This window comes from Pseudomonas sp. RIT623, from assembly GCF_004519305.1.
Lineage (GTDB): Bacteria > Pseudomonadota > Gammaproteobacteria > Pseudomonadales > Pseudomonadaceae > Aquipseudomonas.
Genome location: NZ_SOZA01000008.1, coordinates 1 through 113,430 on the forward strand (window position 1 = coordinate 1; position 113,430 = coordinate 113,430).

Annotated in this window: 99 protein-coding genes and 3 pseudogenes (1 of these 102 only partly in view); 49 read left to right on the plus strand and 53 right to left on the minus strand. The window is 64.3% G+C overall.

What is annotated here, in order from left to right; genetic code table 11:
- Nucleotides 1-316 precede the first annotated feature (316 nt).
- Nucleotides 317-1,252: a LysR substrate-binding domain-containing protein gene (locus E3U47_RS07780; protein ID WP_134690490.1), complete on the minus strand. Its 936-nt coding sequence runs from the start codon at nt 1,250-1,252 to the stop codon at nt 317-319.
- A gap of 146 nt (nt 1,253-1,398) precedes the next feature.
- On the opposite strand from E3U47_RS07780, the gene E3U47_RS07785 reads away from it, so the two are divergent.
- A complete protein-coding gene (locus E3U47_RS07785) occupies nt 1,399-2,775 on the plus strand; it encodes an L-serine ammonia-lyase (RefSeq protein ID WP_134690492.1) in 1,377 nt (458 codons plus the stop codon).
- Nucleotides 2,776-2,967: 192 nt separating this feature from the next.
- Entirely contained in the window at nt 2,968-4,242 is a 1,275-nt protein-coding gene (locus E3U47_RS07790) for a serine/threonine transporter (protein ID WP_256660252.1), read from the plus strand.
- A gap of 100 nt (nt 4,243-4,342) precedes the next feature.
- On the opposite strand, the gene E3U47_RS07795 is transcribed toward E3U47_RS07790, so the two are convergent.
- Nucleotides 4,343-5,020 (minus strand): DUF3313 domain-containing protein, encoded by a 678-nt coding sequence (locus E3U47_RS07795; protein WP_134690496.1) that lies wholly within the window; start codon nt 5,018-5,020, stop codon nt 4,343-4,345.
- Between the two features lie 178 nt (nt 5,021-5,198).
- On the opposite strand from E3U47_RS07795, the pseudogene E3U47_RS07800 reads away from it, so the two are divergent.
- Nucleotides 5,199-5,589: pseudogene (locus E3U47_RS07800) on the plus strand (type II toxin-antitoxin system RelE/ParE family toxin).
- Complete coding sequence (locus E3U47_RS07805; protein WP_046855774.1) at nt 5,570-5,875, plus strand: DNA-binding transcriptional regulator; 306 nt, start codon at nt 5,570-5,572, stop codon at nt 5,873-5,875. Before E3U47_RS07800 ends, E3U47_RS07805 begins: the two are co-directional and overlap by 20 nt.
- A gap of 10 nt (nt 5,876-5,885) precedes the next feature.
- Here E3U47_RS07805 and E3U47_RS07810 read toward each other — a convergent pair whose 3' ends face one another.
- From E3U47_RS07810 to E3U47_RS07820, 3 genes are all read right to left on the minus strand, one after another.
- Nucleotides 5,886-7,181 (minus strand): FAD-binding oxidoreductase, encoded by a 1,296-nt coding sequence (locus E3U47_RS07810; protein WP_134690498.1) that lies wholly within the window; start codon nt 7,179-7,181, stop codon nt 5,886-5,888.
- A 13-nt stretch (nt 7,182-7,194) separates the two neighbouring features.
- Nucleotides 7,195-8,283 (minus strand): polyamine ABC transporter substrate-binding protein, encoded by a 1,089-nt coding sequence (locus tag E3U47_RS07815; protein WP_134690500.1) that lies wholly within the window; start codon nt 8,281-8,283, stop codon nt 7,195-7,197.
- A 132-nt stretch (nt 8,284-8,415) separates the two neighbouring features.
- Entirely contained in the window at nt 8,416-9,774 is a 1,359-nt protein-coding gene (locus tag E3U47_RS07820; protein WP_134690502.1) for a glutamine synthetase family protein, read from the minus strand.
- 163 nt (nt 9,775-9,937) lie between these two features.
- On the opposite strand from E3U47_RS07820, the gene E3U47_RS07825 reads away from it, so the two are divergent.
- Both E3U47_RS07825 and E3U47_RS07830 read left to right on the plus strand, forming a co-directional pair.
- Entirely contained in the window at nt 9,938-10,840 is a 903-nt protein-coding gene (locus E3U47_RS07825) for a helix-turn-helix domain-containing protein (protein WP_134690504.1), read from the plus strand.
- Nucleotides 10,841-10,995: 155 nt separating this feature from the next.
- The gene (locus E3U47_RS07830) at nt 10,996-12,912 is read left to right on the plus strand and encodes a sigma-54-dependent Fis family transcriptional regulator (protein ID WP_134690506.1); all 1,917 of its coding nucleotides are present in this window, start codon (nt 10,996-10,998) and stop codon (nt 12,910-12,912) included.
- Between the two features lie 72 nt (nt 12,913-12,984).
- Here the strand turns inward: E3U47_RS07830 and E3U47_RS07835 are convergent, their stop codons facing one another.
- From E3U47_RS07835 to E3U47_RS07845, 3 genes are all read right to left on the minus strand, one after another.
- The gene (locus E3U47_RS07835; protein WP_134690508.1) at nt 12,985-14,478 is read right to left on the minus strand and encodes an aldehyde dehydrogenase; all 1,494 of its coding nucleotides are present in this window, start codon (nt 14,476-14,478) and stop codon (nt 12,985-12,987) included.
- 296 nt (nt 14,479-14,774) lie between these two features.
- The gene (locus E3U47_RS07840) at nt 14,775-15,332 is read right to left on the minus strand and encodes a TetR/AcrR family transcriptional regulator (RefSeq protein WP_134690510.1); all 558 of its coding nucleotides are present in this window, start codon (nt 15,330-15,332) and stop codon (nt 14,775-14,777) included.
- A gap of 132 nt (nt 15,333-15,464) precedes the next feature.
- Nucleotides 15,465-17,465 (minus strand): U32 family peptidase, encoded by a 2,001-nt coding sequence (locus E3U47_RS07845; protein WP_134690511.1) that lies wholly within the window; start codon nt 17,463-17,465, stop codon nt 15,465-15,467.
- Between the two features lie 172 nt (nt 17,466-17,637).
- On the opposite strand from E3U47_RS07845, the gene E3U47_RS07850 reads away from it, so the two are divergent.
- Complete coding sequence (locus E3U47_RS07850; protein ID WP_134690513.1) at nt 17,638-19,329, plus strand: AAA family ATPase; 1,692 nt, start codon at nt 17,638-17,640, stop codon at nt 19,327-19,329.
- A gap of 55 nt (nt 19,330-19,384) precedes the next feature.
- Nucleotides 19,385-20,491 carry an HNH endonuclease domain-containing protein gene (locus E3U47_RS07855; protein ID WP_134690515.1) on the plus strand — a complete coding sequence of 369 codons (1,107 nt, stop codon included), beginning with the start codon at nt 19,385-19,387 and terminating at the stop codon, nt 20,489-20,491.
- Nucleotides 20,492-20,557: 66 nt separating this feature from the next.
- Here the strand turns inward: E3U47_RS07855 and E3U47_RS07860 are convergent, their stop codons facing one another.
- Entirely contained in the window at nt 20,558-20,938 is a 381-nt protein-coding gene (locus E3U47_RS07860) for a RidA family protein (protein WP_134690517.1), read from the minus strand.
- A 166-nt stretch (nt 20,939-21,104) separates the two neighbouring features.
- On the opposite strand from E3U47_RS07860, the gene E3U47_RS07865 reads away from it, so the two are divergent.
- On the plus strand, nt 21,105-21,800 hold the full coding sequence (locus tag E3U47_RS07865; protein ID WP_134690519.1) for a tRNA (adenine(22)-N(1))-methyltransferase TrmK: 696 nt from the start codon (nt 21,105-21,107) through the stop codon (nt 21,798-21,800).
- Between the two features lie 58 nt (nt 21,801-21,858).
- Here the strand turns inward: E3U47_RS07865 and E3U47_RS07870 are convergent, their stop codons facing one another.
- Complete coding sequence (locus E3U47_RS07870) at nt 21,859-23,163, minus strand: MFS transporter (RefSeq protein ID WP_134690521.1); 1,305 nt, start codon at nt 23,161-23,163, stop codon at nt 21,859-21,861.
- Nucleotides 23,164-23,262: 99 nt separating this feature from the next.
- Entirely contained in the window at nt 23,263-23,508 is a 246-nt protein-coding gene (locus tag E3U47_RS07875; RefSeq protein ID WP_134690523.1) for a DUF2790 domain-containing protein, read from the minus strand.
- Nucleotides 23,509-23,621: 113 nt separating this feature from the next.
- On the opposite strand from E3U47_RS07875, the gene E3U47_RS07880 reads away from it, so the two are divergent.
- Nucleotides 23,622-24,554 carry a LysR family transcriptional regulator gene (locus tag E3U47_RS07880; protein ID WP_134690525.1) on the plus strand — a complete coding sequence of 311 codons (933 nt, stop codon included), beginning with the start codon at nt 23,622-23,624 and terminating at the stop codon, nt 24,552-24,554.
- A 127-nt stretch (nt 24,555-24,681) separates the two neighbouring features.
- On the opposite strand, the gene E3U47_RS07885 is transcribed toward E3U47_RS07880, so the two are convergent.
- From E3U47_RS07885 to E3U47_RS07895, 3 genes and pseudogenes are all read right to left on the minus strand, one after another.
- Nucleotides 24,682-25,002 carry a hypothetical protein gene (locus tag E3U47_RS07885; protein WP_134690527.1) on the minus strand — a complete coding sequence of 107 codons (321 nt, stop codon included), beginning with the start codon at nt 25,000-25,002 and terminating at the stop codon, nt 24,682-24,684.
- Nucleotides 25,003-25,115: 113 nt separating this feature from the next.
- A complete protein-coding gene (locus tag E3U47_RS07890; RefSeq protein WP_134690529.1) occupies nt 25,116-26,414 on the minus strand; it encodes an MFS transporter in 1,299 nt (432 codons plus the stop codon).
- A 266-nt stretch (nt 26,415-26,680) separates the two neighbouring features.
- Nucleotides 26,681-27,310 (minus strand): annotated as a pseudogene (locus E3U47_RS07895) (hypothetical protein).
- Between the two features lie 213 nt (nt 27,311-27,523).
- Here E3U47_RS07895 and ppk2 point away from each other — a divergent pair.
- The gene (gene ppk2, locus E3U47_RS07900) at nt 27,524-28,345 is read left to right on the plus strand and encodes a polyphosphate kinase 2 (protein WP_134690531.1); all 822 of its coding nucleotides are present in this window, start codon (nt 27,524-27,526) and stop codon (nt 28,343-28,345) included.
- 30 nt (nt 28,346-28,375) lie between these two features.
- On the opposite strand, the gene E3U47_RS24930 is transcribed toward ppk2, so the two are convergent.
- Nucleotides 28,376-28,528: a hypothetical protein gene (locus E3U47_RS24930; protein ID WP_167659452.1), complete on the minus strand. Its 153-nt coding sequence runs from the start codon at nt 28,526-28,528 to the stop codon at nt 28,376-28,378.
- A gap of 255 nt (nt 28,529-28,783) precedes the next feature.
- On the opposite strand from E3U47_RS24930, the gene E3U47_RS07910 reads away from it, so the two are divergent.
- Nucleotides 28,784-29,557, plus strand: coding sequence for a hypothetical protein (locus tag E3U47_RS07910; protein WP_134690533.1), 774 nt, complete (start codon nt 28,784-28,786; stop codon nt 29,555-29,557).
- Complete coding sequence (locus tag E3U47_RS07915) at nt 29,554-30,159, plus strand: hypothetical protein (RefSeq protein ID WP_134690535.1); 606 nt, start codon at nt 29,554-29,556, stop codon at nt 30,157-30,159. The genes E3U47_RS07910 and E3U47_RS07915 overlap by 4 nt, the downstream gene beginning before the upstream one ends.
- 77 nt (nt 30,160-30,236) lie before the next feature.
- Here E3U47_RS07915 and E3U47_RS07920 read toward each other — a convergent pair whose 3' ends face one another.
- The 3 genes from E3U47_RS07920 to E3U47_RS07930 form a co-directional block, all read right to left on the minus strand.
- Entirely contained in the window at nt 30,237-31,367 is a 1,131-nt protein-coding gene (locus E3U47_RS07920; protein ID WP_134690537.1) for an HlyD family secretion protein, read from the minus strand.
- Nucleotides 31,364-32,992: an MFS transporter gene (locus tag E3U47_RS07925; RefSeq protein ID WP_134690539.1), complete on the minus strand. Its 1,629-nt coding sequence runs from the start codon at nt 32,990-32,992 to the stop codon at nt 31,364-31,366. Before E3U47_RS07925 ends, E3U47_RS07920 begins: the two co-directional genes overlap by 4 nt.
- Nucleotides 32,993-33,056: 64 nt before the next feature.
- The gene (locus tag E3U47_RS07930) at nt 33,057-33,566 is read right to left on the minus strand and encodes a GNAT family N-acetyltransferase (protein WP_134690541.1); all 510 of its coding nucleotides are present in this window, start codon (nt 33,564-33,566) and stop codon (nt 33,057-33,059) included.
- Nucleotides 33,567-33,756: 190 nt separating this feature from the next.
- On the opposite strand from E3U47_RS07930, the gene E3U47_RS07935 reads away from it, so the two are divergent.
- From E3U47_RS07935 to dksA, 3 genes are all read left to right on the plus strand, one after another.
- On the plus strand, nt 33,757-34,317 hold the full coding sequence (locus E3U47_RS07935) for a carbonate dehydratase (RefSeq protein ID WP_134690543.1): 561 nt from the start codon (nt 33,757-33,759) through the stop codon (nt 34,315-34,317).
- A 2-nt stretch (nt 34,318-34,319) separates the two neighbouring features.
- On the plus strand, nt 34,320-35,657 hold the full coding sequence (locus tag E3U47_RS07940) for a dihydroorotase (RefSeq protein ID WP_134690545.1): 1,338 nt from the start codon (nt 34,320-34,322) through the stop codon (nt 35,655-35,657).
- An 84-nt stretch (nt 35,658-35,741) separates the two neighbouring features.
- Entirely contained in the window at nt 35,742-36,149 is a 408-nt protein-coding gene (gene dksA / locus E3U47_RS07945) for an RNA polymerase-binding protein DksA (protein ID WP_134690547.1), read from the plus strand.
- On the opposite strand, the gene E3U47_RS07950 is transcribed toward dksA, so the two are convergent.
- Both E3U47_RS07950 and E3U47_RS07955 read right to left on the minus strand, forming a co-directional pair.
- On the minus strand, nt 36,146-36,859 hold the full coding sequence (locus tag E3U47_RS07950; RefSeq protein WP_134690549.1) for an MgtC/SapB family protein: 714 nt from the start codon (nt 36,857-36,859) through the stop codon (nt 36,146-36,148). The genes dksA and E3U47_RS07950 overlap by 4 nt on opposite strands.
- Nucleotides 36,860-37,200: 341 nt before the next feature.
- Entirely contained in the window at nt 37,201-37,971 is a 771-nt protein-coding gene (locus E3U47_RS07955; protein ID WP_134690551.1) for a class I SAM-dependent methyltransferase, read from the minus strand.
- Between the two features lie 72 nt (nt 37,972-38,043).
- Here E3U47_RS07955 and E3U47_RS07960 point away from each other — a divergent pair, with 72 nt between their 5' ends.
- A complete protein-coding gene (locus E3U47_RS07960; RefSeq protein ID WP_134690552.1) occupies nt 38,044-38,505 on the plus strand; it encodes a sterol desaturase family protein in 462 nt (153 codons plus the stop codon).
- A 48-nt stretch (nt 38,506-38,553) separates the two neighbouring features.
- Here the strand turns inward: E3U47_RS07960 and E3U47_RS07965 are convergent, their stop codons facing one another.
- Nucleotides 38,554-39,453, minus strand: coding sequence for a bile acid:sodium symporter family protein (locus E3U47_RS07965; RefSeq protein ID WP_134690554.1), 900 nt, complete (start codon nt 39,451-39,453; stop codon nt 38,554-38,556).
- 172 nt (nt 39,454-39,625) lie between these two features.
- Between E3U47_RS07965 and E3U47_RS07970 the strand changes: the two genes are divergently transcribed.
- Nucleotides 39,626-40,504, plus strand: coding sequence for a Dyp-type peroxidase (locus E3U47_RS07970; RefSeq protein ID WP_134690556.1), 879 nt, complete (start codon nt 39,626-39,628; stop codon nt 40,502-40,504).
- Between the two features lie 197 nt (nt 40,505-40,701).
- Here E3U47_RS07970 and E3U47_RS07975 read toward each other — a convergent pair whose 3' ends face one another.
- The 6 genes from E3U47_RS07975 to E3U47_RS08000 all read right to left on the minus strand — a co-directional run bounded on the left by E3U47_RS07975 (nt 40,702) and on the right by E3U47_RS08000 (nt 46,818).
- The gene (locus E3U47_RS07975) at nt 40,702-42,015 is read right to left on the minus strand and encodes a hypothetical protein (protein WP_134690558.1); all 1,314 of its coding nucleotides are present in this window, start codon (nt 42,013-42,015) and stop codon (nt 40,702-40,704) included.
- A 203-nt stretch (nt 42,016-42,218) separates the two neighbouring features.
- On the minus strand, nt 42,219-42,992 hold the full coding sequence (locus E3U47_RS07980) for an SDR family oxidoreductase (RefSeq protein ID WP_134690560.1): 774 nt from the start codon (nt 42,990-42,992) through the stop codon (nt 42,219-42,221).
- Nucleotides 42,989-43,780 (minus strand): SDR family NAD(P)-dependent oxidoreductase, encoded by a 792-nt coding sequence (locus tag E3U47_RS07985; protein ID WP_256660245.1) that lies wholly within the window; start codon nt 43,778-43,780, stop codon nt 42,989-42,991. Before E3U47_RS07985 ends, E3U47_RS07980 begins: the two co-directional genes overlap by 4 nt.
- Nucleotides 43,777-44,595 carry a molybdenum cofactor biosynthesis F family protein gene (locus E3U47_RS07990; RefSeq protein WP_134690562.1) on the minus strand — a complete coding sequence of 273 codons (819 nt, stop codon included), beginning with the start codon at nt 44,593-44,595 and terminating at the stop codon, nt 43,777-43,779. The genes E3U47_RS07985 and E3U47_RS07990 overlap by 4 nt, the downstream gene beginning before the upstream one ends.
- Nucleotides 44,596-44,671: 76 nt before the next feature.
- Nucleotides 44,672-45,328: a helix-turn-helix transcriptional regulator gene (locus tag E3U47_RS07995; protein ID WP_134690564.1), complete on the minus strand. Its 657-nt coding sequence runs from the start codon at nt 45,326-45,328 to the stop codon at nt 44,672-44,674.
- A gap of 2 nt (nt 45,329-45,330) precedes the next feature.
- A complete protein-coding gene (locus E3U47_RS08000; protein WP_134690566.1) occupies nt 45,331-46,818 on the minus strand; it encodes an aldehyde dehydrogenase family protein in 1,488 nt (495 codons plus the stop codon).
- Between the two features lie 273 nt (nt 46,819-47,091).
- Between E3U47_RS08000 and E3U47_RS08005 the strand changes: the two genes are divergently transcribed.
- The 5 genes and pseudogenes from E3U47_RS08005 (at nt 47,092) to feaR (ending at nt 52,255) form a co-directional block, all read left to right on the plus strand.
- The gene (locus tag E3U47_RS08005) at nt 47,092-48,261 is read left to right on the plus strand and encodes a p-hydroxyphenylacetate 3-hydroxylase oxygenase component (protein WP_134690568.1); all 1,170 of its coding nucleotides are present in this window, start codon (nt 47,092-47,094) and stop codon (nt 48,259-48,261) included.
- Nucleotides 48,262-48,329: 68 nt separating this feature from the next.
- Nucleotides 48,330-48,839, plus strand: a pseudogene (locus E3U47_RS08010) (flavin reductase family protein); the annotation flags it as partial.
- 194 nt (nt 48,840-49,033) lie between these two features.
- Entirely contained in the window at nt 49,034-50,533 is a 1,500-nt protein-coding gene (locus E3U47_RS08015) for an APC family permease (protein ID WP_134690572.1), read from the plus strand.
- The gene (locus E3U47_RS08020) at nt 50,514-51,068 is read left to right on the plus strand and encodes a DUF3156 family protein (protein ID WP_134690574.1); all 555 of its coding nucleotides are present in this window, start codon (nt 50,514-50,516) and stop codon (nt 51,066-51,068) included. Before E3U47_RS08015 ends, E3U47_RS08020 begins: the two co-directional genes overlap by 20 nt.
- 221 nt (nt 51,069-51,289) lie before the next feature.
- Nucleotides 51,290-52,255 carry a transcriptional regulator FeaR gene (gene feaR / locus E3U47_RS08030; RefSeq protein ID WP_134690578.1) on the plus strand — a complete coding sequence of 322 codons (966 nt, stop codon included), beginning with the start codon at nt 51,290-51,292 and terminating at the stop codon, nt 52,253-52,255.
- Between the two features lie 57 nt (nt 52,256-52,312).
- Here the strand turns inward: feaR and E3U47_RS08035 are convergent, their stop codons facing one another.
- The 7 genes from E3U47_RS08035 to E3U47_RS08065 form a co-directional block, all read right to left on the minus strand.
- On the minus strand, nt 52,313-53,422 hold the full coding sequence (locus tag E3U47_RS08035; RefSeq protein WP_134690579.1) for a class II histone deacetylase: 1,110 nt from the start codon (nt 53,420-53,422) through the stop codon (nt 52,313-52,315).
- Nucleotides 53,419-54,582: an MFS transporter gene (locus E3U47_RS08040; RefSeq protein ID WP_134690581.1), complete on the minus strand. Its 1,164-nt coding sequence runs from the start codon at nt 54,580-54,582 to the stop codon at nt 53,419-53,421. The genes E3U47_RS08035 and E3U47_RS08040 overlap by 4 nt, the downstream gene beginning before the upstream one ends.
- A 9-nt stretch (nt 54,583-54,591) precedes the next feature.
- Nucleotides 54,592-55,461 carry a transporter gene (locus E3U47_RS08045; protein WP_134690582.1) on the minus strand — a complete coding sequence of 290 codons (870 nt, stop codon included), beginning with the start codon at nt 55,459-55,461 and terminating at the stop codon, nt 54,592-54,594.
- Between the two features lie 91 nt (nt 55,462-55,552).
- Nucleotides 55,553-56,524 (minus strand): helix-turn-helix transcriptional regulator, encoded by a 972-nt coding sequence (locus E3U47_RS08050; RefSeq protein ID WP_218568152.1) that lies wholly within the window; start codon nt 56,522-56,524, stop codon nt 55,553-55,555.
- A gap of 138 nt (nt 56,525-56,662) precedes the next feature.
- Nucleotides 56,663-57,028 carry a cupin domain-containing protein gene (locus tag E3U47_RS08055; RefSeq protein ID WP_134690584.1) on the minus strand — a complete coding sequence of 122 codons (366 nt, stop codon included), beginning with the start codon at nt 57,026-57,028 and terminating at the stop codon, nt 56,663-56,665.
- 30 nt (nt 57,029-57,058) lie between these two features.
- A complete protein-coding gene (locus tag E3U47_RS08060; protein WP_134690586.1) occupies nt 57,059-58,357 on the minus strand; it encodes an FAD-binding oxidoreductase in 1,299 nt (432 codons plus the stop codon).
- 259 nt (nt 58,358-58,616) lie between these two features.
- Nucleotides 58,617-59,405 (minus strand): formate/nitrite transporter family protein, encoded by a 789-nt coding sequence (locus E3U47_RS08065; RefSeq protein WP_134690589.1) that lies wholly within the window; start codon nt 59,403-59,405, stop codon nt 58,617-58,619.
- A 315-nt stretch (nt 59,406-59,720) separates the two neighbouring features.
- Between E3U47_RS08065 and E3U47_RS08070 the strand changes: the two genes are divergently transcribed.
- From E3U47_RS08070 to E3U47_RS08085, 4 genes are all read left to right on the plus strand, one after another.
- Entirely contained in the window at nt 59,721-60,659 is a 939-nt protein-coding gene (locus E3U47_RS08070; protein WP_218568153.1) for a Dyp-type peroxidase, read from the plus strand.
- A gap of 86 nt (nt 60,660-60,745) precedes the next feature.
- Nucleotides 60,746-61,576: a DNA-binding protein gene (locus tag E3U47_RS08075; RefSeq protein WP_134690593.1), complete on the plus strand. Its 831-nt coding sequence runs from the start codon at nt 60,746-60,748 to the stop codon at nt 61,574-61,576.
- A 147-nt stretch (nt 61,577-61,723) separates the two neighbouring features.
- Complete coding sequence (locus E3U47_RS08080; protein ID WP_134690595.1) at nt 61,724-63,289, plus strand: sensor domain-containing diguanylate cyclase; 1,566 nt, start codon at nt 61,724-61,726, stop codon at nt 63,287-63,289.
- Nucleotides 63,290-63,435: 146 nt separating this feature from the next.
- Complete coding sequence (locus E3U47_RS08085) at nt 63,436-64,401, plus strand: hypothetical protein (protein WP_134690597.1); 966 nt, start codon at nt 63,436-63,438, stop codon at nt 64,399-64,401.
- Between the two features lie 82 nt (nt 64,402-64,483).
- Here the strand turns inward: E3U47_RS08085 and E3U47_RS08090 are convergent, their stop codons facing one another.
- The 3 genes from E3U47_RS08090 to aceE form a co-directional block, all read right to left on the minus strand.
- Nucleotides 64,484-65,443, minus strand: coding sequence for a ribonuclease Z (locus tag E3U47_RS08090; protein WP_134690599.1), 960 nt, complete (start codon nt 65,441-65,443; stop codon nt 64,484-64,486).
- A 163-nt stretch (nt 65,444-65,606) separates the two neighbouring features.
- Nucleotides 65,607-66,764 (minus strand): cationic peptide resistance protein CprA, encoded by a 1,158-nt coding sequence (cprA, locus tag E3U47_RS08095; RefSeq protein WP_134690600.1) that lies wholly within the window; start codon nt 66,762-66,764, stop codon nt 65,607-65,609.
- A 385-nt stretch (nt 66,765-67,149) separates the two neighbouring features.
- Nucleotides 67,150-69,819 (minus strand): pyruvate dehydrogenase (acetyl-transferring), homodimeric type, encoded by a 2,670-nt coding sequence (gene aceE, locus E3U47_RS08100; protein ID WP_134690602.1) that lies wholly within the window; start codon nt 69,817-69,819, stop codon nt 67,150-67,152.
- A 121-nt stretch (nt 69,820-69,940) separates the two neighbouring features.
- Between aceE and E3U47_RS08105 the strand changes: the two genes are divergently transcribed.
- On the plus strand, nt 69,941-70,390 hold the full coding sequence (locus E3U47_RS08105) for a MarR family winged helix-turn-helix transcriptional regulator (RefSeq protein ID WP_134690603.1): 450 nt from the start codon (nt 69,941-69,943) through the stop codon (nt 70,388-70,390).
- Between the two features lie 33 nt (nt 70,391-70,423).
- On the opposite strand, the gene E3U47_RS08110 is transcribed toward E3U47_RS08105, so the two are convergent.
- Complete coding sequence (locus tag E3U47_RS08110) at nt 70,424-71,254, minus strand: alpha/beta fold hydrolase (protein ID WP_134690605.1); 831 nt, start codon at nt 71,252-71,254, stop codon at nt 70,424-70,426.
- 114 nt (nt 71,255-71,368) lie between these two features.
- Between E3U47_RS08110 and E3U47_RS08115 the strand changes: the two genes are divergently transcribed.
- A complete protein-coding gene (locus tag E3U47_RS08115; RefSeq protein ID WP_134690607.1) occupies nt 71,369-71,797 on the plus strand; it encodes a MerR family transcriptional regulator in 429 nt (142 codons plus the stop codon).
- A 28-nt stretch (nt 71,798-71,825) separates the two neighbouring features.
- Here the strand turns inward: E3U47_RS08115 and E3U47_RS08120 are convergent, their stop codons facing one another.
- Nucleotides 71,826-72,797 carry an acetoacetate decarboxylase (ADC) gene (locus E3U47_RS08120; protein ID WP_372239494.1) on the minus strand — a complete coding sequence of 324 codons (972 nt, stop codon included), beginning with the start codon at nt 72,795-72,797 and terminating at the stop codon, nt 71,826-71,828.
- Between the two features lie 198 nt (nt 72,798-72,995).
- Between E3U47_RS08120 and E3U47_RS08125 the strand changes: the two genes are divergently transcribed.
- Together E3U47_RS08125 and arfB are read left to right on the plus strand one after the other, a co-directional pair.
- The gene (locus tag E3U47_RS08125) at nt 72,996-74,222 is read left to right on the plus strand and encodes an NADH:flavin oxidoreductase/NADH oxidase family protein (RefSeq protein ID WP_134690609.1); all 1,227 of its coding nucleotides are present in this window, start codon (nt 72,996-72,998) and stop codon (nt 74,220-74,222) included.
- A gap of 56 nt (nt 74,223-74,278) precedes the next feature.
- Complete coding sequence (arfB, locus tag E3U47_RS08130; protein WP_134690611.1) at nt 74,279-74,692, plus strand: alternative ribosome rescue aminoacyl-tRNA hydrolase ArfB; 414 nt, start codon at nt 74,279-74,281, stop codon at nt 74,690-74,692.
- A 48-nt stretch (nt 74,693-74,740) separates the two neighbouring features.
- Here arfB and E3U47_RS08135 read toward each other — a convergent pair whose 3' ends face one another.
- The gene (locus E3U47_RS08135; protein ID WP_134690613.1) at nt 74,741-76,696 is read right to left on the minus strand and encodes a sigma-54-dependent Fis family transcriptional regulator; all 1,956 of its coding nucleotides are present in this window, start codon (nt 76,694-76,696) and stop codon (nt 74,741-74,743) included.
- A 201-nt stretch (nt 76,697-76,897) separates the two neighbouring features.
- On the opposite strand from E3U47_RS08135, the gene E3U47_RS08140 reads away from it, so the two are divergent.
- From E3U47_RS08140 to E3U47_RS08170, 7 genes are all read left to right on the plus strand, one after another.
- The gene (locus E3U47_RS08140; protein WP_134690615.1) at nt 76,898-77,956 is read left to right on the plus strand and encodes a phosphotransferase family protein; all 1,059 of its coding nucleotides are present in this window, start codon (nt 76,898-76,900) and stop codon (nt 77,954-77,956) included.
- The gene (locus E3U47_RS08145) at nt 77,953-78,309 is read left to right on the plus strand and encodes a DUF6285 domain-containing protein (RefSeq protein WP_134690617.1); all 357 of its coding nucleotides are present in this window, start codon (nt 77,953-77,955) and stop codon (nt 78,307-78,309) included. Before E3U47_RS08140 ends, E3U47_RS08145 begins: the two co-directional genes overlap by 4 nt.
- Nucleotides 78,310-78,365: 56 nt before the next feature.
- Nucleotides 78,366-79,538, plus strand: coding sequence for an acyl-CoA dehydrogenase family protein (locus tag E3U47_RS08150; protein WP_134690619.1), 1,173 nt, complete (start codon nt 78,366-78,368; stop codon nt 79,536-79,538).
- Nucleotides 79,538-80,305 carry an SDR family NAD(P)-dependent oxidoreductase gene (locus E3U47_RS08155; RefSeq protein WP_134690620.1) on the plus strand — a complete coding sequence of 256 codons (768 nt, stop codon included), beginning with the start codon at nt 79,538-79,540 and terminating at the stop codon, nt 80,303-80,305. Before E3U47_RS08150 ends, E3U47_RS08155 begins: the two co-directional genes overlap by 1 nt.
- Before the next feature lie 127 nt (nt 80,306-80,432).
- Nucleotides 80,433-82,088 (plus strand): long-chain-fatty-acid--CoA ligase, encoded by a 1,656-nt coding sequence (locus E3U47_RS08160; RefSeq protein ID WP_134690622.1) that lies wholly within the window; start codon nt 80,433-80,435, stop codon nt 82,086-82,088.
- A 139-nt stretch (nt 82,089-82,227) separates the two neighbouring features.
- On the plus strand, nt 82,228-83,265 hold the full coding sequence (locus tag E3U47_RS08165) for an AraC family transcriptional regulator (RefSeq protein WP_256660246.1): 1,038 nt from the start codon (nt 82,228-82,230) through the stop codon (nt 83,263-83,265).
- Nucleotides 83,258-84,307, plus strand: coding sequence for an AraC family transcriptional regulator (locus tag E3U47_RS08170; RefSeq protein ID WP_134690624.1), 1,050 nt, complete (start codon nt 83,258-83,260; stop codon nt 84,305-84,307). The genes E3U47_RS08165 and E3U47_RS08170 overlap by 8 nt, the downstream gene beginning before the upstream one ends.
- Nucleotides 84,308-84,562: 255 nt before the next feature.
- Here the strand turns inward: E3U47_RS08170 and E3U47_RS08180 are convergent, their stop codons facing one another.
- The 9 genes from E3U47_RS08180 to E3U47_RS08220 all read right to left on the minus strand — a co-directional run bounded on the left by E3U47_RS08180 (nt 84,563) and on the right by E3U47_RS08220 (nt 95,775).
- Nucleotides 84,563-85,429, minus strand: a complete 867-nt coding sequence (locus E3U47_RS08180; RefSeq protein WP_256660247.1) for an NAD(P)-binding domain-containing protein — start codon at nt 85,427-85,429, stop codon at nt 84,563-84,565.
- 109 nt (nt 85,430-85,538) lie between these two features.
- Entirely contained in the window at nt 85,539-86,918 is a 1,380-nt protein-coding gene (locus tag E3U47_RS08185) for an aspartate aminotransferase family protein (protein ID WP_134690628.1), read from the minus strand.
- 95 nt (nt 86,919-87,013) lie between these two features.
- On the minus strand, nt 87,014-88,267 hold the full coding sequence (locus tag E3U47_RS08190; protein ID WP_134690630.1) for an aspartate aminotransferase family protein: 1,254 nt from the start codon (nt 88,265-88,267) through the stop codon (nt 87,014-87,016).
- A 43-nt stretch (nt 88,268-88,310) separates the two neighbouring features.
- On the minus strand, nt 88,311-89,735 hold the full coding sequence (locus E3U47_RS08195) for a gamma-aminobutyraldehyde dehydrogenase (protein WP_134690632.1): 1,425 nt from the start codon (nt 89,733-89,735) through the stop codon (nt 88,311-88,313).
- Between the two features lie 79 nt (nt 89,736-89,814).
- On the minus strand, nt 89,815-91,146 hold the full coding sequence (locus tag E3U47_RS08200; protein ID WP_134690634.1) for an APC family permease: 1,332 nt from the start codon (nt 91,144-91,146) through the stop codon (nt 89,815-89,817).
- 12 nt (nt 91,147-91,158) lie between these two features.
- Entirely contained in the window at nt 91,159-92,316 is a 1,158-nt protein-coding gene (locus tag E3U47_RS08205) for an iron-containing alcohol dehydrogenase (protein WP_134690636.1), read from the minus strand.
- A gap of 217 nt (nt 92,317-92,533) precedes the next feature.
- Nucleotides 92,534-93,409: an alpha/beta fold hydrolase gene (locus tag E3U47_RS08210; RefSeq protein WP_134690638.1), complete on the minus strand. Its 876-nt coding sequence runs from the start codon at nt 93,407-93,409 to the stop codon at nt 92,534-92,536.
- Entirely contained in the window at nt 93,406-94,932 is a 1,527-nt protein-coding gene (locus E3U47_RS08215) for an NAD(P)/FAD-dependent oxidoreductase (RefSeq protein WP_134690640.1), read from the minus strand. The genes E3U47_RS08210 and E3U47_RS08215 overlap by 4 nt, the downstream gene beginning before the upstream one ends.
- 261 nt (nt 94,933-95,193) lie before the next feature.
- A complete protein-coding gene (locus tag E3U47_RS08220; protein WP_102682332.1) occupies nt 95,194-95,775 on the minus strand; it encodes a TetR/AcrR family transcriptional regulator in 582 nt (193 codons plus the stop codon).
- Nucleotides 95,776-96,095: 320 nt separating this feature from the next.
- Here E3U47_RS08220 and E3U47_RS08225 point away from each other — a divergent pair, with 320 nt between their 5' ends.
- From E3U47_RS08225 to E3U47_RS08255, 7 genes are all read left to right on the plus strand, one after another.
- Nucleotides 96,096-96,983 carry a phytanoyl-CoA dioxygenase family protein gene (locus E3U47_RS08225; RefSeq protein WP_134690642.1) on the plus strand — a complete coding sequence of 296 codons (888 nt, stop codon included), beginning with the start codon at nt 96,096-96,098 and terminating at the stop codon, nt 96,981-96,983.
- 65 nt (nt 96,984-97,048) lie between these two features.
- A complete protein-coding gene (locus E3U47_RS08230; RefSeq protein ID WP_134690644.1) occupies nt 97,049-98,416 on the plus strand; it encodes an FAD-binding oxidoreductase in 1,368 nt (455 codons plus the stop codon).
- 88 nt (nt 98,417-98,504) lie between these two features.
- On the plus strand, nt 98,505-99,152 hold the full coding sequence (locus E3U47_RS08235) for a hypothetical protein (protein WP_134690646.1): 648 nt from the start codon (nt 98,505-98,507) through the stop codon (nt 99,150-99,152).
- A 476-nt stretch (nt 99,153-99,628) separates the two neighbouring features.
- On the plus strand, nt 99,629-101,050 hold the full coding sequence (locus E3U47_RS08240) for a DUF1329 domain-containing protein (protein WP_134690648.1): 1,422 nt from the start codon (nt 99,629-99,631) through the stop codon (nt 101,048-101,050).
- 26 nt (nt 101,051-101,076) lie between these two features.
- Complete coding sequence (locus tag E3U47_RS08245) at nt 101,077-102,723, plus strand: DUF1302 domain-containing protein (protein WP_372239493.1); 1,647 nt, start codon at nt 101,077-101,079, stop codon at nt 102,721-102,723.
- Nucleotides 102,724-102,731: 8 nt separating this feature from the next.
- Nucleotides 102,732-105,146 carry an RND family transporter gene (locus E3U47_RS08250; RefSeq protein WP_134690650.1) on the plus strand — a complete coding sequence of 805 codons (2,415 nt, stop codon included), beginning with the start codon at nt 102,732-102,734 and terminating at the stop codon, nt 105,144-105,146.
- A 10-nt stretch (nt 105,147-105,156) separates the two neighbouring features.
- Nucleotides 105,157-106,119 carry a YCF48-related protein gene (locus E3U47_RS08255; RefSeq protein WP_134690652.1) on the plus strand — a complete coding sequence of 321 codons (963 nt, stop codon included), beginning with the start codon at nt 105,157-105,159 and terminating at the stop codon, nt 106,117-106,119.
- A gap of 174 nt (nt 106,120-106,293) precedes the next feature.
- On the opposite strand, the gene E3U47_RS08260 is transcribed toward E3U47_RS08255, so the two are convergent.
- Complete coding sequence (locus E3U47_RS08260; protein WP_134690654.1) at nt 106,294-107,163, minus strand: phytanoyl-CoA dioxygenase family protein; 870 nt, start codon at nt 107,161-107,163, stop codon at nt 106,294-106,296.
- A gap of 242 nt (nt 107,164-107,405) precedes the next feature.
- Here E3U47_RS08260 and E3U47_RS08265 point away from each other — a divergent pair, with 242 nt between their 5' ends.
- The 3 genes from E3U47_RS08265 (at nt 107,406) to E3U47_RS08275 (ending at nt 111,037) form a co-directional block, all read left to right on the plus strand.
- Nucleotides 107,406-108,617, plus strand: coding sequence for a CdaR family transcriptional regulator (locus E3U47_RS08265; RefSeq protein WP_256660249.1), 1,212 nt, complete (start codon nt 107,406-107,408; stop codon nt 108,615-108,617).
- Nucleotides 108,618-108,879: 262 nt separating this feature from the next.
- The gene (gene katB, locus E3U47_RS08270) at nt 108,880-110,418 is read left to right on the plus strand and encodes a catalase KatB (RefSeq protein ID WP_134690656.1); all 1,539 of its coding nucleotides are present in this window, start codon (nt 108,880-108,882) and stop codon (nt 110,416-110,418) included.
- Between the two features lie 88 nt (nt 110,419-110,506).
- The gene (locus E3U47_RS08275) at nt 110,507-111,037 is read left to right on the plus strand and encodes an ankyrin repeat domain-containing protein (protein ID WP_134690658.1); all 531 of its coding nucleotides are present in this window, start codon (nt 110,507-110,509) and stop codon (nt 111,035-111,037) included.
- Here E3U47_RS08275 and E3U47_RS08280 read toward each other — a convergent pair.
- From E3U47_RS08280 to E3U47_RS08290, 3 genes are read right to left on the minus strand one after another with little or no spacing between them, the layout of a single operon-like run.
- Nucleotides 111,034-111,285: a MoaD/ThiS family protein gene (locus E3U47_RS08280; RefSeq protein WP_134690659.1), complete on the minus strand. Its 252-nt coding sequence runs from the start codon at nt 111,283-111,285 to the stop codon at nt 111,034-111,036. The genes E3U47_RS08275 and E3U47_RS08280 overlap by 4 nt on opposite strands.
- Complete coding sequence (moaC, locus tag E3U47_RS08285) at nt 111,285-111,785, minus strand: cyclic pyranopterin monophosphate synthase MoaC (protein WP_134690661.1); 501 nt, start codon at nt 111,783-111,785, stop codon at nt 111,285-111,287. The genes E3U47_RS08280 and moaC overlap by 1 nt, the downstream gene beginning before the upstream one ends.
- Nucleotides 111,782-112,699 (minus strand): LysR family transcriptional regulator, encoded by a 918-nt coding sequence (locus E3U47_RS08290; RefSeq protein WP_134690663.1) that lies wholly within the window; start codon nt 112,697-112,699, stop codon nt 111,782-111,784. The genes moaC and E3U47_RS08290 overlap by 4 nt, the downstream gene beginning before the upstream one ends.
- 239 nt (nt 112,700-112,938) lie before the next feature.
- On the opposite strand from E3U47_RS08290, the gene moaB reads away from it, so the two are divergent.
- Nucleotides 112,939-113,430 carry the 5' portion of a molybdenum cofactor biosynthesis protein B gene (gene moaB, locus E3U47_RS08295; protein ID WP_134690665.1) on the plus strand. It continues 48 nt past the right edge of the window, so only the first 492 of its 540 coding nucleotides appear in the window; it begins with the start codon at nt 112,939-112,941; its stop codon lies off the right edge, out of view.

Sequence of the window (113,430 nt, forward strand, 5' to 3'; positions counted from 1 at the left end):
GGAACCAAAAACCGTGCGCTCCATTCATCCGGCCCCTGCGCTTCGCTCCGGGGTTCCCTCACTCCGGCCTTGCTCCCGGGAGGACCGCGCTGTAGGGCCCATCCTGGGCCCCAGCGCTTGACGGGCATCCATGCCCGTCACCTCCCTGCGCAAGGCCTGCGTTCGGCCTCCTGAAGTCGCGAAGTTACGAGCGGCGCTTGCACTGGCGCAGCTGTCGCTCGCTGGGGTTGGCGCTAGCCTTTTGATCGGCAACGGCAACGGCAACGGCAACGGCAACGGCAACGGCAACGGCAACGGCAACGGCCGCCATCAGCCGTCAGCCTCGTTCCCACATCGATCTGAAACCTTGCGCTTCCTCCACCAGCCAGTCATGCACCGCCCGTGCGCCTGGCTGGTTCAACCCACCCGGCGGGTACAGCAGCACATAGCGCTTGTGGTTGGCGATCGGCACGCCGAACGGCACGATCAAGGCGCCACGCTCGAGCTCGTCGTTGAGCAGCGTGCGCCGGGCGATGGCCACGCCGATGCCGGCAATGGCCGCCTCGATGGTCAGGTGGTTGCGGTTGAACGTATGTCCACGCCGCACGTCCAGCCCGGCGGCACCGATACCGTCGAGGTAAAACTCCCATTCCGCGTACTCCGAGCTGCCGCGCCAGGCAGTGATGTCGTGCAGCAGCGGATAGTGGGCCAGGTCGGCCGGGCCATGCAGCGGCGGGCGGCCACGCAATAGTGCCGGGGAGCAGACCGGGAAGATCTGCTCGTCCAGCAGCGGAGTGGAGAGCATGCCCGGGTAGCTGCCGTCGTTGAGGTCGATGGCCAGGTCGAAGTCCTGCGGATGCAGGGCCTGGTTGCTGTCCTCGGCCACCAGGCGCAGTTCGATGTCCGGGTAGCGCTGCTGGAAGCGCGGCAGGCGCGGCGTCAGCCATTTGGCCAGGAACGAGGGGATCGAGCGCAGGCGCAGGGTACCGCGGATTTCGCCAGCATCCAGGCGCAGCAGTTCGGCTTCGATGCTGCCGTAGGCCTCGGCCACGGTCTGGGCCAGACGCTGCCCCTCGGCCGACAGCTCGACCCCACGGGCACGACGCAGGAACAGGCGAAAGCCCAGGCGCTCCTCGAGCTGGCGCATCTGCTGGCTGACCGCGCCGGGAGTGATGTGCAGTTCCTCGGCGCAGCGGGTGAACGACAGGTGCCGCGCGGCGCAGGAAAACACATGCAGCCAGACGAACACCTGGCCATTGAGCGGCCCTTTCATCGTTTAGTCCTGCTAAAGGCTTGTGTAGGAAGTTTCGTTGGTCAAGCCGACCTGAGCGCGGCAGTATCGCGCAACTTTGTAATACCGTTCAATTTTTTCAGAGAGCCATGGCGTGTTTCTGTTGTGCGTCATGGTCAGGCATTAGCATGGCTATCAGTGTTTTCGACCTTTTCAAGATTGGCATCGGCCCGTCCAGCTCCCACACCGTCGGCCCGATGCGCGCCACCGCGACCTTCGCCCAGGCCCTGCGTGAACAAGGCCTGCTGGCCCAGGTGACGCGGGTCGAGGTGCGCCTGTATGGCTCGCTGTCGGCCACTGGCGTGGGGCATGCCACCGACCGCGCGTGCCTGCTGGGGTTGATGGGCCAGTGGCCCGACCGTATCGACCCGCAGAGCATCGAGCCACGCATCGACCAACTGATGCAGGAAAACTGCCTGCTGCTCGATGGCAGCCATCCAGTCGAATTCCAGTATGCCCGCGACATGCGCCTGCTCGACGAGAATCTGGCCTACCATCCCAATGCCATGACCGTCGAAAGCTTCGCCGGCCAGGCCAGCCTGTTCAGCCAGACCTATTATTCGGTCGGTGGCGGTTTTATTGTCGAGGCTAGCGAGATCGAGGCGCCGCAGGGTGGGGGTGGGCAGGTCGAGCTGCCTTACGAGTTTTCCAGCGGTGCCGAACTGCTGGCCCTGTGCAAGGCCCACAACCTCAGCGTCAGCCAGCTGATGCTGGCCAACGAATGCGCCTGGCGGCCAGAAAGCGAAGTGCGCGAAGGGCTGCTGAAGATCTGGGCGGCGATGGGCGAGTGCGTCAGTAACGGCCTGCGCAACGAGGGCATCCTGCCCGGTGGGCTCAAGGTCAAGCGCCGTGCCGCGCGCCTGCACCGCAGCTTGCAGGAACTGGGCAAGCCCAACGTGATCGGCTCGACCCTCAGCGCCATGGAGTGGGTCAACTTGTTCGCCCTGGCGGTCAATGAAGAGAACGCCGCTGGCGGGCGCATGGTCACCGCGCCCACCAACGGTGCGGCAGGGATCATCCCGGCGGTGCTGCATTACTACATGAAGTTCAATCCCGGTGCCTGCGACGACGACGTGGTGGCGTTCCTGCTGGCCGCCGCCGCGGTGGGCATCCTGTGCAAGAAGAACGCCTCGATTTCCGGTGCCGAAGTCGGTTGCCAGGGCGAGGTCGGTTCGGCCTGCTCGATGGCCGCCGCCGGCTTGGCCGAGGTGCTGGGCGCCACCGCGCCGCAACTGGAGAACGCCGCCGAGATCGCCCTGGAGCACAACCTGGGGCTGACCTGCGACCCGGTCGGTGGCCTGGTGCAGATTCCCTGCATCGAGCGCAACGCGATCGCCGCGGTGAAGGCGATCAATGCCGTGCAGATGGCCCTGCGCGGCGATGGCGAGCACTTCATTTCCCTGGACCGGGTAATCCGCACCATGCGCGACACTGGTGCCGACATGCATGCCAACTACAAGGAAACCTCCCGCGGCGGCCTGGCCGTCGCTTTCGTCGAGTGCTGAAAAACACGCGCTGACTGCATGGGAGCGGCGGTGCGCCGATGCGACTTGCCCGGCGATGGCAAACCCATCGCGGGGCTAGCCTGCTCCCTCGCAGTGCCCCGCAAACCTGAATGAACCTGCAATACCCGCTGTACCTGCGACAAAAACAACTACAAGGCGATACCCATGACTGATGTACAAAGCACCACGCGCATGCGTGCGGATTCTGCTGCCCCGGCTGCGGGCTCGACCACCTGGAACCGTCACGACACCACCTGGGCCCTGGGCCTGTATGGCACGGCCATCGGCGCCGGCACCCTGTTCCTGCCGATCAACGCCGGGGTTGGTGGTTTCTGGCCATTGCTGATCCTGGCACTGCTGGCCTTCCCGATGACCTTCTTCGCCCACCGCGCCCTGACCCGCTTCGTGCTGTCCGGGCGCAAGGGCGGCAACGAAGACATCACCGAGGTGGTCGAAGAGCACTTCGGCACGGGTGCCGGCAAGCTGATCACCTTGCTGTACTTCTTTGCCATCTTCCCGATCTTGCTGGTTTACAGCGTTGCGCTGACCAATACCCTGACCAGCTTCTTCGAGCATCAGTTGCACATCGAGCCGCCGCCCCGGGCCTTGCTCGCGTTGCTGCTGATCTGCGGGCTTATGATCGTGGTGCGCTGTGGCCAGCAGATCATCGTCAAGGCCATGAGCGTGCTGGTCTATCCCTTCGTCGCCTCGCTGCTGTTGCTGGCCCTGAGCCTGATCCCCAACTGGAATGGCGCCTTCTTCGCCCAGGCCAACGAGGGCTTGAGCGCCTCGAAACTGCTGCTGACCCTGTGGCTGGCGATTCCGGTGATGGTGTTCTCGTTCAACCACTCACCGATCATCTCGGCCTTCGCCGTCGACCAGAAGCACCGCTACGGTGGCGATGCCGACCGCAAGAGCGGCCGCACCCTGGCCACCGCCCACGTGATGATGGTGCTGACGGTGATGTTCTTCTGCTTCAGTTGCGTGCTGGCCCTGAGTCCCGGCGACCTGGCCGCGGCCAAGGCGCAGAACATCTCGATTCTGTCGTACCTGGCCAACCACTTCCAGACCCCGGTGATCGCTTTCGTCGCGCCGCTGATCGCCCTGGTGGCGATCACCAAGTCGTTCCTGGGCCACTACATCGGTGCCAGCGAAGGCTTCCAGGGCATGATCGTCAAGAGTCTGCGCGGGCGTGGCAAAGCCTGGCCGGCCAAGCGCCTGGAGCGCGTCACGGCGCTGTTCATGGTGCTGACCTGCTGGGCGGTGGCGACCCTGAACCCGAGCATCCTTGGGCTGATCGAGAGCCTGGGCGGCCCAGTGATCGCCTGCCTGTTGTTCCTGATGCCGATGTACGCCGTGCACCGGGTGCCGGCGCTGCGCCAGTATTCGGGGCGGCTGTCGAATGTGTTCGTGGTGCTGATCGGCCTGATCACGCTGTCGGCGATTTTCTACAGTTTCATCGCCTGAGGCGCTAAAGCATCGCGGGACAAACTCGCCCCGACGTCATGATCCGGACGTGGGGTGAGTTTGTCCCGCGCGGGTTTCACCGCTCAGGCGCTGTGCACCCTCACTTGGCTTTCTGTCGCAGGGCCACGAAGCTGCGGCGCATGTCGCTAGCCCAGCCATCGAGCACCGGTTTGACGTCGTTCAGGGTCAACTGGGTGGTCTTGTTCTCCAGTTCCTTGCCGCTGCCTTTGCGCACCACCTGGGCCACGACCTTCTGGCTGGCAGCGTCGAGGAAAGCCGCTTCCACGGCGATGTCGACTTGCTGGTCGCGGCCACCGGCGGCGGTGTTGACCGCGGCGGCGACCAGTGCGATAGGGATCACTTCATAAGGTTTTAGGCCTTCCGTGCTGGTGGACACGGCGGTGATCGCCGGGCGCACCACGATGGTATTCGGCCCGGGGGTCTTGACCAGGGTCAGCACGCTGCCCAGCTCCCGGCGCATCGCATCGTTGAAGTAGCGGGTGATTTCTTGCAGGGTCTGCGCCGAGATCACGTCGGTGGGCTGGGGCTTGGGATAGAACTGGCTCGGTTCGATGAACACCTTGGTGTACTGGCTGGCCTTCACGTCCGGGTCGATCCAGCGCATCACCGGCGCGCCGGAGACGCTTTCGGCCGGCTTCAGGCGACTGTAGTCCTTGAGAAACCCGGAATAGTCCTTGGGATCGACACGGTTGCTGGAGCAGGCAACCAGGGCCAACAAAGCAGCGCACAGCAGGGTGGTGCGAGGCAGGTGCTTCATGATGACGAGGTCCATGAGGGAAGGGGCCAGAACAACGCTAGCAGGTGGTGGGCCGAAGGCCAGCGTTCGGGTGTCGACGGTTGCCGTTTCCTACTGATCAACCTGATTGAGCTGACTATCCATTCGTCACTGATAGTGGAAAAGTATGCCCTTTACGGGTATGTTTCGAGTGTTGATCATGGATGTCTACAAGCGTAGGGAGTTTGCCCGCTGGCAAGCCAGGGAGTGCTTGCCGGACCACCTGCTCTGCCGGGCAGTTGCAGAAATGCAGAGTGGGTTGTTTGACGCGAGTCTTGGCGGTTTATTGTTCAAGAAGCGCATTGCTGGCCTTTGCAGTGGCAAGCGAGGTGGTTACCGCACGCTACTGTCGGCTCGTATAGGCGATCGATATGTGTTCCTGCATGGATTTGCCAAAAGCGACCTGGCCAATGTCACGCCGGCCGAGCAAAAGGCCCTGCAGTTTACCGGCAAGGTATTTCTGGAATTATCACCCCACGCCCTGGCCAAGGCATTGGGCATTGGGCTGTGGGGTATTGATGGAGGTCCACTGTGACCAGCAAACTCATTGAGTCGTTGCGTGCCGACCTGTCGGCCCTGGAGCAGGCCGGTGCTGTCGGCAAGGTCACGCTGAGGGACTTCGAGGCGATCTGCCCGGCTCCGGTGCGAGCGTTCACTGCCCAGGACATCCGCCACCTGCGTGAAGCCCTTAACTTCAGCCAACCGGTGTTCGCCCTGCACCTGCACACCAGCGCATCGACAGTGCGCAAATGGGAGCAGGGCGAAACACGCCCGGCCGGGCCGGCCTTGAAGCTGCTGAACATCATTGCCGACAAGGGGCTGCAGGCCATTCTTTGACGGTGGGCCGTCAGCCCAGTGTCTCGCGCAAGCGGTACCACAGCATTCCCAGCGCCAGCAGCGGCGAGCGCAGTGCCTTGCCGCCGGGGAAGGTCAGGTGCGGCACCGCGCGGAACACATCGAAGCCATGGCTTTGCTCGGTGGCGATGGCTTCGGCGAGCAGTTTCGCCGTCCAGTGGGTGACGTTCAGGCCATGCCCGGAGTAGCCCTGGGCATAGAACACGTTGGGGTGCTGGCTGAGCCGGCCGACCTGGGGGAAGCGGTTGGCGGTGATGCCGATCATGCCGCCCCACTGGTAGTCCAGACGTACCTCGGCCAGTTGCGGGAACACCTTGAGCACCTTGGGCCGCATGTAGGCGCCGATGTCCTTGGGGTCGCGTCCGGAATAGTGGCAGGCGCCCCCGAACAGCAGGCGGTTGTCGGCGGTCAGGCGGTAGTAGTCCAGGCCCACTTTCTGGTCGCATAGCGCCATGTTCTGCGGGATCAGCGTGCGCGCCAGGCCTTCGGGCAGTGGCTCGGTCGCCACCACGTAGCTGCCCGCCGGCAGCACCTTGCCAGTCAAGCGTGGCTCCAGTTCGTCGAGGTGGGCGTTGCAGCCGAGTACCAGGCTCTGCGCGCGCACCTTGCCGCGGGCGGTGTGCAGGGTGACCGTACTGCCTTGTTCGATGCGCAGTACCGGGCTTTGCTCGAAGATGCGCACCCCCAGGCCATGGGCGGCGTGGGCTTCGCCCTGGACCAGGTCGAGCGGGTGCAGATGGCCCGAGCCCATGTCGACCAGGCCACCGGCGTACAGGTCGCTGGCGACGATCTCGTGCATGCGCTCGGGGCCGACCAGGTGGGTCTCATGCGGATAGTCCAGGTCGGCGAGGTCGCGTTGCTCGTCCTCGAATGCGGCGAACTGGGCAGGAGTGTTGGCCAGCTCGCAGAACCCCCAGCGCAGGTCGCAGTCGATGCCATATTGCGCGATACGGCGGGCGACCAGCGCCACCGAGTCGATGCCGGCCTGCTTGAGGTAACGCACGCCCTCCTGGCCGACGTGCCGGGCAAAGCCCGAGACGTCATGGCCGATGCCGCGGATCAGTTGCCCGCCATTGCGCCCGCTGGCGCCCCAACCGATGCGGCGGGCCTCCAGCAGGATCACCGAGAGGCCGCGCTCGGCCAGCTCCAGGGCGGTGTTGACCCCGGTCAGGCCGCCGCCGACCACGCAGACATCGACCTGCAGGTCCTGGTCCAGCGTGGGGTAGGTCGTGCCCTGACGCGCGCTGGCGGCGTAGTAGGACGCGGTGTGTTCATTCATCTGTGGCATGGGCGGGCTCGGCTCAGCGGTTGGACTTGATCTTGCTCCAGGAGCGGGTCATCTGCCGCAGGATCCCGGGGCTGGGCATGGTCGAGACATACAGCTTGTCCAGCACCTCCTGGGGCGGGTAGATCTCGGGGTTGTCGACCAGCGCCGGGGCCATGTCGGCCTTGGCATCCGGGTTGGCGTTGGCGTAGCCGACCGTGGCGCTGACCTTGGCGATCACCTTCGGTTCGAGCAGATAGTTGATGAAGGCCAAGGCCTGGTCGGCGTTCTTGGCATCCTTGGGGATGGCCAGCAGGTCGAACCACAGGTTGCTGCCCTCCTTGGGAATGCTGTAGGCGACCTTGACGCCGTTGCCGGCTTCCTCGGCGCGATGGCTGGCCTGGAACACGTCGCCGGAGTAGCCGAAGGCCACGCAGACATCGCCGTTGGCCAGGTCCGAGACGTACTTGGAGGAGTGGAAGTAGGTGATGTACGGGCGCAGCTCCAGCAGGCGGGCCTCGGCCTTCTTGTAGTCGTCGGACTTCTCGCTGCGTGGGTCCATGCCCAGGTAGTTGAGCATGGCCGGGAACAGTTCGTCGGGAGAGTCCATGAACGCCACGCCGCACTGCTTGAGCTTCTTCAGGTTGTCCGGCTCGAACAGCACGGCCCAGGAGTCGACCTTGTCGATACCCAGCACGGCCTTGACCTTGTCGACGTTGTAGCCAATGCCGTTGGTACCCCACAGGTAGGGCACGGCGTACTGGTTGCCAGGGTCGTTCTGCTCCAGTTGCTTGAGCAGTTTCGGATCCAGGTGCCGCCAATTCGGCAACTTGCTGCGGTCCAGGGGCAGGAACGCGCCAGCCTGGGCCTGGCGGGCGAGGAAATGGTTGGAGGGCACCACCACGTCGTAGCCGGTGCGCCCGGCCAGCAGCTTGCCCTCCAGGGTCTCGTTGGAGTCGAACACGTCGTAGACCACCTTGATGCCGCTGCTGGCTTGGAAGTCGGCGAGGGTCGTCTCGCCGATATAGTCGGTCCAGTTGTAAACGCTCACCGTCGGCTGGGCCTGGACGCTGGCGCCGAACAGCAGGGCGAAGGTTGCGGGAAGCAGGGCTTGTGGATGACGCATGTCGACACCTCGTTGGTCTTGTTCTGGGTCGTGATGGTTCGGTGTTGGGACGTCGTGGGAGCCGGCTTGCCCCGCGATCGGGTTGAAGGTCTCGTCGCGGGGCAAGCCCGCTCCCACAAGGTGTGTAATTGATCAGACGCTGAGCAGCAGGAACTCCCGCTCCCACGAACTGATCACGCGCTTGAAGTTTTCGTGCTCGGCACGCTTGACCGCCACGTAGCCCTGGACGAATTGCTGGCCCAGGTACTGGCGCACCACCTCGCAGTCCTCCATGTGTTGCAAGGCGTCCTCGATGGTGATCGGCAGGCGCAGGTTGCGCCGCTCGTAGGCGCGACCTTGCACCGGGGCGCTCGGCTCGAGTCGTTCGACCATGCCGATGTAACCGCACAACAGGCTCGCGGCGATGGCCAGGTAGGGGTTGGCGTCGGCGCCCGGCAGGCGGTTTTCCACGCGCATGGCCTCGGGGCTGGAGGTTGGCACGCGCAGCCCGGCGGTGCGGTTTTCCTCGCCCCACTCGACGTTCACCGGCGCCGAAGTGTCGGGCAGGAAGCGGCGGAACGAATTGACGTTCGGCGCGAACATCGGCAGCAGCTTGGGGATGTACTTCTGCAGGCCACCGATGTGGTGCAGGAACAATTCGCTCATGCTGCCGTCTTCGTTGGCGAAGATAGGCTTGCCACTGGCGATGTCGATCACGCTCTGGTGCAGGTGCATGGCGCTGCCCGGTTCGTCGGTGATCGGCTTGGCCATGAAGGTGGCGGCGACATTGTGCTTGAGCGCCGCCTCGCGCATCGTGCGTTTGAATACGGTGATCTGGTCGGCCAGGTCCAGGGCATCGCCGTGGCGGAAGTTGATCTCCATCTGCGCCGGGCCGTCTTCGTGGATCAGCGTATCCAGGTCCAGGCCTTGCAGTTCGCACCAGTCGTAGACGTCTTCGAACAGTGGGTCGAATTCGTTGGCCGCGTCGATGGAGAACGACTGGCGACCACTTTCGGCGCGGCCCGAACGGCCCATTGGCACTTGCAGCGGCAGGTCCGGGTCTTCGCAGCGCTGGGTCAGGTAGAACTCCATCTCCGGCGCGACGATCGGCTGCCAACCCTTGTCGGCGTAAAGCTTGAGCACTTTTTTCAGGACGTTGCGCGGCGACAGCTCGATGGGCTTGCCCTGTTTGTCGAAGGTGTCGTGGATGACGATGGCGGTCGGTTCGATGGCCCAGGGGATCTGGTATACCGCCGTGGGGTCGGGGCGGCAGACCATGTCGATGTCGGCGGCGTCGAGCAGGCTGTAGTAGATGTCGTCATCGACGTAGTCGCCGGTGACGGTCTGCAGCAGCACGCTTTCAGGCAGGCGCATGCCGCGCTCGTGGAGGAACTTGGCGGTCGGGGCGATCTTGCCGCGGGCGATGCCGGTCAGGTCGCTGATCACGCATTCGACTTCGGTGATCCGGTGTTCTTTCAGCCAGGTGGACAGCTGATCGAAGGGGGCGTTCATACAGACCTCTTGGTTGGGTTGTTGTGGTGGGACGCAAGGCGCGCTGTGCCGTGGGGCACTTCCCACAGGTGACGCTGAGGGCTATCTTGGGCGCAGCCCCGCGGGGCGATCTATCCACTTTCTTCGCTGTTTAATGCACCAAAAGAGTGCAATAGGACCGTGCGTGAATACGCCAACCGCCTTGCAGGTCCAGGATTTACGGACCACCGATGTGACCGAGCAGATCCGCGCCACCCCAGGTTGGCAGCAGCAGTACCGGCAGATGTCCCCGGGGCATTTCAACGGGCAGTTGCGCTGGCTCGAGCTGGAGGGCGTGGAGGTCTACGAAGAGCGCCTGAACACCCGGGTCGAGCAGTTTTTCCGGGCGCCGAGTGGTGCCTTGGCGTTCTGCTTCGACCGCAGCGAGAACAGCCTGTACCTGCTCAACGAAGACAGCCGCAATATCTGGATCACCCCGGAGAACTACCAGGAGGTGGCGGTGGTGTTCGAACAGCCGTTCCTGGCCAGCCATGGCCTGGACCTGGAGCGCTTGCGCGGGCTGTTCATGGTGCCGCTGAGCTGCCAGCAGAACGCCCTGTTCGGCAACTGGCTGAGCGCCACGCTGACGCGCCTGGGGCAGGCTGAGCGCCCGCTGGAGGGGCGGGTGCTGGCCGAGCAACTGCTGGAGGACTGCCTGTTCATCCTCGACAACGCCGGCCAGCGCCTGCAAGGCCAGGCCCTGGGGCGGCGCGACGAGGAACGGGCGATCATGCGCCGAGTCAGCGAATGGGCCGCCGATTGCCCGGAGGAAACCCTCAACCTGCTGGAGCTGGCCCGGGTTGCCGGGGTCTCGTTGCGCCAGTTGCAGCAGGCGTTCAAGGCCTTCACCGGCTTGCCGCCGGCGCACTGGCTGCGTTTGCGCAGGCTCAATGGCGCGCGGCGCGATCTGCTGCGCGAAGACGGCGTGACGGTAGCCGAAGTGGCCATGCGTTGGTCGTTCTGGCACCTGGGGCGGTTTTCCGAGAGTTATCGGCAGCTGTTTCGCGAGTTGCCGAGCGAGACGCTGCGACGGCCCCGCGGGTTTTGACGCGCGGGGGGAGCCGGTGCTCGGTCGCATAGGCGCCGAGTATCTAACGGTAGATCCCTCTCAACGCCAACAGCAGATGACGCCAAGCCATTTCTGACGCACACTGCCGAAAAATCCGATGCCTCGTCCCCACGAGACACCGCAGGAGCATGCCAATGGCGCGACCCAACACCTCGACCCCCAACGCCAGCGACCCCCTGCAGCAATCGCGCCTGGTGCGTTTGAAACTGGCCAATGAAGGCGAGCTGCCCTCGGGCATGCTGCGTGACGAGATCGACGCCTCCTGGCGGCGCAGCCTCAGCCATGGTCTGGACTGCCTGCAAGGCGAGCAGGTGGGCCTTGGCACCGACCAGGGCCTGGACCTGCGTACGCTGCTGGAGCACAACCGCCAGCTCATCGATGCCGTCACCCCGGAGCTGGATTACCTGGTCAAGCGCCAGGGCAAGAGCGGCATCGTCATTCTCGGCGATGCCCAGGCCAATGTGCTGGCCATCGAGGGCCAGAAGCAGGTGCTGGCCCGCGAGGGCCTGCGCGACCTGCACCCAGGCAGTTGCTGGAGCGAGGCGCTGCGCGGCACCAACGCCATTGGCACGGCGGTGGTCGAAGGCCAACCGACCCTGATCAACTGCGGCGAGCACTACCTCGACCGGCTCAGCCCGTTCTCCTGCACCTCGGTGCCACTTCGCGACCCGCAAGGCGAGGTGGTCGGCGTGCTCGACGTGACGCGCGAGGGCGTCATGGCCCAGCCCCAGGACAGCCTGTCGACGCTGCTGCTGGCCGCCGGGCAGATCGAGAACCGGTTGTTCGCGCTGCAACAGGCCGAGCACCTGGTGCTGGCCTTCCATAGCCGCCCGCAGTACCTGGCCAGCGCCTGGCAGGGCTTGCTGGCGTTGAGCCTGGACGGCGAGGTGCTGGCCGCCAACGACAATGCCTGCCAACTGCTGCGGACAAGCCGCCAGGCCCTGCTCGGTCAGCATGCCAGTGACCTGCTGGGCGAACGCTCGCCAGCATTCATCGCCCGTCTGTGGCAGGGCGGGGTGAGCAGTGCGCAGACCGCCCGCGGCGAATTCTTCTTCCGTGCCCTGCAACTGCCGCGGCAAACGGCGCTCAAGGGCGCGGTGGCGCCGCCCCGGTCGACGTCGACGGCCAAGGCCCAGGCCCTCGAGGCTCTGGCCGGTGGCGACACGCGTCTGGCCCGGGCCTTGCGCATGGCCCGCCAAGGCCTTGCCAGTGGATTGCCGGTGTTGCTGCTGGGCGAGACCGGCACCGGCAAGGAAGTCACCGCCCGCGCCCTGCACCAGGCCGGGCCGCGCGCCGACAAGCCGTTCGTGGCGGTCAACTGTGCGGCGATCCCCGAAGGTTTGATCGAGTCGGAACTGTTCGGCTATCGCGACGGCGCCTTCACCGGGGCGCGGCGGGGCGGCATGGTCGGGCGGTTGCTGCAGGCCCATGGTGGTACGTTGTTCCTCGACGAGATCGGCGACATGCCACTGGCCCTGCAGGCCCGCCTGTTGCGTGTGCTGCAGGAGCGCCGGGTCGCGCCGCTGGGCGCCGGTGACGAACAAGACATCGACGTCGCGCTGATCTGCGCCACCCACCGCGACCTCAAGCGCCTGGTGGCCGAGCAGCGTTTTCGCGAAGACCTGTACTACCGGGTCAACGGTGTATCACTGCGCCTGCCGGCCTTGCGCGAACGCGAGGACCTGGCGGCGATCGTCCGGGGCTTGCTGGATAAGTCTGGCGGCCGTGGCGTGAGCCTCGACCCGCCATTGACCGCGTTGCTCGACGGTTTCGACTGGCCAGGCAACATCCGCCAGTTGGAGATGGTCCTACGCACCGCCCTGGCCATGCGCGAGGTCGATGAACAGGTGCTGACCCTCGGTCACCTCACCGATTGCCTGCTCGACGAGCTGGCCAGTGAGGCGGCGCCCTCCGGCAGCCTGCGCGACAACGAAATGGAGTTGATCCGCGCCGCCCTGGCCCGGCACCAGGGCAATGTCTCGGCCGCCGCCGGGGCCCTGGGCATCAGCCGGGCGACGCTGTACCGCAAGCTCAAGCAGCTGCCCGGCTGAGCCACCGGGCGCCTGCTCTCGTGTGGTGCGCCAGCAAGGCTGGCGCCTACAGGTGCACTTGAGGTCGGGCCGTCAGAGCTTCATCATCACCGCCTTGAGCTCGGTGTAATGCTCTATCGCCGCCGCGCCCATTTCCCGACCCACGCCGGACATCTTGTAGCCGCCGAACGGCAGCGCCGGGTCCAGGGCGCTGTGGCAGTTGACCCACACCGAACCAGACTTGATCCGCGGGATCATGCGGTGCACCGCCGCCAGGTCGTTGGACCAGATGCTCGCGCCCAGGCCATAGGGGTTGTCGTTGGCCAGGCGCACCACTTCGTCGAGGTCATCGAACGGCATGGCCACCAGCACCGGCCCGAAGATCTCCTCCTGCACCAGGCGGTGGCGCTGATCGACATCCACCAGCACCGTGGGCTTGACGAAGTAGCCCGGGCCGAAGCCTTCGCCGCCGCAGGCCAGGGTCGCGCCCAGTTCGCGGCCCAGGTTGATGTAGCCGGTGACCCGGTCCTGCTGCTTGGCCGAGATCAGCGGGCCCATCTGCACCGAAGGGTCCAGGCCGTTACCCAGTTTCATGCCATTGGCGATGCCGGCGATGTCGGCCACCACGTTGTCGAAGTGCTTGCGGTGCACGTACAGGCGCGAGCCCGCGCAGCACACCTGGCCCTGATTGAAGAAGATCGCCATGGCGGCGCCGGCGGCGGCTTCCTGCAGGTTGGCATCGGGCATGACGATGGTCGGCGACTTTCCGCCCAGCTCGAGGGTGACACGGGTCATGTTGTCCATGGCCGCCTTGCCGATCAGCTTGCCGACCTCGGTGGAGCCGGTGAAGGTCAGCTTGTCCACGCCGGGGTGGCGGCTGAGGGCCGCGCCGGCGTTCAGGCCAGTGCCGGTGACCACGTTGAGTACCCCAGTCGGGTAGCCGGCTTCATCCACCAGCTCGGCGAGCTTGAGTACGCTCAACGGGGTTTCGTCGGCGGGCTTGAGGACCATGGTGCAGCCGGTGGCCAGGGCCGGGCCGAGTTTCCAGCAGGCCAGCAGCAGCGGGAAGTTCCAGGCGACGATGGCGCCGACCACGCCCACGGCTTCGCGGCGGACGAAGGCGTGGAAGTCGCCTTCGGGCATCAGTGGCATGGAAGGCTCGACCGTGCTGCCTTCGATCTTGGTGGCCCAGCCGGCCATGTAGCGCAGGAAGTCGATGGCCAATTGCACATCCATCACCTTGGCCACCACGGCGCTCTTGCCGTTGTTCAGGCACTCCAGTTCGGCGAGCTGCTGGGCATCGCGCTCCATCAGGTCGGCCAGGCGCCACAGCAGGTTCTGCCGTTCGCGGGGGCGCATGCGGCTCCACGCCGAGTCGTCGAAGGCCTGGCGCGCGGCCTGTACCGCGCGGTCCACGTCCTGGGCCTGGGCCGAGGGCACTTCACCAAGCACTTCCCCGGTGGCCGGGTTGCGGAAGGTCATGGTCTGGCCACTTGCGGCATCCTGCCACTCGGCGCCGATACGCATCTTCAGCTTGCGCGCCAGGAAGGCGCGGGTAGCGGGGAGGATCGGCAGTTCGGTATTCATGGGACGGTGCCTCTTGGCTTTTGGGGGTGGCCAGGGCTTTGGCAAGGGGCGTGCCAAGGGCTGTGGTGTTGCGATGGGGCCCGGCGCTAAAGGGTTTGGTCCTGGGTGGCGCGGGCTGGGGTTGGCGCGGGGTGTCGCAGAATGAGACGGAGTGAGACAGGGGCTTGGGGTTTGCGTGATGGCTGACAGGTGTTCGACGACGCAGATGCAGCGCCTATCAAGCCGAGCGCTGCCCGCGCGGCACTCGGCTTGATAGGCGACACAAGGTGCTCGCCGAGCGCTAGCTGCCGCTGGCTTCAGGCTGGCGCCAGGGCCCCGTGCAGGAACAACTGCTCGAGGGTCTGGGCGGTGTTGGCGCTGGCGGCTCGGCCGCGGCGTTCGGCATCGACCATGCCGTAGATCATGGTCATGAACATCTCGGTGAATACCGCCGCGCTGATATCGATGCGCAGCACGCCCAGTTGCTGGGCGCGCAGGAAGAAGGCGTCCATGGCCTGGGTATAGGCCAGCCAGCGCTGGTCCTCGGCGTCATTGAGCAGGGTGTCGGGGCGATACTGAAACATTAGAAACACCAGCATCTCCCGATGCTTGAGGTGTTCGGCGATCAGGTGACGAATACCGTTGAGCGGCTCGGCCTGGGTCAAGTCAGCTTCCTGGATGACATGGTTGAGTACTTGTTCGCCATGGTCTTCGAGCATGCTCACCAGCTTTTCCCGGGTGCCGCAGAAGCGGTGCAGGGTGGCCTTGCTGACACCAGCGGTTTCTGCCAGTTCCTTCAGGGTGGCGCGGGGGTGGACCACGATGGCGTGGGCCAGCGCCTTGAGCAGGCGTTCTTCTTGGAGGGTGATACGCATGGGTGGCCTCGAGTCGATGTCTGGCTATGCCAAAGAAGATCAAGTGTGCCATATGAGACTAAAAAGACTCAAATTTACTGATGCGTCTTGCCGGCGAACCGCTGGTTCGCCGGCAAGCTGGCTGCTACTGGATCAGTGAGGGGCGCGTGGGATGGTCTTGAGCAGGTCTTCCGGGCTTATGTGCCCGACCACCTGGGCTACCGCGCTGCCGGGGGTCGGCAAGTCGATGATGTGGCTTTTCATCTTGCCGATCACATGCATCTCGCACGGTTTGCAGTCGAACTTCAGGGTCAGCACTTCGTCGCCCTGGATCAGTTGCATCGGCGCTACCTTGGTGCGCACCCCGGTGACGCCCTTGGCCTGCTTGGGGCACAGGTTGAACGAGAAGCGCAGGCAGTGCTTGGTGATCATCACCGGCACTTCGCCGTGCTCCTCGTGGGCTTCGTACGCCGCGTCGATCAGTTGCACGCCGTGGCGATGGTAGAAGTCGCGGGCCTTCTGGTTGTAGACGTTGGCCAGGAACGACAGGTGCGACTCCGGGTACACCGGCGGTGGCGTGGTTTCGGCCTTGCGCGAGCCGCGTGGGTGGGCCTGGACGCGGGCCTGGGTCAGTGCCTCGATGGCTTCGCGGCGCAGGGCCTTGAGCTGCGAGTTGGGGATGAAGTACGCCTGTGGCGCATCCAGCTCGATGGCGTTGGCGTGGTACATCGTGGTACCCAGCTGGCCGAGCAGATCATGCAGTTGCTCCAACGCCTGCTGTGGCTTGTTGGCCGCGCCGAATGGGCCGTCCAGCGCTACTTGCACGCTGATGCCTTCCTCACTGCCTAGGGTCAGCAGCAAGCGCTGTTCGCGTAGCACCGCGTGCCATTGGACGCCGACACGGCGCTCGGACGAGGTGCGCTGCAGGGCCTGCTGCCAGTTGTGGTCGAGGTTGCGCGACAGCGGGTGGTTCGGCCGCAGCTTGTCCAGGCCCTGAGGCATTTCGTTGGGTTCGACGCGGTAGCGGTAGCGCTTCTGGCCGTCCTCCTCGGACTCGCTCTTGAGCTCGGCGATGTTCGCGCGAAAACCTACGACTTCGCGCTTGACCAGCACGTTCAAGCCGTCACCGTTGGTCAGCGGCACCTCGGTGACCACTTGCAGGTCGCGCTTGCCGACTTTTTCCACCACGCCCACCGGCAAACCAGTGAAGGTCGGCGAGTCGAAGGCGCCGATGTCGACTTTGCGGTCGGTGACGAAATAGTCGGTGCTGCCGCGGTGGAAGGTCTTGTCCGGGTCGGGCAGGAAGAAGTGCTCGGTGCGCCCGCTGGAAGCGCGAGCCAGTTCCGGGCGGCCTTCGAGAATGGCGTCGAGTTCCTTGCGGTAGTGGGCGGTGATGTTCTTCACATAACCCATGTCCTTGTAGCGGCCCTCGATCTTGAACGAGCGCACGCCAGCATCGACCAGGTCGGCCAGGTTGGCGGTCTGGTTGTTGTCCTTCATCGACAGCAGGTGTTTTTCGAAGGCGACCACGCGGCCCTGGTCGTCCTTGAGGGTGTAAGGCAGGCGGCAGGCCTGGGAGCAGTCGCCACGGTTGGCGCTGCGCCCGGTCTGGGCGTGGGAGATGTTGCACTGGCCGGAGAAAGCCACGCACAGCGCGCCATGGATGAAGAACTCGATGGCCGCGTCGGTTTCGCTAGCGATGGCGCGAATCTGCTGCAGGTTCAGTTCACGGGCCAGCACCAGCTGGGAAAAACCGGCCTGGTCGAGGAACTTGGCCCGCTCCAGGGTGCGGATGTCGGTCTGGGTGCTGGCATGCAGCTCGATTGGCGGGATGTCCAGCTCCATCACCCCCAGGTCCTGGACGATCAGCGCGTCGACGCCGGCGTCGTACAGCTGGTGAATAAGCTGGCGCGCGGGTTCCAGTTCGTTGTCGTGGAGGATGGTGTTGATGGTGGTGAACACCCGGGCGTGATAGCGCCGGGCGAACTCGACCAGGCCGGCGATGTCGCTGACATCGTTGCAGGCGTTGTGGCGCGCGCCGAAGCTCGGGCCGCCGATGTAGATGGCGTCAGCGCCGTGCAGGATCGCCTCGCGGGCGATGCTCACGTCACGGGCAGGGCTGAGCAGTTCCAGGTGGTGCTTTGGAAGGGACATGTCGTTATAGGTCGGGCTTCACGGTGAGGCGGGCATTGTAGCTTGCACAGTGGCGTTTTTCACGCGTATCGACGGACTGCTGGGATCAGGCTTCCTGACACAGCCATACGTCGAATATCATAATGACATCGCTCCGATTTTTAGAGTATTTATAGAGGGATGGAACGTATCTATGATGTTGATCCATTTATATATACATGAGCACAAGGCTATTCGCAGGTTGAATGTGCCAATAAATGGGAGATTTGCTTGCAGGGTGTCGCCAAGGGAGGCAATTGAAGTTGAGGAGTGCGCAGCTTCATGGGATTTTTATAATGGTTACGCCTGTTCGGCAATAATTGGTGTCAATGGTTCTGGCAAGTCAACGGTTTTGGACTTCATATCAGCCTTCGACAAGGACAGTGAATCAGTCTTGTTGGCGATTTTTTTTGATGCGAAAACGGATACTTATAATTTTTGCTATGCCAATAGCACTCCTGAATTATTTGGTGATGTGCGCGCAGATAAGAAGTTCAGGCAGGTGCTGAAGGTTGAAAGATTTTTTGCGCATAACAACGTTCAGGTTGTATCGATTAACACGTTACCGCCGGCGTCGGCGTTTCTTGCTGGCGTTTCGGAGGCTAAAGAAAAGGCATACATTAAAAATCTTATTTCAGGCGAGGTGCTAAAGAGCGAGGGTAGAAAGAAGAAGTACTTTGATCAGATTTTTAGCTACTTGCGTAACTATCCGTATGCCGAGCGTCTGGATGAACCCTGTTTTGGATTCTCGTTTCCAGGAGCGCCGCAGGGTATGTGGGATAAGTTGTACGCGGTGTTGGACAGAGAGAGATTTGAACAGGCCGCGGTGAGCGATGTCATGAGGTTGAATACGATCAGTTTTGAGTTGGAAGACTGTACGGCCCATGAGGTTTTTCATTGTTTGGTGCGCACAAACATTCCCTCAATTTTGAACCTTATCTCGAAACGTGCCTTTGGCGTCTCGGCATCTTTTGATCTGTTGGCAATAGCGTTTTTTAAATATTATGTCTCGCCGCAGGGTGAAGCCATACACCACAAGGTAGAGCTTGCGGTTCGCGAAGTGCTTAGGGATATGCGGTTGGCGGATGAAAAATTAGCAGCGCAAGGCGCTATCGATGAGCTGGAAAATAATCTTCTGGAACAGTTGTGGTCGATATGGGACAGTTACCAGGCACTGGTCGAAGTCATTCTTTATCAGTGTTATGATGGCGAGCACCTGAACCTCAAGCAGGTCAAGGTTGAAGATTATGGAACCATCACTTCGTTGATTGATGCGATTAATAAGTTGCCTCGAAACCTATCGGCAGGCATCACCTGGGGGTGGCAAGGCGTCAGCAGTGGCGAATTAGCCAAAATGCATATATTTTCACAGTTGTACGGATACTTGGAACGGGCGGCTTCCAGTGCGCGCCCCATCATTCTTATCGACGAAGCGGATCTTTATCTGCATCCTGAGTGGCAGAGAACATTTTTAAGCGATATGCTCCGGATGTTTGGTTTGATCGAGGCGTACAAGCCAGGTTTCAAGCCGCAGTTGGTGATATCTACACACTCTCCAATCATAGTCAGCGATTTTTTGGCGCGTGATATAACTTCAATTAATCGTGACGAGTTTGGTGGTTTTACGCTCGGTAAATCATCAGGTTTCGGATGCAGTGTGGTCGATATTTATATGCAAGACATGCACCTGAGCTCCACCTTTGGCGAGCACGCTCGGAGAAGGTTAACCCATCTTATTGAAGCGGCAAAAAACAACTCGCTTTCGGAAAAAGATCGAGAACTGATTGCAGAGGTGTCAAGTGAGACTGTGAAGGGTTTTTTATTAAGCTATGATAAAAATCAATAAGAAATATCCTACATCATTTGTGCAGTCTTATGTCGACTTTGCGGTTCGAGAGGTCGTGTTGCCGCAGCTGCGTCTGTTGGTCAAGGATGAACCATACGCCCTCCAGAAGCGCGTATTGACGTATTTCAGTACTGCGGCGCTTACCTCTATTGTTCTGGCCCCTGCCGATAAACTTGAAAAGTTGATCTTCGACGTGTCGGAGGCTTTCCCTGAACTACTGGAGTACTATTGCCCGGCTTTGTTGCTTGAGTCGGTGGACCTTGTAAGCCTGCCAGATTCTGAGGGCCTCCCATCTGGGCAGAAACGATTGGAGTACTGGGTTCAAGAAGCGATCGTTCAACTGGAAGGCATCAAGAAATCTCGACCGTTTCGCTACGTGGAGAGTTTGATCGAATTTCTACGATCGGATGTGGCACCTAATAAAAAGCGTCGTATGTTGCAGCGCCTGAGCGCCGCAAGGCAGGGGCGCTATAAGTTGTCAGTGAAAGAAAAAGCAATGTTTCCAGGCTGGGTAAAGAATTTTTGGACATGCTTTGACTTTGAACAGGTCTCAGCCGCGTTTGGCTTGAGCTTGTGCGAGTATCTTGAATTGGCTATCTGCCCCTATTGCGCGGTGGAAGAAATCGGTATTTACAAGGCGGTATCGAGTCGTCCTGATCTTGACCATTTTTATCCTCGCTCTCGTTTCCCTTATCTTGCTGTTTCGCTGTATAACTTGATTCCCTCTGGGGTTGTATGCAATCAGAAAAGTAAAAAAAACCACCCCATGCTTATGCATGCACATCCTCATGTGCAGAGTATGGATGATGAAGCACTATTCTTGTTTGACTATCTAGATAATGGTAGTTCCATTCTGTCATTGAATATTCGCTTGAGGTCGCAGAGTTCGCCCTGTAAAAATAACAATATAGAACGGTTCAGATTGGCACGAATTTATGAGCAGAGTGCGACGCTGAGCGCTTGGTTCTCGAGTGTTTTTGAATTGAAGGGGGTGCTTGCGCAGTTAGGTATGGAATTCTCGGATGATGACGTAAAGAAGCTGCCGTTTTTAAAAAATGAACTCACAAAAACCTCGAACCTGGTGGTCGCTCAGCAGTTTAAGGTTGAAGCGGTTAATCGGATTTTTGACACATCTTTCCAGACGTTGCAGCAAGACGTGTAGTCAGCTACTAAAAACAGACGCTTGGGCTCTTGAATCCTTCAAGAATAAACAAGAGCCCAACGCAGCTCAGCCCTTGGCCGCCATCGCCGTCACTTCCACGCGCATCCCTTCGAACGCCAGCGCAGCCACGCCTACGGCCGCGCGTACCGGCCATGGCTTGCTGAAGAAGCGCTGATAGACCTCGTTGAACGCGGCGCGGTCGGCCATGTCGGTGAGGTAGATGGTCAGGTGCAGCACCCGGTCCATCGAGCTGCCGGCGCGCTCCAGGGCGACTTTCAGCGCCTGCAGGGTGCATTCGCACTGGGTGGTGATGTCGCCGAGTTCCAGGCTGCCGTCGGCGCGCACCGGGATCTGGGTACTGACCAGGATGCCGTTGTACTCGGCGACGTCCGAGGAAATCGAGTCGGTGTCCGGGTCGGGGGTGTAGATGATGTCGTTATTGGCCATGGGGGCTCGCCTTGCAACCGAAGGAAAGCGCCAAGCCTACTTGAGCGCGCCGGGCAGGTCGAGGCGGGTGCTGGTCGCGGGCATTTGAAATGCACGGCCAGGCCCGGCAGAATCGCGCCCCGACCCGGCCGTAGGCGCCGGGGCCAGGTTGTGAGAGAGGCAGCAGTTGAACCAACACAGATTGTCCGCGCGCCTTGAGCGCGTGGCGGCCCATGTACCGGCGGGCGCGCGCCTGGCCGATATCGGCTCGGACCACGGCTACCTGCCGGTGGCGCTGGTGCGCCGTGGGGCGATCAGCGCCGCGGTGGCCGGCGAGGTGGCATTGACGCCGTTTCTTTCGGCGCAGCGCACCGTGCGTGAGAACGGCCTCCAGGCGCAGGTCAGCGTGCGTCACGCCGATGGCCTGGCGGCGATCGCGGCGCAGGATGGCATCACCGCGGTCAGTGTCTGCGGCATGGGCGGCGAGACCATCCGCGCCATCCTCGAGGCGGGCAAGGCGTATCTCAGCGGCCAGGAGCGCCTGATCCTGCAGCCCAACGGCGGCGAGCAGGCGCTGCGTCAGTGGTTGATGGATAACGGCTATCGGATCTTGGTCGAGGAAGTGCTGCGCGAGAACCGTTTCGACTACGAGATCATCGTTGCCGAACGCAGCGAGGCGGTGAGCTATAGCGCCGAGCAGCTGTATTTCGGCCCGTTGCTGATGGCGGCGCGCAGCCCGGCGTTCCTGGTGAAATGGCGGCGCATGCTGCGCCAGAAGCAGCAGACCCTGGAAAACTTCGCCCGGGCACGGCAGGCGGTACCGGAGGAGAAAGTACGTGAGATGACCCAGCAGGCCCGCTGGATCAGCGAGCTGCTGGGCTGATTGCTGCGCGCGACACCCCGCTAACCATAGGAACCAGGCTGGCCGGCGCCTAAGGCGATCACCGCGGATTCGCCAGTGCCGCCGGCACCTTGAGCACCAGCAAGCCTCCCAGCATGATCGCCACCGCCAGCACCTGCAGGGCCAGCCCCGGGCTGCCGGCGGTATCGCGCATCCAACCGATCAGGTAAGGCGCCAGGAACGCCGCGATGCTGCCGAACGAACTGATCATGGCAATCCCGGTGGCCTGGGCAGCGCCCGCCAGGAACGCCGGCGGCAGTTGCCAGAACATCGGCAGAGCCGCGCTGGCGCCCATGCCGGCGACCACCAGCCCAGCCATCACCAGCACCGGGCTAGCTGGCACCAGGCCCGCCAGGGCGATGCCGGCGGCGGCCATCAGCAGCGGCACGCACAGGTGCCAACGACGTTCAGCCAGGCGATCGGACGAGCGCCCGCAGGCCAGCATGAACAGGCAGCCGGCCAGGTAGGGCATGGCACTGAGCAGGCCGACCTGGCCGTCGCTGCCGATACCGGCGCCATGGATCAGGCTGGGCATCCAGAACGCCAGGGTGTTGACCGCCAGCATCACCGCGAAATACACCGCCACCAGCAACCACACATGGGCATCGCTGAACAGCCCGCGCCAGGACGTGACCGGTTTGCGGCGCTGCTCGCCGGCCATTTCCGTGCGCAGGGCATGCTTTTGCGCGGTGCTCAGCCAGCTCACCTGCTCGAAGCTGTCCGGCAGGGCCTTGAGCACCAACAGGCCCAGCAGGACCACCGGCAAGCCCTCGATCAAGAACATCCACTGCCAGCCGCGCAGCGCGCCGTGGTCATGGAAGGCCTGGAGGATAGCGCCGGACAGCGGCCCGCCGAGCACCCCGGCCAGCGGCACGGCGATGGCGAACAGCGCGGTCACCTGGGCCCGGCGTCGGGCCGGGTACCAGCGGTTGAGCACCACCAGGATGCCGGGGAAGAAGCCCGCTTCGGCCACCCCCAGCAAAAAACGCAGGGCATAGAACCCGGTGGCGCCCTCGACGCTCATCATGGCGCTGGACAGCAGCCCCCAGGTGATCATCAGCGTGGCGATCCAGCGGCGCGGCCCGACCCGTTCCAGGGCCAGGTTGCTGGGCACGCCGAATAGCGCGTAGGCGATGAAGAACAGCCCGGCGCCAAAGCCGTAGACCGTGTCGGAAAAGCCCAGGTCGGCGCTCATCTGCATCTTGGCGAAGCCGATGTTGATGCGGTCCAGGTGGGCGAACAGGTAGCACACCAGCAATAGCGGCATCAGCCGCCAGGTAACACGGGCATGGGCGCTGGACGAGGCGAGCGCGCGGGGCGCGGCGGAGGTATCGGTCGGGTTCATGGTCCGGGCTGTTCTTGTTGTTGTCCCGGAAGATCATGCGGTGCGGCGAGGGCAGGGCAAATGCACTTTCAGCACGTTGGCTGGTATTTTTCCCGCGGCTCACTGCTGCGAGCAGTTGCCCATTTCGCGGTAGTCGACTTCGCGGGTCTGGCCCTGGCGGTCGATGTAGACCATGTGCGCGGTGCCGAGCTGGCAACTGGCGGCGTTGCTCGCCGGGGTGATCGAGATGACCTTGGCCACGTCGAGCGGCATGCCGTATTCGTAGGTTTGCGCTTCGGTGGCGGCAAAGGCGCCGAACGAAGCCAGCGAAGTGCAAAGGGCGATGAAGGCGAGTGAAGATTTCATGAGCAGCTCCTGTTTATGAAACATGCCTCATGATCCATTCATTTACGTTTCACAATAAATGGGCTATCCCGTGATAGATTCATGCCCATTATGTATGAATGAGGCATCAGCTCATGGATATGCTGCATGCAATGCGCACATTCGCCCGGGTCGTGGAATGCGGCAGCTTCGCGGCGGCGGCCACGGCCCTGGACATCTCGGCGGCGCAGGTGTCACGGATCGTTGCCGAACTGGAGAACCAGTTGCAGACCCGCCTGCTGCATCGCACCACCCGACGCCTGCGCATGAGCGAGGCGGGCGAGCGCTTCCTGGAACGTGCCCGGCAGATCATGTTGCTCACCGAAGAAGCCATGGACGAGGCCCGTGGTGCCCACCTGACTCCGCGTGGGCGCTTGCGCATCCATTGCACCCACGGCCTGGGGTTGTTGATGATGCCCCTGGTGGCGCGCTACAACGCGACCTGCCCGGAAGTGGTCATGGAGCTGACCCTGTCCCAGCGCAACCCCGACCCGCTGGCCGAAGGGCATGATGTGGTGATCGCCATCGGCCAGGGCCTGCCGGACTCGCAACTGATCGCCATCCCCTTGGGCAGCATCCACAGCATTCTGTGCGCCTCGCCTGACTACCTCGAGCGCCAGGGCGTGCCACGGCGCCCTGAAGACCTGCACGGGCATGTCTGCCTGCGCACGGTCGACCCGTTGTTCGAGGAGGACTGGTCGTTCGAAGGTAACCCGCAGGAGTGCGTGATCGTGCCGCAGGACACCTTCCTGACCAACGTCGCCGACGCGATGCTCAAGGCCACGGAGCTGGGCATGGGGATCGGGCTGCTGCCTTATTATTCGGCGAGCCTGGCGATGGAAGAAGGCCGCCTGCTGCGTTTGTTGGCCCCGCATCGGCTGCGCCAGCGCGAGATCTATGCGATCTACCCGTCGCGGCATTACCTGGATGCCAAGGTGCGCACCTGGCTGGATTATCTCAAGGCACAGTTGCCGTTGCTGTTCGCCGAGCACGAGCGGGTGGTGGAGCAGGCGCGGTATTGGCGTTGAACGGCCTGATTGGCGGCCCTGCCGGCAGGCGCCAACCTTGCTGGCGAATCACGCGCCCCGGTGCCTGGCACCGAGGGCGCCGCTGGTTCGCCGGCAAGGCCAGCTCCTACGGCAATTGCCTCAAACCTTAACGGCTGTCCTGGTCCTCGGCGGTACCTCCCGATGCCCCAGCGCCACTGCCGGTTGCCTCGCCGGTGCTATTGGAGCCGCCAGCGGCCCCGTCGGCGGCATCCGCACCGCTGCCGGTATCGTTGCTGTCATTGCTCCGGCCGCCGCCGGGAGCGTTCACGCTGCCATCCTCGCCGGCAGTCTTGCCCTTGGGCTGATCCCCCGATGAATGTTCACTGTGGCTGGAACCACCGTGCATGTCGGTGGCGGCGAAGCTGGCGGTCGAGGCCAGGCCCATGGCCAGGGCCAGCAGGACGGCGAGGGGGCGGTTACGGACCATGATGCGTCTCCTGTCGGATGAACTGTCATGGCTTTGGCCGTCGATGCGGCGCCGGGGTGCCGGCGGCGCGACGACCGGTCATGAGCAGGGCCGCGCAGCGGCCCTTGGCGGGCTCAGCCGAGGTCGGCCTGAGCGCTCGGGGGCGCGGCCTGCATCGCATCCAGGGTCGGATGTTCTTGGGCCGCGTGCATCAGGTCCTCGGTGACCCGCAGTTCGGCACCGGTCGGCGAGAAGGTCGCCGTCGGCGCGAACGGCGCCGGGTGTTCCGGGGCCGGGCGTTTGCCACGGCGCCACAGGAAGAACCCGACCATGGCCAGGTTGATCACCGCGAAGGCCCAGAACAGCCCGACCTCGCCGTAGGAGGTCATCATTGGCGAAATGGCCAGCGGCGCCAGTGCCGAACCCAGTGAGTTGATCAGCAGCAGGCCCTGGATCATCGGGACCAGCGCATCGGCCGGGGCGCGATCGGCGGCGCTGCTGACCGCCACCGGGTACAGCGCGAACACGCCGCCGCCGAGCAGGAACAGCAGGGCCGGCAGCAGCACGGTGTCGGTCGGCAGCAGCACGATCAGCAGCGACAGCACGGTACACAGCGCCGCCAGGGCGATCAGCACGGTCTGCCGGTCCTTGCGGTCGGACCAGCGGCCCACCGGGTATTGCAACAGCATGGCGCCGAGGATCACCCAGGCCATCATCCCGCCGACCTCACCCACATCCATGCCGATGCGCTGCAAGTACAGCGGCAGCAGGGTGTAGATCGCGGCAATGGCCACGCCGGAGCCAAAGCAGCCGACCAGCCCGGTCGGCGCCACGCCCAACAGTTGGCGCGGCTTGAGCGGCTCGACCTGGTCCAGCAGCGGCGATACCCGCGGCAGGATCACGATCGGCAGCACCGACAGCGTGGCCAGCATACCGGCGAGCATGAACGGCGCGGTATCGCCCAGCCGGGTGATCTCGCCGAGGCCGGCCTGGGCGATCACTCCGGCGCCGTAGAAGGCGATCATGTACAGCGCCAGCAGGCGACCGCGGATCTTGGCGTCGCCGGCCAGCAGCAACCAGCTCTCGATGACCAGGAACACGCCGACTGCGGCCCAGCCGTTGATCAGGCGCAGCACCGACCACCAGATGGTGTCGTAGAACAGCCCCTGCAGCAGGATGGTCGCACCGATCAACGCGGCGAAGCTGCTGTAGGCGCGGATATGGCCGATGCGCAGGATCAACCGGTCGTTGAACACCGCGCCCAGGGTCAGGCCGATGAAGTAGGTCGAGGAGACGATACCGATGGTGGTTGCCGATTCGCCGGCGGCGCCCAGGCGCAGAGTGGTCAGGGACGACAGGAAGCCATTGCCCAGGGCAATGATGAACAAGCCGAGCAGGGGGGCCAGCGCCATCGCCAGCAAACGCGCAGACATACGTACCTCAAGTTGGAACACGCGGATGTACGCCGTGTCGGCGTGCGAGCGCTGCGCTTGGGCAGGAGGCGCAAGGCCGGGGGCGACGGGAAAAGGAGGCGGGATTTTACGGTGTGTGGCGGATTTGCCAAGGGGGAGGTGCCTGCGACGAGAGGCCGCAGCGGTGTTTGTCCTGGCATTTACAGCGCCTGGGGCACCGAGCGCCGCCCGCACGGACGGCACTCGGTGCCCCAGATGCAGCCTGATTTGCGGCAAACACCCCTATTTCAATTGACCAGCAACCGCTCATGCACCCAGCCCTGTTCGGTCAGCACCATGCCGCGGGTTTCCTCCAAGGGTTGGCCAGCGCTGGCCACCGCCTGGCCAAGCCCGGCGATGCCCGCCTGCACCGCGCGATCGGCGGCCCAGCTCGGCAGGTCGGTCACCCGGTAGCTATAGGTGACCTGTGCCTGGGTGCGTCCCTGGCGCTCGCTGGGTTCACTGAAGCCCTTGATGGCGGTGACCTCGGCCTTGCCAAAGCACAACCCACCCAGGCTGCCAGCCTTGTTCCGGCGCACCTAGGGCTTGTAGTAGCGGCGGCCCTCGTCGGTGAGCTCGTAGGCATAGTAGATATCGGTGCGCGCCGGTTGCCAAAGGCGCTCGGGCACTTCGGTGCGGCTGATCTCGCGTTCGCTGACCACACCGACCTGGGCCAGCGCATGCAGGGCCTGGTTGGTTCCCTCGACATCGAAGTCGCGGGTGCGGGTAGGAAAAGCGCTGATCACGAAACAGTAGGGGTACTGGGTATCGAGGTAGGCCTGGGCGGCCTGGCGCAGGTCGGCTTCGTTGGGCTGCTGGCCCTCCGAGCAGCCGGCCAAGGTGGCCAGCAGTGCCAGCACTATGAGCTTCCTGTCCATCGTAAGGCTTCCTTGAATGTACGACGCCAGGATTAAAACCCGTGCCCCAGAGCCCCCGCAATCATGGCAAGACGACATATCGGCGAGGTTGTGCGGCGCTTGGCAAAGAACGCTGGCGTCGCGACTGCTGCTTGCCCGGCAATTTGCCTGTGCTCATCCATACTCTTCTGATCCGCCCCGGTTGCACCGGGGCCCGTCAACGAGGAGCAGGCGATGACCAAGGCCGGGGGCAGCAAACGCAAGCGCGACAACGGGTCGGAAAAGCTCGGACGCAAGCCCTACGAGGCGCAGCTCAAACGCCTGCACGTGGAGCTGGTCAAACTCCAGCAGTGGGTGTTGGCTAAGCGCCTTAAGGTATGCATCGTCTTCGAGGGCCGCGACGGTGCCGGCAAGGGCGGGACGATCAAGGCCATCACCGAACGGGTCAGCCCGCGGGTGTTCCGCGTGGTGGCGCTGCCAGCGCCCACCGAGCGGGAAAAGACCCAGATGTACGCCCAGCGCTACCTGACCCACCTGCCGGCCGCCGGCGAGGTGGTGATCTTCGACCGCAGCTGGTACAACCGCGCCGGGGTCGAGCGGGTGATGGGTTTTTGCAGCGACGAGCAGGCGCGCAAGTTCCTCACCGTGGTGCCGATGTTCGAGCGGATGATGGTCGAATCGGGGATCATCCTCATCAAGTATTGGCTCGAAGTCAGCGCCGAGGAGCAGACCCGGCGCCTGCAGGACCGTATCAACGACGGACGCAAGCTGTGGAAGCTGTCACCCATGGACGTCAAGTCCTATACCCGCTGGGACGACTACACCCGCGCCCGCGACGACATGTTCGCCGCCTCCGATTCATCCTGGGCCCCCTGGTACATGGCGCGCTCGGAAGACAAGCGCAAGGCGCGGCTGAACATCATCAACCATCTGTTGCAGCAGATCCCCTACAAGGACCTGCGCGGCGAACACAGAGTGGTGCTGCCCAAGCGCGGCAAGATCGGTAAATACAAGGCCCAGCCTTATCCGTTCAAGATGGTTGCCGAGTGCTTTTGACTCCGGAGGGCAGCATGCACGACAGCACTTTCAGGCCCGCTGTCGATGCGGCAGGTGGGAGCGCTGGTTGCCCGGCCTGCGGGCGCTGGCGATCCGTTCACGGCCATCATCCTGGTCAGTGCCATGGCCCTGGTGTCGGGGCTTACCTGCGTCGCGGTCGGTGCTGCTGCGCCAGGGCTTCATCACCGAACTTCTGTGCAAGCCGATCTGCTAAGGCTTTATGAACGGCATAGTCCTGACCGTGCTGAGCAGCCAAACGTCGAAGTTGTTCGGTATCCTGCATCGATGTCACCTTCGCCGACCTGCGAGTGGAGCTTAAGCGAGCCCTGCGCGGCGCGGGTGTCGAGTTGCGCATTGCCGATTTTACTGGACAATGCCCCCTTCTGTTTGATCGCAAGGATCAAAGCCCCCGAGTAAGTTGTATCAACGAGGATAACGATGCTGACCGCAATATTGCATGGGAAGGCAGGGCGAGTGGGGCTGGATGGACAATCGTTGAGCTGGCGCGAAGTATTCCGCCGACGTGAGGATTTGCTCAGCGCCGTTTTGTTCGGGCGAATGCCGTACTTGTCAGATCAGGCTCAAGCACATTTCGCCACTTTGCTATTGGGGCAGGAAATCGCCCAGGCATTGGGTCCCCTGGAGGATATCGCGTTCTGGCCGAAGTTGGGCAAGGAGGGAGCTGGATTCGTTGAACCGGATGTCGTCATCGAGTACACCCAGCACAGGATTCTGGTCGAAGTGAAACCACCGGCAGGAGGAAAACAGTCACTCGCTCAATGGCGTGTCGAGCTGCAGGCTCTGTATTTACAGGATGACGACTCCAAGCAAACGGTGCTGCTCGCACTAGGGAACAATCCTGCTCGATGGAAACAGTGGGTCGCGACCTTGCAGAGCGAATACGCTGATCGCCAGCTGCGCGTGGTATGTCGGGAGTGGAAGGCGCTGCATAAGGATCTGGTGGCGCACAGCACTCGGTCCCAGGGCCGGGATGCGAGGGTGTATGACGAGTGGCTCCAGGCATTTCGCCTGTTCGGCATGAGCGTCGAGGCCTTGCCCTTCAGAGACTTGCTTGCTCCGGCGCTCAGGCTTGGCGATCTACATTGCGCACTAGATGCTCTGCGATGTTGGCCGGCGTGCCTGGATGGGCGCGGCATGGGGGTGGATATTCGCATAACGGCAGTCACAACGGATGAGGGCATGCAACCGTGACAATCACTCAAAATGAGGCAGCCGCGCTGGTCAGACAAGTTCAAGGCGCCCACCGATTGCTGGCGGGCTATTATGGTCGGCTGCTGATGACGCTGGACAGTTTGGCGGCCAAGTTTGGTGCCAATTTCTGGTATTGGAATCCGATTGATTTTGATCGTCCATGCCGCTCGTATACGTCACCTACAAGTAAATGGTCATGGGATTTTCTGCCCTTGCTCAACGCCAACCTGGTCTATACCCGCACTGACGATATCCAGCAGGTCGCGATCCAGTTCAGGGTGTTGACGGACCCATCGTTGCTCAAGGAAAACCGTCGTGGCAACAACCAGCCCGATCCAGTTTCTCTGGCAACATCGACACCGTTGCTGCGGATCTACGCCTACAGGTTAAAGGACGGCTCGCCGCAAGCGATCAAAGATGCCTGGGATGATATGTCTTACCCTAAGAGCGAACCCCTAGAAGTCTGCGAGCTGTCGGAGCATGTCAGTTGCATCTGGTGGGAAAGTGACCTGGGTGATTTCATCGTATCCACCCAGGACACACTCTTGAAACTCACATCGTTCATTGCGCAGCCGCAAATACATGACGGACAGGATGGCTGAACCTCGCGTCTTGCCACACCGGGCACAAAGTTAGGCGATAAGCGCTAACGAGCAGTGATCGTGACGGCCAAGGACTATCATCGTTCGCGGGTATCGATACTCACCACCACCGACATCCCCGGCCTCAGGTGCCGGGCATCGGCCTGGTCGGCGTCGACGGTGATGCGCACCGGAATGCGCTGGGCGATCTTGACGAAGTTGCCGGTGGCGTTGTCGCCTTGCAGCAGGGCGAACTCGGAACCTGTGGCTGGCGAGATCTGCTGCACATGACCGCGTAGCTTGAGATGGTTGAGCGCATCGACGGTGAAGGTCGCCGCCTGGCCGATGCGCACGTTGGCCATCTGTGTCTCCTTCATGTTGGCGATCACCCACAGGGTGTCGGGCACCAGCGCCATCAACTGCGCGCCTGGGTTGACGTAGGCGCCCAGGCGAGTGCCGATCTGGCCGAGCTGGCCGTCGCGCGGGGCCTTGACCCGAGTGTTGTCGAGGTCGATGCGGGCCAGCTCCACGGCAGCCTTGGCGTTCTCCACCGAAGCCTCCAGGGCGGCGCGATTGACGATCACCGTTTCGCGGTCCTGGCGGGCGATCTCCAGCGCCGCCTTGGCCTGGGCCAGGCTGGCGATGGCGGCGGCCTGGCTGGCGCGGCTGAGGTCGAGTTCGCGGCGCGACACCGAGCCGTCGCTGACCAGCGCCTGGTTGCGCTGCAAGTCGGCGCGGGCCTTGTCGGCCTGAGCGGCTGCGTCGGTTATTGCCGCCTGGCGCTGGGCGATGGTGGCCTCGGCGCTATTGCGTTGCTGCAGGTTGTTGGCCAGCGCCGCCTGCTGCTGCTTGAGCTGGGCAATGGCCTGGGCCAGGCGCTGGGTGTAGATGCGGTCATCCAGGCGCACCAGTAGGTCGCCTTGCTTGACGAACTGGAAGTCGTGCACCGGCACCTCGACGATATAGCCCCCCAACTGCGGGCCGATGATCGTCACCTGGCCGCGTACCAGGGCATTCTCGGTGCTTTCGACGGCACTGCTGAACGGTGGCAGGCGCCAGGCATAGAGCACCAGCAGGATGCCAGCCAGGGCCACGGCAGCGAAGCTCAGCGACGACAGCAGGCGTACCCGCCGGGTGCGCGCCGGGCTGCTTGGCTCGCTGGGTGGCGAGCTGCCCTCTGGGGTTTCGGCGATGGCGGTTGTGGTGGTCGTTGGCGTTTCCTGGGTCATCGGGTCGGGGCACCACTGGTGGAGTTGAGGTAGCGCAGGTACAGGCTGCGGATGAAGATCCAGATCATGGTCAGGATAGCGATCACGCCGATCAGCATGAACACATCGTTGTAGGCCAGCACGTTGGCCTCGCGGGTTGCCGCGTTGGCCAGCAGGCGCATGCCCACCTCGTTGCGCAGCGCCGGGTCGACGATGACCCCGGCATAGCTGGCGCCGCCGCCCTGGATTCGCGCGCCGACCAGGGGTTCGAGGCTGCTGAGCTGCTCGACCAGGGTGCTGGAATGGAACTTCTCGCGCAGGGTCTGGAAGGTGCCCAGCAGCGCCGAGCCGATCAGCCCGCCGAGGTTGTTGCAGATACCGAACAGCACCGAAAAACTCACCAGGTTGCGCGGGTTGGCGCGCACATGGCTGATACCCAGGGCCATCGATGGGCCGAAGAAGAAAGTACTGCCGAAGGCCAGCAGGAATTGGCTCAGGTACATCTGCGCAGGGCGGGTGAGGTTGCTCGAGCTGCTGTCCATGAAGGCGCCAGTGGCCATCGCCGCCAGCGAGATGAACAGCGGCAGCACCAGGTGGGCGGGGTTGATGGTCAGGGCGCTGCTGGCCAGCCCGGCGATAGCGCCCAGCAGCATGATCGCGTAGAGCGTGCGCATCTGTTCGCTACTCATGTTCAGCGCCTGCAGAAAACCCACCGCGCCGGTGGATTGCTCGGAGGTGACCATGCGGATCAGGATCACGCACAGGGCCAGGCGGATAATCGCGCCGCTGCCCAGCCAGCGCGTCATCAACAGGGGGTTGCTGCGGTTATGCTCGATGGCCAGCCCCGAGAAGATCAGGGCGATGGCCGCCGCCAGTGCCACGCCGATCCACGGCGCATCCAGCCACCAGTCGATGCGCCCGAGCGACAGCGCCGCGCAGAGCAGGGCGGTACCGCTGGCCATCAGCGTGAAGGTGAGGAAATCCAGCGGCTCGAAGGTCTTGAAGCGGTCGCCCGGTGGCAGCTTGAGCAGCAGCACGCAACCCAGCGCCGCCAGCGCCAGGCCCAGTTCGAACAGGTACAGCCCGCGCCATTCGGCGATCTGCAGCAGATCCTCGGAGAAGATCCGCGCCAACGGCACCGCCAGCTGGGAGGCGCCCAGGCCCAACACCATGGCCTTGAGCCGCCACTGGGCGGGGAAGGCCTGGATCATGTAGTACAACCCCAGCGAGCTGAGCGCGGCGCCGACCATGCCGTGGGCGGCGCGCACGGCGATGGCCGAGTTGAGGTCGTTGACGAACAGGTGGGCGAAGGTGACCAGGGCATAGAGCACCAGGAACACCTCGGTGAAGGCGCGCAGGCCGAACTCCTGGCGAAACTTCACCAGCAGCAGGTTCATCGACACGTTGGTCATCACGAAGGCGGCCGGCAGCCAGGCCATCTCGGCGCTGGTGGCGCCCAGGGCGCCTTGCAGGAACGGCAGGTTGGCCACCACCAACGCGTTGCCCAGGCCACCGGTGATGGCCACCAGCAGGCCGACCACGCCGAAGGCCAGGCGCTTGGCCGGTGCGTGCAGGGGCGTGGAAGGCGAACCGGGCAGGCTGGGCTTTTCGTGGGGCAGCCACTGGCGAGGGGCGAATTTATCCATCGGGTTGTCCGTTACCGCAGGTCAGCTGACTTTACGTGAGAGGCGGGGCCTTGGAAACCGCAGCTCACAGGGTGAGCGACAGGCGCATGGCGCAGCGGTTCTGCAGGCCGTGGGCGAGTTCCGCGGCGAGCACGGCTGAAAGGCGCGCGTCGAGTTGCCGGGCGGGTAGCGAGACGAAACCATAGCGCTGGTAGAACGGGGCGTTCCAGGGCACCTCGGCGAAGGTGGTCAGGGTCAGGCAGCGCTGGCCGTGCTGGCGGGCGTATGCGCCGGCCTGGTCGAGCAAGCGCCGCCCCAGCCCATGGCCCTGGGCCTCGAGGCGCACCGACAGCTCGTCGATGTGCAGGGCGTCGCCTGCGACCGTCGCGCAGAGAAAACCCACCGGGGTGTCCAGTTCATCCACCGCGACCCAACTGCTGGCGGCGCTGACATACGCCAGGTGGTCGCTTTCAGCCATGACGGCGCTGTCGGCCAGCCAGGCCAGGGTCGGCAGTTGCCGGAAGGCCTGGGCGGCCGAACGCTCGAGGGCGGGCAGCAGGGCTACGTCGCGGGTGAGGGTGGGACGAATGCGCATGGTAAAGGCCTGGTTGTGAGACTTGGGGGGTAGGAGCCAGCTTGCTGGCGAACCAGGCCACAGGGTGAATGGCGCCGGCAAGGCCGGCTCCTACAAAGGGCCGAGTGTGCCAGATCCTCGTGCAAGGGTGTTGCAATGTAATTGTTATAACGTAACATCCAGGCTCTTCCTTTTGCCCAGGACCGCCCCCGTGATCCGCAAGAACCCCTCCGGCCATCTCCCTGAAATCGCCGAGTCGGCCTACATCGACCACACCGCCATCATCTGCGGCAAGGTGATTATCCATGCCAACGTGTTCGTCGGCCCCTACGCAGTGATCCGCGCCGATGAGGTGGACGCCAGTGGCGACATGCAGCCGATCGTCATCGGCGCCAACTCCAACATCCAGGATGGCGTGGTGATCCATTCCAAGTCCGGCGCCGCGGTGCGCATCGGCCAGTACAGCTCCATTGCCCATCGCTCCATCGTGCATGGCCCCTGCGAGGTGGGCGACCGGGTGTTCATCGGCTTCAACAGCGTGCTGTTCAACTGCAAGGTCGGCGACGGCAGCGTGGTGCGGCACAACTCGGTGGTCGACGGCCGGGACCTGCCGCCGCGCTTCTACGTGCCGCCCACCGAGCACATCGGCCCGCACACCGACCTGACCAGCTACCCGCCGGTCAGCGTATCGGCTGCGGAGTTCTCCGAGGACGTGGCGCGCACCAACATCGACCTGGTCCAGGGCTACAAGGCCCTGCAGAACGAGTTCTGACGATGAACAACTTGTTGGTGCGCAACGCCCGGTTGGTCAATGAGGGGCGCGAATTCGAAGCCGACCTGCTGGTGCGCAATGGCCGCATCGAGCGGATCGCCGGTAGCCTCGGCAACGTCCAGGCGGCGTTGGAGCTCGATGCCGCAGGGGCCTGGCTGTTGCCGGGGATGATCGACGACCAGGTGCATTTTCGTGAGCCGGGCGCGCCGCACAAAGGCAGCATCGCCAGCGAGTCGCGGGCGGCGGTGGCAGGTGGCATCACCAGTTTCATGGACATGCCCAACACCCAGCCCGCGACCCTGACCCTAGAGGCTCTGGCCGACAAGCAGCGGCGCGCGGCCGCCGGCTCAAGGGCCAACTACGGTTTCCACTTCGGCGTCAGCCACGACAACCTCGACACCATCGCCGCCCTCGACCCCTGCGTAGTGGCCGGGATCAAGGTGTTCATGGGCGCCTCCACCGGCAACCTGCTGGTGGACGACCCGCAGGTGCTGGAGAAGCTGTTCATCTATGCGCCGACCATTGTCCTGGCTCATTGCGAGCACACCCCGAGCATCCTCGAAAACGAGGGTTGGTGGCGCAGCCGCCACGGCGAGTTCATTCCGCCGGCGGCGCACCCATTGATCCGCGACGCCGAGGTTTGCTACCGCTCATCCAGCCTGGCGGTGGAGCTGGCCCGGCGCTTCGGCACGCGCCTGCACGTGCTGCACCTGACCACCGCGCGCGAGCTTGGGTTGTTCCAACCGGGGCCTGTGGCCGGCAAACACATCACCGCCGAAGTGTGCCTGCATCACCTGCTGTTCGACGACAGCGACTACGCCACCCTTGGGCATCTGCTCAAGTGCAACCCGGCAGTCAAGACCGGCAGCGACCGCGATGCCCTGCGTCGGGCGTTGGCCTGCGACCTGATCGACGTGATCGGCACCGACCATGCGCCGCACACTCTGGAGGAAAAGCGCCGGGTCTACACCCGTGCCCCGGCCGGACTGCCGCTGGTGCAGCATGCGCTGCCGGCAGCGCTTGAGTTGGTCAGTGAGGGGGTGTTGAGCATGCCCCAGGTGGTGCGCAAGACCAGTCACGCGGTGGCCGAGCTGTTCGCCATTCGCGAGCGGGGTTTTCTGCGCGAGGGTTACTGGGCCGACTTCGCCCTGGTCGAGCGCCTGACCACGCCGCGTCCGGCAGCCGACGACCCGGTGCTGGCGCGCTGCGGCTGGACTCCATTCCAGCAGCGCAGCTTCCACCACGTAGTGCGCAGCACGGTGGTGTCGGGGCAACTGGCCTGGCACCTGGGACGGGTGCGCGATCAGTGCCAGGGCCTGCCATTGCTGTTCGACCGCTGACAGCGTGGGGCTGCGTCGCAGCCCTGTGGGAGCGGGCTTGCCCCGCGAAAAGGCGCTTGGCGCCTGGCTTTTGGGATGTTTTCCATGACTGAAGAACAACTGCTGCAACAACCCGCCACCGCCTACATGAACGAACCGCAGCGCCAGTACTTTCGCAACCTGCTGCTGGCCCAGCGCGCAGCCTTGCAGGTACGTATCGAGCAAGATTTCCGTGCCTTGCGCGAACAGGAGGTGCACAGCGACCCTGCCGACATCGGCAGCGCCGAGCAAGAGCGGCATTGGCAACTGCGCACCCTGGAGCGGGAAAAGAAGCTGCTGGACAAGCTCGACCAGGCGCTGGAGCGCCTGGCCCGAGGGGACTACGGCTGGTGCGCCGAGACCGGCGAGCCGATCGGTCTGCGCCGCCTGTTGCTGCGACCCACCGCCACCCTGTGCATCGAGGCCAAGGAGCGCCAGGAGTTGCGCGAGCGGCATGTGCGCGATGACGTCTAGTCGCTGTTCAGACCCTGGACCTGGAGCTGCCAGCGCACCGAGCTGACGCCTTTCTCCAGGCTTACCCGGCCGACCAGGCGCTCCAGCTGGGTCGGCGCCTGCGGCGTGCCGAGCAGTTCGGCGCGCACTTCCAGGCGCGCAGGGTCGGCCAGGTCCTCGCTGTGCAGCGACTGTAGGCGTAGCCCTGGGTCGCTCAGGCTGTGCAGCATCAGGCTGCGCACCTGGATCTCGTCTTCGGAGCGGCAAACGATGCGCACTTCAAAGCGCTGCTCCACCTCGCTGGCCGGCAGCACTTCCTGGCGGTCCAGGCGCTGGGCCAGGTCGCGCAGCAGGATATTCGCGCACAGCACCACCAGGCTGCCCAGGCTGGCCTCGAGCAGCAGGCCGAGGCTGCACAGTACGCCGATCGCGGCGGTGCACCAGAGAGTGGCGGCGGTGTTCAGGCCGCGCACGTTGAAGCCGTCGCGCATGATCACGCCGCCGCCAAGAAAACCGATGCCCGACACCACATAGGCGGCGATGCGCGAGGCATCGGTGGGGGCCATGCCCGGCACCGCCTGGGTCATCAGCACGAACAGGCAGGCGCCGGTGCTGACCAGCGCGTTGGTGCGCAGGCCGGTCAGGCGTTGGCGCAGTTGACGCTCGGCGCCGATCAGCGCGCCGAGCAGCAGGGCCACGCTGACGCGCAGCAGAAAGACTTTCCAATCCATAGCGAACCTCGTTCCACGGGTGAATACCCGTTCAGGCGCCGGTCCAAAGGCGGCGCGATTGAAAGCAACGAATGCGCAGGACCACCGACCCGGCCCGTCAGCGGGCAAGGTATGAGGAAACAGGGGGAAGAACCGGCCGCCAAGGGCCGGGGAACCACCGTCTACCGTGTGCGGCAAGACAGTGGCAGGGACGCTGCCGGACTAGCTCGCCGTGTGGGCCTGTCGCAATCGACTGGGGCTACTGTCCAATGCAGGGGTCTCCTGTGAGGGGATGCTTGAGTGCGCGGCGGACCATACGCCTCGACCTGCTCGGGGTCAAGGCGTGGCGCATGACGATTGTGTTACGCCAGGCGCTGGCAGACGTAGGCCTGGGTCTGGTAGGGGAAGGCGATGCTGTCACGGCCCTTGAGGTCCGGGTGGCTATCGATCAAGGCCTGCAACTGGCCCATGACCTTGTCTTGTTCGGCCTGGGGCAGGGCGGCGATGAAGCTCACCGAGCGCAGGCGTTCGAGAATCACCGTTTGCGGGCTGCCGACGTGGGCGTGGGGCAGGGTGGTCAACTGCGGTGCACTGAACCAGCGGCCATCGAAGGCGTCGCGCCAGCGCCCGGTATGGAAACGGGGTGTGTCACCTTCGTAGGGGGTGATGATCGCGGTGATGCGCGCCACCCAGTCCACCGACTCGTCGCGCACGTTCCACACCAGGCCCAGGCGGCCACCGGAGGCCAGCACCCGGTGCATCTCGGCCAGGGCGGCGCTGTCGGCGAACCAGTGAAAGGCCTGGGCGCACACCACCACCTGCTGGCTGGCGTCGGCCACCGGGATGTGCTGGGCGGTACCGTCGAGCACCGGCACCTGCGCCAGGTGTTCGGTGAACTGCCCGCGCATCGCCGCCACCGGCTCGACGGCCGTCAACCGCGGCGCAAGGGTACTGAGCAGACGGGTGAACTTGCCGGTGCCGGCGCCCAGGTCCAGCACCGCTGTGCCGTTGGCAATGCCCAAGGTGTGGCGCAGCCAGTCCTGCAAGGCGGCGGGATAGTCCGGCCGGCCTTGCTCGTAGTTGCCCGAGTAGCGGGTGTAGCCGGTGCTGGCTGCTGCGTGTACATCCTTCATGGAAAACCCCTCCGAATGACCTGCCGGCAATGTTACCCTTGCGGCTTTCGTTGCCAACCCCCGGATCGTCTGATGTTGTTCAATCTCGCCGTGCTGTTCGGCACCCTGGTGGCCATGGAGGGCGTCGGCACGCTGGCCCACAAGTACGTCATGCATGGCTGGGGCTGGTGGTTGCACCGTTCGCACCATGAGCCGCAGCTGGGCATGCTGGAGACCAACGACCTGTACCTGGTTGCCCTGGGCCTTGTCGCCTTGGCCCTGGTGGCGCTGGGCAAGGCCGGGCATGCGCCGCTGCAGTGGGTCGGCGCAGGGGTGGCAGGGTATGGCGTGGCCTATGTGCTGGCCCACGATGGTTTTTTCCACCGGCACTGGCCGCGGGCGCCGAAACCGGTCAATCGCTACCTCAAGCGCCTGTACCGTGCGCACCGCCTGCACCATGCGGTGAAGGGGCGCCAGGGCTGCGTGTCGTTCGGGTTCTTCTATGCGCCGCCGCTGCGCGTGCTGAAGCGGCAGTTGAAGCAGCGGCGCGGCTGAGGCGCACGGTTACCGGAGGCGGGCCTGGTTCGCCAGCAAGGTTGGCGTCTAGGGTGCCGGTGGCAGTGGGGCGACCACTTCCGCGGCGCGCTGCCCGCGGCTGACCCACCAGCCGAACCCCGCCGCGGTGAAGAACATGATCAAGCTGTAGATTGCCGCCGGCACCGCCATGGTGGCGTTGTTCAGCAGCGAAGGGCTAAGCGCCAGGGCGATGGCCAGGGTGCCGTTGTGGATGCCGATCTCCATGCCGATGGCAATCGCCTGGCGCTTGGGAATGCGCAACAGCCGTGGCAGCCAGTAGCCCACCCCCAGGCTGAGCAGGTTGAACAGCAACGCTGCGCCGCCAACGATCGGCGCGTACTCGACCACCGTCTGCCAGTCCTTGGCCAGCGCCAGGACAATGGTGAAGGCCAGGAACAGCGCCGCCACCAGTTTCATGGGTTTCTCCATGCGCGCGGCGAAGCCCGGTGCCCAGTGCCGTATCAGCATGCCCAGCGCCACTGGCAACAGGACGATGGCGAACACCTGCATGACCTTGGCAAATTGCAGCGGGATGGCCTGGTCGGAGGCCATGAACCAGGTCAGCGACAGGTTCACCAACAACGGCATGGTGAGGATGGCGATCAGCGAGTTGACCGCGGTCAGGGTGATGTTCAGCGCCACATCGCCATGGGCCAGGTGGCTGAACAGGTTGGCGGTGGTGCCGCCCGGCGAGGCGGCCAGCAGCATAAGGCCCACCGCCAGCGCCGATTCCAGGCCAAAACCGTTGGCAATCAGAAAGCACACCAGCGGCAGCAGCAGGATCTGGCACGCCAGGCCGACTACCACCGGCTTGGGGTACTTCACTACCCGGGCGAAGTCGGCCAGGGTCAGCGACAGGCCCAGGCCAAGCATGATGATGCCCAGGGCCAGGGGCAGGATGGCGGTCAGCAGGGGCGAGGCGGTCATGGGCGGGTTCTCGGGCGAAGGATTTTTCGAGTGTAGGCGGCGCCTGAACGATAGCTAATTGCAATGCGCGAGCTTTGGTAACCGTTTATTACCAAGGCTGTGCGCCCGCGTCGCGTTGCGGTCAGGCGCCTGGCGCAGTAGCATTCGCGCTTTTGCCGAGGATTCGCCCGTCATGCCGTTCCAGCAAGGTCTGCTTGCCACCCCGGTGCCGGCCCATGCCCGCCACCTGTTTTTTGCCCTGGATTCGCACGAGGCCCTGCCAGGGGTACTCGACCAGTTGATCACCCAGGTCGACGGCCAGAATCTGATCCTCGCTATCGGCGCGCCCCTGGTCAAAGCCTTGGGCCGTGAAGTGCCGGGGCTGCGCAGTTTCCCGCAACTGGACGCGGTGGTGGAGAACCCGGCGACCCAGCACGCCCTGTGGCTGTGGCTGCGCGGTGACGAGCGCGGCGAGCTGTTCCTGCGCGCCGAAGCCTTGCGCCAGTTGCTGGCCCCGGCGTTGCGCCTGGTCGATAGCGTCGACGGCTTCCTGCATCGCGGTGGCCACGACCTGACCGGTTATGAAGACGGCACCGAGAACCCGGTGGACGAAGACGCCGTGGCCGCCGCCATCGTGCCTGGCGATATGCCGGGCCTGGCCGGCTCCAGCTTCGCCGCTTTCCAGCTGTGGAAGCATGACCTGAACTACTTCAAGTCGCTGCCTCAGGCCGAGCAGGACAACATCATCGGTCGCCGCCTGAGCGACAACGAAGAGCTCGACGACGCGCCGGCATCGGCCCATGTCAAGCGTACCGCCCAGGAGAGCTTCGAGCCCGAGGCGTTCGTGGTACGCCGTTCGCTGGCCTGGGCCGACGAGCGCGGCGCGGGCCTGGCATTCGTTGCCCTGGGCTTCTCGCTGGACGCCTTCGAAGTGCAGCTGCGGCGCATGAGCGGGCTGGAAGATGGCGTGATCGACGGCTTGTACCGCTTCAGCCGGCCGTTGAGCGGCGGCTACTACTGGTGCCCGCCACTGGCTGCTGAAGGCGCCGACCTGAGCTTGCTGCTGGGCTGAATCCAGCAATGGCCTGCGCTGGAGCCAAGCATCGCCTTGCCTGGTGCGCGGCGCCCTAGGCTTTGTATGAAAAGTCTTGAGACGGAGGTCAGGCAAGGCGAAAACAGCCGAGCAAGCGCAGTGTACTGGAGTACATGAGCATTGCGAGGCTGTTTTCAACGCAGCATGAACGAGTATCAAGGCTTTTCGTACAGAGCCTAGAACGGCACCGCCACCGTCAGCTGGCTATACAGGTTAGTGCCACTACCCACCTGATTGCCGCCATTGCTCTGATCCTTGCGCGGCTTGAACAGCCCCAGCAGTGGGGTGACGATCAGGTGCGGGGTCACCGCCCATTCCACATACAGGTCCAGCTCCTGGGCATCCAGGTTCAGGTGGTCGCGGCTGCGCACGGTATTGAAGTCGAAGTACAGCGCGCCGAGGGTGACATCGTCCCGCGGCGTGGCCTTGAGGCCGACATGGTGGATGCCGCTGTTGGTGTTGAAGGGGCCGGCGTAGTTGCCGGCCACCTCGCCCTGGATCCAGGTGCCGTAGCCGCTGGACAACCCGGTGAACAGCAAGTCCCAGCCCGCAGAGTAGCGTGTGTAGCGGTAGGTCAGTTGCGGCGCCCAACGCGCTTCGGCGAAGGTATAGCCAGCCTCGCCGTACCAGGCGGTCTCGCTGCCGCCGCGCTTGTCCTGCCAGGCGTATTCGAAGGCGAAACGGGTGTTTTCCAGCCCGGCGCTGCCTTCGCCACGCAGGCTGTATACATCCATGCCTTCACGGGCCTTCTGGAACTCGCTGGCCCACTGGTCGGCGACATCGATACCGTGAATATAGGTCAGCCCCAGGGTGCCCAGGTCGTGGGTATAGTCCAGGGTGCCAGCGGCCAGCTCGGTCTCGGCCTGGGCGCGGTTATCGGACTTGAGCCAAAGCACGCTGCCGTGCAGGCCTTCCTTGCCGCCCAGGCGCAGTACCGCGGTGCGGTCGAAGGCATGGCGAGCCCCCAGATAGAACCCCCCGCCACGGTTGAGCTGGCCATCGGCCGGGCCCTTGCCAAGGTTGGGGCCGTCATCGTTGATCAAAAAGCCGCTCCCCAGCTGGATCACCTGGCGGCCGCCGGAAATGTCCACGCCGTCCTGGCCCAGCAACGGGAACAGTGCGCCGGAGCGCCAGCCCAAGTAGGCGTCCTCGATCTTGGTGGTGCGCTCGGAGCCGTCCTGGTTGCCGCCGGCATCGCCATCGCCCCAGGCGCCGGAGCTGACCCACTGCAGCGAGCCGTACAGCGTACCGTTGCTGCCCAGGCCCTGGTCGCCGCTGAGCCCGTACTTGACGAAGCCTTCGCGCCAGGTCGAGCCGCCGGGCCTGCCATCGTAGTTGTGACGGCTATTGAACATGCCCCAAACGGCGAGCAGGTCGGCATTCAGATGGGTGTCGTCGTCGGCGTACAGTTCATAGGCCGAGCTGGCCGGGCCGTGGACCAGCAAGGTCAGGGCTGCGGCCAGGGCGGTGCGACGTGGGTTCAGACGCATGGAGCGATCCTCGTTTGTTGTGTGCGGTCTTGGTTGCCGCGTTGTTGTGGAGGCAGGTTGCGCGGGTATTAGCGCCTGGAAGCCAGGCGGCGGTCTTGCTCGTGGCTGCCAGGCGGCTTGGCTGTCGCCGCCAGGGTTGCGCCATGTAGAGTGCGCTGTCCCTTGTGGGAGCGGGCTAACCCGCTCTCACAGAATCATGTCGCTTACAGGGCTTGGCCGGCCAAGGTCTCCGGCAGGGTCGCGCCACCGTCGACCACCAGCGTCTGGCCGGTGACATAGGCCGCCGCATCGGATGCCAGGAACAACATCGCCGCGGCGATATCAGCCGGCTCGCCCAATCGCCCGAGCGGCACCCCGGCGCCGATCCTCGCGTTCAACGTCGCATCACCCAGGTTGTCCATGGCCGGGGTGCGGATCATTCCCGGCTCCACACCGTTGACCCGCACCTTCAGCGGCGCCAGTTCCAGCGCGGCATTGCGGATGAAACCGTTGACCCCGGCCTTGGACGCGGCGTAGTGACAGAGGCCGGGATAGGCCACCCGTGGTCCGGTCACTGACGAGGTGACCAGCACGCAGCCACCACCCTGGCGGGCGAACAGCGGCAAGGCGCCCTGGGTGAGCCAGAACAGCGCCTCCAGGTTCACCGCCAGGGTACGTCGCAGCCGTGCCGGGTCGAGTTCGGCGAACGGCGTGAGCGGAAAATACGCGGCGTTGTGGACCAGCACGTCGAGGCGTTCCAGGCTCGCCAGCAGGCTGGCAATGGCGCCAGGGGCGGCCAGGTCCAGGGCATGGGCCTGCACCTCATGGCCCAACGCCGAATGCCGCTGCGCCAGGCTCTGCAACGCATGCTCATCGAGGTCCACGGCCAGCACCTGGGCGCCGCCACGGGCGAATCCCTCGACGATGGCCTGGCCAATGCCGCCGGCCGCGCCGGTGACCAGTACCCGGTTGCCGGCAAAGTCGTAGCGGGCATTCATGGCTGTGACGCCAGGCGGGTGTAGGCCAAGGTCGGCACATCGACCACGGTGGCGCCGCCATCGGCAGTGATCACCGCGCCGGTGACGATGCTGGCATCACTGCTGGCCAGGAACTGGCACACCGCGGCGATCTCGTCGCTGCTGGCGGCGCGGCGTAGCGGCACATCGGCGCTGACCCGCCGGTAGGCCGCATCCAGGTCCTCCTGGTGGTGGTCCATCAGCGCCTGCATCTCCTGGTCCGCCATGGGGGTGCGCACCCAACCCGGGCAGACGCAATTGACCCGCACCCCGTACGGGCCATAGTCGCGGGCCAGGGAGCGGGTCAGGCCGACCAGGGCGTGCTTGGCGGTGGTGTAGCCGCACACCTCGGGGCCGGCCGCGAGCGAGGCGATGGAGCCCAGCAACACCAGGCTGCCGCGCCGTTCGCGCAACAGTGGCAGGCAGGCGCGGGCGGTGTGGAACGCACTGTCGAGGTTGCTGCGCAGCGCTTCACGCCAGGCCGCGTCATCGATATCACCGGCACGGCCAAGACCATGGCCACCGGCACAGGCGATCACCGCATCGAGTCCGCCGAAGCGTTCGCGCACCTGGCCGATGAAGCCTGGCCAGGTGGCGCTGTCCGCCGCGTCGCCGGCCAGTACCAGGCCCTCCGTGGCCAGCGCCACCTGCTCCAGTGCTGCCTGGCGCCGGCCGACCAGCGCCACCTGCCAGCCCTGGCGGGCCAGGCGCTGGGCGCACGCGGCGCCGATGCCGCTGCCAGCGCCGGTGATCAACACGCTGCGGCTCACAGCGGGTACTCCGTGCGGTTGACCACCTGGCAATAGGAAGAGACCGGGAAGTTGGCCAAGGCATCGAAGCCACCGCCTTGGTAGCCGAAGATCTTGCCGTCGCTGCGGTGCTGGGCCAGGTCGATCATCACCAAGCCCAGGGTCGGTACGATCTTCTCGCACCAGACGAACAGGTACAGCTGCTCGGCGATCTTGTAGTAGTAGGCCCGGTCGGTGTCGCACAGGCCCTGCTCGACGCCTTTGAGGCACTGCCAGCTGTAATGGTTGGGGTTGAGGTAGAGGTGCTCGTATTCCTCGGTGGGGCTGTAGCGGTAATGGTTGCGCAGGCCCACCAGCTCGGTGGTCGGCGCATGCGGGCAGGCGCCGGGCTGCCAGGGCAGGTCGAGGCTGCCATGCAGGAAGGTGGCCTCGACCCCGGTCAGTGGCTCGCCGGCCAGGGCCAGTTGGTACAGCCCGCGCTGCGTGCGGGCCTGGTCGGGCAAACGGCCGAGCACGGCGGTGAAGGCCTGGGTGTGGGTGTCGAGCACCAGCGACACCGACCAGGCCTGGCCGCCTTCGTGCTTGATGAAATCGACCAGGTAGATGCCTGGCCGCACGGAGGTGGCGCGATAAGCGGCGCTGCCGTTGCTGTGGCCATCGGCGGCCTGCCAGTGCAGGCGTTGGCTTTCGAAGCAGTGTTCGATGACCCAGCCGTTGGCGAAGTGCAGGGTGAGGCTGCGCCCGGACAGGTCGGCCAGTTGCGGCAGGATGAAGGCGTCCGGGGCGAAGCCTTCGGCGAGGGCGCCCACGGTAATCCAGTCGGCGTGCTTGGTCATGGCGGTGACTCCTGTGGTTGAAAGGCTCACAGGGTGCAATGCGGCAGAGGCTGGCGGTATCAACCGGAAGGTTGAGTCACAGGTACAGCAGCGTCACCAACTCGGTGCGGTTGCGCACGTCCAGTTTGCGGAACAGGTTGATCAGGTGGGTCTTGACGGTCGGCAGGCCCAGGTCCAGGGCGCGGGCAATCAGCTTGTTGCTGCAACCTTGGCGCAGCAACTCGGCGATCTGTTGTTCTCTTGGCGTCAGTTCAGGCAGGGCCCGCCTGGCCGGCGGCTGGCTGGCCAGTGCCAGTTGCATCAGGCCATGCAGCGGTAGCAGGCGTTCCAGTTCGTCGGCCTGGAACGCGCCGAGCCCCGGGCAGCGCAACAGCGACACGCCAGCCATGGGGCGCGCATCGACCTGGGCGATGATCTCCACCACATCCACCACCTGGTGCTGGGCCAGAAAGCGTCGGTAAGTCTGCCCCTGGGCCTCGGGCAGGCAGGCCAGGCCCTGGCCCAGCGACACCACCGGCCTGCCGATGGCCATGCAGCGACTCGGCTGCAGTGGGTCGTAGGCTCGGTAGTGCGCCAGGTAACGCGCATGCATGGGCGCTTGCAGGTCCTGCAACAGGAAGTCGCAGGCCTGCTGCTCGGCGTCGATGCGATAAAAGGCCGCCAGCGACGCCGGCACCTGCTGGCTGAACGCCTGCAGGCAGTAGCGGCCAAGGTCCTGCCCGCTGCCAGCCATGATCAATAGCGGATCATCACCGACTTGAGCTCGGTGAAGTCGTCGATGAAGGCCGAACCGAACTCGCGGCCGATGCCGGAGGCCTTGATGCCGCCGAACGGCACCGCCGGGTCGAGCAGGGTGTGCATGTTCACCCACAGCGTGCCGGCCTGGATCTCGGGGATCAGGCGCATGGCCTTGGCCAGGTCGTTGGTCCACAGGCTCGCGCTCAGGCCGTAGGGCGAGGCGTTCATCAGGTGCAGCAACTCGTCCTCGTCGTCGTAGGGCAGGAAGGTCGCCACCGGGCCGAAGGTTTCCTGGTTGAGCAGGGTGTCGCTGGCTTGGTTGGCAAGGATTACCGTGGGCTCGACGAAGCAGCCCGGGCCGTCGCCCAGGCGCCCGCCGTGGACGATCCGGTTGCCCTCGGCGCGGGCGGTGGCGAACAGCTCGCCGAGTTTTTGCTGGTGCGGCTTGTTGGCCACGGGGCCGAACTGGGTGGTTTCGTCCAGTGGCGAGCCGATCTTCAACTGGCCCAGGCGCTGGCACAGCGCTTCGAGCAGGGGCTCGAGCCTTGAGCGATGGACGTAGAAACGCTCGCCGGCGGCGCAGATCTGCCCGCAATGCAGGAAGCCGGCCTCGATGATGCCGTCCACCGCCTTGTCCAGGCCGACGTCGGGGAGGAAGGCCACGGCGTTCTTGCCGCCCAGTTCCAGGGTCGCGCGGGTCAGCTTGGCGCCCATGGCCGCCTGGCCGACGGCGATGCCGGTGGGCACTGAGCCGGTGAACGACACCTTGTCGGTGCCGGGGTGCTCGACCAGCGCCTTGCCGACGTGACCGGCGCCGGTCACCACGTTGAGCGCACCAGCCGGCAGCCCGGCTTCGCTGCCCAGCTCGGCGATGCGCAGCAGGGTCAGCGGGGTGAACTCGCTGGGCTTGAGCACGATGCTGCAGCCGGTGGTCAACGCCGACGCCAGCTTCCACAAGGCGATCATGGTGGCGAAATTCCACGGCACGATACCGGCCACCACGCCCACCGGTTCGCGCAGGGTGAAGGCGCTGTAGCGCTCGCCGGCGAAGGAGGGCAGCGACGGGGTGATGGTCTGGCCGGTGATCTTGGTCGCCCAGCCGGCGTAGTAGCGCAGGAAGTGCGCGGCCTGCTCGACCTCGAAGGCGCGGGCGATACCAATCAATTTGCCCGATTGCAGGGTTTCCAGCTGTGCCAGCTCTTCACGGTGGGCTTCGAGCAGGTCGGCCAGGCGCAGCAACACACAGGCCCTGGCGGCAGGACTGCTGCGCGACCAACTGGCAAAGCCCTGGCGCGCGGAATCCACGGCACGCTCAACGTCGGCCTGATTGGCGTCGGCGATCTGCGCGATGGCCTGGCCGTTGGCCGGGTTGTACACCGTGAGGCGAGCGCTGGCCTGGCTGGCGACGTGCTCGCCGTGGATGTACAGCCCGTGGTCGCGGGCGAGGAAGGCGCTGACGGCGGGGAGAAGGGCAATGTCGCTCATGGCGTGGCTCCGGACAATGGATGCGCTGGCATGCCAGCGATGGGCCCACAGCGGCCCCGGTTGCCCGCAGATTACGGCTCTAGCGGCGTTGGCTTCTTGTCTGCCCATGCCACCCCCATGACCGAGCCTGCCAACTCGAGGAAAAGTGCAATGCGAGCTGCGGAACTTGCATTTTCCACACCCTGGCTGGCTCCCATACTGGCCTGGCATTCAGCGGCGGGCAGCCTGCTCCGTGCCGACGCTCGCCAAGGTCCAATAACAATGAGCCAGACCATGAAAAAGCCAAACGCCCTGCTCGAAGACTTAAAGCCCCTGCTGCCGGCCATTGCCGCCCGTGCCGACCAGGCCGAACGCGAGCGCACGGTCCCTGCCGAGAACATCGCCGCGCTCAAAGGCGTTGGCCTGCACCGGGCTTTTCAGCCAAGGCACTACGGTGGCCTTGAAATCAGCCTGGCGCAGTTCGCCGAATGCATTGCCGCCCTGGCCGGTACCTGCGCCAGCACTGCCTGGGCCATGAGCCTGCTATGTACCCACAGCCACCAACTGGCAATGTTCCCGGCACATTTGCAGGATGAAGTCTGGGGCCGCGACCCACACGCCACCGCCAGCAGCAGCATCGCCCCCTTTGGCCGTGCCGAGGAGGTCGACGGCGGCGTGCTGTTCAGTGGCGAGATGGGCTGGAGCAGCGGCTGCGACCATGCCGAGTGGGCGATCATGGGATTTCGCCGGGCCAATGGCGAAGGCGGCCAGGACTATTGCTTCGCCGTGCTGCCACGCAGCGATTATCAGATCCGTGACGACTGGTACGCGGTGGGCATGCGCGCCAGCGGCAGCCGCACGCTGATCGTCGACCGTGCCTTCGTGCCCGAGCACCGTATCCAGAGGGCCAAGGACATGATGGAAGGCACCTCGGCAGGTTTCGGCCTGTACCCGGACAGCGCGATCTACTTCAACCCGTACCGGCCCTATTTCGCCAGCGGCTTCTCCACCGTCAGCCTGGGTATCGCCGAGCGCATGCTCGAGGTATTCAAGGACAAGACCCGCAACCGCGTGCGCGCCTACACCGGGGCTGCGGTGGGCGCCGCCACCCCGGCGCTGATGCGCCTGGCCGAGTCGACCCACCAGGTGGCCGCGGCACGGGCGTTGCTGGAAAAGAGCTGGGAGCAGATCGCCGACTACAGTGCCCGCCACCAGTACCCGACCCGCACCGAGCTTGCGTTCTGGCGCACCAACCAGGGCTATGCGGTCAAACTCTGCATCCAGGCGGTGGACCGGTTGATGGCGGCGGCCGGTGGCGGCGCCTGGTTCGACAGCAACGAATTGCAGCGGCTGTTCCGCGACGCGCACATGACCGGGGCCCATGCCTACACCGACTACGACGTCTGCGCGCAGATCCTTGGCCGTGAGCTGATGGGCCTGGAGCCGGATCCGGCGATGACCTGAGCCGCAACAGCTGACCGTGGTCGGAACAACCGCGCCGGCCCAGACCCACGACAATCAAGGAGCCTTGCATGGCCATTTCTTTCGATAGCCGCGCCTTGCGCCGCGCCCTGGGCAACTTCGCCACCGGCGTCACGGTGATCACTGCCACCGATGCCTCGGGGCGCAAGGTGGGCGTCACCGCCAACAGTTTCAACTCGGTGTCACTCGATCCGCCGCTGGTGCTCTGGAGCATCGACAAGCGCTCCAGCAGCCATCCGGTGTTCGAGGCCGCCGGGCATTTCGCCGTCAACGTCCTGGCCGCCGACCAGATCGAGCTGTCCAACACCTTCGCTCGGCCCAGCGACGACCGCTTCGCCGGTATCGAGCACGAGACCGGGGAGGGTGGCGCGCCTCTGTTGCCGGGCTGCTCGGCGCGTTTTCGTTGTGAGAAGCTCCAGCAGATCGATGGCGGTGATCATTGGATTCTCATCGGCCGGGTGCTGGCGTTCGACGACCTGGGGCATTCACCGCTGCTTTATCACCAGGGGGCCTATTCCAGGGTTATGCCCCATGCATTGTTGGACCGTTGCGCGCAGGGGTAACTGTTTCGAGGTGTTCGACGCAAGAGTTGCAGCACCTGGCACCTGGCAACACGGATCAAGACCGGCGGCAGGCAGTGGCAAGACCCGCCCGGGTGCAGGCCGCAAAGTGACAGGGACGACCCGGCGATCGCCAGCACTTGCGGCGCGCCGGGCAAGCGGTCATCTTTCCCTCGTCCACCCAGGGCCCAGCCATGACAATCAACAATAAGCTCACCGAGCACCTCAACCGCGGCAGCGTCGGTTTCCCCACCGCGCTGGCCAGCACTGTCGGCCTGATCATGGCCAGCCCCGTGATCCTCACCGCGACCATGGGCTTCGGCATCGGCGGCAGCGCCTTCGCCGTGGCCATGGTGATCGCCGCGGTGATGATGCTGGCCCAGTCGACCACCTTCGCCGAGGCGGCGGCGATCCTGCCGACCACCGGTTCCGTGTACGACTACATCAACTGCGGCCTGGGCCGCTTCTTCGCCATCACCGGCACGCTTTCGGCCTACCTGATCGTCCATGTCTTCGCCGGTACCGCCGAGACCATCCTCTCCGGGGTGATGGCGCTGGTGAACTTCGAACACCTCAACACCCTGGCCGAGTCGGCCGGCGGCTCCTGGCTGCTGGGGGTCGGCTTCGTACTGGTGTTCGGCGTGCTCAATGCCTTTGGCGTCAGTGCCTTCGGCCGCGCCGAAGTGGTGCTGACCTTTGGCATGTGGACCACGCTGATGGTGTTCGGCGTGCTTGGCCTGCTGGCGGCGCCGGCGGTGCAGCTGGACGGGCCGTTCGGCGTATCGCTGGTCGGCACCGACCTGATGACCATCCTCTCGCTGGTGGGCATGGCCATGTTCATGTTCGTCGGCTGCGAGTTCGTCACCCCACTGGCCCCGGAACTCAAGCGCTCGGCCTGGGTGATGCCCAAGGCCATGGCCCTGGGCCTGTTCGGCGTGGCCAGTTGCATGTTCATCTATGGCGCGGCGATGAAGCGCCAGGTGGAGAACGTGGTGCTCGACGCCGCCAGCGGCGTGCACCTGTTGGATACGCCCATGGCCATCCCGCGCTTCGCCGAACAGGTGATGGGCGATATCGGCCCGCTATGGCTGGGCATCGGCTTCCTGTTCGCCGGCGCCGCGACCATCAACACGCTGATGGCCGGCGTGCCGCGGATTCTCTACGGCATGGCGGTGGATGGCGCGCTGCCGAAAGTGTTCAGCTACCTGCATCCGCGTTTCAAGACGCCGCTGCTGTGCATCCTGGTGGTGGCGCTGATCCCATGCCTGCATGCCTGGTACCTGGGCGGCAATACCGACAATATCCTGCACCTGGTGCTGGCGGCGGTGTGCGCCTGGAGCACCGCGTACCTGCTGGTGACCCTGTCGGTGGTGCTGCTGCGCATTCGTCGCCCAGACTTGCCGCGGGCCTATCGCTCGCCGCTGTTCCCGTTGCCGCAGATCGTCTCCAGCATCGGCATCCTGCTGGGCATGTGGTTCATCACCCCGCCGGGCATGAACCCCGCCGATGTCTATGTGCCCTTTGCCGTGATGCTGGGCGCCACGGCGGCCTATGCGCTGTTCTGGACCCTGTGCGTGCAGAAGGTCAACCCGTTCAAGCCAGCCAGGGTCGAAGACGTGCTGGAGAAGGAATTCGCCGCCGAACCCGGCCAGGCCCACAGCGAGCAGGTGCAGCATGTCGGCAAGCTGGCTTGAGCGCCTGAGCGCGCCGCGCGCCCCGGCCGGATACCGGCCGGGGGCGACCCTGGCGCGGGTGGCGCGCAACCTCGGCGTCGAGGATGCGCGCAGCTTTACCTACCGGGAGGATGGCCCGCTGATCGAGGTGCGTGAACGCACCGAGAGCCACTTGTTGATGCACCTGGTGATGTGCGAGTTCATCCTGCGTCTGCCTGCCAGTGGCCAGGGGACGCTACGCGTCGAACTTCAACATACCGGCGTATTGCGCCGCACCGGCCTGGCCTGCCGACTACGGGGTGGCGATCCGACGTTGTTCAATGCGCTCAAGGCCCGTCTTGGGGAGGTTGACGCCGCACTGATGCCCCTGGATTTCAAGCGCCTGCTCATCGACTGCATCGAAGGTGAGTGGCGGGTCAGCCTGGAACACATGGGCGCAAGCGAGGTGGTCAACCGCATGCCCGCCTTGCGTCGCTACATTCCCCTCGACGCCGAGCAGCGGCGCCTGCTCTGGCAGGCGTTCGACATACTGCTGCATACCCTGCAAGCCCTCTGAACCCGGCGCGCCCCTCTGTAGGAGCGGCCTTGCGTCGCGAAAGGGCCGCGTAGCGGCCCCAGGATTTCAGTAACCACGGGGCTGCTACGCAACCCTTTCGCGACGCAAGGCCGCTCCCACAGGGCGTGTGCGCCATTTTCAGAGGCAATCATGGTTGTACCTTTATAGATAACATGTTAACAATTACCCCATAACAACAACCGTTGCGTGTGGAGGTAGCCATGCCCCAGTCCACTTCTCCGTACAGCGCAACCCTGGCCGCCGACGGCCTGGAGCGCTGGACCACCGCCATGCAGCAAGTCTGCGGCCGTTTCCAGACCGAACTTGCGTTCAACCGCTCGCTGTTCATCGGCGAAATCGCCACCTTCAACCGCGCCGGCCTGGCCCTGGCCAACCTGCGTACCAACGCCGGCAATATTCGCCGGCTGGGCGACAACGCCGACTGCGACGACGACCAGCACTGCTTCCTGGTCAGCCAGCGCATGGGTTATTCGCAGATCACCCAGGACGGCGTCAGCATCCAGTTGTCGCCCGGCGAAGTGCTGTTGATGGATTCGGTGGGGCCCTGCGAGATCACCCCGTTCGGCTTGATCGAGCATGTCTCGCTGTCGTTGTCCCGCGAACAGGTGCGCAAGCATTTGACCGGACCGGGGCCGACCTTCGGCAAGATCTCCTCGACCAATGCCTGCGGGCGCATGCTGCACCTGCTGATGGACCAGCTGTGCCGCGAGGGCGACGACAACGGCGAGACCCAGGGCGAAGCCTTGCAATCGGCGTTCATCGCCTTGCTGGCACCGGGTTTCGAGCGCGGCGAGGACCACCCCGGGGCGCTGACGGGACTTGGTGGCGCGAACCTGCGTGGCTATGTGCAGAAAGTCATCGATGAGTCGCTGGGCCAGCCTGGCCTGACCCCGGCCAACCTGGCCGAGCGCCTGAGCATTTCGGTGCGCCATCTATACCGCCTGTTCGAGGAGGAGGGCGACAGCGTCTGCCGCTACATCCAGCGTTCGCGGCTCAAGCGCAGCGCCGACGACCTGTCCAACCCGTTCCTAAAGCGCGAATCGATCACTTCGATTGCCTACAAGTGGGGGTTCACCGATTCGGCGCATTTCAGCCGGGCATTCAAGAAGCACTTCGAGCAGTCGCCGAAGGATTATCGGGCCATGGCCCTGATGGCAGGGCGCTGATCCTCATCGCTGCCACAGGTTATGCCGCGAAAGGGCCGCAAAGCGGCCCCAGCAATCTCAAGCCAGACGCGCAGCCAGCCTCTCTACATAATCAGCCACAAACCGCCCATGCTCCGCCCCCGGCTGCTGTAACTCGATGAACGCCAGCATCGGGTCCTCCACCGCCGTCCTCACGCCCACCAGCTCCTCCATCACCGCCAACCCGCAGAACGGCACATACGCCTCGGCATATCCCCCCTCGTGCACCATCACCAAGCGCCCCGCGCAAAGCCGCTCGGCGGCCTCGCGCAGCATCCGTGTCATGACCCGGAACGACTCGCTGTGCAGCAGCATCCGCGCCAGCGGGTCGACTGCGTTGGCGTCGTAGCCGCAGGCCACCAGGATCAATTCCGGCTCGAACCGCTGCAATGCCGGCAAGACGATCCGTTCCATCGCCTGCAGGTACCCCGCATGCCCGGTACCGGCCGGCAGCGGAATGTTCAGGTTGCAGCCTTCGCCATCGCCCACGCCACGGTCCTCGGCGCCGCTGTAGCCGGGCGGGTAGCAATGTTCCTGGTGCAGCGAGACGGTCAGCACATCAGCCCGCTGCGCGTAGATCGATTGGGTGCCATTGCCGTGGTGCACATCCCAGTCGATCACCGCCACCCGGCCTAATCCATGACGCGCCTTGGCGGCCTCGATGGCGATGGCGATATTGGCCAGGAAGCAGAAGCCCATCGCCTGGTCGGCCAGGCAGTGGTGCCCTGGCGGGCGCGAGAGCGCATAGGCGTTGTCGGCCTCGCCGCGCAGCACGCAGTCCACCGCGGCGATGGCCAGCCCGGCGGACAGCTTGGCGATCTCGTAGGTGCCCGGGCCGATGGGCGCCTGCAGGCCCAGCTCGCCGCCGCCGGCATCGCTCAGGGTCTTGAAGCGTTGCAGGTAATCGGCAGGATGGACGCGCAACAGGTCGGCCTCGCTGGCGGGCTCGGCACCGTGCAGGTGCAAATGCCGCGTCAGCCCCGACACCTGCAGCAGGTTCTTCAACCGCCGTTTGGTTTCCGGAGATTCGGCAAACCCTGCGGCGGCGGGGGGCTGCACCCAACCGCCGACCGGCAGGGTCAGGGCATGCAGCCCGGCGCTGTGCCAGAAACACAGCTCATCGGAAAAAAACGCGGTACGGCGGCTCATGGGTGAACTCCAGTGGTGGCGAAGGAACGAGAGCGGCGGGCGAGCATCAGGGCGATGAGCGCCAGCAGCAGGCAGGCGATGGCGCCGAGCAATACGGCAGGCATGCCATGGCGAGATTCGAGCAGCGGCCCGGCGATGGCCGGGCCTAGGGCCAGGCCGCCGCCGATGACCAGGTTGGCGCTGCTCATCAGTCGTCCCTGGCGGTCGTGTTCGGCCAGGCAGGCGAGGATGAACGGCAGGGCGAAGGTCCAGCAGTACTTGAACAGCAGGGCGGCCAGGGCGAAGCGCGGCAGGTTCGGGCGGCCCAGCAGCAGGCCGATCGCCGCGGCCATCAGGCCCAGGCCTAGTAGCAGTAACAGGTTGCGCGGCCAGCGTGGCCCGATGGCCGTGGCGCAGAGCGAGCCGACGATGCCCATCAGGGTGGCGAGCGACAGGATGCGGCCAGTGCTCGCCGGGTCGATGGCAGCCGCCGCGGCGACACTACCGATGAAGGTCCACACCGCGCTGAGCCCGGAGTAGAACAGCAACAGCGCGAACAGCCCGCACAGGCCGGGCAACCAACGCGTCGTGGACGCCTGAACAGAGCGTTCGGCCTGACCAACCGCAGCCGGGAATGCTTCGGCCAAGGGCAGGCACAACCCCATCAGCAGGGCCAGGCCCAGATACAGCGCCTTCAGGCCGACCTCGGCGAACAACGGCGGTAACAGCCATAGGCCAACGGCACCGAGAATGAGCTGGCCACTGACCCACAGACCGTACACCCGGTCCGGCTGTTGGCTGCTGGCGGCACTGGCGATGCATACCACCATCAGCGTGCCACCGGCGAGGGCGCTGAGCACGCGCAGGGCCAGCAACTGAGTAAAGCCGTCGCACAATGCCGACGCCAGGTTGGCGAGGATGAACAGCAGTGCCGCCAGCCGCGCCACTTGTCGCCAGTCCCAGCGCGGCTGCCAATAGTAGGCGGGCAGGGTGGCCAGGCTCATGGCCGCCAGCTCCGCGCCAAACAGCTGGCCGATGCGCGCGGGCCCTAGGCCCAACTGGCTGGCGTACTGGGCGGCGACCGCCGGTGCGGTCATCAGGACGGCGGGGACCACGGCGGCGAACAGGATGATGGCCAGCAAGCGCAGCGGGGGCAGGCCGAAAGCATTGAACGTGGGCATGGCGGCTCCTCAGAAGACATGGACCAGGCGCAGCAGCAGGTTGTCCTGGGCGTAGGCGTTGTCGGTGGCGACGTTGCGGGTCAGGCCCAGCAGCACCTGGTTGCGCTTGTCGAGCCAGTGGCCGAGCTCGAAGCCGACCTGGGTATAGCGCTGGTGGCTGTCATCCAGGCGCCGGCCGCCCAGTTCGAGCTCGCCACCATCGGCATGGATCAAGCGCAACGCGCCGTAGGTGGTTGCCGTTAAGTCATAGGAGGCGAAGGCCTGCAGGCGGTACAGCGGTTTCTGCTTGAGTGTGCTGTCGAAGTAGTCGTTGTTGCGCCCGTACAGTTGGGCTTCGAGGTTGGCCTCGAGCAGCCAGCGCTCGCCGACGCCCTGGGTGTAGTTGTAATTCAGGTGCAAGGCCCAGCGGTTGGCGCCGGGCGAGACGCCGGGATTGTTGCCGTGGTACTCGCCGACCGGCACGCTCAGCAGCGCGAGCAGGCCGCTGTAGGTGCGGGTTTGCGGGTCGTTGATGAAGAACAGCGTGCCGCCGACCTGCGGGTCGCCGATGCCACGCTCGCGGCTGTGCCGGTCGCTGCCGGGCAGGCGAGCCTCGGTGTCGACATAGGAGACGATGAACTGCGGCGTGCACAGGGCGCCGCAGATATCGCTGAACCACAACTGGCGCCAGGCCACGGCATTCACGGCGAGGTCGGCGTTGCCCCGGCTGTCGGCGGTGCCGTGGTAGTCGTTGGCGCGGGTCAACGGCAGGTAGGCGACCCCCAGGTGGGTGCCCAGCGGGGCGCTGACGAAATCGCGGGCATTGAGGTCGGCGGCGTCGACGCCCGTCCCGGTCAGGGCGAGTGTCAGTGGCAGGGTTCGGGCGAGGCGAGCGAGCATGGGCGTGTTCCTTTTGTTGTTGTAATTGGCGAACAGCGGGCAAAGCTTCCCCGGCCCGCCATGGTGCATGGCGGGTGCAAGTGGCTATGGCCTAGAGCGGTGGGTGGTGCAGCAAGTGGGTGATGCCGGCTTTGTTGTTGACCCCAAGCTTGGAGTAGATGCTGCGGATGTGGTGGCGCACGGTGTTGGGCGCCACGCCCAGTTCGCGGGCGATCTGCTTGTAGGTGCCGCCGCCGCCGAAGCGTTCGGCCACGTCCGCCTCGCGAGCACTGAGCTGGGCCAGCGCCGAGCGCGGCCGCGCGGCGAGCAGGAACAGGTCGCCCACCGCGGTGGCCTCCAGTTGCAGGTGCTGGCCGCGATAATGGCTAGGGCTGACTTCGGCGGGCAGGTGCGGGCCGCTCCAGCGTGGCCACTCCAGCAGCAGGCGCTCGACGAAACCGCGCTCGGCGTGGTGCAGGGTGCCGAGACGGTCGCACACTGCCAGCGACAAGGTGTTGGCGCCGTCCAGCGTCTCGCGCAGAGCCACCAGGGCGCGGATCTGGTTGGCGCCTTCAGCGGCGACCAAGTGTGGCATCAGGTGTTCGAGCAGGCAGCGTTCGGCGTCGCTGAACGGGGTGTCGCCGGGGCCGCGATAGAGCGTCAGGTGCACGCTCAGGCGGGTTTGCGGGTCGATATGGATGATGCACAGGAACTGCCCGAAACCATGGCGGGCGCCGAGCCAGCGCAGGCCTTCGGGGGCATCGGTGGCCTGGCTGTCGACGATCACCGCGTGGCCAGGGTGGGCATGCACCCGCTGTACGGTGATGTCCTGGTCGCGGATCGATTGCCAGTCCTGCACATAGCTGGCCGGCAGGCCGTAGACATGGCTGCTGTGTTCATGGGGCAGGCCGTCTATAAGTGCGGCCCGCCCCCACCAGGCCTTGGCGAACGGCAGCAGCTCGCCGCTGCGCTCGAGCATCTGGTCGTGAAAGCGTTGCAGCGGCTGTTCCTGGGCCAGGCGCTGAAGTTCCAGCACCAGGGCGTTGAACAGCATGAAGCCGGGGGACGCAAGGAAATCGGACATGGGCGGTACCTGGCTGCGACGTTCTTGTTGTTGTCAGGGCCTGGGGGGAGTATCGCCAAAGGGGGAGGGGCAAGACCATCCTGCAGATGCAGGATGCGGGGGCGCCGCGAACGGGCCGCAGCGCGGCCCTGCGGTGGATCAGGCAATCGCCAGGTAATGCTTGACGAAGGTCTCGCTCAGCACCTCCCACAGCACCGGCGTACCCTTGGTCACGAACCAGGCATCGCCCGCCTTGTAGCGCGTCACCTGACCGGTGGATTCGTCGGTCAGCTGGATTTCGCCGGTGACGATCACCGCCTGTTCATTGAACGGATAGACCATGCGGAACTTGCCTTGGGTGGTGCCGAAATAGGCGCTGCTCAGCGGATCGGTCGGCGCGCCATGGGTCATCTTGCCGTAGCACTTGAGCTCGCCTTCGAGGATGGTCGAGCCGAGGTCGGCAACGGTGCCCCAGGCGTCGAGTTCGGACAGTTGCACACCCTGGCGGACGGCGGTGAGGGTCATGGTGGTTCTCCTGGTCTTGTTCAAAAGGAATCAACGGCGGCCGTTGAAGAAGCCTGACAGCTGATGCACGGTCTTGCCGGCGGTCAGCAGCAGCGGGCGGATATGGTCCTTGCCGAGGATGCGCGCATGCTTGACCGAGCTGATCAGGTCATAGCGGCTGGAGCCTTCGCTCATGCCTTCGGCGAGAATCTTGCAAATGATGTGGCTGGGGGTGACGCCAAAGCCCGAATAACCCTGTACGTAGAAGGCATTGGGGCGATCGCTCAAGGTGCCGATCTGCGGGAACAGGTTGGCGCTGGTAGCCATCGGCCCGCCCCAGGCGAGGTCGATGCGCACGTCCTTGAGGTAGGGGAAGATCTTCAGCATCAGGTTGCGGTTCCAGGCCTTCAGGTCCTTGGGGATATGCTCGACGAAAGGCGTGGCGGCACCGAATAGCAGGCGGTTCTCGCGGGTCACCCGGTAGTAGTCGATGACCGGGCGGATGTCGCTGTAGGCGCCGCGGATCGGGCTGATGCGCTGGATCAGTTCGTCCGACAGTGGTTCGGTCATCAGTTGGAAGGCATAGGTGTTGACAGTGCGCGCATGCAGTTCGGGCTCGAGCTTGTTGAGGAAGCTGTCGCAGGCCCACAGCAGCTTGCCGGCCTTGACCGAGCCACGCCCGGTGCGCACGGTGATGCGTTCGCCGTAGTGCACTTGCAGCGCCGGACTGTGCTCGAAGATCCGCGCGCCGTGGCCGACCAGGGCCTGGGCTTCGCCCAGCAGCAGGTTCAGCGAATGCACATGCCCGCCACCCATGTGCAGCAGCGCGCTGCTGTAGGCGTCGGAGCCGATGATCTGCTTGACCTCCGAGCCGCCGAGAAAACGAATCTCATCCTTGCTGTTGATCGCCTTGAAGTCCTTTTCCCAGGCTCGCAAGGTTTTCTCCTGGCGGGCGTTGAAGCCCATGTAGCCGTAACCGTGGCAGAAGTCGGCGTCGATGGCATAGCGGGCGATGCGGTCCTTGATGATGCCGGCGCCCAGCTCGCTGATTTCGAAGATCTCGCGCAGGCCTTGGTCGCCGACGCTGCTCTTGATCTTCTCCAGGTCGTGGCCGATGCCGGCCATGATCTGCCCGCCGTTGCGCCCGGTGCCGCCGAAACCCAGGTAGCGGGCTTCGAGCACGACGACGTTGGTGATGCCTTTCTCGGCCAGTTCCAGGGCGGTGTTGATGCCCGAGAAACCGCCGCCGATGACCACCACGTCGGCGTCTATGTCGCTTTCCAGGGTCGGGAAGCTCAAGTTGTACTTCTTGGTGGCGGTGTAATAGGTGGGCGTTTCTATGTTGATCATGGCGCAGCCTGGACAGTTGGAATTATTGGAAAGCAGGGCTTGCACAAGCGCTGGCTGTGATCGGCATTGAGCACCTAACGATCGGTAGGTGTCTTGCCTGTGGCTGCCAGGGTTTTGATCGAGGGTGCCAGCCTGGTATGGGCTGGAGATGGCGGGAAAGCGGCAGATGCCAAAACCTCGAACAAGGTTCCGGCATCATGCGCCTCATGAAGATGTTAAGTAAATCGCGAGCGGGGGCGATTCACAGCAAAAGGAGGGGCTACTGCGCGGCTTGCTGCTTAGCTGCAGGCTCAGCGTAGGAAACGTAATAGGCCAGGCCGACGAAGATCGCCCCGCCCACCGCGTTGCCCAGGAACACCGCCAGCAGGTTGTGGGCGAACTGGGCCCAGTCCAAGTAACCGGCGAAGATCGCCGCCGGGATCAGGAACATGTTGGCCACCACGTGCTGGAAGCCGATGGCGACGAAAGCCATGATCGGGAACCAGATGCCGAGGATCTTGCCGCTCATTTCGCGGCTGGCATACGACAGCCAGACCGCCAGGCACACCAGCCAGTTGCAGCCGATGCCCGAGACGAAGGCATGGACGAAGTCGGCGCTGGCCTTGCTGGCTGCCGCGGCCAGGGTCTTGCCCAGGTAGGGGCCTTCGGTGAGGCCGAGCAGGTGACCGAAGCACCAGGCGACGAACAGTGCGCCCATCAGGTTGGCAAGGGTCACCAGCAACCAGTTGCGCGCTACCGCGCCGAGGCCGATGCGCCGGGCGAACATCGCCAGTGGCAGGCTCATCATGTTGCCGGTCAGTAGTTCACCGCCGGCCAGGATCACCAGAATCAAGCCGATCGGGAACACCGCTGCACCCAACAAGTTGCCGAACGACGCCCATTGCGCGGGAATCATCGTGCTGACATGAATCGCCAGGAGGAACCCCAGCGAAATGAACGCGCCGGCGAGGAAGCCGAGGATCAGCGTGGCGCGGGTGGGCAGGTGGGCTTTCTTCACGCCAGCTTCGATGACGAGCTCGGTGATCTGGGACGGGGCAATGACGGACATGTGGCAACTCGAACGCAGGCACGGCGGTGGCACAGGGCCTACCGCAATACGGGGTTGAACAACTGGGGCGCTGGGAGATGGGGCGAAGGGCAGGGCGACGGCAATCTCTGAAGCAACTTCGAACAGGACGGCACGTTATCTGAGGCAATTTGACGCAGTCAAATCGATAGCTTGGATGAGTTGATAGATATTATCGATCATGCACTTTCGTGATAACCAGGTGTGCTATACCACACGGGTTGTCATGGTATTGAATTAGTTGAATGCAACGCAATAATTCGAAGTTTCCCACTCTTCACGCGAGGTATGAATGCCATGGATGTCCAAGACATCGAATCCCAATCCGTCGACAGCCCGGTGACCCGCAGCGCGATTTTCCTGGTGGCCACGCTGAACCCTGGCGAGCCGGCCCGCGAGCAGGTGCGGGCCTTGTGCGGTGACTTGGGCGGGCTGGTCCGTTCGGTGGGCAAACGGGTGCCAACAGGCAACCTGTCGTGCGTGATCGGCTTTGCCGCTGCGGCATGGGAAGGGCTGTTCGGCGCGCCACGGCCCGCGTCACTGCACGCCTTCCGCGAATTCGGCAGCGGCCAGCGCAAGGCACTGGCGACACCGGGCGATATCCTTCTGCATATTCGCGCCGAGCACATGGACCTGTGTTTCGAACTGGCCGCGCTGGTGGTCAAGCGCCTGGGCGCGACGGTGACGGTGGTCGATGAAGTTCAGGGTTTTCGTTACTTCGACATGCGCAGCATCATCGGTTTCGTCGACGGCACCGAAAATCCCGGCCCACGGCAAGTGGCCAAGTTCACCCTGGTGGGTGAGGAAGATGCCAACTTCACCGGTGGCAGTTATGTACTGGTGCAAAAGTACCTGCACGACATGGCCGGTTGGGAAGCGTTATCCACGGTCGAACAGGAACATATCATCGGCCGTACCAAACTGTCCGATATCGAACTCGATGCCGCGATCAAGCCAAGTTGCTCCCATAGTTCGCTGACGACCCTGGAAGAGGGCGGCGAGGAAATCAAGATACTGCGCGACAACATGCCCTTCGGTCGCCCCGGCGCGGGGGAGTTCGGCACCTACTTCATCGGTTATGCCCGTTCACCGGCGCCCATCGAGCAGATGCTGGAAAACATGTTCGTCGGCAAGCCGGTGGGCAACTACGACCGTTTGCTGGACTACAGCCGGGCCGTGACCGGTGGCTTGTTCTTCGTGCCGAGCGTGGACTTTCTCGAGGGGCTCGAGGGCTGAGGTGTGTTGAATTGTGCGCGCCTTTGGCTCATCATTTACCTCGTATTACATGTTACGTACCATGGTACGCTTAAGCGGAGTAACGAATGGCCAGGGCGGGGATCGATAAAGGTGTAGTGGAGCGGGCGCGCGATGCGTTGCTGGCCCGGGGCGTACACCCCAGTATCGATGCAGTACGTATCGAGCTGGGCAATACCGGTTCGAAGACCACCATCCATCGCTACCTGCGCGAACTTGGCCGGCAGCCCAAGGCCGGGCTTGAAGGCACGGCCTGCCTCAGCCAGCCGTTGGCCACGTTGGTCGAGCAACTGGCCAGCCAACTGCAGGCAGAAGGGCAGGCGCGGATCGAGGCTGCCGAAGCGGCGCTCAACCAACAGGGCGAGCAGTTGCAGGCGCAGTTGGCCTTGGCCCAGCGTGCCCTTGCCGCCGCGCACCAGCACAACGAGGCCCAGGCACGGCAACTGGCGACGGCCCAGGAGCGGTTACAGGCCGAGCAGTTGCACAGCGCCAGCCTCAAGCAGGCACTGGGCGAGGTGCAACTGCGCCTGGCCGACAAGGACGAGCAGATCCGCTCCCTGGAAGCCAAGCACCGCGATGCCCGCGAAGCGCTGGAGCTATACCGCACCCAGCGCGAGCAGGAACAGCGCCGCATCGATACCCAGGTGCGCCAGGTGCAAGGGCAGTTGCAGACATTGCAGCAGGGCGCGCTGGCCCACCAGCAGGAATCGACCCAGCTCAATCGCGCCAACGAGCGCCTGCTCGCCGAGCAGCGCCAAGCCCTGGCGCAACAAGCCGTGTTGGCGCAGCAACTGGAACAGCGCGATGCCCAGGTGCAGGGGCTGCGGGCCATGCTTGCCCAGGCCCAGGGCGCGAGCGAGGAAATGCGCCGGCGCCTGGCCGCCTGCGAACAGCGCTGATCACCTGGCATTGCTGCAAACGAAGCGTAGGCGCCAACTTTCTCGCCTCTGTAGTGGTCCCGCAACTCCTTGCCCAGCCCCTGGGGATGGGCGCACGCCGCTGAACTATAGTCATTTGCGGCAAAAGCTCGATGACAAGGGACTTCAATGCGCACAGCCAGGAAACAGACCGACGACGGTGTCTTCCCGGTGACGGGGGAGGCCCGCGCGGTGTCGTTGTTCCGCCTGATTCTGGGTTTCATGGCGGTGGTGATGCTCGCCTTCGTGCTGGTCGAGGGCTGGCGGATCTGGCGCGACTATCGCCAGGTCTTCATCAATGCCGAGAACGCGGTGAGCAACCTGTCTCGCGCCACAGCCCAGCACGCCGAGGATGCCATGCGCCAGGTCGACGCGATCACCGCCGCGCTGTCCGAACGGCTGGAGGGTGATGGTTTCGCCCTTATCGACCGGCCACGCTTGCACGCGCTGCTCAAGCAGCAGGCGCAGATCATGCCGCAGTTGCATGGCTTGTTCGTGTATGGCGCCGATGGCAGCTGGATCGTCACCGACAAGGATGTGGTGCCGGCCAACGCCAACAATGCCGACCGCGACTACTTCATCTACCACCGTACCCATGCCGACCGCCAGGTGCGCATCGGCTCGGTGGTGCGCAGTCGCTCCACCGGCGACTTGATCATCCCTATCTCGCGGCGGCTGGATCACCCGGACGGCAGCTTCGCCGGAGTCCTGCTGGGGACCATCAAGGTCGACTGGTTCGTGCGCTACTACGGCGATTTCAAGATCGACGAGCGGGGCGCCCTGGTGCTGGCCAAGCGCGACGGCACCATCCTCGTGCGCCGGCCGTTCGTCGAACAGGTGATCGGCCGCAATCTGTCGGCCAGCGACATCTTCCGCAAGTACCTGCCTTACGCCAGCGAGGGGGTGGTCGAGGCGGTGGCGGTGGTCGACGGCACGCCGCGGTTGTATGGCTTCCGGGCCTTGTCGAGCTATCCGTTGGTGGTCGAGGCGGGCCTGTCGCGCGAATCGATCCTCGCCCCATGGCGGCACGACATGATCAAGTCGGTACTGGTGTTGCTGCTGCTGTTGATCGGTTTGTCTGGCTTTGGCTGGATCGTCCTGCGCCAGTTGCGTGAACGGATCGTCATCGAGCGCGCGCTGCACCAGGCGCACCAGACCCTCAAGGCCCTGGCGCTGACCGACAGCCTGACCGGCTTGGGCAACCGGCGGCGCCTGGATGCGGTGCTCGAGCCGGAAATCCGCCGGGCGCGCCGCCAGGGCTCTGCCCTGGCGCTGGTGATGCTCGACCTGGACTACTTCAAGGCTTACAACGACCGCTACGGGCACCCGGCCGGTGATCAGTGCCTGCGGCGTTTCGCCGAGGTGTTGCGCCAGGCGTTGAAGCGCCCAGGGGACCTGGCGGTGCGTTATGGCGGCGAGGAGTTCACCTTGCTGTTGCCCAATACCGATGCCCAGGGGGCGAGCCAGATCGTCCAGGAGATCCTGGCCATGTTGCGCCGCCAGGGCATGGCGCACGCTGGCAGCCCGCTGGGGCAGGTGTCGGCCAGCGCCGGGATTGCGGTGGGCGCACCTACGGTGGAAGCAGTGACGCCTGAGAACCTGATGGCGGCGGCGGATGCGGCGTTATATCAGGCCAAGCGCCAGGGGCGGGATCGCTATTGTCTGGCGGCCGGAGAAGTCGGGATGCAGCAGTGACCAAACACATTGCCGCGTTGACGCCTGGTTCAGGTGTGCCAACGGACACTGGTAAATTTGCTAGGTTACGCGGCGCGCGAGGGGGGGTAGGTTAAGGCACAGAGTAGGAAGCCTTCGCTTCATCGACCCTAGTAAGGAAACGACCCATGACCGCACTTAGCAATAGCAATTCAGCTGTAGAAGTTGTTTCGTTTCAAGCCTATGAACTCCAACAAGTTATCGATGGCAACGACATGGCGTCCGAGAAACGCTACCTGCAGGTGTTGATCGAAACGAAAGACACCAAGGGTCGATTAGTGACGTTATCGGCAGAGCAGTTGAGCCACTTGGAATGGATTGACGTTAAGTCGGGCAAGGTGCTCTCTCGCTGTGAGAGAGTCGAAATCGACCTTGGAGACAAACGGGCTGTCGACAATGCGCCGCAACAAAGTTTAGTAACTTTTCTTTTCGAGGAAAACTATAAAACAGCGATTACCCTGAAGGCGTGCCTTGAGCTTGACGGAGCGTTGCACGACACCAATGAAGTTGCACTCGGTGCTCCCAAAGCTGCAATGGGAATTGACAAAAGTCAAATAAGAGGACCTCATTGGCTACCCGGATTAACGACCGTTCCATCGAACACTCCCTTTACCATCAGCCTGAAACGGGGCAAGAACGAGATCTCATATTCGGAAGGGCTCTCGGAATGGATCTATAACTCGCAGGTCAGCGTATTCAACTTGAGCCTAAGTAGTAAAAAGAAAATCCGATCCGTTACCACTATTCCGAGTGGGGACAATTTATTTCACGTAGGGAGTAGCCTTGAAGGCTCTCGTGTATGGAGTCATTGTTGGTGGTTCCATAGTTTCGCACCTGTCAGGGAGTTTGATTACGTAAAATTGAAAGGGGACGTCGGCGGCGAGCACCTAACGTTCAGCTATATAGGTGGTTTCTATAGTTCGGGGGTTCAACCCACAGGCCCAGAGAAATTTTATTTTGTGACGATTGACGAATCGTACAATCGTCATGAAACGGTCCTGGTCGTCACGAACGAAACCTATGTTTTTCGAAACTCTACACCTTCTGAGAGTAAATATTATTCAGGTTTGATAAAGCGAAAAGGCTCGGCATGATCGCTGTTGCCACGCAGTCAATGCAGCGCTCGATCTCAAGAGCGCTGCAACTACAAGGCTCAGCCATTGTTCCGCTAAACCCTCACCCTGCCTCCACCAACACACCGTCACGCCCCAACCGATATCGCCGCAAGTCTCGCGCCAGGATCAAGTGTCCGCTGTAGCAGGCGCGAGCCTCTTGGCGCACTTCCTCGATCGAACCCCCGCGCCCGCCCTTGTCCTGGTAGCGGGCACTGAAATGCGTGAGCACCAGGTTCCTTACCCCAGCCCCCTCGGCAAAGCGCGCCACCGCGGCGGCCGTGCTATGGCCGAAACTGCCCTGGGCGCGCTCGATCACCGGTTGGGTGAAGGTCGCTTCGTGCACCAGCACATCGACATCCCGCGCCCACTCGCCCAACAGCTCCGGGCGGTCGTTGTCGCCGCAAACGATGAAACGCTGCACCGGGCGCGTGGCCAGCAGGTACTGGCGCGGTTCGAGCCTACGCCCCTGGTACTCGACGGCCTGGTCGTGGGCCAGCTGCCCCCACAGCGGCCCCGGCGCAATACCTTCGGCACGCAGGCGTTCAGTATCAAGGCGCGGTTGCGGGTCGCTTTCCTCGAACACAAAGCCCCAGGACGGCACCCGGTGCGACAGCGCCAAGGCGCTGATCCGCACATTGTCGAATGCCATCCCGGCAAAGGTCTCCAGATCGGTGAAGCGCAGCTCGAATGCCAGGTAGCTTTCGCTGACCGCCAGGCTCTGCCGGACCCACGCCTGCAGGGCCGCGGGCATCACCAGCAGCAAGGGCTCCTTGCGCCCGGACATGCCGGCACTGGCCAGCAAGCCTGGCAAGCCGAAGCAATGATCGCCGTGCACATGGGTGATGAAGATGGCGCGCAGCTCGCGCAGCGACAGCGGGCTGTGCAGCAACTGGTGCTGGGTGCCCTCGCCGCAGTCGACCAGGTACCAGCCCGTGCCGCTGGCCTCGATCACCGCTGTGGCGCTGACATTGCGGGCCTTGGTCGGCACCCCGGAAGAGGTGCCGAGAAACAGCAGGTCCATTGCCTGACTCCTTGAGCTAACGACGCGCCCCGCAAACCGGGGCGCGCGGAGACTAGCACGCCGGTGCCGGGCTGTCATCGCCGGCAAGGCCAACCCCTGTAGGAGCCGGCCTTGCCGGCGAACACCGGCGCCAGCCGGTGCCCTGGCGCAGGCAACCCCAGGCTTACTTGAAATCCGCCTGCATTTGCGTGGCGATGCTCACCCCATTGGAGGACTTCACGCAGACATCCAGATAATCGGTGAAACGCGGCGGCATCGCGATGCCTTCTTCGAGCAGGCGGCTGTTGTCGAACAAGTAATTAAGGTCGGCGAAGCCGCTGTACAGGCGCAGTGCGCGCAGCACCAGGCGCGGGTTGGCCGGGCCGATGCGGGTTTCGAAGCTGCTGGCCAGGGACTTGAGGTCGTCCGGGTCGACCTTGCGGTAGCGCTCGCCCACCGGTTGTGCGCCATTGGCCAGGGCAAAGGCCTCGTCGATCTCGGCGAAGGTGCAGGCCGAGCCGTGGCCTGCGGAGATGTGATAGAGGTCATGGCCCAGCGCCGGCTTGAGCGTCAGGCCGATCAGCGCCTCGGCGCAGTAGTCCACTGGGATCACGTCGATCTGCTCGTCCAGGCCGCAGGTGAAGCTTTCCAGGGCAAAACCCATGCGGAATACCCAGAAGATGCTGCCTGATGCCTGGCAGCCCAGGCTGCGGTGGCCGACGACGATGGACGGGCGCGCCACCACCAGCGGCAGGGTGGGCAGCGCTTCGCGCATGCGCCGCTCGATCTCGGCCTTGGACGCGGTGTAGTCCACCAGTTGCTGCTCGGCCTCGGGGAATTCCCAGGATTCGCTGATCGGCGATTCGCGCTGCGGGCCGCAGCACATGGCGGTGCCGACATGCAGGAAGCGCTTGAGGCGTGGCGAGCGGCTGAGCACCTGGGCAAAGGCGAAGGTCCCTTCGACGTTGACCGGCCAGATGGTCGGGTTCTTCGAGAACGAGGCCACCGCGGCGCAGTTGATCACCCGGTCGACCTGCATCAGGCGCGGGGTTTCGCGGGCCAGCCAGGCGGTGTCGAGGAAGTCGCCGAGGATGATCTGCTGCGCGCTCAGGGCCCTGCTCTGGGCAGCGCTGACACCGTGTTGGCGCAGGTTGTCGCGCAGGCGTTGCAGGCCTTGCTCGGGGGTTTGGCCGCGGACCAGAAAGGCGAGGGCCGGGCCATGGCCGCTGGCGATCAGCTGGGCGGCCACCGAGCCACCGAGAAAGCCGGTGGCGCCCGTCAGCAGAATGCATTCGTGCGGTGGAATAACGGTGATGGTCGCACCAGTGGCGGGGGCGTTCATAAGTTTCCTCGGCAATGAGTTGCCTGCTTTACATCTCTTGAGGGGATGTAAAAGTTGTGTGAGAAGTTTGGCCTCAACTAAACATTTAACTGAGGTCGCGGGGCGTGGCCCTTGGGTTCAGAAGTCTGCGCCTGGGCTGGCACAGGAAGGCAAGTGCCGACCAAGGTTGGCCGGCGACTGATTGTCGGCGGGAGAAAAAATTAATTCAATTAACAGATCAGACAGTTTGAGGGGGTTTTAGTGAAAGAATTTTAATGCGTGTTGAAGGGCTGTAAGTGTCTAGGAGGAATGTGTAAATAAGTTTAAAATTCCCAGGTTTTTCGTTCAGTTCGCACAAACCGCGAAAGGGCTGCAACGCAGCCCTGACAATCTTCGAGGAGAACCGTCAGACGCCGGCCGGGTCCGCCTTGTCCACGGCGATCTGCAAGCGCTCGAGCGCCTGCGCCACCACCTCGCGCGGCAACGCGCCATCATCGGCCAGGGCCTTGAGCGCCGCCAGCACGATGAACTGCCGATCTACCTCGAAATGCCGACGCAGCGCTTCGCGGGTATCGGACTGGCCAAAACCATCGGTCCCCAAGGGCACGAAGCGACGCGCGCCGACCCAGGGGCGAATCTGCTCGGCGTGGATCTTCATGTAGTCGGTGGCGACGATCAGCGGTCCTTCATGGGCTTGCAGCAACTGCGTGACGAACGGCAGTCTGGGGGTGTCCAGCGGGTGCAGCAGGTTCCAGCGTTCCACCTGTTGGGCCTCGCGGCGCACTTCGGTGAGGCTGGTGGCGCTCCAGATCTCGCTGCTGACCTGGTAATCGCTGGCCAGTATCTGGGCTGCGGCGATCACTTCGGGCAGGATCGCGCCGCTACCGGCCAGTTGGACATGCCGACCTGCAAGCACCTTGCGCTCGATGGGCAGGCGATACAAACCCTTGAGAATGTTCGCCTCGGCACCTGTGGGCAGGTCGGGGTGCGCATAGTTTTCGTTGAGCAGGGTGATGTAGTAGTACACATCCTCCTGTTCCTGGTACATGCGCCGCAGGCCGTCCTGCACGATCACCGCCAGCTCGTAGGCGTAGGTCGGGTCGTAGGAGATACAGCAGGGCACGGTGGCCGACATGACATGGCTGTGGCCATCGTCGTGCTGCAAGCCTTCGCCCATCAAGGTGGTGCGCCCGGAGGTGGCGCCCAGCAGGAAGCCCCGGGCACGGGCATCGCCGGCTGCCCATAGCAGGTCGCCAACCCGCTGGAAGCCGAACATCGAGTAGAAGATGTAGAACGGCACGGTCATCACGCCGTGGTTGGCATAAGCGGTGCTGGCGGCGATCCACGACGAGGTGGCGCCTGATTCGTTGAGGCCCTCCTGGAGAATCTGGCCGTCGACACTCTCCTTGTAGTACGACAGCGTGCCGGCGTCCTGGGGCGTGTACAGTTGGCCGACGGCGGAATGGATGCCGATCTGGCGGAACAGGCCTTCCATGCCGAAGGTGCGTGATTCATCCGGCACGATGGGCACTACCAGGCGGCCTATCTCGGGGTCTTTGAGCAGGGTGCTGAGGATGCGCACGAAGGCCATGGTGGTGGAGATGGTCCGCTCGCCAGTGCCCTTTAGCTGCGCCTCCAGTGCGGCCAGCGGCGGCACCCTGAGCGCTGCCACCTGGGCATGGCGTGCCGGGACCTGCCCGCCCAGCGCGGCGCGGCGCGCCCGCTGGTACTCGGCTTCGCGGCTGTCCGGCGCCGGGCGCAGGTAAGGCAGTTCGCCCAGTTGCGCTTCGTCCAGCGCCAGGCCGAAGCGGTCGCTGAAAGCCTTGACCGCATCGGCGCCGATTTTCTTCAACTGGTGGTTGATGTTCTGCGCCTCGCCGGCCTCGCCCAGGCCGAAGCCCTTCACGGTCTTGGCCAGGATCACCGTGGGTCGTCCCGTGGTGCGCATGGCCGTGGCGTAGGCGTTGTATACCTTGACCGGGTCATGGCCGCCGCGGGCCAGCTTCCAGATCTGCTCGTCGGACAGGTCGCTGACCAGGGCCAGCAATTCGGGGTACTTGCCGAAAAAATGCTCGCGCACATAGGCGCCATTCTGCGATTTGTAGGTCTGGTACTCGCCGTCGACGCATTCCATCATCCGTTGCTGCAGCAGGCCACTGTGGTCCTTGGCCAACAGCGCGTCCCAACCGCTGCCCCAGACCACCTTGATCACGTTCCAGCCAGCGGCGCGGTACAGGCCCTCGAACTCCTGGATCACCTTGCCGTTGCCGCGCACCGGGCCGTCGAGACGTTGCAGGTTGCAGTTGACCACGAAGATCAGGTTGTCCAGCCGCTCGCGGCCGGCCAGGGAGATCGCCGCCAGCGACTCGGGTTGGTCCATCTCGCCGTCGCCGAGGAAGGCCCACACCTTGCGCCCCTGGTGCGCCTTGAGCTGGCGGTTCTCCAGGTAGCGCATGAAGCGCGCCTGGTAGGCGGCGGTGATGGGGCCCAGGCCCATGGACACCGTGGGGAACTGCCAGAAGTCGGGCATCAGCCGTGGGTGCGGGTACGACGACAGGCCGTCGCGGTCGGTCTCGCGGCGGAAGTTGTCCAGTTGGTCCTCGCTCAACCGCCCTTCGGTGTAGGCGCGGCCATAGATACCTGGCGCGGAATGCCCCTGGATGTACACCAGGTCGCCGGCAAAACTGTCGCTGCGGCCACGGAAAAAGTGATCGAAGCCCACGTCATACAACACCGCCGCCGAGGCATAGGTGGCGATATGCCCACCAACCCCGGAGTGCCGGCCGGCGCGCAGCACCATGGTCAGGGCGTTCCAGCGGATATAGGCATTGAGCCGCTGTTCGATGGCCAGGTCGCCAGGGTAGGGCAGCTCGCGCTCGGGTGGGATGCTGTTGACATAGGGCGTGGTGACCCGGCCATGGAAGTCGCCATGGCGCGACACGTCGAATTCGAGCAGGCGGTCGATCAGGTAGTGCGCCCGGGGGCGCCCCTCGGCTTCCACCACCGAGGCGAGGGAGTCGAGCCACTCGCGGGTTTCCTGGGGGTCTTCATCACGCAGGGCATGTTGCGGGGTCATGGTAACGCTCCTTGTTGCAGGGGCCGGGCATCTCCGGCAGCGGATGTCGTTGCAGTTGCAATTGAATCTAACGCTGACGGCGGTATCATTGCAACTGCAACGAAAATCCCTTGGAGAGATCATGACCACCCCCGCGCCAGACCTCTGGTACAGCTTCATCCGCGCCCACCGCTGCTTGATCAGGGAAATCGAACGGCGCCTGGCCGAGCAGAAACTGCCGTCCTACGCCTGGTACGACACCTTGTGGGGGATCGAGAGCGGCCAGGATGGCGCACGACGCATGCACGAGCTGGCCGACGCGATGGCGATCGAGCGCTACAACCTGACGCGCCTGGTCGATCGGCTGGAGAAGGAAGGCCTGGTGACCCGGGAAAAGGCGCTGGACGATGGGCGCGGCGCCATCGCCCGGATCACCCCCAGTGGCCGGGCGCTGCGCAAGCAGATGTGGCAGGTGTACGAGCAATCGGTGGCCGAGCTGTTCCTGGTCGAGTTCGACGAACAGCAGCGCGGGGTGTTCGCCCGGGCGCTGGAGCAGGCCAGCCGCAACGCCCGGGTTTCAGGCAAAGGTTGAAGTGCAAGAGCCAGCCTTGCCGGCTCCTGCGCTTCAGCTACGGAAGAACGCCAGCAGGTCGGCGTTGATCACCTCGGCATGGGTGGTCGGCATGCCATGGGGGAAGCCGGCGTAGGTCTTCAGGGTGCCTTTGGGTAGCAGCTTGGCCGACAGCGGCCCTGAGTTGGCATAAGGCACGATCTGGTCGTCGTCGCCGTGCATCACCAACACCGGTATGTTCACCTGCCTGAGCGCTTCGCTGAAGTCGGTTTGGGAGAAGGCCACGATACCGTCGTAATGCGCCTGGGCGCAGCCCATCATGCCCTGGCGCCACCAGTTGAGGATCACACCCTGGTCGGCCTTGGCGCCGGGGCGGTTGTAGCCGTAGAACGGCCCTGCCGGGATGTCATGGTAGAACTGCGCGCGGTTGGCCTTGAGCTGCGCCTGCAGGTCATCGAACACGCTCTTGGGCAAACCGCCGGGGTTGCTGGCGGTCTTGACCATCAGCGGCGGCACCGCGGCGATGATCGCCGCCTTGGGCACCGGGTCCCTGGGGTGCCGCGCCAGGTAGTGGATCACCTCGCCACCACCGGTGGAGTGGCCCACGTGGATGGCACCCTGTACACCCAGGTGCTGCACCACGGCGGCGACGTCAGCGGCGTAGTGGTCCATGTCGTGACCATCCCAGACCTGGCTGGAACGCCCGTGGCCGCGGCGGTCGTGGGCGACCACGCGGTAGCCCTGGGCGATAAAGTAAAGCATCTGCGCGTCCCAGTCGTCGGCGCTCAAGGGCCAACCATGGTGGAAAAAGATCACCTGGGCATCGCGTGGGCCCCAGTCTTTGTAGAAGAGGTCGATACCTTCGCTTGTCGTGACGTAGCCCATTTCGCGTCTCCTGTTATCGAGGGGTGCTGCTCATGAGGGGGGGCCATCGCTTGGCCGCCAGGTAACTCTAGGTTTAAAGTGCACTTCAAGGTCAATCGCATTGCAAGGTGAGGCATGAGAATAGGTGAACTGGCCAAGGTCACAGGCCTTGCCCCGTCGCGGATTCGGTTCTACGAGGCCAGCGGGCTGATCCAGCCGGTGCAGCGCAAGGCCAATGGCTATCGCGCCTACGATGCCGACACGGTGTGGGTGCTGGAGATGATCACCAACGCCCAGGCCGCCGGGTTCTCGCTGGAGGAAATCCGCCACCTGCTGCCAGCCAGGGCCAAGGGCTGGCAACACGACGAGCTGCTTGGCGGGCTCAAGCGCAAGGTCGAGGAGATCGAGCGGTTGCAGGAGCGCCTGGCGCGCAACAAGGCGCAGTTGCTGCTGGTGATCGAAGGCATCGAGAGCAAGCCCGAGGGGATGGCCTGCGTGGACAATTCGCAGCGGGTGCTGGAGCGCCTGCGTGAAGAGATGGCCCAAGGCAAGGCAGGGCGTTGAGCCAGGGGCCCAACGCTGCCCTAGGGCGTCAGTTATCGGCTTGCAACGCCGCCAGCGGTTTGGGCGCATACAGCGCGCTCTGGAACGCCGGCACATACTCGTACTTGAGCATCCGCCCCAATTGCAGCTCACGGATGTACTGCGCCAGGCTACCATCGCCGAGCACCAGTTCCACCGCCTCGGCGCTCATGCTCGAGGCATGGGCGGTCTGCCGCGAGGTGGCATAGCCATAGGCCAACCGCCCCTGGTGATCCAGGTTGGTGAAGCTGTTGGTCACCAGCCCCGGCTCATGGGAGAGGTCCTCCAGCTTGCGTCCACGCATCACCACATCGACCTTGCCGGTCTGTGCGTCGATGATGTCGTAGGTCACAGCGGCCGCGTCCTCGCGGCGGTTGATCGGGGTCAGCCACTTGGGCAGGTTGTAGCCGACCACGCCGCGCACCCGCGCCAATTCGGTGTTCACCGGCAGCTTGAGGACATAGCCCCAGAAGTCCTTGGACAGCGATTGCCCGACCAGGGTGAACGGCCCGAAGTTCGACTTGCCCGGCTTGTTGGTGATGATCGACAGGGCGATTTCGTTGTAACTGTCGTTGTCGCAATAGTCATAGCTGTAGGCGGTGAGCGCCACCAGGCCGCGGCCCGGCCACACTTGCAGCGGCTGCACCTGGGCCAGTACCTCGGGGGGCATCAGCGCGCGCAGGCGCTCCAGGTCGGCGGTGTACACCGCGGTGATACGGCTGTTCTGGTAGTAGAAGTTCGGCGAGTAGGACGCGAAGCCCATGTCGACCTGGGTCTTTTGCAGCCCCTTGAACCAGCTCAGGTCCAGCTCCGGCGCTTGCTCGTGGATCACCGACAGCGGCGGGTTGGAACGATAGCGCTCGTACAGCCCGCCCTTGAGCACCGGCACGGGATGCCCGGCAATGTCGATCAGGGTGGTGTCGGCGTGCTCGGGGATGCCGTTGGCGGCATGGCTGACAGGGGCCAGCAGGGCGCCGGCCAGGGCGGCGACAGGTCCAAGTTTCACGTTGCGGTTCTCCAGGGCGTGCTTGACGAAGCGAGAAAGAAAGTCACTGCACCGGCACCCTAACGTTCAACCCAACTTGAGAGTCAATGGTCAAGTTTTTCGCTTTGCCAAGGCTTGACCTTAAAGCTGACTTTAAGGCTAAGGTCGCCGCACCAACTCGCTGAGGTGCTGTCGATGGACGTGTTCTCCCCCCTGACCCTGCCCAATGGCTCGATCATCCCCAACCGCATTGCCAAGGCCGCCATGGAGGAAAACATGGCCGATGCCGAGCATGCCCCTTCCGCGCAATTGATGCGCCTGTACCAGGCCTGGGCCGAGGGCGGCGCGGGGTTGATCATCAGCGGCAATGTCATGGTCGATAACCGCGCCATGACCGGCCCGGGCGGGGTGGTGCTGGAGGATGACCGGCAACTGGCGCGCTTTCGCCAGTGGGCCGCCACCGGGCGGGCCAAGGGCGCGCAGTTCTGGTTGCAGATCAATCACCCTGGCCGGCAGATGCGCGCCAACCTGGGCCAGGTGACCTGGGCGCCGTCGGCCGTGGCGTTGGACCTGGGCAAGATGTCCAAGCTTTTCGCCACGCCGCAGGCGATGACGGCCGAGGTGATCGAGGAGGTGATCCGGCGCTTCGCCAACACCGCCCGGTTGGCGGAGCAGGCGGGCTTTACCGGGGTCGAAATCCATGCCGCGCACGGCTACCTGCTCAGCCAGTTCCTGTCGCCCCTGACCAACCAGCGCAGCGACCAGTGGGGCGGCTCGCTGGAAAACCGCGCGCGCTTGCTGCTGGAAATCGTCAAGGCGGTGCGCGCGGTGGTGTCGCCGGGCTTCGCCGTGGCGGTCAAGCTCAACTCGGCGGACTTCCAACGTGGCGGTTTTAGTGCCGACGATGCCAGGCAAGTGGTCGGCCTGCTCAACGGCTTGTCGATTGACCTGGTGGAGCTGTCGGGCGGCAGCTACGAGGCACCGGCGATGCAGGGCCAGGCCCGGGATGGCCGGACATTGGCGCGTGAGGCCTATTTCCTGGAGTTCGCCAAGGATATTCGCGCGGTGGCGAACATGCCGGTGATGGTCACCGGCGGGATCCGCCGTCGGTCGATTGCCGAGCAGGTGGTGCACAGCGGCGTGGAGATGGTCGGCATCGGCACCGCGCTGGCCATCGACCCGGCCTTGCCCCGCGCTTGGCGCGCGGGCAGGGATGCAGCGCCAGCGCTGCGGCCGATCACCTGGAAGAACAAGGCGCTGGCCTCGCTGGGCAACATGGCCATGGTCAAGTTCCAGTTGCGCCAATTGAGCCAAGCCAAGGCGCCCGACCCACAGGTGGCCCCCTGGTGGGCGCTGCTGCGCCAGCAATGGGCCGATGCCGCGCGCACCCGCCAGTATCGCCGGCGCATGGCGCGGCAATAACGCCACGGCACGGCCAGTAGATGTGATAATGCCCGGGTTACCACCAGGGCTTGCGCATGCTGACCATCTCCAACACCGTGCATCTGCCGGATGCCGAAATCGAGCTCACCTACATCCGTGCCCAAGGCGCGGGCGGGCAGAACGTCAACAAGGTCTCAAGCGCCGTGCACCTGCGCCTGGACATTCCTGCCTCGTCGCTGCCGACGTTCTACAAGGAGCGGCTGTTGGCGCTGCGTGACAGCCGCATCACCGCGGATGGGGTGCTGATCATCAAGGCCCAGCAGTACCGCACCCAGGAGCAGAACCGCGCCGATGCCTTGGCGCGCCTGGTCGAGCTGATCCAGGGCGCCACCAAGGTCGAGAAAAAACGCCGGCCGACCAAGCCGACCCTGGGTTCGAAGACCCGCCGCCTGGAATCGAAGGCGCGGCGTGGCACGGTCAAGGCAGGGCGCGGCAAGGTCGATTTCTAGGCGACACAACCGTGCACTGGGGGCTGTGCGTGAATGCGTTCGCGCAGCTTACAACTCTTGCGCCGCGCGCAAGCGCCGCCACAGAGTCGTCCGGCTGATCCCCAACTGTCGGGCGGCCTCATCGAGATTGCCCTGGCAGTTGTCCAGGGTCTGCTGCACATGGCGCAACTGCGCGGCCTTGCCGACGCTGTGCAGGTCCGACGCCCGGGATGGCCTGGCCCGGCCCAGCGACGGGGTGCCCTCGCACAATTCAGGCAGCACGCGCGCCAGGTACTGCTCGTCCAGCTCTTCTCCGCGCAGCAGCTCCCGGGCCGACAGCATCGCCCGCTCGATCACGTTCTCCAGTTCGCGCACATTGCCTGGCCAGCTATGGCGCGCCAGGTACGGCAACAGCGCCGTCACCACCTGTGCCGCGCCTGGCGGCTGGCCCTGCACCAACAGGCGTTGGCTTATGCTGCGGCTGATCAAGGCGATATCCTCGGTGCGCTCGCGCAGTGGCGTGGTCTGCAGGCGCAGGATGTTCAGCCGGTAGTACAAGTCCGTGCGGAACACGCCTTGCGCCATGGCCGTGGGCAGATCCTGGTGGGTCGCGGCAATGATGCGCACATCGATGGCGATCGGCTCGGTGCTGCCCAGGCGTAGTACTTCGCGCTCCTGCAGCACCCGCAGCAGGCGGGTCTGCAGCGACACTGGCATGTCGCCGATCTCGTCGAGGAACAGCGTGCCGCGGTGCGCGGCCTCGAACAGGCCGGGCTTGCCGCCTTTGCGCGAACCGCTGAAGGCGCCTTCCTCATAGCCGAACAGTTCGCTTTCCAGCAGCGTTTCGGGAAACGCCGCGCAGTTGATGGCAACGAAGGGGCCTTGCCGGCGCGGGCTTTCGTTATGGATGCCCTGGGCCAACAGCTCCTTGCCGGTGCCGCTCTCGCCGGTGATCAAGATGGTCGAGTGGCTGGCGGCGAAGCGCTCGGCCAATTGCAACATCTCACGGTTGGCCTGGCTGGCGCCGCCCAGTTGCGCCAGGCGGTAGCGCGCGGTGAAGGCGCCGGGCCGGCGACTGGCGCGGATGCGCTGGTCGGCGCGCTGCACGGCGGTGATGTCCTGGCAGGTCAGCACCAGGCCGGTGCGCTCGCCGTTCTCCAGGATCGGCAACAGGTTGCTGACCACGGCTTGCGCGCCCACGCGGATGACACGGTTGTCCTCGCCCGTGCCGTCCTGCAAGGCTTGCTGCCAATCCAGCTCGGGGCACAGTGCCTGCAACGGACGCCCCAGCGCCGCGCTGGCCGGCAACGCCAGCAACTGCGCCAAGGCGGGGTTGAGCGACTGCACCAGGCCCTGGTTGTCGATCGCGGCCACGCCAGTGGGGATGTGTTGCAGCACGGCATCGAGGTGTCGACGCTTGGCGCTTTCGATGCGTTGGCTGTCGAGAATGCCCAGGGCCTCCTCGAGGGCCCTGCGCACGGTTTCCTCGCTCAGTGACAGCACGCCCTGCAGCCCGGCCTGTTCGGCGAGCTCCACCACCGTCGACGACCCGATGATGCTGCCACAGCCCATTAGCGCCGCCTGCTCGACGGCCTGGCGGGCTTGCTCCAGCGAGCTATAGGCAGCCTGATGCATCTGCACGGTGAACAGTGCGGCCAAGGCCTGCAGGTCTTGATTGATGTGGTTGTAGCTGAGCACGGCCACTTGCCCGCCGTGATCGCGGGCCTGGCCCAGGGCTCGCAGCAGGTCGCCGCCGCCGACACGCATCGCCAGCACCGGTCGGGCCAGGTGGCGGCGCAGGTAGGCGGCGGTGGCCCCGGCGCAGACGAATGCATCGACCGCGCCGCGCTGCTCCAGCTCGCGGGCAGTCTGCAGCGCCTCGGCCACCGAAGTGTCGAGTACCTCGATACGGGTGTCGGGGTAATCGGCGGTGAGCCCGGCCACTACCTGGGCGAGCCGGCTGCGTTGCTGGGGACGCTGCAGGTGGCTGATCAGCACGACGACCTGGGCGGTGGGGGAGTGCATGGCGAACCCTGTTCATGGTTGCAATGTTTCCATGGTGAACGAAAGCCTTGCATAAGTGAAACAAAGGTTGTGCCGCCGGCCTTTGCCGAGAGCACCGCAGGTTAGGTCCGACGGGGCCTGCAGCTGGATTCTTGGCAGTTGGCCCAGGCCTTGCTCTAGCCCTCCTGGCAATTCACCCGTGAACACAGGGCCCATCGACCCATGAGCAGTTCCCCCACGATTCCCCTGGCCAGCGATCCGCTCGCGGCCAGTCCCCATGACCAACGGTTGGTCGATTTCATTCGTCAACGGGCGGCCGCCGAGCGGGTGTCCATCATCGCGCGCAAGCGTTTGAGCGGCGGTGCCATCCAGGAGAACTGGCGCCTGGACCTGCAGATCGAGGGTGGCCCATGGGCCGGCGCTCGACGTTGGGTGCTGCGCAGCGACGCCTTGTCCGCGCTGCCCGCCAGCCTCGATCGCGAACAGGAGTTCGCCGTGCTGCAAGTGGTGCACCAGGCCGGGGTCAAGGTCCCCAGGCCGCTCTGGTTGTGCCGCGATCCGCAGGTTCAGGGACGGCTGTTCTTCCTCATGGAGTACGTGCCGGGTATCGCCGCCGGGCGCCTGCTCAGCGCCCAGGCCGGGCCACAGGGCCAGGCCGGGCTTGCGGCGCAACTGGGCGCCAACCTGGCACGCCTGCACCAGGTGCGCCCCCCCTCGGCGACACTGGATTTCCTGCCAATCCCTGACACCTCGCCGGCCCTGGCAACCATCGGCGCCTACCGCCACTACCTCGACAGCCTCGATGCGGCCTACCCGGCCCTGGAGTGGGGCCTGCGCTGGTGCGAGCTGCACGCGCCGCGCAGCCACGCGCTGTGCCTGCTGCACCGCGACTACCGCAGCGGCAACTACCTGGCCAGCGAGCAAGGGCTCGAAGCGGTGCTCGACTGGGAGTTCAGCGGCTGGGGCGACCCCTGCGAAGACCTGGGCTGGTTCACCGCCCGTTGCTGGCGCTTCACCCGTCCCGACCTGGAGGCGGGCGGCATTGGCCTGCTGGAGGACTTCCTGCGCGGCTACCACGAGGTGTCGACCCTGGCCATCGAACCCAGCCAGCTGCACTACTGGCAGGTCATGGCCACCCTGCGCTGGGCGGTGATCGCCTTGCAGCAAGGGCAGCGCCACTTGTCCGGCGAAGAGCCTTCCCTCGAACTGGCCCTGACCGCGCGCCTGTTGCCGGAGTTGGAGCTGGACATCCTGAACATGACCGGAGCCGAAGCGCCATGACCCAACCGAATGCCGCGCAACTGCTCGACATCGCCCGCCAGACCTTGCTGGAGCAGGTGTTGCCCACGCTGGCCAGTGAGCTGCGCTACCCGGCGCTGATGATCGCCAATGCCATGGCCATCGCCGCGCGCGAAAGCCGTCTGCAAGACCAGCTGAGCGCTCAGGAACAGGCCGGTCTGGGCGCCTTGTTGGAAACGCCGCCGGCGACCCTAGCCGCTACCCGGCAGCACCTGGCCCTGGCGATCCGCGCGGGCCGCCATGACGCCCCGCAGGCGCGTCGCACCCTGGTCGAGGCCCTGCGCCGGACCACGCTTGCCCACCTGACGATCAGTAACCCCAAGGCCATGCCTTGAGCACGGCTAGCCGCCGATCCATTGCCAAGACTGCAACCGCACAAATAAGGACAACCATGAACTTCAACCTTTCCGACGACCTGCTGGCCTTGCAGGCCAGGACGCGCGATTTCATCGCCAACCACGTGATCCCTTTCGAGAACGATCCCCGCCAGGACCGTCACGGTCCCAGCGATGCCCTGCGCCAGGACTTGCTGGAAAAAGCCCGCGTCGCCGGCCTGCTGACCCCCCATGCCAGTCCCGAGATGGGCGGCATGGGCCTGAGCCACGTGGCCAAGGCGATCGTCTTCGAGGAAGCTGGGTATTCGCCCCTGGGCCCGGTGGCGCTGAATATCCACGCCCCCGATGAAGGCAACATCCACCTGATGGACGTGGTCGCCACCGAGGCGCAGAAGGACCGCTGGCTGCGCCCGTTGGTCCAGGGCCGGGCGCGCTCATGCTTCGCCATGACCGAGCCTGCGCCGGGCTCGGGTTCGGATCCGTCGATGCTGCGCACCACCGCCACCCGCGATGGCGACGACTACCTGATCAACGGCCGCAAGTGGTTGATCACCGGCGCCGATGGCGCCGATTTCGCGATCATCATGGCGCGCATGGAAGACGGCACGGCGACCATGTTCCTGAGCGACATGCAGCGTGAGGGCATCGTCCACGAACGGCAACTGGACTCGCTGGACAGCTGCTTCACCGGTGGCCACGGGCAACTGCGTTTCGACAACCTGCGCATCCCGGCAAGCGATGTGCTCGGCGAGATCGGCAAGGGTTTCCGCTATGCCCAGGTGCGTCTGGCGCCGGCACGGCTGACCCACTGCATGCGCTGGCTCGGTGCCGCGCGGCGTGCCCACGACATCGCCTGCGACCATGCGCGCACCCGCGACGCCTTCGGCAAATCCCTGGGCGAGCACCAGGGCGTCGGCTTCATGCTCGCCGACAACCAGATGGACCTGCATGTGGTGCGCCTGGCGGTATGGCATTGCGCCTGGGTGCTCGACCAGGGCGAACGGGGCAATGTCGACTCGAGCATGGCCAAGGTGATCAGCTCCGAGGCGCTGTGGCGGGTGGTCGATCGCTCGATGCAGGTGCTGGGTGGGCGTGGCGTGACCGGGGACACGGTGGTGGAGCGGATCTTCCGCGATATCCGGCCGTTCCGCATCTATGACGGCCCGAGCGAAGTGCACCGCATGAGCCTGGCGAAAAAACTCCTCGACCAGCGCTTGGGAGGTCACTGATGCAGCCGCAACTTGCTCGACTGTTCTCTCTCGATGGCCGTCGCGTCCTGGTGACCGGGGCCTCCAGTGGCCTGGGCCGGCACTTTGCCCAGACCCTGGCGGCGGCCGGCGCCGAGGTGCTGGTCGCCGCCCGGCGCGAGGCGCCGTTGCAGGCCCTGGTCGAGGCCATCCAGGCCAACGGCGGCCGCGCCCGCGCCTTTGCCCTCGATGTCACCAGCCGCGACGATGTCTGCCGGGTGCTCGATGCCGCCGGCCCGCTGGATGTGCTGGTCAACAATGCCGGGGTGAGCGACAGCCAGCCTCTGCTCGACTGCGACGATGGCAGTTGGGACCGTGTGCTCGACACCAACCTCAAGGGCGCCTGGACGGTGGCCCAGGAAAGCGCGCGGCGCATGGTCGCCGCAGGGCAGGGCGGCAGCCTGATCAACGTCACCTCGATCCTCGCCAGCCGGGTGGCCGGCGCCGTTGCTCCTTATCTGGCGGCCAAGGCGGGCCTGGCGCACCTGACCCGGGCCATGGCCCTGGAGCTGGCGCGCCATGGTATCCGCGTGAACGCCCTGGCGCCGGGGTACGTGATGACCGACTTGAACGAGGCATTCCTGGCCAGCGACGCGGGGCAGAAGTTGCGCGCGCGCATTCCGAGCCGGCGTTTCAGCCAGCCGGCGGACCTGGATGGCGCCTTGCTGCTGCTCGCCAGCGACGCCGGCCGCGGCATGAGCGGCAGCGAGATCGTGGTCGATGGCGGCCACCTGTGCAGCAGCCTGTAGATACACCCCCCCCCAGCCTTGCAAACCCCGTGATGAATGGCACCGGCTGTGCCGGTCAAGAACAACAAGAAACAGAGGTGGTTATGTGCGTGCAACCGTTGAACTGCCCATGGACGAAGGACCCGTCATGATGAACCCGAACCTGGAACACGAACTGGCACCGAATGCGGCCAACCACGTGCCGCTGTCGCCGCTGTCGTTCCTCAAGCGCGCCGCGCAGGTCTATCCGCAGCGCGACGCAGTGGTGTACGGCGACCGTCGCTACACCTACCAGCAGTTGCACCAGCGCAGCCGGGCCCTGGCCAGCGCCCTGGAGCGGGTCGGCGTGCAGCCTGGCGAGCGCGTGGCGATCCTGGCGCCGAACATCCCCGAGATGCTCGAGGCGCACTATGGCGTGCCCGGCGCCGGGGCCGTGCTGGTATGCATCAATATTCGCCTGGAAGCGCGCAGCATCGCGTTCATCCTGCGCCATTGCGCGGCCAGGGTACTGTTGTGCGATTGCGAGTTCGGCGCGGTGGTCCACCAGGCGCTGGCGATGCTGGACACGCCGCCACTGCTGGTAGGCATCGATGATGCCCAGGCCGAGGGCGCCGACCTGGCGCCGGACCTGGACTACGAAAGCTTCCTGGCCCAGGGCGATGGCAACCGGCCGTTGAGCGCGCCGCACAACGAATGGCAGTCGATCGCCATCAACTACACCTCCGGCACCACCGGCGATCCCAAGGGCGTGGTGCTGCATCATCGCGGCGCCTACCTCAATGCCTGCGCCGGGGCGCTGATCTTCCAGCTCGGCCCGCGTAGTGTCTACCTGTGGACCCTGCCGATGTTCCACTGCAACGGCTGGAGCCATACCTGGGCAGTGACCCTGTCGGGCGGCAGCCATGTGTGCCTGCGCAAGGTGCAGGCCGAGGCGATTCACGCCGCCATCGCCGCGCACGGCGTGACCCACCTGAGCGCGGCACCGGTGGTGATGTCGATGCTGATCCATGCTCCGGCAGGCGCCGCGCCGTCCCAGGCGGTGTCGGTGATAACTGGTGGCGCCGCACCGCCCAGCGCGGTGATCGCCGCCATGGAGGCGCGCGGTTTCAGCATCACCCACGCCTATGGCATGACCGAAAGCTATGGCCCCAGTACCTTGTGCCTGTGGCAGCCAGGCGTCGACGAGCTGCCGCTGGAGGCTCGCGCGCGGTTCATGAGCCGCCAGGGCGTGGCCCATCCGATGCTCGAGGAAGCCACGGTGCTGGATACCGATAGTGGCCAGCCGGTGCCCGCCGACGGGGCGACCCTGGGCGAGCTGGTGGTGCGCGGCAACACGGTGATGAAAGGCTACCTGCACAACCCCGAAGCCACCCGCAGCGCCCTGGCTGGCGGCTGGCTGCACACGGGCGACCTCGCCGTGCTGCACCCCGATGGCTATGTGGAGATCAAGGACCGGGCCAAGGACATCATCATTTCCGGCGGCGAGAACATCAGTTCGCTGGAGATCGAGGAGGTGCTCTACCAGCATCCCGAGGTGCTCGAGGCTGCCGTGGTGGCGCGGCCTGATTCGCGCTGGGGCGAAACCCCGCATGCCTTCGTCACCCTGTGTGCCGAGGCCCAGGCGGGCATCACCGGCGAAGAGCTGATCCGCTGGTGTCGCGAGCGCCTGGCGCACTTCAAGGCGCCGCGGCATGTCTCGTTGGTGGAGCTGCCCAAGACGGCCACCGGCAAGATCCAGAAGTTCGTCCTGCGCGAATGGGCTCGCCAGGCGGCCGCTGCAGCCAGCGATCGACCGGAAGGGTGATGCGTGGTCACCCTCCCGGTCGGCCGCCGGCCTGCTCGAGTCTGCTATATCGAGCCGAGGAAAAGCTTCACACTATGCGCCAAAATACAGGTAGGCACTGTACCTGCCTGTGAGCCGACATTCATCAGCCGGACCTGCAATGATGACGTCCTACATCCAGGGTACCGCGTTAATTGGATTCGACGACTTCGCTCTGGCCCAGGGGCTAGAGCCTCATGCGCTGCTTGCAGAGGTTTCGCTTGCCCTTGGCGAGCCCGATGGCGCAATCGAAACCCGCCCGTTCAACGCGCTACTGGCGTTGGCTGCGCACCGCTCGGGCAATCGCCTGTTCGCGCTGCAGTTCGGGCTTGAACATGGCATGCCGGGAATGGGGACCCTGCTGCATGCCATTCAGGGCGCGGACACTGTCGGTGAGGTGCTGAGGGCATTGGTCCGGTACGCCCATGTGCTCGGCACGGCAGTGGAGTTTCGCCTGGAGCGGCATGCCGGCAATGCACGCTTGATCTGTCAGGTCACCGACGCGGATCTTCCCTGTGTGCGACAGACCGTGGAGTGGGCGATGGGAATGAGCGCGCAGCTGATGCACAGTTTGCTCAAGCACCTCTGGCGCCCGCATGCCCTGCTGCTGTGCCATGGCGCAGGGGCGGAACCTTCGGCATACCGGCGTCTGCTGGGGGTGGCGCCGCGTTTTTCCAGCACGGAAAACGCCTGGGTGTTCGACCCTTCACTGCTGGACGCAAGGCTTGGCGCAAAGGATCAACGCATCCTGCAACTGACCCGACAGTTCCAGGACGAGCTGGCGGATATCACGCTGGAGGCGTTGCCCATGCACGTGCAAAAGCTTATGCGCATTCGCATGCCCCAGGGACGTGTCACGGTCGAACAGATTGCCATGGACCTGAGGATCAGCTCGCGCAGCCTGCAGCGCTACCTGCTGACCCAAGGCACGAGTTTCCAGGCATTGCTGGACGGGACCCGCCAGGCGATGGCCACACGCTTGCTGCGGGATGCCTCGATCAACCTGACGCAGGTGGCGGAGTTGTTGGGATACACCCAGCTTGCCGCGTTTTCCAGGGCATTCAGCCGCTGGCATGGCCTCAGCCCGCAACAATGGAAACGTCAACTGCGCCAGGCACCGGCGCTCGATGCCGTAAGCGGGCGTGGTCGACATGGCTGACGTTCCCTTCGTCCGGGCAATCAGCCTCACCGGGTTTCATGCCTTCGCCGCCGGGCAGGGGCTCGATCCGGGGCAGATGCTCAAGCACGTCGGCCTGCCGGGCCAGGGCCTTCAAGACGAGGACGATCTGCTCCGCTACCAGCAATACTGCGCTTTGCTCGAGGCCTGCAGTCGGCATTCGGGCAATGCGCTGTTCGGCCTGCAGTATGGTCAGTTCCAGGCCGCCGATGTGTTGGGTGAGTTGCTCCATCTGCTGCGCAATGCGCGCACGGTCGGTGATGCGCTGGTGGAATTGCGCAACCATTACGCCCTGTACAATGGTGCGGCCGAAGTCGGGCTGGACAGCGAAAACGGCCTGACCATACTCAGCTATCATGTTCGCCTCTCCCACGCGCCCGGCGTGCGCCAGGCAGAGGAGCTGGCCGGTGTCGTGGGCATTGCTCTGATGCGCGCATTGGCAGGCCCGCACTGGCTACCCAGCGCCCTCTGGCTCAGCCATTCGCCCAGTACCGATGTCGCCTTGTATGCCCAGGCGCTCGGCATTTCGCCCACCTTCAATGCGCGTTGTGTCGCCCTGGTGTTCGAATCATCGCTGCTGGCGCAGCCCTGTGTCCTGTGTGATGAGGCGTTGCACCAACTGGTGGTCAAGAGCATGCAGCGCCTGGAGCGGCTGTCCGGCGACGAGCTGGCCATCCAGATCAAGCAGTTGTTGCATCACCTGCTGCCCAGTGGGCGGGCCACGGCGCAGAAGGTGGCCAGCATCATGGCGCTGACCCCGAACGAGTTGCGTCAGGCCATGACGCAGGAAGGGCTGACGTTCCAGCAATTGCTCGAGGAGGTGCGCCAGTCCATGGCCCAGGCCTACCTTGCCAGGCCTTCGGCCAACATCGGCGAGCTGGCCGCGCTGCTCGGCTATTCCGACACCAGCGGATTTCGCCGAGCCTTTCATCGCTGGTTTCAGATGAGCCCGTTGAGCTGGCAGAAGGCCCACGGCATCAAGCGCCAGCCGCGTCTGTTGGGGCGCGGACGTACGCGCCCCTAGAGGGTGTCGGCCCTTCGCTAGTAACCCCGGAATATATCGCCAATGCTCGCAATCGGGTGTGCCGCGTGTGCCGTTTGTGCCACGGATCGACTGGCTATGGAAGACTGAGGGGCGTAGACCGCCGTCAGGAACAGGGCAAGTGTCACGCTGGCCACCAGAAAGGCAAAGATACGCATGGGAACCTCCAGCTTTTGTTTTTGTAGTTACCGTCGAGTCTGGTCCGTGGCGTTGGCTAAAGCTTGATAAAGCGCGCCATTAAATGGTCCTTTGTGCGGTCGTTTCGGGAAGATTGGCCGCTGCGAACACCTGGGTGGCCGCCACGATGTCCTGGTCGCCGTAGCCCATGGCTTCGGCACGCTGCACGACCCCACACACGGCGTCGAAGACCGGCGTCCAGGCCCCTTGCGCGTGCAGCGCCTGGGCGATGTGGGCGAAGGCGCCGGCATGCACATCGAGCCTGGCCTGATCGCCTGCGAAATCCTGCGCTTCGAGTCGGCATACCGCTTCCTCGAGCGCATCGCTGATGAAAAACCGTGACGTGTCGAGCAGCAGCCGGGCCGTCTTCGCCACGGGCAGGCCGAAGCGCTCGCTCGCGCCCACGGCCTCGAAGAATGCCACCATCGTGGCGAATGCCTGGGCGTGGAGCACGCTGGCAAAGGCCAGTGCTTCGTCCCAAGGCAGGAACATCGTTTGACCGGCCAGCGCCTCGAGCAGCGCCCGATGCTGCTCGAAGCCCTCACGATCGCCGGTATGCAGGGTATGGCTCTGGCGATGACCGACGTTGCGTGGGTAGGCCACGATCATGCCTTTGACGTACAGGCCGCCAGCGGCGTTGACCAGCGCCTGAAGCGCCAGGCCCTCGTCGCGGCCGTTGGTGGTGTAATCGACCACCGTGCGACCTGCGAGCGCAGCCATCATCCCCGGCATGCCAAGCACGCCATGGGTCGCCTGGTCGTCCAGAAGCACGAAGACCGTGACCGGGCTTACGCTGAGCGCGGCGTGAGCCGAGTCGCACAGCTGAGCACCAGCGGCGACCAGCGCCGCCGCTTTGCCAGGCGATCGGTTCCACACCGCCACGCGTTTGCCCTGCTTGAGAAATGCATGGGCCATGATCGTGCCCATGGCGCCGAGCCCGACTACCGATACATCGAAGTCGAAGCGCTGGTCATTTTGTGTGCTCACATTCCAACCCTCATGATTTTTGTTCTAGGTGTCTAGTGTGGTGCGTCGTCTACAACAGGTTCTGTGCGCGGGCCCATTCAGTCGCGTCGGCCAGCGTGCGTTCGAAGGCGCTGAAGATCGCCTCGATATCGGCCTGGGTGCAGATCAACGGCGGACAGAAGGCGATCGTGTCGTAGATGGCGCGAATGATCAGCCCGTGCTTGTGCGCCTGTTTGAACACATAGCCACCCAAGGTGCCGGGCTGGGCGAACGGTTGGCCGGTGGCCTTGTTCACCACCAGTTCGATGGCGCCCAACAGCCCGACACCGCGCACATCGCCCACCAGCGGATGGTCGGCGAATGCGCGCAGACGGCGCTGGAATTCAGGGGCCAGGCGCTGGACCTGGCCCACCAGGTCGCGCTCCTCGATGATGCGGATGTTTTCCAGCGCCACCGCAGTGGCGACGGGATGTCCCGTGCAGGTCAGGCCATGGGCGAAGGCCCCCAAACGCTGGCTCTGGCTGAGCAGGACGTCATGGATGGCATCGGACACCAGCACGGCGGCCAGGGGCTGATAGGACGAGGTGAGCTGCTTGGACAGCACCATGATATCGGGCTGGATACCGTACAGCTCGGCGCCGAACATCGTCCCGAGCCTGCCGAAACCGGTGATGATCTCGTCGATCACCACGAGGATGTCGTAGCGTCTGCACACCGCCTGGATCGCTGCCCAGTAGCCTTGGGGAGGAGGAACCACGCCGCCTGCGGCCATCACCGGTTCGCCGATGAACGCCGCGATGGTTTCCGGCCCTTCGTCGAGGATGTAATGCTCCAGCTCGTCCGCCAGGCGCGCCGAAAAGGCTTCCTCGGTCTCGCCTGGCCGGGCGAATCGATAGAAGTTCGGGCAGGTCAGGTGGTGCACCGGGATGGCCGGCAGATCGAAATCACGGTGCATCGACGGGATGCCGCTCAAGCTGGCGCAGGCGACGGTGGCGCCGTGATAGGCCTGCTGGCGGGAGATGAACTTCTTCTTGGCGGGCTTGCCCAGTGCGTTGTTCACGTACCAGACCATCTTCACCACCGAGTCGTTGGCCTCGGACCCGGAGTTGGTGAAGAACACATGGTTCAGGTCGCCGGGCGCAAGCTCCGCCAGCTTCGCGGCGAGCGCCGCGGCCGGGGCGTTGGTCTTGTGGCTGAAGCTGTGGTAGTAGGGCAGTTGCCTGAGCTGCTCGACGGCGGCGTCGACCAGGCGCTGTTCGCTGAAGCCCAGGGCAACGCTCCACAGGCCCGACATGGCCTCGATATAGGCATTGCCCTGTTCGTCGAAGACCCGCGCACCGTCGCCTGCGGTGATGACCAATGGCCCGATTTGCTGATGCTGGGCCAGGTTGGTGTTGGGGTGAATGAGTGCTGCCAGATCGTTGCGCGCGGTTGCAGTGAACGTGTTCATTGGTTCATGTCCTGTCGCAGGCACTGATCGCCCGCAAGTGAGCAAGTTGCCTGCGCCCCGCGGATCGCCACGGGGCGCACGGCAAGATCCTGCAGTTACTGACCAAGCGCTGCCGCGACCGCCTCGCCGAACGCCTTGAGACCCTGTTCGAGTTGCTCGGTCGGGGTGTTCACCGGTGGCATCAGCTTGATGATCTCGCCGTTCGGCCCGCAGCGGTCGACCAGCACGCCCGCCTGCAGCACACGCTGTTGGGCATCCTTGGCCGAGGCCACGTTGCCGCGACCGAAATCGATGCCGGCGATCATGCCGCGGCACCGCGCGGAGGCGACCCCTGGAATCTCGGCGTAGCCGGCGACCGCGCGTTCCATGGCCGTGCAGTTGGCGGCCAGCACCTTCAGGAACTGCTCGTCGCGCCAATAGCCGAGGGCGATCTGGGCGGTGAGGAACGCCAACTGGTTACCGCGGAAGGTGCCGATATGATCGCCCGGCTCCCAGACATCCAGCCCGGCGCCGATCAACACGATGGCCATGGGCAGGCCATAGCCACCGATCGATTTGGCGCAGGTAATCAGGTCAGGGACCACCCCGGAGCGCTCGAAGCCGAAGAAGTCACCGGTGCGGCCGCAGCCAGCCTGGATCTCGTCGCAGATCAGCAATACCCCGTGCGCCCGGGTCCACTGGCGCAGGCGCTGCAACCATTGGTTGGAAGCGACGTACACGCCGGCCTGGATCTGCACGGATTCGACGATCACCGCCGCCGGCAATTCCGAGCCGCTGCCCTGGTCGTTGGCCAGGCGCTCGAGGAAGCCGATGCTGTCGAACTCACCGTAAGGGCTGTCTTCGTAGGGCACAAACACCACGTCGGTGGACAGCCCCGGGCCGCGCCGGGTGCGGTTGCCGGTAACGGCCAGCGCACCGGCCGTCATGCCGTGGTAGGCACCATAGAACGACACGATCTTGCTCCGCCCGGTCGCTTTGCGCGCCAGCTTCAATGCCGCCTCGACGGCATCGGCGCCGGTCGGGCCGGTGAACTGCACCTTGTAGTCCCAGCCGCGCGGCTTGAGCAGGTCGCGTTCCAGCGCCTCGAGGAACTGGCGCTTGGTGGTGGTGTGCAGGTCCAGGGCATGGGTCACGCCGTTGGCCGACAGGTACGCGATCAGCGCATCGCGCATGCGCGGGTCGTTGTGGCCGTAGTTCAGGGCACCGGCGCCGGCGAAGAAGTCCAGGTACTCGCGGCCATCCTCGCCGCGGATCTTGCTGCCCTGGGCGGTATCGAAGACCAGCGGCAGGTCGCGGCAATACATCCGCACGTTGGACTCGAGCCGTTCGAATGTCTCGATGTTGTTCATGCATAACCTCTTGAAGTGATCGGGCAACATTTGCTTGGCGCTATCAGTGCTTGAACATCACGTGGCGCACCACGGTGTAGTCTTCCAGGCCATACATGGACAGGTCCTTGCCATAACCGGACAGCTTCACGCCGCCATGGGGCATCTCGCTCACCAGCATGAAATGGGTATTGACCCAGGTGCAGCCGTATTGCAGGCGCGCAGCCAGGCGATGGGCGCGGCCGACATCGGCGGTCCACACCGAAGAGGCCAGGCCGTAGTCGGAGTCATTGGCCCAGGCCAGCGCCTGGGCTTCGTCCTCGAACGACGAGACCGTCACCACCGGGCCGAAGATCTCCCGGCATACCACCTCGTCGTCCTGACGGGCACCGGCCAGGACCGTCGGTTCGAAGAAGAACCCGCTACCTGCGGCGCGCTTGCCACCGGTGACGACTTCGATATGAGGCACTTCCCGGGCACGCTTGACGAAGCCCTCGACGCGGCCCAGGTGCTCTTCGGTGATCAGCGGCCCCATCTCGGTCGAGGGATCATCCTGCAGCCCGCACTTGATGCTGGCCACGGCCTCACCGAGCTTGCGCACGAACTCCGGGTAGACCGACTTCTGCACATACAGGCGGCAGGCGGCGGTACAGTCCTGGCCTGCGTTGTAGAAGCCAAAGGCACGAATGCCTTCGACGGCCGCGTCGATATCGGCATCGTCGAAGATCAGCACGGGGGCCTTGCCGCCCAGTTCCATGTGCATGCGTTTGACGCTGTCGGCGGTGCCCTCGATGATCCGGCTGCCGGTGCGCACGGAGCCGGTCAGCGACACCATGCGCACCTTGGCGTGGCTGGTCAGCGGCTCACCCACCGAGGCGCCTCGCCCATGGACGATGTTGACCACGCCGGCAGGGAAGATCTCGGCCAGCAGTTCACCCAGTTTCAGGGTGGTCATCGGCGTGTGTTCCGAAGGTTTCAGCACCACGGTGTTACCGCCGGCCAAGGCCGGGCCGAGTTTCCAGGCCGCCATCAGCAAGGGGTAGTTCCACGGCGCGATGGAGGCGACCACGCCGACCGCATCGCGACGAATCATCGAGGTGTGCCCCGGGATGTACTCGCCCCCGGCCGAGCCTTGCAGGCAGCGCACGGCGCCGGCGAAGAAGCGGAACACGTCCGACACTGCCGGCAGCTCGTCCTGCAGCACGGCGGTGTAGGGCTTGCCGCAGTTGTCGGCTTCCAGGCGGGCGAACTCCGGTGCCTGGGCATCGATGCTGTCGGCGAGCTTGAGCAGCAGCGCCGCGCGGTCCTTGGGCGGGGTTTGCGACCAGGCTTCGAAGGCCGCATCGGCACTTTGCACCGCAGCCTCGACCTGGGCTTGGCTGGCCTCGGTGGTTTGTACCAGGACGCTGCCCAGGGAGGGGTTGTACACGGCCAGCTCGTCGCCTTCGCCGGCTACCAGGGCACCATTGATCAGAAGTTTGCTTTGCATGTCGATTCTCGCCATTTAACGGCGCGGCCAATGGCCGGCCTTGTGATTGTCGTCAGAGCATTCGATTGAAACGGGGTCGCTATACCAATGCCTCAGGGACGGGGCTGCGGAAGAAGCTGGTGCGGCATGCGAGGTAGACCAGCCCCAGGCCGAGCCAGCAACTGCCCATGATCAGCGCGTCTTTATCCAGGCTGATCAGCATCCACCCGGCGGTGACCAGGCCGATGAGCGGGAACAGCACGCCGCGCAGCAGGCCGGCACCGTCCTTGACCCGGGCATCGAGGGTGAGCCGCAATGCGCACAGGTTGACGGCGGTGAAGGCGACAAACGCGCCGAAGTTGACCAGCGACGTCGCGGTGGCAATCGTCAAGGCAAAACCGGCCGTGCCGAAAACGCCGCAGAGCAGGATGTTGAAGGCCGGGGTCTTGAAGCGCGGATGCAGGACACCGAACACCTTGCGCGGCAGCTGGTTGTCCCGGCCAAGGGCGTAGAGCAGCCGCCCCACGCTGGCCTGGAACGACATGCCCGCGGCGAAGTGGGCGATGATGATCCCCGCCAGCACCACGGCGAAGAACAGGTCACCGCCGATCATCCGGGCGATCTCGAAGGCGGCCCCGTCCACCTGCTCGAAGCTGGGGGAGGGATGGGCCAGGTACATGAAGTACGAGGAACCGACGTAGACCGAGCCGCCGATCAACGCGACCAGCAGGATGGCGCGTGGCAGCGTCCGGCCCGGATCGCGGGTTTCCTCGCTCAGCGTGGACAGCGCGTCGAAGCCCAGGAACGAGTAGGCGGCAATGGCAGCGCCGGCCATGCTGGTGGCGAAGGGCACGTCCTGGTTGAAGAACGGCTTGGCCGAAAGCAACCCGCCAGGGCCGTTGGCTGCCACGATGTAGTGCACGCACAGGCCAAGGAACACGACGATGATCGCCAGTTGCGCCACCATCAGCAGCACGTTGAAGCGGTTGGCGACCTGGATGCCGAGGACATTGAGCAGTGACGTGCAGACGATGAAGCCGCTGATCCACACCCACTGCGGGACCTCTGCAAAGGCCATGTTGAGGTAGCTGGCGCCGAGCAGCCAGATCAGCATCGGGATGAAGAAGTAATCCAGCAGGGCGGCCCAGCCCACCATGAACCCGAGATTGGCGTTGAGCATCTTGCGGGTATAGGTGTAGGCCGAGCCGGCTACCGGGAATACCCTGACCAGCCGCCCGTAGCTCAATGCCGTGAACACCACGCCGGTCGCCGCGATCAGGTAGGCCATCGCCGTGGTGTTGCCGCTGGCCTGGGTGATCACGCCGTAGGTGCCGAAGACGATCAGCGGGGCAAGGAACGCCAGGCCGAACAGCAGCACCGAGAACGGCCCCAGGGTGCGCCTCAACGAGGCGCTGGAGGTTGAGTGACTCATGACGCAGCCCTCCTACGCGACGAAGTGGTAAGCGGTGGTGATGATGTCGTGATAGGCCTCGACGGACATCGCCTTGGCATTGCTGGCGTCGGAGAAGTTCAGCTTGGATTTTTCGGCAATGGCCTGGAAGTCCTCCTTGCGCACGCCCTTGACCTCGGCGAAGGAGGGGATGCCCAGGTCCTTGCTCATCTGGAACAGGTGGCCCACGGCGGCCTCGGCGGCGGCGGCCGGTGCCAGCGTCGGGTCGATCCCCAGGGCGTAGGCCACCTGGGCGTGGCGCAGGATGTCGGCATCGCGGTTGTGGCCAAAGACGAAGGGCAGGAAGATCGCGTTGCCAACGCCGTGCGGGGTGTCGTACATGCCGCCAATTGACTCGGAGATGCAGTGCACGCTGCCGACGTCAGCGTTGCCGAATGCCATGCCGGCGATCAGGCTCGCCACCAACATTTGCTCGCGCGCCTCTTGATTGTCTGGCTCCAGTACGACCGCCTTGAGGTGCTGGCTGATCAGGCGGATGGCATGTAGTGCCAGGCCATCGCTGATCGGGTTTGAAACGCGGCAGGTGTACGCCTCGATGGCGTGGGTCAGGGCATCCATGCCGGTGGCGGCGGCAATCGACGCGGGCAGGGTGTCGAGGATACGGGAGTCAAGCAGCGCCAATACGGGGCCGACGCGGTAATCATGGACGCTCATCTTGAAATGACGGGCAGTGTCGGTGATCACCGAGAAGCAGGTCACTTCGCTGCCGGTGCCCGCGGTCGTCGGGATGGCGACGATCGGCGGTATGGCGTGCTTGAGGGTGAACGACCCTTCGTAGTCCTCGATCCGACCCTCGTGGGTGAGCAGCAGGCTGATGGCCTTGGCCGCGTCCATCGCGCTGCCGCCGCCCACCGCCAGCAGGCCGTCGATGCCTTTGCCACGATACTGCTGCGCGGTGCGGTTGATGTCTTCGCTGCGCGGGTTGGCCTTGATGTCCGCGACTTCCTCGTAGGCGATACCTGCCTTGTCCAGGCTGGCAAAGACGCTGTCCAGCAGGCCGGCGGCCTTGACCCCGGCATCGGTCACGATCAGCACCCGTGCCAGGCCGAGGCCCTGAAGATGTTCACCGGTGCGCTCGCGCAGGCCAGGTTCCATCACGATCTTGCTGGGGAGTAAGAACTTGAATTCCATACGTACCTCTTGCTCAATTGTTGTCATTGTCGAAAGGGCAGTGGAGGAGCACCCGCGCCTGGTCGCGGTCGACCGCTCAGGCGTGTGATGTGTGGCCTGGCGCTCTGGCGCAAGCCGGTATGTTGTTGTTTTGGGTGGTGTTGCAAGGTGCCGCTAAGGATCTCCAGTGGAATAAAAAGAGGGGCGGCCAAGCTGCACGCCCCTAAAGAAAGTGTTGTTAACGCATGTGCCCCGTCAGCAGGGACAGCAGCGTGGTGGACAGGCAAGCCGGAAAGTCATGCCCCATCCCGGGCAGCAACACCAGGCTGGAGCCACGGATCGCCGCCGCCGTGGCGTAGCCGCCGCTGGTGGCGACCATGAGGTCTTTTTCCCCATGGATGACCAGGGTGCGGCAACGAATCCGCTGCAGCTCCTCGGTGCGGTCGGCGGAGTTGATGATCGCGCCGATCTGCCTGGCAGTACCGAGGTTGCTGGCCTCGCCACCGCCTCGCTGCCAAGCCAGCTGGGCATACTCACGCAAGGCAGGCTCGTTCCACTCGAGGGTCGAGCCGATCAGGCGCATGATGTCCACGTAGTCGCGAACGCTTTCCTGCTCGCTGCGCGGCGGGCGGCGCAGCAACTGCAGAAGGGCCTTGAGCGCAGGTTGGCCGACGCGCAGTGAGCCTGTGGTGGAAAAGATCGACGTGAGGGTCCTGACCCGTTGCGGGTAACGCGCGGCGAGGGTCTGGGCGATCATGCCGCCCATAGACATCCCCACGACATGCGCTGCCTCCAGTTGCAAGTCGTCCATCAAGCCGATGACGTCGTTGGCCATGTCGCCCAGGTCATAGCCTGCGGTGCGCTTGCGCAGGAACTGCTGCAGGGTGGTGGGGGGCGCCACGTCGGTGAAGAACGACCTGCCCGAGTCACGGTTGTCCAGCGTGATGACCCGCAACCCTTGCGCGACCAGCCCGGCGATGAGCGCTTGCGGCCAGTAGGTCAGCTGCAGCCCGAGGCCGACGATGAGCAGGACCGCCGGGGCACCCTCGACACCATGGCTGCGATAGCAGAGCTTGCCCTTGCCCGGTAGCTCGCAGAAGCGATCACGGCTCATCGGCGGCTACCTGGCTGTTGCAGTTCGACGCCGGCATGCACCGGCACGTTCGGCACGCTGCTGAAGCTGAGGCACTTTTCCGCCACTGTGCCGCGGCGCAGCAGTTTGATATCGCGGAAGTAGTCCATCGACATCACCCAGGGTTCACACGGCCCCTGGCGCGGCATGCTGTCGAGCGCGCGCTGCACATAGCCGGCACCAAAGTCCAGCAGAGGACGGGTTTCGATGCCGGCCGGCGCCTTCGGTTCGCAGACGTTGTAGCCTTCGCGCGCCATGAAACCGAGCAGGCGGCAGAAGTGGTCGCACAGCAGGCAGACCTTCAAGGTCCAGGACGAGTTGGTATAGCCCACCGCGAAGGCGAAGTTGGGCACGCCGGAGAGCATCATGCCTTTGTAGGACAGGGTCTCGCTAAGCACCACCGGCTTGCCGTCCTTGTGCAGGGTGATGCCACCGAACATTTGTACGTTGAGCCCGGTGGCCGTGACGATGATGTCGGCCTCCAGCGTCCTACCTGATTTGAGCAATACGCCGGACTCGGTGAAGCGCTCGATATGGTCGGTGACGATGTCGGCCTTGCCGGCACTGATGGCTTTGAACAGGTCGCCCTCGGGCACCGAACACAGACGCTGGTCCCAAGGGTTGTAGGGTGGGTTGAAGTGCACGTCGACCGGGTAGTCTTTCGGCAACTCCTTGCGGGTCAGCCACAGCAGCAGTTTTTTCGAAAGCTTGGGGAAACGCTGGCAGAAGCCCCAGAACGCCAGGGTGATCTTGGCGTTCTTGTAGCGCGTCAGGGAGTAGGCGGTTTGCGCCGGCAGCACCTTGCGCAGGAACGCGGCAACCCCGTCATTGGCCGGCTGATTGATGATGTAGGAAGGCGTGCGCTGCAGCATGGTGATGCTGGCGACCTTGTCCGCCATGGCCGGAATCAGCGTCACCGCGGTCGCGCCACTGCCGATGACGACCACCCGCTTGCCCGCATAGTCGAGGTTCTCCGGCCAGTGTTGCGGGTGAACGATCTGTCCTTTGAACTGCTCGCTACCCTCAAAGCGGGGGGTAAAGCCCTGGTCATAGCGATAGTAGCCACCCGCGCTGAACAGCCAGCGGCATTCGAGCGTACGCACCTGAGCCGCCTGGCCTTCCTCGATGCGCACTGCCCACAGGCCCCTGTCGCTTTGCCAGTTGGCCGAGACGACTTTCTGCTGGTACTGGATGAACGGCTCTAGCTGGTACTCGTCTATGGCTTCGCGCAGGTACTCGAGAATATCCGCGGCATCGGCCAGGGATTTCGCCTTGGTCCAGGGCTTGAAGTCGAAACCGAAGGTGTAGAGGTCCGAGTCGGAGCGGATGCCGGGGTAGCGGAACAAATCCCAGGTGCCGCCCATGCGTTCGCGGGACTCGAGAATCGCGAAGGTCTTGTCGGGTTGATGACGTCGCAGGTAGGCCGCCGCGCCGATGCCAGACACACCGGCTCCCATGATCAAAATGTCGAGCGGCTCAACCGCAAGAGCAGTGTGCGAGGACATGTCGCCTCCTATTGTAGTGTTATAGAGACTGATCTTTTGACTTGATCATTTGACCAGAATAAGGTGGCCGATTGTGCGGAGCAAGGTGCAAAATGCACCGGTTCGTCATCGTTTTGAGATGATTTGCACCTTCACGATTCGCCGGTCAGCACACCGGTTGACGGACAAGCTCAGGGCGGCGGGGAGGAGTGGGCGAGGTGCGTCCACCTGGGAGATGCGGATTGCCGTGCGGCGGCGCAGCCCGGCAATCCAAAAGGCGTCTCAGTAACTGGCCACCAGCAGCTTGACCGCCTGGCAGGCGGTCTCGGTTTCGCTTTCGAGGCGCGCACGGTCGCCGTGGGCGGACCAGGCCAGCATCAGGCCGTCGAACAGGTTGATCAGCAAGCGGCTGACGGTGGCCACCGCGGCTTGGTCCAGCGCCGAACCGGTAACCTTGGCGATGGCCTGCTGGGCCGCGTCGATGGACACGGCGTAGATCTTTGTCGCCATTTCGGGGTTGTTGCGCAGGTTCCAGCAAAACAGTTCGAACTGCGTGGTGGCCATTTCCGGGTGGGCGGTGAACCAGTTGACCAGCTGGCGCAACATTTCGCCCACCGATTCAGCTGCCGTGGCACCCGCCGGCACGTGCTGCAGCGATTGCTGCGGCAGGTTGATCAAGGATTCGTAGACGGCATAGAACAACTCGTCCTTGGTGTGGAAGACATAGTGCAACGAAGCCAACGGAGAGTCTGCCGCCGCTGCGATACGCCGCGTCGTGGCGTTGGCCACCCCATGTTCCGCGATCACCTTCACGGTGGCCTCGATGAAATCCTGCCTGCGCTCTTCTGCGCCAATTCGAGCCATAGAGCGTTCTCCCTTTTCGATGTTGTCGCCGGCCTTTTGGTCCGGCGTCGACGGTGACGAATGCTATCGCAAGGTGGTGCCTCGATCCATGCGTCGAAGCACGCCTGCGCAAAGGAACATGAAACAGCATGAAAAATAGTTAAATCAAACGACTTGATCAAATGACCATGTTCGGTGATGATGATTTTCACACCCAGGCACCACCGCACTGCGCAAGTACCGCAGGGAAGGGGATGGCCTGGTCGGCACTGGCGGGTTGAGCCACGTTGCCCAGCTTTGCTGGATCAGAACAATGACAAAACCAGACAGGTACAAAGCAGATGGATACACGAACGCTCTCGACGCTCGGCAGCGATGCATCGGTCGAGCAAGTGGTGGAGATCATTCGGCGTGACGGTGGGGTCATCATTTCCGACCTGGTCTCGCCGGCCACGCTGAACGCCCTGCGCAACGAACTGGACAGCTACCTGAATGTCACCCCTTGCGGCGTCGATCCCTATTTCGCGGGCACCCAGACCCGGCGTGTCGCGCGGATCATCGGGCGTAGCGACACGGCTGTCGAAGTAGCGATGAACCCGCTGTTCCTCGGCGTGGCCAGGCAGATCCTGCAAACTCCCACCCACGTCTGGGTAGGCAGTGACCGTATCGAGATGGCCCCCGATATCCAGCTGAGCATCACCCAGGCCATTCAGATCGGCCCGGGTCAAGGCCTGCAGCCCCTGCACCGTGACGATGCCACTTCGTTGTGGCGCCACCCCCAGTTCGGGCGTGAGGCGCGGCTACAAATGATGCTGGCGATTTCCGATTTCACCGAAGAGAACGGTGCGACCCGTGTCATACCCGGTAGCCATCTGTGGGATGACGAGCGCATGCCGACCCAGGAAGAAACCGTCGCCGCGCAAATGCCGGCAGGTTCCGCATTGCTGTGGATGGGCTCGGTGTACCACGGTGGTGGCGCCAATACCTCCGCAGCCCCGCGCACCGGCCTGACCATGGCTTATGACCTGGCCTTCCTGCGTCTGGAAGAGAACCACTTCCTGTCCATTCCCATCGAGCGCGTTCGCCAGCTCCCGGCAGAAATGCAACGTCTGTTGGGCTGGAGCGCCAGCTCCACATTGCTCGGCTGGGTGGAAATCGATGGCCAGATGCGCGACCCGCAAGAGCTCCTGAACATGCCGGCATTCTCCGAGCCTGGAAAAGGGTTCTGACAGTTGCGAACAGTTCTGGGCCGCTTCGTATGGACGCAATGGCCGGTATGCTGGGAGTCATGTAGATGAATGCAGTGAATAAAGCAGCCCCTGGTGACGCTGCACCGTTGAAGTTTCGCAGCCTGGGTGGATGGGTGGAGCGACCCGCCGATCTGCAGCCGTCGCTCGAAGGGCACGTGAAGGCTGATGTCATCGTGGTCGGCGCCGGATTTGCCGGGCTGTCGACCGCGCTGGAACTGAGGGCGCTGGGCGCGCAGGTGATCCTGCTGGAGCAGGAGTTCGCCGGCTTCGGCGCCAGTGGCCGCAATGCCGGTTACCTGCTGGGCAGCATGGGTATCGAGTACGACATGTTCGTCAAGCGTTTGGGGATCGAGCAGGCGACGCAGTTCGTCAGGTTCTACGACGAGGCCGTGCCCTATGTGGAAGGCCGAATGAAGGCGTTGGGCATCGACTGTGACTACAACCCCTCCGGTGTGCTGCGCGCAGGTGTTCATGCCAGCCAGGAAAAACGCTTGCGGGAAAACATGGCACTGGGGCAAAAGCTGGGGGCCGTGACCCGGTTCGTGGACGGCGCCGAGATGCGCGCTCGGGGAATCCCGCCGGCCTTTCTATTCGCGGCCGAGCAGTGTGGCGGCACACTGAACCCAGGGAAGTACGTCGCCGGCCTGCGCCGCGCGGCCATCGAGGCCGGCGTGAAACTCTACGAGCGCACACCATTGCTCTCCTTCAGCGAAGGGCCGGTCATTACCTGCAAGACTGCCCACGGCAGCGCGACCGCGCCAGTGATGGTACTGGCCACCAATGCCTATACCCCGCAGCTGGGGGTGTTGCGCAACAAGGTCGCGGCGATTCGGGTGTCGGCGATCGAAACGCAACCGCTCTCACCGCAGCAGCTCGCTGCCGTGGGCTGGCACGGGCGTGAAGGCATCATCACGCCGCACTACACCATGGAGAGCCATCGCCTGACAGCACACGGCACCATGGTGCTGACCGTCAAGAAGCTGGGTTATGCCTATGGTTCGAAGACCCCCAACATCCCAGACCAGGGCGCTTACGCGGCATTGGCGCAGGTACTGCGCGAACGCCATCCGGCCTTGCACGGCCTGGGCATTCAGCATTGTTGGAGTGGCTATGTCAGCGGCGCCTATGACTTCCTGCCGATGATCGGTGCCATGGGCGAAAAGCAGAATATTCTCTACTCCACCGGCTGTTCGGGCCACGGGCTGGGCACCCAGTCATATGTCGGGTCGCTGTTTGCCGCGCAAATTAACGGCAAGACACCAGAGCTGTTGACGGCCATGCAGCACAAGACGCCGTCCATGCTGCCTGAGCCCTTGCAGTGGTGCGCCATCCATTCCGCGTTCGCGGCGGCCAAGTTACTGGATGACTGGACCGATAGAAAAGTGCGTAAACACACTGCCAGCAAAGGCTGACTGCAGTTGATGTCGTTGTCCTGTGCAACGGACTGCGGGACAACGCCGCGACCCTACTGAAGAGGCTATTATCGTGGAACTAATAGATATGTTCGCGCTGGTCGCATGCGTGCTGCTGGTGATATGTGGTTTAGGTTATGGCGCGGCATTCATCAGGCAAAAAAACTATCTGCTCGGTGTCGAGTTTCTGATCGTGGGCATATCGGCAACGAACTTCACGACGTTCATCGCCACCGGTTGGCAGACTAACTACAATATTGCCATTTTTCTCGATGCGTTTTCCCGTGGTGTCGGCGTTCCGATTATTGCGACCCTCGGGTTGATGGCCGTGACGCATAATTACAAGCCGACACCGGCGAAAGATTTCATATTGTTCTTGCTGTCTTTCGTTGCCGCAGCTATTTACTTTCTCTCGTCCGCATTCAAGCCATGGCTCCCTTATTTCTATGTGCTGATGTGGTCGATCGCCACGGTGTACCTGCTCTACTTCACGTGGCGACTGGCGCGTGCGAGCGAGATTCTGCACGCGTTGGCAACATTCCTGGGGGCGGCAGCGGGCTTGACGATTGCACTAAGGTATGACTTTTTCCCGATCCCGGGGGATGACACGAAGATGATATTCATGAGTTGTGCCTTCGTGACCTGGTCCTATTCGATGGCGCAGTTGTTCTATGCCTATGGTGCGCTTCAACGCTCCCGAAAAGTTTGTGCACAGGCCATGCTTCACTCGCATTGACGCAACAGTATCTACGCGCTTCATCATTTTTCAGAATGTCACATCTGCTATTTACTCCATGGCGGGCCGATGGCCTGCTTTTTTACCGCCCCTCGGGGCGGTTTTTTTATGGGATTCTTATTCGCGAGAGTAATGAGCCTGAATAAGCTTGACCTATAAAGCGGCTCGACAGCCTCAGCTTCTTCAGAGGGCGAAATACTTATACAGCGCACCAAGAATAAGCATCTTTTGGTAACACATGTTTCCTTACTTCCCACTAATGAACAGGCGCTTGCCACCTATAAAGCAATAAACAATTCCAACTAGCTGATTTATCTGATGTAAACCGCCTGTCAGGCGTTTTGGCATATGGTTTGCGTGTTGATCACATGACATGGTCAATTGATCATGTCGGGTGACCGAGATGCGTCAGGCACCGATTTCCCCACCCGGAAGATCGAACAGCCGGTCAAAGCCATTTGTTTGAGGATCCCCCCATGAAAGAAGTCACTGCACGGCTGGAAGGTGAACTGTTCGCCCGGCGTATTTTCAGGCAGCTGCTGGTTACCCTGGCGGCGTCGACCGCGATCTGCTCGGTGCAGGCCGCGCCCCAGGGGGCCGAGGCGCTGGGCTCCAAGCTGACGCCGCTGGGCGGTGAGGTCGCTGCCAGTTCAAGCGGGGATATTCCGGCCTGGAGCGCCCCGGGGCCGCAAGGGACAGGCTGGAACTACGGCCAGGTACGCGGGGAACATTGGAAGTTCAAGGGCGACAAGCCCCTGTACAGCATCGATGCGAGCAATTTGGCGCAACACGCGAGCAAGCTCGCTCCCGCCCAGCTCGAACTGTTCAAGAAGATTCCAGGCTACCGCATGGATGTCTACCCGACCCGTCGCACCTGCGATGTGCCGACCTTCGTGGCTGAGAACACGCGCAAGAACGTGGGCTTCGCCAAGCTCGACGCCACCGGGGTCGCCCTCGAGGAAGCCCATTTGCCGGGCGCTCCGTTCCCGATGCCGAGCAACGGCGCCGAGGTGATGTGGAACATGAAGATGCGTTACCGCGGCGTGGGCGTCGAAATCCCGAAAAGCATTTCGGGCATCTCGCCACGCAAGGGCGGGGAGTGGCTGCGCCAGTCCACCGACACCTTCTTCTTCACCCCCTGGGGCAAGAAAGGCGACAACCTGTTCTCCTCCGTCGGCCGCCTGGAAAACGCCACCTTCTTCAATTACCTGGAGCCTGCCGCCCTGGCTGGCCAGTCCGCGGTGCAGACGGCCGTGGCCGGCGAGCAGGCCACGACCTTCTACTACTTCCCCGGCCAACGTCGCGTGCGGCGCATGCCGTCGTACTCCTACGACGCGCCGCAGATCGGCCTGGACAACCAGTACACCGTGGATGAGGCGAATGTCTTCTTCGGCACCATGGATCGCTTTGACTGGAAGCTGGTCGGCAAGCAGGAACTGCTGGTGCCGTACAACGCCTTCGGTGCCTATGACACGGCCGCCAAGGTGGAGGCGTTCGCCGGCAACGATTCGATTGCGCCGCAGGCGCGCCGCTACGAGCTGCATCGGGTCTGGGTGGTTGAAGCCAATGTCCGCCAGGGCATGCGCCACCAGGCGCCAAAACGCATGTTCTACATCGACGAGGACAGCTGGAACCCGCTGCTGGCCGTCGATTACGACAAGCAAGGGCAGATCTGGAAGGTCCGTGAAGGTTTCTCGATCCCCGTTTACGAAACCGGTACCTGCGATGTGCAGGCCCAGGTCCAGTACAACCTGGTCGAAGGCCGCTACCTGTTCGACATGACCTCGGTCGGCGCCGGCAAGAACGATATCCGCTGGCTCACCGAGGACGGCAGCAGCCCACGCCTGAAACGCGATTTCTTCACCTCCGATAACCTGCGAGCCATCAGCGAACGCTAAAGAACGACGTCAGATCGAGAGCCAGCATGAAAAAAATAATTAGCAAAGCATCAGGCCTTGTCATCGTGTGCACCACCCCACTGGCAATGGGGTTCACCTTCGAAACCGAAACCCTCAATGGTTCGTTCGACTCCACCATCACCGCCGGCATGGGTGTACGTACGGAATCGCGCGGCTGCAACCTGATCAACCAGGGGGCCACCGGGCACAATGTGCCGTCCGGCTGCCTGGCGCAGAGCTCGGGCGTGGCGGATCAGGGCGACCTGAACTACGACCGCGGCGACATGTTCACCAACTACCTCAAGGGTACCCACGAGCTGTTGCTGAAGATGCCCGAGGACGTCACCTTCATGGCGCGCGGTACCTGGATCCGCGACTTCGCGGCCACCGATACCACCGGCACGCGCTCATTCAACACCCCTGACAGCATCGGCAGCAGCGGCCTTGGCAAAGATGCCCGCGACGATCTCGCCTTCAAGGCGCGCCTGCTCGACCTGTGGGTGAGCAAAGGCTTCGACGTGGGCGGGCAGCGAGTCCGGGCGCGTCTGGGTAACCAGGTGATCAACTGGGGCGAGAGTCTGTTCGTGGCCGGGGGTATCAACAATACCAACGCCTACGACTATCAAGCCCTGGCCCGTCCGGGGGTACAGCTCAAGGAGGCCGTGCTGCCGGCGCCGATGCTCAGTGTCGCCTCCGGCCTGGGCTCGGGGGTCAACGTCGAGGCTTATTATCAATTTCGCTGGAACAAGAGCGAGCTGCCGCCGGTAGGCAGCTACTGGTCCACCACCAACGCGCTCGGCGAGGGCAGGGGCGAGTACGGGTTTTCCGAGAACAAAGCCCGGGACAGCGGCCAGTGGGGCCTTTCGCTGCGCTGGCAGCCGGAGGACAGCGACGTCAACTATGGCTTCTACGTGATGCGCTACCACGACAAGACGCCGTCGTTGCGCGTGGATATTCTCGACCCTGACACCTTTGCCGCCGCACCGTCCTGGCGCTACCAGGAAGATCGGATGATGTATGGCGTCAGCGCCAACATGCCGATCGGCGACTGGGCCGTCGGTACCGAGCTGTCCTACCGGCCAAAGGATTCGGTGATGCTCAACCCGGTCGTCGACCTGTGTTCGAGCAATGGCGGCAAATGCTGGAAGGACGAGAAGAAGTTCCAGTGGCACCTGACCGGCCTGTACAGCTTCACGCCGTCCAACTCGCCGACGCTGCTGGACTTCACTGGCGCCAGCACCGGCACCTTGCTCAGCGAACTGGTGGTCATCAAATACCCGGGGCTGCATGACCAGGTCAACGGCGAGCCGCTCGCCGCCGGCCTCAATGCCTGGCAGCTGGACCCTGCGACCGCGCCGAAGTCGCGTGGCGACAAGACCTCGTCGGGCATCAACCTGGACTTCAGCATGACCTACGACGGCACCTTGCTGCCGGGCTGGCAGGTCACCCCGGGGGTGTTCTACGCACGCTCGCTGAGCGGGCGCACGCCGAACCTCACGGCCACCTTCACCAAGGACGCGAGCAGCATGAACTTCTACCTGAACTTCGTGCGCAACCCGGCCAGTTGGCAGGTATCCCTGAACTACGCCAAGTTCATGGGCGGCGATACCTCTTACGATCAGCTGTATCGTGACCGCGACTATGTCGGCATCGCGATCTCCCGTACCTTGTGAGGCCTCCTGTGAACGGTTCTGTAAAACTGATAGAGGTCCAGGCGCGTGGCGTGTTGCCACGCGTCGAGCGGGTCTTGTTCGGACATCGTCGGCTGGTGCTGGCGGGCCTGGCCGTGTTCACCCTGGTCATGGCCTGGTTCGCGGTGCAGTTGCGCATGGACGCCGGCTTCGAAAAGCAGTTGCCAGTCGGCCATGAATACATCCAGACCTTCGAGACGTATCGCAATGACCTGATGGGCGCCAACCGCCTGACCATCGTGGTCAAGGCGCGCAAGGGCGATATCTGGAGCGCTCCTGGGCTGAAGCGGCTGTATGACGTGACCCAGGCGATCAGCTTCCTGCCCGGTATCTCGCGCAGCAGCGTGCGCTCGTTGTGGACGCCCAATGCCTTCGTCAACGAGATTACCGAAGAAGGCTTTCGCGCCGATCCGCTGGTGCCGGGCACGGTTTCGCCCGAGCACCTGAACGACCAGGTCATCGCCTCGATCGCCAACTCCACCGCGCAAGGGGGCTTCATCGGCACCCTGGTGTCGCGTGACCAGAGCAGCGCGATGATCACCGCGGAGCTCAACGAGTACGAGGCCGACGGGACGCACCTGGACTATGTCGCGTTCAATCACCGCTTGGAAAAAGAGATTCGCCAGCAGTTCGAAGATGGCGATTTCGAAGTGCAGATCATCGGCTTCGCCAAGCAGATCGGCGACATCGCCGACGGCGCTTCGGCGGTGCTGGAGTTCTGCTTGCTGGCGCTGCTGCTGACCGCGGCGGCGGTGTACTGGTATTGCCATTCGCTGCGCTTCACCCTGCTGGCGCTGGTCTGTTCGCTGGCCTCGCTGGTCTGGCAATTCGGCAGCTTGCGTCTGCTCGGCTACGGGCTCGACCCGCTGGCGGTGCTGGTGCCGTTCCTGGTGTTCGCCATCGGGGTTTCCCATGGCGTGCAGCAGATCAACTTCATCGTTCGCGAGATCGCCCTCGGCAAGAGCGCCGAAGCTGCGGCACGCTCGAGCTTCACCGGCTTGCTGATCCCCGGCACGCTGGCGCTGGTGACCGCCCTGGTGTCTTTCGTGACGTTGCTGCTGATCCCGATCCCGATGGTGCGGGAACTGGCGATCACCGCATCGCTCGGGGTGGCCTACAAGATCATCACCAACCTGCTGATGCTGCCCTTGCTGGCGTCCATGCTGCGGGTCGACGACAGGTACGCGGCGGCCCAGGAGGTTTCCCGGCAGCGCCGCAGCCGTTGGCTGCGTGGCCTGGCGCGGCTGGCCGAGTGGCGCAACGCGCAGTGGGTACTGGGCGTGGCGCTGGTGATCTTTCTGCTGGCGATCTGGCAAAGCCATGACCGTGTCGTCGGTTCGTTGCAGGCCGGGGCCCCGGAGTTGCGCCAGGATTCACGCTTCAACCGCGACGCGGTGTCCATCGCCAACAACTATGACATTGGCCTGGACTGGCTCAGCGTGGTGTTCGAAGCCAGGCCGGGGGAGGCTGGCGAAGGCGTGCCGGCGGCGTGCGAGGATGTCGCGGCGGGTCAGTACCAGGACCGTTTCGTCTGGGCCATGCAGGGCGTGCCCGGGGTGCTGTCGGTGGCGTCGTTCTCCAGCAACCTGCGCCAGTTCAACGAGGGCTACAACGAAGGCAACCCGAAGATGGCCGTGGTGCCCATCGACCCGATGAACTACGCGGCGCTGGCCACCGAGGTGGCGCGCACGCCCGGCCTGGTGCGCACCGACTGCAGCATGTCCGCCGTGCACCTGTACCTGGCCGACCACAAGGCCACGACGATCAACCGGGTGGTGGCGGCGGTCAAGGCGTTTCGTGGCGAGTATCCGCAACCGGGGCTGTCGATCCGCCTCGCCTCGGGTAACGCAGGTGTCCTGGCGGCCATCAACGAGGAGGTGGAGAAGAGCGAGACGCCCATGCTGCTGTATGTCTATGCCGCGATCGCGTTGCTGGTGTTCGCGGTCTACCGCGACCTGCGCGCGGTGCTGGTGTGCTGCCTGCCGTTGACCATCGGTACGTTCATTGGCTACTGGTTCATGAAAGAGCTGCAGATCGGCCTGACCATTGCCACCTTGCCGGTGATGGTGCTGGCGGTAGGTATCGGGGTGGATTACGCCTTCTACATCTACAACCGCCTGCAACTGCACCTGGCCCATGGCCAGTCGATCACCAAGGCGGTCGAGCACGCGTTGCTCGAAGTAGGCGTGGCCACCATCTTCACCGCGATCACCCTGGCGGTGGGCGTCGCCACCTGGGCCTTCTCCGACCTGAAGTTCCAGGCGGACATGGGCAAGCTGCTGGCCTTCATGTTCATCGTCAACATGGTCATGGCCATGACCGTACTGCCGGCGTTCGCGGTCTGGCTGGAGCGGGTATTCCCGCGCAAGCGCCCCGTGCGCATGATCGGCGCGCTGCTGCACTGAGGAGATAAACATGCGATTCAGGGGTTCATTGATCGCGGCGGTGCTCGCTGTGACACTGCCGTTGCTGTCTGCCCGGGCCGAGCCCTTGCAGGCAGTGCCCGCCGCGCAGGCGAGCAACGCCACCCAGGCGACCATGCTGGATGCCGTGTGGGCCGGCGAGCGGGTGGTCGCGGTGGGTGATCACGGCGTGGTGTTGTTGTCCGACGATCAGGGCAAGGCTTTTCGCCAGGCGCGTTCGGTGCCGGTATCCACTCAGCTGACAGGGGTGTCCTTCGTGGACGCCCAGCGTGGCTGGGCGGTTGGCCATTGGGGCGCGATCCTGGCCACCACCGACGGTGGCGAGTCGTGGCAGATCCAGCGCTTGTCCAGCGACGAAGATCAGCCGCTGTTCGCCGTGCATTTCTTCAACGCCCAACAGGGCGTCGCCGTGGGTCTGTGGTCGTTGCTGCTGACCACCGAGGATGGTGGCAAGACCTGGACCGAGCAAGCGTTGCCGCCGCCACCAGGCGCCAAGAAGGCCGACCTAAACCTGATGGGGCTGTTTGCCGACAGCCACGGCACGCTGTACGCCACCGCCGAGCATGGGCAGCTGTTGCACTCCGAGGACCATGGCAAAAGCTGGGGTTACCTGGATACCGGCTATACGGGCACCTTGTGGTCCGGGGCCGTGCTGGATGACGGCAGCCTGTTACTCGGCGGCCAGCGAGGCACGTTGCTGCAGGGTGCCAAGGAAGGGAAGGGCTGGCGCAGGTTGCCTACCCACGGTAAAGGCTCCGTCACCGCCATGGCGGTAGAGGGTTCCCGGGTGCTGGTGGTCGGGCTGGATGGGCTGATGATGCTGAGCGACGATGGCGGGCGCCATTTCCAGGAAAAACAGTCAGCTGATGGCTTGTCGCTGACGGCGGTGCTGCTCGATGCCCACGGTTCGCCTGTGTTGTTCTCGCGCCGTGGCGTCGTGCCGTACCAGGAGTGAGGCGTTACCGGACGAACTGGCCATGGCTCGGGTCGCAAAACGACCCAGGCCGAACGCCAAGCATCACCCTTTGAGAGGAGGGCCGAACGCGGTCAACGCAGAGGGCAGGGCATTACGGACCAAGCAGGGCATACCCGGGGGCAGGTGGCCTGCCCCCCGGATCAATGCCACGGGTTACAGCTGCAGATGGTCCGCCAGGTCAGCGTAGTTGTGCTGCCACAGGCCTGGGCTGCCTGCGGGATACTGCGAACGGAAGCCGATGATCTTCTGCACCCGGGGAGAAAGCGTTCTTACCACGTCCATCGGCACGATCAATGGGTAAGCTTCTTCCGGCGTGAGGATCGACGCCTGCAGTGGAATCGTCAGGCCCCGGCGGAACTCACCGGCGGTCACGTTGGCGCCGCCACCATGGACGACCTTGCCGCCGAACAGCACGGCATCGCCTGCGTTCAACACGGCAGGGATGGTCATTTCCGGGGTGCCGACGTCTGCGTAGTCATCCCAGTCCTGGCTCCCGGGGATGAGGCGCGTAGCGCCGTTTTCTTCGGTGAAATCAGTCAGGGCCAACATCAGGTTGGCGATGGCCCGCGGCGCATGCTTGTTCATGGCAACGTAGGGATGGTATTGGGCCATGTCGCGGTGCAGCATCTGTGCCTTGTTGCCCGGGCCGATTTCAATCAGTTGCGCGGTGGTCAGCCACCAGTCGCCAGCATCGGACTGGTAGAGCACGCGCCCTAATTCATGAAACAGATCATCATCGAGGATTTCCTCGCGAAAGGTCTTGCTGTGGGTCACCAGGTTGGTCAGCCGCTTGGTCTGCCGGCCATGGAACTCGACGATCAACTCGTGTTCGTGCCTGGAGCCTGCGTCCAGGGCGGCGAGGGGGGCGTCGACCTCTTGGTTGATCCGCCGTACCTGTTCAGGCGTCATGAAGTTGCGGATGATGACCGCGCCGACCTGATCGCTGAGCTGCACGATCTCCTCGGGTGAGCTCGCGCGAGTTACGCTGGGCAGCTGGGGTGGGTTTATTTCGGGGGCTGACATGCTGACACTCCGATTCAAAGGCATCGTTGTCGCGCTGGCCGATTGGCACGGCGCACAGCCTGAACAAGGCACGGGGAGTGGCAAATGCCTTGCGTGTGTTTTTGTTCAGGCAGTGGCTTCATGCTATGTTTCCACTGGCCTGCGGCCAAGGTACAAAAAGCACCAATTCCTTGCGTATTTTTGAGCGTTCTGCACTCTCTATGAATCGTCCTCTTTCCCCCTGGCCACGCCCCTGCGAAGCGGTGCGAGAACTGATACGCAAAGGCGCCGAACGTGCCCAGGCGCTGCCGCCGGAGTGGGTCGAGCGGCTCAACCAGGCGCTGTTCGCCTCACCGGAAGACGCAAGGTTGCTGGAAGACCCGGTCATCCTGGCCGCGTGCCGGCGCGCCAACCGCGCAGAGCTGCTGCATTGGGCCAACGCCAACATGCAGCGCCCTGGCGAACCGGTGGAACCCTATGTATCGGCTGACATGGTGGATACGGCCCGGGAGCTTGCCCATCGGGGGCTGTCGGAACTGCTGATGAATGTCGCCCGGTCGACACAGAACACCGCCTGGGAACTGTGGATGAAGATGGCGTTCGGCCTGACCCAGGATCCGGCGTTGCTCGAGGAGTTCCTTGACGTCTCGTCGCGCTCGATCTCGGAGTTCATCGACAGCAACATGCGGGTGATCACGCAGATCATCCTCGAGGAAAAGCAAGCCCAGGCCCACGACGATCACGTCGACAAACGCAGCCTGGTCAGCCGTTTGCTCGATGGCCGCGACATAGACACCGAGCAGTTTGGCCGGCGCCTGGGCTACAGCCTTGCGCAGAAACACCTGGCCTATCTGGTGTGGAGCGAAACGGCCGAGGCGCAAGTGGGGGAACTGCAAGACCTGGCCCGTGCGCTGGCCAACCTCACGGGGGCTACCTCGGCGCTGATCGTGTTCGCCGGCCCTGCGACCTTGTGGGCCTGGAGCTGCGTGACCAAGCCTGTGGACCTGCTCAGCCTGCAAAGCGCCATGGCCCGGTTTCCCACGCTGCGCGCGGCCATTGGCGCACCGGCCAGCGGGCTCAATGGGTTCCGTCGCTCGCACCTGGAAGCCTTGACGACCCAACGGCTGATGGGGCGGTTGGCCGGAGCTCCACCACTGGCCAGCATCGATCAGGTGCGGATGGTGTCGTTGATGACCCAAGATGCCCGGGCGACCCGGCAGTTCATCCTGAGCACCTTGGGGCGGCTGGCCTCCGAACCGATGGTCCTGCAGCAGTCGTTGCACGCCTTCCTAGCCCAGGGCTGCAACGTCACCCAGACCGCCGAGATGCTGGGCACCCATCGCAACACCTTGCTGCGTCGCCTGGAACGCGCCCAGGACCTGTTGCCGATACCTTTCGCCGAACACCGTATCCAGATCGCCGCTGCACTGGAGCTGCTGATCTGGAGCACGCCACAGGATGAGAGCGAGAGATAACCTCCAGCGCATCATCGGCTGAGCCTTTGCTGCCTTAGCGCTGGCGAGCGGGAAGCGCGGCGATCAAGCGCTCGAAGGCGTCCAGTGCGTAGCGATCATCCTGTTTCAATGAGCGCGCGAGTCTATAGCATCTGGGCATAACCAGCAGAATTGAAATTACCAATAGCACTGATGGGCAGGATCAATTTAGCGATCGGGCGCAGCCTCCTTAACCTTTTCCAGGCGCATCAAGACGCCTGTATAGAGCCTTTAGGAGTACATCATGATCCCGTTCAAACTGTTCCAGCCTGGCCGTCTGCTGGTGGCCAGCACCCTGGCCGCCAGCCTGCTGTCGCTGTCGGTGCAGGCCGCAACGCTGACCCGTGACAACGGCGCGCCAGTGGGCGACAACCAGAACTCGCAGACCGCCGGCCCCAACGGTTCGGTGTTGCTGCAGGACGTGCAGTTGCTGCAAAAGCTGCAGCGCTTCGACCGTGAGCGCATTCCCGAGCGCGTGGTGCATGCCCGCGGCACCGGCGCCCACGGCCAGTTCACCGCCAGCGCCGACATCAGCGAGCTGAGCATGGCCAAGGTGTTCCGCCCTGGCGAAAAGACCCCGGTGTTCGTGCGTTTCTCGGCCGTGGTGCATGGCAACCACTCGCCGGAAACCCTGCGTGACCCACGCGGCTTCGCCACCAAGTTCTACACCGCCGACGGCAACTGGGACCTGGTGGGCAACAACTTCCCGACCTTCTTCATCCGCGACGCCATCAAGTTCCCGGACATGGTCCACGCCTTCAAGCCCGACCCGCGCAGCAACCTCGACGACGACGCGCGGCGCTTCGACTTCTTCTCTCATGTACCTGAGGCCACCCGCACCCTGACCCTGCTGTACTCCAACGAGGGCACCCCGGCCAGCTACCGCGAGATGGACGGCAATAGCGTGCATGCCTACAAGCTGGTCAACGCCAAGGGCCAGGTGCACTACGTGAAGTTCCACTGGAAGAGCCTGCAAGGGCAGAAGAACCTCGACCCGAAACAGGTCGAGCAGGTCCAGGGCCGCGACTACAGCCACATGACCCACGACCTGGTCACGGCCATCAACAAGGGCAACTTCCCGAAATGGGACCTGTACATCCAGGTACTCAAGCCTGAGCAACTGGCCAGCTTCGACTTCGACCCACTGGATGCCACCAAGATCTGGCCCAACGTGCCGGAGCGCAAGATCGGCCAGATGGTCTTGGACCGCAACGTCGACAACTTCTTCCAGGAAACCGAGCAGGTGGCCATGGCGCCGTCGAACCTCGTGCCGGGCATCGAGCCTTCCGAGGACCGCCTGCTGCAAGGCCGGCTGTTCGCCTATGCCGACACCCAGATGTACCGGGTTGGCGCCAACGGCCTGGGCCTGCCGGTGAACCGTCCGCGCAACGAGGTGAACACCATCAACCAGGATGGCGCGGCGAACAACGGCCACACCAACAGCGGCGTCAACTACCAGCCGAGCCGCCTGCAGCCGCGTGAAGAGCAGGCCAGCGCGCGTTACTCGCAGGCGCCGCTGAGCGGCACCACCCAACAGGCCAAGATCCAGCGCGAGCAGAACTTCAAGCAGACCGGCGAGCTGTTCCGCTCGTACAGCAAGAAGGAGCAGACCGACCTGATCAACAGCCTCGGTGGGGCACTGGCGATCACCGACGAGCAGAGCCGCTACATCATGCTGTCGTTCTTCTACAAGGCCGATGCCGACTACGGTACAGGCTTGGCCAAGGTGGCCAAGGCCGATCTGCAGCGTGTTCAGCAGTTGGCGGCGAAGCTGCAGGACTGACCTTGCCATGCAGGAGCCGGCTGTGTCGGTGCCAGGTTGCACGTTACCTGGTTCGCCAGCAAGGCTGGCTCCTACCCAGGAGGCTGCCATGTACAAATGGATACTCGCGGCCGTGTTCGCCTTGCTCGGCGCCACGGCCCAGGCCGAGGACGCCGCGCAGGTCGAGCAACGCCTGCGCGACTACTACTTCGAGGCGGCACGCCAGGGCGACCAGGCCGTGCTCGGGCAATTCATCCAGGCCGGTTATAACCTTGACGTGCAGGATGCCAAGGGCTACACCGGGCTGATCCTCGCCGCCTACCATGGCCAGGGCGCAGCGCTGGAGCAACTGCTGGAGGCTGGCGCCGATCCGTGCGCCCAGGACCTGCGCGGCAACACCGCGCTGATGGGGGCGATCTTCAAGGGCGAACTGCGCATTGCCCGGCGCCTGCTCGAGGCCCCATGCAGCCCCGACCAGCGCAACGCCAGCGGGCAGACCGCCGCCATGTACGCGGCGCTGTTCAAGCGCGACGACCTGCTCCAGGCGCTGACCGCCCGTGGCGCCGACCCGCACGCCCGCGATGCCCTGGGCAACAGCGTCGACAGCCTGCGCCGGGGCGAGCTCAACGGGGCTCGCTAGCCGCCGGTGACCGGTGGGAAAAAGGCAATATCGTCGCCATCGGCCAAGGGCTCGTCCAGGCTGCACAGGTCCTGGTTGCGGGCACTCATCAGGTTGGCCTGGCCCAAGGTTGCCGCCCACGGTTCGCCACGCGCGACCAGCATCTGGCGCAGGTCGCGCAAGGTGGCCAGGGCCGGCGCCCAGGGCAGCTCCTCGCCGTCGCTGCCCAGCAACTCGCGGTAGCGGGCAAAGTAGTTCACCCGGATCATCAGGCGTCCTCCAGCTGGTACAAACCCGAGCGCCCACCCGACTTGCGCAGCAGGCGCAGCCAGTCGATCTGCAGGCTGCGGTCCACCGCCTTGCACATGTCGTACAGGGTCAGCGCCGCCACGCTGGCGGCGGTCAAGGCCTCCATCTCGACCCCGGTAGCCCCCTTGAGGGTGCAGGTGGCGATGATCCGCACCGAGTCCGGCGCCACCGCCTTGAGCTCGACAGTCACCGCAGTCAGCAGCAGCGGGTGGCACAGCGGGATCAGCTCGTGGGTGCGCTTGGCGGCCATGATCCCGGCGATGCGCGCCACCGCGAAGACATCCCCCTTGGGGTGGCCGCCGGCACTGATCAGGGCCAGGGTCTCGGGCTTCATCCGCACCCAGGCTTCGGCCACGGCCTCGCGGCGGGTGTCGGCCTTGTCGGTGACATCGACCATGTGCGCGTGGCCGTGATTGTCCAGGTGGGTCAGCGGGCTGGCTGGGGCAGGGGTGTCGTTCATGGGGTCTCCAGGGTACGGCTGGGGGCGAGGTCCGGGCACAGCAGGGCGCGGGCCTCGGCGAAGCACTGCTGGGCCAGGGCCGAGCGCGGTTCGCTGCGGCGCAGCAACAGGCCTACCGGCGCATGGATGGCGGCAGCGTTGATCGGCAAAATGCGAATATGCTCGCTCAGGCCTTCCAGGCCGTGGTCCAGGGGCATGATCGCGCAGCACAGGCCGGCACTGACGCCCTGGATCAGTTGGTAGGTCGAGTCGCTCTCGAGGATCGATTGCGGGTGCAGGCCACGGCTGCGAAAGCTCAGGTCGATCGATTGACGGTAGTGCATGCCCTGGGACAACAGCCCCAGCGGCAGTTGCTCCAACGCTTCCCAGGCCAGGCTCGGCGAGCTGAAGCGAAAGTGCCGGGTGTCGTAGAGCAGGCCCATGCGCGTGGCGCCCAACTCGATGACGTCGAAATAGTTGCGGTTGATCCGGTCGAGGTAGCAGATGCCCAGGTCCAGCTGGTTACGGCTCAGGCCATCGGTCACCTGTTCGGAGCTCAACGAGGTCAGCTGGACCTGCAATTGCGGGTAGCACTCGATCAACGGCTTGAGCAGGCCCATCAGGTTGAAGCTCGACAGCGGCACCATGCCGATGCGCAAGCTGCCGACCAGGCGCCCACGGCAACTGGCGGCCTCGGCGAGCAGGCCGTCATAGGCCGCCAGCAAGGTGCGGGTCCAGGCCAGGATACGTTCGCCGGCCTCGGTAAATCCCTCGAACCGCTGGCCACGGGTCACCAGCACCAGCCCGAGTTCGTCTTCCAGGTTGCGCAGGCGCATCGACAGCGTTGGCTGGGTGATATGGCACAGCGCGGCGGCCTGGCCGAAGTGCCGGGTCTGGTCCAGGGCGATCAGGAACTTGAGTTGTTTGATATCCATGTGACGCCTTGCCGGTAAGTTGCAATCGGGACATGGCGTTGCCGACCATGTTTCAAGGCGATGGAAAGTAAAGTGAAGCGCCCAGAGCGTCCAATGAGAAATAACGAAGAACTGATAGAGGTGATTGATGATGAGCCTTGATAGAGCCTGTTGATGGGCCGGTACATATTATCGATTGGACGCCTGTTAATAGCCGCTCTAGTTTCAGCGAATTATTCGCCAGCACTGTGTGGTTAGCCATGAGCGTAAAACCTGATGCCGTATTTGTTCCGTTGAATATCGCCGTATTGACTGTCAGCGATACCCGTACTTTCGAAACCGACACTTCCGGCGAACTGCTGGCCAGCCGCGCGGTGGACATGGGCCATCGCCTGGTGGCGCGGGTGTTGCTCAAGGACGACCTGTACCGGATCCGTGCCCAGGTGGCCAACTGGATTGCCGACGAAGGCGTGCAGGTGGTGCTGATCACCGGTGGCACCGGCTTTACCGGACGCGACAGCACCCCCGAAGCGGTGACCTGCCTGCTGGACAAGCAGGTCGAGGGTTTCGGCGAGCTGTTCCGCGCGCTGTCGATCCTCGATATCGGCACCTCGACGGTGCAGAGCCGGGCCCTGGCCGGGCTGGCCAACGGTACCCTGGTATGCTGCCTGCCGGGTTCGACCGGAGCATGCCGCACCGCCTGGGAGGGCATCCTGGTGGAGCAGCTCGACGCCCGCCATCGACCCTGCAAC

What these genes read in the sequence shown, in the direction of transcription:
- E3U47_RS07780 (WP_134690490.1), bottom strand. Translation starts at nt 1,252, where the DNA reads ATGAAAGGGCCGCTCAATGGCCAGGTGTTCGTCTGGCTGCATGTGTTT.
- E3U47_RS07785 (WP_134690492.1), top strand. Translation starts at nt 1,399, where the DNA reads ATGGCTATCAGTGTTTTCGACCTTTTCAAGATTGGCATCGGCCCGTCC.
- E3U47_RS07790 (WP_256660252.1), top strand. Translation starts at nt 2,968, where the DNA reads ATGCGTGCGGATTCTGCTGCCCCGGCTGCGGGCTCGACCACCTGGAAC.
- E3U47_RS07795 (WP_134690496.1), bottom strand. Translation starts at nt 5,020, where the DNA reads ATGAAGCACCTGCCTCGCACCACCCTGCTGTGCGCTGCTTTGTTGGCC.
- E3U47_RS07810 (WP_134690498.1), bottom strand. Translation starts at nt 7,181, where the DNA reads ATGCCACAGATGAATGAACACACCGCGTCCTACTACGCCGCCAGCGCG.
- E3U47_RS07815 (WP_134690500.1), bottom strand. Translation starts at nt 8,283, where the DNA reads ATGCGTCATCCACAAGCCCTGCTTCCCGCAACCTTCGCCCTGCTGTTC.
- E3U47_RS07820 (WP_134690502.1), bottom strand. Translation starts at nt 9,774, where the DNA reads ATGAACGCCCCCTTCGATCAGCTGTCCACCTGGCTGAAAGAACACCGG.
- E3U47_RS07830 (WP_134690506.1), top strand. Translation starts at nt 10,996, where the DNA reads ATGGCGCGACCCAACACCTCGACCCCCAACGCCAGCGACCCCCTGCAG.
- E3U47_RS07835 (WP_134690508.1), bottom strand. Translation starts at nt 14,478, where the DNA reads ATGAATACCGAACTGCCGATCCTCCCCGCTACCCGCGCCTTCCTGGCG.
- E3U47_RS07840 (WP_134690510.1), bottom strand. Translation starts at nt 15,332, where the DNA reads ATGCGTATCACCCTCCAAGAAGAACGCCTGCTCAAGGCGCTGGCCCAC.
- E3U47_RS07845 (WP_134690511.1), bottom strand. Translation starts at nt 17,465, where the DNA reads ATGTCCCTTCCAAAGCACCACCTGGAACTGCTCAGCCCTGCCCGTGAC.
- E3U47_RS07850 (WP_134690513.1), top strand. Translation starts at nt 17,638, where the DNA reads ATGATGTTGATCCATTTATATATACATGAGCACAAGGCTATTCGCAGG.
- E3U47_RS07860 (WP_134690517.1), bottom strand. Translation starts at nt 20,938, where the DNA reads ATGGCCAATAACGACATCATCTACACCCCCGACCCGGACACCGACTCG.
- E3U47_RS07870 (WP_134690521.1), bottom strand. Translation starts at nt 23,163, where the DNA reads ATGAACCCGACCGATACCTCCGCCGCGCCCCGCGCGCTCGCCTCGTCC.
- E3U47_RS07875 (WP_134690523.1), bottom strand. Translation starts at nt 23,508, where the DNA reads ATGAAATCTTCACTCGCCTTCATCGCCCTTTGCACTTCGCTGGCTTCG.
- E3U47_RS07880 (WP_134690525.1), top strand. Translation starts at nt 23,622, where the DNA reads ATGGATATGCTGCATGCAATGCGCACATTCGCCCGGGTCGTGGAATGC.
- E3U47_RS07885 (WP_134690527.1), bottom strand. Translation starts at nt 25,002, where the DNA reads ATGGTCCGTAACCGCCCCCTCGCCGTCCTGCTGGCCCTGGCCATGGGC.
- E3U47_RS07890 (WP_134690529.1), bottom strand. Translation starts at nt 26,414, where the DNA reads ATGTCTGCGCGTTTGCTGGCGATGGCGCTGGCCCCCCTGCTCGGCTTG.
- ppk2 (WP_134690531.1), top strand. Translation starts at nt 27,524, where the DNA reads ATGACCAAGGCCGGGGGCAGCAAACGCAAGCGCGACAACGGGTCGGAA.
- E3U47_RS24930 (WP_167659452.1), bottom strand. Translation starts at nt 28,528, where the DNA reads ATGAAGCCCTGGCGCAGCAGCACCGACCGCGACGCAGGTAAGCCCCGA.
- E3U47_RS07910 (WP_134690533.1), top strand. Translation starts at nt 28,784, where the DNA reads ATGCTGACCGCAATATTGCATGGGAAGGCAGGGCGAGTGGGGCTGGAT.
- E3U47_RS07920 (WP_134690537.1), bottom strand. Translation starts at nt 31,367, where the DNA reads ATGACCCAGGAAACGCCAACGACCACCACAACCGCCATCGCCGAAACC.
- E3U47_RS07925 (WP_134690539.1), bottom strand. Translation starts at nt 32,992, where the DNA reads ATGGATAAATTCGCCCCTCGCCAGTGGCTGCCCCACGAAAAGCCCAGC.
- E3U47_RS07930 (WP_134690541.1), bottom strand. Translation starts at nt 33,566, where the DNA reads ATGCGCATTCGTCCCACCCTCACCCGCGACGTAGCCCTGCTGCCCGCC.
- E3U47_RS07940 (WP_134690545.1), top strand. Translation starts at nt 34,320, where the DNA reads ATGAACAACTTGTTGGTGCGCAACGCCCGGTTGGTCAATGAGGGGCGC.
- dksA (WP_134690547.1), top strand. Translation starts at nt 35,742, where the DNA reads ATGACTGAAGAACAACTGCTGCAACAACCCGCCACCGCCTACATGAAC.
- E3U47_RS07950 (WP_134690549.1), bottom strand. Translation starts at nt 36,859, where the DNA reads ATGGATTGGAAAGTCTTTCTGCTGCGCGTCAGCGTGGCCCTGCTGCTC.
- E3U47_RS07955 (WP_134690551.1), bottom strand. Translation starts at nt 37,971, where the DNA reads ATGAAGGATGTACACGCAGCAGCCAGCACCGGCTACACCCGCTACTCG.
- E3U47_RS07960 (WP_134690552.1), top strand. Translation starts at nt 38,044, where the DNA reads ATGTTGTTCAATCTCGCCGTGCTGTTCGGCACCCTGGTGGCCATGGAG.
- E3U47_RS07965 (WP_134690554.1), bottom strand. Translation starts at nt 39,453, where the DNA reads ATGACCGCCTCGCCCCTGCTGACCGCCATCCTGCCCCTGGCCCTGGGC.
- E3U47_RS07970 (WP_134690556.1), top strand. Translation starts at nt 39,626, where the DNA reads ATGCCGTTCCAGCAAGGTCTGCTTGCCACCCCGGTGCCGGCCCATGCC.
- E3U47_RS07975 (WP_134690558.1), bottom strand. Translation starts at nt 42,015, where the DNA reads ATGCGTCTGAACCCACGTCGCACCGCCCTGGCCGCAGCCCTGACCTTG.
- E3U47_RS07980 (WP_134690560.1), bottom strand. Translation starts at nt 42,992, where the DNA reads ATGAATGCCCGCTACGACTTTGCCGGCAACCGGGTACTGGTCACCGGC.
- E3U47_RS07990 (WP_134690562.1), bottom strand. Translation starts at nt 44,595, where the DNA reads ATGACCAAGCACGCCGACTGGATTACCGTGGGCGCCCTCGCCGAAGGC.
- E3U47_RS07995 (WP_134690564.1), bottom strand. Translation starts at nt 45,328, where the DNA reads ATGGCTGGCAGCGGGCAGGACCTTGGCCGCTACTGCCTGCAGGCGTTC.
- E3U47_RS08000 (WP_134690566.1), bottom strand. Translation starts at nt 46,818, where the DNA reads ATGAGCGACATTGCCCTTCTCCCCGCCGTCAGCGCCTTCCTCGCCCGC.
- E3U47_RS08005 (WP_134690568.1), top strand. Translation starts at nt 47,092, where the DNA reads ATGAAAAAGCCAAACGCCCTGCTCGAAGACTTAAAGCCCCTGCTGCCG.
- E3U47_RS08015 (WP_134690572.1), top strand. Translation starts at nt 49,034, where the DNA reads ATGACAATCAACAATAAGCTCACCGAGCACCTCAACCGCGGCAGCGTC.
- E3U47_RS08020 (WP_134690574.1), top strand. Translation starts at nt 50,514, where the DNA reads ATGTCGGCAAGCTGGCTTGAGCGCCTGAGCGCGCCGCGCGCCCCGGCC.
- feaR (WP_134690578.1), top strand. Translation starts at nt 51,290, where the DNA reads ATGCCCCAGTCCACTTCTCCGTACAGCGCAACCCTGGCCGCCGACGGC.
- E3U47_RS08035 (WP_134690579.1), bottom strand. Translation starts at nt 53,422, where the DNA reads ATGAGCCGCCGTACCGCGTTTTTTTCCGATGAGCTGTGTTTCTGGCAC.
- E3U47_RS08040 (WP_134690581.1), bottom strand. Translation starts at nt 54,582, where the DNA reads ATGCCCACGTTCAATGCTTTCGGCCTGCCCCCGCTGCGCTTGCTGGCC.
- E3U47_RS08045 (WP_134690582.1), bottom strand. Translation starts at nt 55,461, where the DNA reads ATGCTCGCTCGCCTCGCCCGAACCCTGCCACTGACACTCGCCCTGACC.
- E3U47_RS08050 (WP_218568152.1), bottom strand. Translation starts at nt 56,524, where the DNA reads ATGTCCGATTTCCTTGCGTCCCCCGGCTTCATGCTGTTCAACGCCCTG.
- E3U47_RS08055 (WP_134690584.1), bottom strand. Translation starts at nt 57,028, where the DNA reads ATGACCCTCACCGCCGTCCGCCAGGGTGTGCAACTGTCCGAACTCGAC.
- E3U47_RS08060 (WP_134690586.1), bottom strand. Translation starts at nt 58,357, where the DNA reads ATGATCAACATAGAAACGCCCACCTATTACACCGCCACCAAGAAGTAC.
- E3U47_RS08065 (WP_134690589.1), bottom strand. Translation starts at nt 59,405, where the DNA reads ATGTCCGTCATTGCCCCGTCCCAGATCACCGAGCTCGTCATCGAAGCT.
- E3U47_RS08070 (WP_218568153.1), top strand. Translation starts at nt 59,721, where the DNA reads ATGGATGTCCAAGACATCGAATCCCAATCCGTCGACAGCCCGGTGACC.
- E3U47_RS08075 (WP_134690593.1), top strand. Translation starts at nt 60,746, where the DNA reads ATGGCCAGGGCGGGGATCGATAAAGGTGTAGTGGAGCGGGCGCGCGAT.
- E3U47_RS08080 (WP_134690595.1), top strand. Translation starts at nt 61,724, where the DNA reads ATGCGCACAGCCAGGAAACAGACCGACGACGGTGTCTTCCCGGTGACG.
- E3U47_RS08085 (WP_134690597.1), top strand. Translation starts at nt 63,436, where the DNA reads ATGACCGCACTTAGCAATAGCAATTCAGCTGTAGAAGTTGTTTCGTTT.
- E3U47_RS08090 (WP_134690599.1), bottom strand. Translation starts at nt 65,443, where the DNA reads ATGGACCTGCTGTTTCTCGGCACCTCTTCCGGGGTGCCGACCAAGGCC.
- cprA (WP_134690600.1), bottom strand. Translation starts at nt 66,764, where the DNA reads ATGAACGCCCCCGCCACTGGTGCGACCATCACCGTTATTCCACCGCAC.
- aceE (WP_134690602.1), bottom strand. Translation starts at nt 69,819, where the DNA reads ATGACCCCGCAACATGCCCTGCGTGATGAAGACCCCCAGGAAACCCGC.
- E3U47_RS08105 (WP_134690603.1), top strand. Translation starts at nt 69,941, where the DNA reads ATGACCACCCCCGCGCCAGACCTCTGGTACAGCTTCATCCGCGCCCAC.
- E3U47_RS08110 (WP_134690605.1), bottom strand. Translation starts at nt 71,254, where the DNA reads ATGGGCTACGTCACGACAAGCGAAGGTATCGACCTCTTCTACAAAGAC.
- E3U47_RS08115 (WP_134690607.1), top strand. Translation starts at nt 71,369, where the DNA reads ATGAGAATAGGTGAACTGGCCAAGGTCACAGGCCTTGCCCCGTCGCGG.
- E3U47_RS08125 (WP_134690609.1), top strand. Translation starts at nt 72,996, where the DNA reads ATGGACGTGTTCTCCCCCCTGACCCTGCCCAATGGCTCGATCATCCCC.
- arfB (WP_134690611.1), top strand. Translation starts at nt 74,279, where the DNA reads ATGCTGACCATCTCCAACACCGTGCATCTGCCGGATGCCGAAATCGAG.
- E3U47_RS08135 (WP_134690613.1), bottom strand. Translation starts at nt 76,696, where the DNA reads ATGCACTCCCCCACCGCCCAGGTCGTCGTGCTGATCAGCCACCTGCAG.
- E3U47_RS08140 (WP_134690615.1), top strand. Translation starts at nt 76,898, where the DNA reads ATGAGCAGTTCCCCCACGATTCCCCTGGCCAGCGATCCGCTCGCGGCC.
- E3U47_RS08145 (WP_134690617.1), top strand. Translation starts at nt 77,953, where the DNA reads ATGACCCAACCGAATGCCGCGCAACTGCTCGACATCGCCCGCCAGACC.
- E3U47_RS08150 (WP_134690619.1), top strand. Translation starts at nt 78,366, where the DNA reads ATGAACTTCAACCTTTCCGACGACCTGCTGGCCTTGCAGGCCAGGACG.
- E3U47_RS08155 (WP_134690620.1), top strand. Translation starts at nt 79,538, where the DNA reads ATGCAGCCGCAACTTGCTCGACTGTTCTCTCTCGATGGCCGTCGCGTC.
- E3U47_RS08160 (WP_134690622.1), top strand. Translation starts at nt 80,433, where the DNA reads ATGATGAACCCGAACCTGGAACACGAACTGGCACCGAATGCGGCCAAC.
- E3U47_RS08165 (WP_256660246.1), top strand. Translation starts at nt 82,228, where the DNA reads ATGATGACGTCCTACATCCAGGGTACCGCGTTAATTGGATTCGACGAC.
- E3U47_RS08170 (WP_134690624.1), top strand. Translation starts at nt 83,258, where the DNA reads ATGGCTGACGTTCCCTTCGTCCGGGCAATCAGCCTCACCGGGTTTCAT.
- E3U47_RS08180 (WP_256660247.1), bottom strand. Translation starts at nt 85,429, where the DNA reads ATGGGCACGATCATGGCCCATGCATTTCTCAAGCAGGGCAAACGCGTG.
- E3U47_RS08185 (WP_134690628.1), bottom strand. Translation starts at nt 86,918, where the DNA reads ATGAACACGTTCACTGCAACCGCGCGCAACGATCTGGCAGCACTCATT.
- E3U47_RS08190 (WP_134690630.1), bottom strand. Translation starts at nt 88,267, where the DNA reads ATGAACAACATCGAGACATTCGAACGGCTCGAGTCCAACGTGCGGATG.
- E3U47_RS08195 (WP_134690632.1), bottom strand. Translation starts at nt 89,735, where the DNA reads ATGCAAAGCAAACTTCTGATCAATGGTGCCCTGGTAGCCGGCGAAGGC.
- E3U47_RS08200 (WP_134690634.1), bottom strand. Translation starts at nt 91,146, where the DNA reads ATGAGTCACTCAACCTCCAGCGCCTCGTTGAGGCGCACCCTGGGGCCG.
- E3U47_RS08205 (WP_134690636.1), bottom strand. Translation starts at nt 92,316, where the DNA reads ATGGAATTCAAGTTCTTACTCCCCAGCAAGATCGTGATGGAACCTGGC.
- E3U47_RS08210 (WP_134690638.1), bottom strand. Translation starts at nt 93,409, where the DNA reads ATGAGCCGTGATCGCTTCTGCGAGCTACCGGGCAAGGGCAAGCTCTGC.
- E3U47_RS08215 (WP_134690640.1), bottom strand. Translation starts at nt 94,932, where the DNA reads ATGTCCTCGCACACTGCTCTTGCGGTTGAGCCGCTCGACATTTTGATC.
- E3U47_RS08220 (WP_102682332.1), bottom strand. Translation starts at nt 95,775, where the DNA reads ATGGCTCGAATTGGCGCAGAAGAGCGCAGGCAGGATTTCATCGAGGCC.
- E3U47_RS08225 (WP_134690642.1), top strand. Translation starts at nt 96,096, where the DNA reads ATGGATACACGAACGCTCTCGACGCTCGGCAGCGATGCATCGGTCGAG.
- E3U47_RS08230 (WP_134690644.1), top strand. Translation starts at nt 97,049, where the DNA reads ATGAATGCAGTGAATAAAGCAGCCCCTGGTGACGCTGCACCGTTGAAG.
- E3U47_RS08235 (WP_134690646.1), top strand. Translation starts at nt 98,505, where the DNA reads ATGTTCGCGCTGGTCGCATGCGTGCTGCTGGTGATATGTGGTTTAGGT.
- E3U47_RS08240 (WP_134690648.1), top strand. Translation starts at nt 99,629, where the DNA reads ATGAAAGAAGTCACTGCACGGCTGGAAGGTGAACTGTTCGCCCGGCGT.
- E3U47_RS08245 (WP_372239493.1), top strand. Translation starts at nt 101,077, where the DNA reads ATGAAAAAAATAATTAGCAAAGCATCAGGCCTTGTCATCGTGTGCACC.
- E3U47_RS08255 (WP_134690652.1), top strand. Translation starts at nt 105,157, where the DNA reads ATGCGATTCAGGGGTTCATTGATCGCGGCGGTGCTCGCTGTGACACTG.
- E3U47_RS08260 (WP_134690654.1), bottom strand. Translation starts at nt 107,163, where the DNA reads ATGTCAGCCCCCGAAATAAACCCACCCCAGCTGCCCAGCGTAACTCGC.
- katB (WP_134690656.1), top strand. Translation starts at nt 108,880, where the DNA reads ATGATCCCGTTCAAACTGTTCCAGCCTGGCCGTCTGCTGGTGGCCAGC.
- E3U47_RS08275 (WP_134690658.1), top strand. Translation starts at nt 110,507, where the DNA reads ATGTACAAATGGATACTCGCGGCCGTGTTCGCCTTGCTCGGCGCCACG.
- E3U47_RS08280 (WP_134690659.1), bottom strand. Translation starts at nt 111,285, where the DNA reads ATGATCCGGGTGAACTACTTTGCCCGCTACCGCGAGTTGCTGGGCAGC.
- moaC (WP_134690661.1), bottom strand. Translation starts at nt 111,785, where the DNA reads ATGAACGACACCCCTGCCCCAGCCAGCCCGCTGACCCACCTGGACAAT.
- E3U47_RS08290 (WP_134690663.1), bottom strand. Translation starts at nt 112,699, where the DNA reads ATGGATATCAAACAACTCAAGTTCCTGATCGCCCTGGACCAGACCCGG.